Origin of the sequence: Citrobacter sp. On2M (genome assembly GCF_018035235.1) — a bacterium.
GTDB classification, from domain to species: Bacteria; Pseudomonadota; Gammaproteobacteria; order Enterobacterales; family Enterobacteriaceae; genus Citrobacter; species Citrobacter meridianamericanus.
In genome coordinates this window covers 1-115343 of the sequence record NZ_WPCV01000005.1, presented here as the reverse complement: position 1 = coordinate 115343, position 115343 = coordinate 1, and the positions used below count along the sequence as shown (strand labels likewise).

General features: G+C 49.0%; 95 protein-coding genes, 1 rRNA gene, 1 other RNA gene and 1 other annotated feature (1 of these 98 running past the window's edge). Of the genes, 57 read left to right on the top strand and 40 right to left on the bottom strand.

Features of this window, described 5'->3' with window-relative positions; translation table 11 throughout:
- The 8 genes in view from On2M_RS18495 to On2M_RS18460 are tightly spaced (at most 30 nt apart) and all read left to right on the top strand, a layout consistent with a single transcriptional unit that may run on beyond the window.
- Positions 1–1152, top strand: the 3' portion of a protein-coding gene (locus On2M_RS18495) for a tyrosine-protein kinase domain-containing protein (protein WP_187253081.1). 978 nt of this gene lie to the left of the window's left edge; 1152 of the gene's 2130 nt are visible here — the last part of the coding sequence; its start codon lies beyond the left edge, outside the window; it ends in the stop codon at positions 1150–1152.
- Positions 1149–2360 carry an oligosaccharide flippase family protein gene (locus On2M_RS18490; protein WP_210905291.1) on the top strand — a complete coding sequence of 404 codons (1212 nt, stop codon included), beginning with the start codon at positions 1149–1151 and terminating at the stop codon, positions 2358–2360. The genes On2M_RS18495 and On2M_RS18490 overlap by 4 nt, the downstream gene beginning before the upstream one ends.
- Positions 2357–3727 carry a capsular biosynthesis protein gene (locus On2M_RS18485; protein ID WP_151218154.1) on the top strand — a complete coding sequence of 457 codons (1371 nt, stop codon included), beginning with the start codon at positions 2357–2359 and terminating at the stop codon, positions 3725–3727. Before On2M_RS18490 ends, On2M_RS18485 begins: the two co-directional genes overlap by 4 nt.
- A gap of 4 nt (positions 3728–3731) precedes the next feature.
- Entirely contained in the window at positions 3732–4721 is a 990-nt protein-coding gene (locus On2M_RS18480; protein ID WP_151218153.1) for a glycosyltransferase, read from the top strand.
- A 14-nt stretch (positions 4722–4735) separates the two neighbouring features.
- Positions 4736–5947, top strand: coding sequence for a glycosyltransferase family 4 protein (locus On2M_RS18475; protein WP_151224223.1), 1212 nt, complete (start codon positions 4736–4738; stop codon positions 5945–5947).
- Between the two features lies 1 nt (position 5948).
- Positions 5949–7061 (top strand): glycosyltransferase family 4 protein, encoded by a 1113-nt coding sequence (locus On2M_RS18470; protein ID WP_187253078.1) that lies wholly within the window; start codon positions 5949–5951, stop codon positions 7059–7061.
- A gap of 2 nt (positions 7062–7063) precedes the next feature.
- Positions 7064–7471 (top strand): hypothetical protein, encoded by a 408-nt coding sequence (locus On2M_RS18465; RefSeq protein WP_151218151.1) that lies wholly within the window; start codon positions 7064–7066, stop codon positions 7469–7471.
- A 30-nt stretch (positions 7472–7501) separates the two neighbouring features.
- On the top strand, positions 7502–8893 hold the full coding sequence (locus tag On2M_RS18460) for a DUF4832 domain-containing protein (protein WP_210905290.1): 1392 nt from the start codon (positions 7502–7504) through the stop codon (positions 8891–8893).
- A gap of 46 nt (positions 8894–8939) precedes the next feature.
- Here the strand turns inward: On2M_RS18460 and galE are convergent, their stop codons facing one another.
- The 3 genes from galE to On2M_RS18445 form a co-directional block, all read right to left on the bottom strand.
- Positions 8940–9956 (bottom strand): UDP-glucose 4-epimerase GalE, encoded by a 1017-nt coding sequence (gene galE, locus On2M_RS18455; protein ID WP_187258883.1) that lies wholly within the window; start codon positions 9954–9956, stop codon positions 8940–8942.
- A 67-nt stretch (positions 9957–10023) separates the two neighbouring features.
- Positions 10024–10962 (bottom strand): hypothetical protein, encoded by a 939-nt coding sequence (locus tag On2M_RS18450; RefSeq protein WP_151224222.1) that lies wholly within the window; start codon positions 10960–10962, stop codon positions 10024–10026.
- Positions 10963–11209: 247 nt separating this feature from the next.
- The gene (locus tag On2M_RS18445; RefSeq protein WP_003037157.1) at positions 11210–11845 is read right to left on the bottom strand and encodes a carbonic anhydrase; all 636 of its coding nucleotides are present in this window, start codon (positions 11843–11845) and stop codon (positions 11210–11212) included.
- A gap of 260 nt (positions 11846–12105) precedes the next feature.
- Between On2M_RS18445 and On2M_RS18440 the strand changes: the two genes are divergently transcribed.
- The gene (locus On2M_RS18440) at positions 12106–12597 is read left to right on the top strand and encodes an anti-virulence regulator CigR family protein (RefSeq protein ID WP_151218147.1); all 492 of its coding nucleotides are present in this window, start codon (positions 12106–12108) and stop codon (positions 12595–12597) included.
- Between the two features lie 78 nt (positions 12598–12675).
- Here the strand turns inward: On2M_RS18440 and On2M_RS18435 are convergent, their stop codons facing one another.
- Positions 12676–14424: a sigma 54-interacting transcriptional regulator gene (locus tag On2M_RS18435; protein WP_151218146.1), complete on the bottom strand. Its 1749-nt coding sequence runs from the start codon at positions 14422–14424 to the stop codon at positions 12676–12678.
- Between the two features lie 380 nt (positions 14425–14804).
- On the opposite strand from On2M_RS18435, the gene dpaL reads away from it, so the two are divergent.
- The 6 genes from dpaL (at position 14805) to On2M_RS18405 (ending at position 24582) form a co-directional block, all read left to right on the top strand.
- Positions 14805–16040: a diaminopropionate ammonia-lyase gene (gene dpaL, locus On2M_RS18430; protein ID WP_151218395.1), complete on the top strand. Its 1236-nt coding sequence runs from the start codon at positions 14805–14807 to the stop codon at positions 16038–16040.
- 11 nt (positions 16041–16051) lie between these two features.
- Positions 16052–17236 carry a YgeY family selenium metabolism-linked hydrolase gene (locus On2M_RS18425; RefSeq protein ID WP_187253074.1) on the top strand — a complete coding sequence of 395 codons (1185 nt, stop codon included), beginning with the start codon at positions 16052–16054 and terminating at the stop codon, positions 17234–17236.
- Between the two features lie 66 nt (positions 17237–17302).
- Positions 17303–18895: a D-aminoacylase gene (locus On2M_RS18420; protein WP_151218144.1), complete on the top strand. Its 1593-nt coding sequence runs from the start codon at positions 17303–17305 to the stop codon at positions 18893–18895.
- A 78-nt stretch (positions 18896–18973) separates the two neighbouring features.
- A complete protein-coding gene (locus tag On2M_RS18415; RefSeq protein WP_047358943.1) occupies positions 18974–20260 on the top strand; it encodes an MFS transporter in 1287 nt (428 codons plus the stop codon).
- A 460-nt stretch (positions 20261–20720) separates the two neighbouring features.
- The gene (gene evgA, locus On2M_RS18410; RefSeq protein WP_151218143.1) at positions 20721–21335 is read left to right on the top strand and encodes an acid-sensing system DNA-binding response regulator EvgA; all 615 of its coding nucleotides are present in this window, start codon (positions 20721–20723) and stop codon (positions 21333–21335) included.
- A 4-nt stretch (positions 21336–21339) separates the two neighbouring features.
- Positions 21340–24582: a transporter substrate-binding domain-containing protein gene (locus tag On2M_RS18405; protein ID WP_210905289.1), complete on the top strand. Its 3243-nt coding sequence runs from the start codon at positions 21340–21342 to the stop codon at positions 24580–24582.
- A gap of 74 nt (positions 24583–24656) precedes the next feature.
- On the opposite strand, the gene On2M_RS18400 is transcribed toward On2M_RS18405, so the two are convergent.
- Positions 24657–25283, bottom strand: a complete 627-nt coding sequence (locus On2M_RS18400) for a YfdX family protein (RefSeq protein ID WP_151218142.1) — start codon at positions 25281–25283, stop codon at positions 24657–24659.
- 280 nt (positions 25284–25563) lie between these two features.
- Here On2M_RS18400 and On2M_RS18395 point away from each other — a divergent pair, with 280 nt between their 5' ends.
- Positions 25564–26160: a DUF308 domain-containing protein gene (locus On2M_RS18395; RefSeq protein WP_151218393.1), complete on the top strand. Its 597-nt coding sequence runs from the start codon at positions 25564–25566 to the stop codon at positions 26158–26160.
- A 298-nt stretch (positions 26161–26458) separates the two neighbouring features.
- Here the strand turns inward: On2M_RS18395 and On2M_RS18390 are convergent, their stop codons facing one another.
- From On2M_RS18390 to On2M_RS18375, 4 genes are all read right to left on the bottom strand, one after another.
- Positions 26459–29575 carry an efflux RND transporter permease subunit gene (locus On2M_RS18390; protein ID WP_187253071.1) on the bottom strand — a complete coding sequence of 1039 codons (3117 nt, stop codon included), beginning with the start codon at positions 29573–29575 and terminating at the stop codon, positions 26459–26461.
- Positions 29576–29603: 28 nt separating this feature from the next.
- The gene (locus On2M_RS18385; RefSeq protein WP_210905288.1) at positions 29604–30761 is read right to left on the bottom strand and encodes an efflux RND transporter periplasmic adaptor subunit; all 1158 of its coding nucleotides are present in this window, start codon (positions 30759–30761) and stop codon (positions 29604–29606) included.
- A gap of 275 nt (positions 30762–31036) precedes the next feature.
- Positions 31037–31603 (bottom strand): Slp family lipoprotein, encoded by a 567-nt coding sequence (locus On2M_RS18380; protein ID WP_151224217.1) that lies wholly within the window; start codon positions 31601–31603, stop codon positions 31037–31039.
- Positions 31604–31792: 189 nt separating this feature from the next.
- Positions 31793–32647, bottom strand: a complete 855-nt coding sequence (locus On2M_RS18375) for a MurR/RpiR family transcriptional regulator (RefSeq protein WP_151218140.1) — start codon at positions 32645–32647, stop codon at positions 31793–31795.
- 293 nt (positions 32648–32940) lie between these two features.
- On the opposite strand from On2M_RS18375, the gene On2M_RS18370 reads away from it, so the two are divergent.
- From On2M_RS18370 to iolB, 10 genes are all read left to right on the top strand, one after another.
- Positions 32941–34446 (top strand): CoA-acylating methylmalonate-semialdehyde dehydrogenase, encoded by a 1506-nt coding sequence (locus On2M_RS18370; RefSeq protein WP_210905287.1) that lies wholly within the window; start codon positions 32941–32943, stop codon positions 34444–34446.
- A gap of 11 nt (positions 34447–34457) precedes the next feature.
- On the top strand, positions 34458–36383 hold the full coding sequence (gene iolD / locus On2M_RS18365; protein ID WP_210905286.1) for a 3D-(3,5/4)-trihydroxycyclohexane-1,2-dione acylhydrolase (decyclizing): 1926 nt from the start codon (positions 34458–34460) through the stop codon (positions 36381–36383).
- Positions 36384–36686: 303 nt separating this feature from the next.
- Complete coding sequence (gene iolG, locus On2M_RS18360; RefSeq protein ID WP_151224216.1) at positions 36687–37673, top strand: inositol 2-dehydrogenase; 987 nt, start codon at positions 36687–36689, stop codon at positions 37671–37673.
- A 38-nt stretch (positions 37674–37711) separates the two neighbouring features.
- A complete protein-coding gene (locus On2M_RS18355; protein ID WP_210905285.1) occupies positions 37712–38641 on the top strand; it encodes a sugar ABC transporter substrate-binding protein in 930 nt (309 codons plus the stop codon).
- A gap of 53 nt (positions 38642–38694) precedes the next feature.
- Positions 38695–40242, top strand: coding sequence for a sugar ABC transporter ATP-binding protein (locus On2M_RS18350; protein WP_151224215.1), 1548 nt, complete (start codon positions 38695–38697; stop codon positions 40240–40242).
- Positions 40243–40253: 11 nt separating this feature from the next.
- Positions 40254–41282: an ABC transporter permease gene (locus tag On2M_RS18345; protein ID WP_003826102.1), complete on the top strand. Its 1029-nt coding sequence runs from the start codon at positions 40254–40256 to the stop codon at positions 41280–41282.
- Positions 41283–41290: 8 nt separating this feature from the next.
- Positions 41291–42424 carry a Gfo/Idh/MocA family oxidoreductase gene (locus On2M_RS18340; RefSeq protein ID WP_210905284.1) on the top strand — a complete coding sequence of 378 codons (1134 nt, stop codon included), beginning with the start codon at positions 41291–41293 and terminating at the stop codon, positions 42422–42424.
- Between the two features lie 12 nt (positions 42425–42436).
- A complete protein-coding gene (iolC, locus tag On2M_RS18335; RefSeq protein ID WP_151224213.1) occupies positions 42437–44341 on the top strand; it encodes a 5-dehydro-2-deoxygluconokinase in 1905 nt (634 codons plus the stop codon).
- A gap of 14 nt (positions 44342–44355) precedes the next feature.
- Positions 44356–45246 (top strand): myo-inosose-2 dehydratase, encoded by an 891-nt coding sequence (gene iolE / locus On2M_RS18330; protein WP_210905283.1) that lies wholly within the window; start codon positions 44356–44358, stop codon positions 45244–45246.
- Between the two features lie 9 nt (positions 45247–45255).
- Positions 45256–46074 carry a 5-deoxy-glucuronate isomerase gene (gene iolB / locus On2M_RS18325; protein WP_151218132.1) on the top strand — a complete coding sequence of 273 codons (819 nt, stop codon included), beginning with the start codon at positions 45256–45258 and terminating at the stop codon, positions 46072–46074.
- A 186-nt stretch (positions 46075–46260) separates the two neighbouring features.
- Here iolB and On2M_RS18320 read toward each other — a convergent pair whose 3' ends face one another.
- A complete protein-coding gene (locus tag On2M_RS18320; protein WP_210905282.1) occupies positions 46261–46617 on the bottom strand; it encodes a hypothetical protein in 357 nt (118 codons plus the stop codon).
- A 379-nt stretch (positions 46618–46996) separates the two neighbouring features.
- Between On2M_RS18320 and On2M_RS18315 the strand changes: the two genes are divergently transcribed.
- Positions 46997–47329 carry an EmrE family multidrug efflux SMR transporter gene (locus On2M_RS18315; RefSeq protein WP_151218131.1) on the top strand — a complete coding sequence of 111 codons (333 nt, stop codon included), beginning with the start codon at positions 46997–46999 and terminating at the stop codon, positions 47327–47329.
- Between the two features lie 47 nt (positions 47330–47376).
- Here On2M_RS18315 and On2M_RS18310 read toward each other — a convergent pair whose 3' ends face one another.
- Entirely contained in the window at positions 47377–48276 is a 900-nt protein-coding gene (locus On2M_RS18310) for a LysR family transcriptional regulator (protein ID WP_151218130.1), read from the bottom strand.
- 92 nt (positions 48277–48368) lie between these two features.
- Between On2M_RS18310 and On2M_RS18305 the strand changes: the two genes are divergently transcribed.
- From On2M_RS18305 to On2M_RS18245, 13 genes are all read left to right on the top strand, one after another.
- Entirely contained in the window at positions 48369–48863 is a 495-nt protein-coding gene (locus tag On2M_RS18305; protein ID WP_210905281.1) for a cyclophilin-like fold protein, read from the top strand.
- 123 nt (positions 48864–48986) lie between these two features.
- On the top strand, positions 48987–50216 hold the full coding sequence (locus tag On2M_RS18300) for an MFS transporter (RefSeq protein ID WP_187253062.1): 1230 nt from the start codon (positions 48987–48989) through the stop codon (positions 50214–50216).
- 13 nt (positions 50217–50229) lie between these two features.
- On the top strand, positions 50230–51258 hold the full coding sequence (locus tag On2M_RS18295; protein ID WP_187253061.1) for an alpha/beta hydrolase: 1029 nt from the start codon (positions 50230–50232) through the stop codon (positions 51256–51258).
- Between the two features lie 24 nt (positions 51259–51282).
- Positions 51283–52269 (top strand): aldo/keto reductase, encoded by a 987-nt coding sequence (locus tag On2M_RS18290; protein ID WP_151218127.1) that lies wholly within the window; start codon positions 51283–51285, stop codon positions 52267–52269.
- 279 nt (positions 52270–52548) lie between these two features.
- Positions 52549–53085, top strand: a complete 537-nt coding sequence (locus tag On2M_RS18285) for a dihydrofolate reductase family protein (protein WP_151218391.1) — start codon at positions 52549–52551, stop codon at positions 53083–53085.
- Between the two features lie 616 nt (positions 53086–53701).
- A complete protein-coding gene (locus tag On2M_RS18280) occupies positions 53702–54547 on the top strand; it encodes a DUF6387 family protein (protein ID WP_210905280.1) in 846 nt (281 codons plus the stop codon).
- Positions 54548–54825: 278 nt separating this feature from the next.
- Positions 54826–55032 carry an AlpA family transcriptional regulator gene (locus On2M_RS18275; RefSeq protein WP_001549561.1) on the top strand — a complete coding sequence of 69 codons (207 nt, stop codon included), beginning with the start codon at positions 54826–54828 and terminating at the stop codon, positions 55030–55032.
- A 21-nt stretch (positions 55033–55053) separates the two neighbouring features.
- On the top strand, positions 55054–55368 hold the full coding sequence (locus tag On2M_RS18270; protein WP_210905279.1) for a hypothetical protein: 315 nt from the start codon (positions 55054–55056) through the stop codon (positions 55366–55368).
- Positions 55369–55650: 282 nt separating this feature from the next.
- A complete protein-coding gene (locus tag On2M_RS18265; RefSeq protein WP_210905278.1) occupies positions 55651–56853 on the top strand; it encodes a tyrosine-type recombinase/integrase in 1203 nt (400 codons plus the stop codon).
- Positions 56846–58156 carry a tyrosine-type recombinase/integrase gene (locus tag On2M_RS18260; RefSeq protein WP_126338500.1) on the top strand — a complete coding sequence of 437 codons (1311 nt, stop codon included), beginning with the start codon at positions 56846–56848 and terminating at the stop codon, positions 58154–58156. The genes On2M_RS18265 and On2M_RS18260 overlap by 8 nt, the downstream gene beginning before the upstream one ends.
- Entirely contained in the window at positions 58153–60027 is a 1875-nt protein-coding gene (locus tag On2M_RS18255) for a DNA-binding protein (RefSeq protein WP_210905277.1), read from the top strand. The genes On2M_RS18260 and On2M_RS18255 overlap by 4 nt, the downstream gene beginning before the upstream one ends.
- A 14-nt stretch (positions 60028–60041) precedes the next feature.
- Positions 60042–60428 carry a hypothetical protein gene (locus On2M_RS18250; RefSeq protein WP_102649932.1) on the top strand — a complete coding sequence of 129 codons (387 nt, stop codon included), beginning with the start codon at positions 60042–60044 and terminating at the stop codon, positions 60426–60428.
- Between the two features lie 96 nt (positions 60429–60524).
- Entirely contained in the window at positions 60525–60950 is a 426-nt protein-coding gene (locus On2M_RS18245) for a hypothetical protein (protein ID WP_115217333.1), read from the top strand.
- Between the two features lie 53 nt (positions 60951–61003).
- Here the strand turns inward: On2M_RS18245 and On2M_RS18240 are convergent, their stop codons facing one another.
- From On2M_RS18240 to On2M_RS18220, 6 genes are all read right to left on the bottom strand, one after another.
- Positions 61004–61318, bottom strand: a complete 315-nt coding sequence (locus On2M_RS18240; protein WP_047736989.1) for a hypothetical protein — start codon at positions 61316–61318, stop codon at positions 61004–61006.
- A 19-nt stretch (positions 61319–61337) separates the two neighbouring features.
- Entirely contained in the window at positions 61338–61724 is a 387-nt protein-coding gene (locus On2M_RS18235) for a hypothetical protein (RefSeq protein ID WP_115217332.1), read from the bottom strand.
- 41 nt (positions 61725–61765) lie between these two features.
- Positions 61766–62038, bottom strand: coding sequence for a hypothetical protein (locus tag On2M_RS24295; RefSeq protein WP_047732568.1), 273 nt, complete (start codon positions 62036–62038; stop codon positions 61766–61768).
- Between the two features lie 224 nt (positions 62039–62262).
- On the bottom strand, positions 62263–63492 hold the full coding sequence (locus On2M_RS18230; RefSeq protein WP_210905276.1) for a relaxase/mobilization nuclease domain-containing protein: 1230 nt from the start codon (positions 63490–63492) through the stop codon (positions 62263–62265).
- The gene (locus On2M_RS18225) at positions 63461–63898 is read right to left on the bottom strand and encodes a hypothetical protein (RefSeq protein WP_136455429.1); all 438 of its coding nucleotides are present in this window, start codon (positions 63896–63898) and stop codon (positions 63461–63463) included. Before On2M_RS18225 ends, On2M_RS18230 begins: the two co-directional genes overlap by 32 nt.
- 216 nt (positions 63899–64114) lie before the next feature.
- Positions 64115–64672 (bottom strand): hypothetical protein, encoded by a 558-nt coding sequence (locus On2M_RS18220; RefSeq protein ID WP_136455427.1) that lies wholly within the window; start codon positions 64670–64672, stop codon positions 64115–64117.
- Positions 64673–64794: 122 nt separating this feature from the next.
- On the opposite strand from On2M_RS18220, the gene On2M_RS18215 reads away from it, so the two are divergent.
- From On2M_RS18215 to On2M_RS18205, 3 genes are all read left to right on the top strand, one after another.
- Positions 64795–65409: a hypothetical protein gene (locus On2M_RS18215; protein WP_136455425.1), complete on the top strand. Its 615-nt coding sequence runs from the start codon at positions 64795–64797 to the stop codon at positions 65407–65409.
- Between the two features lie 112 nt (positions 65410–65521).
- A complete protein-coding gene (locus On2M_RS18210) occupies positions 65522–66604 on the top strand; it encodes a protein kinase (protein ID WP_168770032.1) in 1083 nt (360 codons plus the stop codon).
- 9 nt (positions 66605–66613) lie between these two features.
- Entirely contained in the window at positions 66614–68251 is a 1638-nt protein-coding gene (locus On2M_RS18205) for a hypothetical protein (RefSeq protein ID WP_049114039.1), read from the top strand.
- A 545-nt stretch (positions 68252–68796) separates the two neighbouring features.
- Here On2M_RS18205 and On2M_RS18200 read toward each other — a convergent pair.
- The 10 genes from On2M_RS18200 to smpB all read right to left on the bottom strand — a co-directional run bounded on the left by On2M_RS18200 (position 68797) and on the right by smpB (position 91403).
- A complete protein-coding gene (locus On2M_RS18200) occupies positions 68797–69693 on the bottom strand; it encodes a plasmid partitioning protein RepB C-terminal domain-containing protein (RefSeq protein ID WP_210905275.1) in 897 nt (298 codons plus the stop codon).
- Entirely contained in the window at positions 69690–70586 is an 897-nt protein-coding gene (locus On2M_RS18195; protein ID WP_045351110.1) for a ParB/RepB/Spo0J family partition protein, read from the bottom strand. The genes On2M_RS18200 and On2M_RS18195 overlap by 4 nt, the downstream gene beginning before the upstream one ends.
- Positions 70576–72132 carry a recombinase family protein gene (locus On2M_RS18190; RefSeq protein WP_210905274.1) on the bottom strand — a complete coding sequence of 519 codons (1557 nt, stop codon included), beginning with the start codon at positions 72130–72132 and terminating at the stop codon, positions 70576–70578. Before On2M_RS18190 ends, On2M_RS18195 begins: the two co-directional genes overlap by 11 nt.
- A 282-nt stretch (positions 72133–72414) precedes the next feature.
- Positions 72415–73644 (bottom strand): integrase domain-containing protein, encoded by a 1230-nt coding sequence (locus On2M_RS18185; protein ID WP_048249317.1) that lies wholly within the window; start codon positions 73642–73644, stop codon positions 72415–72417.
- 164 nt (positions 73645–73808) lie between these two features.
- Positions 73809–74172, bottom strand: a transfer-messenger RNA (tmRNA) gene (gene ssrA, locus On2M_RS18180).
- A gap of 72 nt (positions 74173–74244) precedes the next feature.
- A complete protein-coding gene (locus On2M_RS18175) occupies positions 74245–75408 on the bottom strand; it encodes an HlyD family efflux transporter periplasmic adaptor subunit (protein ID WP_210905452.1) in 1164 nt (387 codons plus the stop codon).
- A gap of 7 nt (positions 75409–75415) precedes the next feature.
- Entirely contained in the window at positions 75416–77602 is a 2187-nt protein-coding gene (locus On2M_RS18170; protein WP_210905273.1) for a type I secretion system permease/ATPase, read from the bottom strand.
- Complete coding sequence (locus On2M_RS18165) at positions 77599–79008, bottom strand: TolC family outer membrane protein (protein WP_151218121.1); 1410 nt, start codon at positions 79006–79008, stop codon at positions 77599–77601. Before On2M_RS18165 ends, On2M_RS18170 begins: the two co-directional genes overlap by 4 nt.
- Before the next feature lie 100 nt (positions 79009–79108).
- Positions 79109–90349 (bottom strand): BapA/Bap/LapF family large adhesin, encoded by an 11241-nt coding sequence (locus On2M_RS18160; RefSeq protein ID WP_210905272.1) that lies wholly within the window; start codon positions 90347–90349, stop codon positions 79109–79111.
- Between the two features lie 571 nt (positions 90350–90920).
- Positions 90921–91403 (bottom strand): SsrA-binding protein SmpB, encoded by a 483-nt coding sequence (smpB, locus tag On2M_RS18155; protein ID WP_003031211.1) that lies wholly within the window; start codon positions 91401–91403, stop codon positions 90921–90923.
- A gap of 154 nt (positions 91404–91557) precedes the next feature.
- Here smpB and ratA point away from each other — a divergent pair, with 154 nt between their 5' ends.
- A complete protein-coding gene (ratA, locus tag On2M_RS18150; protein ID WP_210905271.1) occupies positions 91558–92001 on the top strand; it encodes a type II toxin-antitoxin system RatA family toxin in 444 nt (147 codons plus the stop codon).
- The gene (locus On2M_RS18145) at positions 91985–92281 is read left to right on the top strand and encodes an RnfH family protein (RefSeq protein WP_151218118.1); all 297 of its coding nucleotides are present in this window, start codon (positions 91985–91987) and stop codon (positions 92279–92281) included. Before ratA ends, On2M_RS18145 begins: the two co-directional genes overlap by 17 nt.
- Positions 92282–92331: 50 nt before the next feature.
- Here On2M_RS18145 and bamE read toward each other — a convergent pair whose 3' ends face one another.
- The 3 genes from bamE to nadK form a co-directional block, all read right to left on the bottom strand.
- Complete coding sequence (gene bamE / locus On2M_RS18140) at positions 92332–92676, bottom strand: outer membrane protein assembly factor BamE (protein WP_003826401.1); 345 nt, start codon at positions 92674–92676, stop codon at positions 92332–92334.
- A gap of 149 nt (positions 92677–92825) precedes the next feature.
- The gene (gene recN, locus On2M_RS18135) at positions 92826–94487 is read right to left on the bottom strand and encodes a DNA repair protein RecN (RefSeq protein WP_151218117.1); all 1662 of its coding nucleotides are present in this window, start codon (positions 94485–94487) and stop codon (positions 92826–92828) included.
- Between the two features lie 85 nt (positions 94488–94572).
- Positions 94573–95451 carry an NAD(+) kinase gene (nadK, locus tag On2M_RS18130; RefSeq protein ID WP_151218116.1) on the bottom strand — a complete coding sequence of 293 codons (879 nt, stop codon included), beginning with the start codon at positions 95449–95451 and terminating at the stop codon, positions 94573–94575.
- A gap of 121 nt (positions 95452–95572) precedes the next feature.
- Here nadK and grpE point away from each other — a divergent pair, with 121 nt between their 5' ends.
- Positions 95573–96166: a nucleotide exchange factor GrpE gene (gene grpE, locus On2M_RS18125; RefSeq protein ID WP_210905270.1), complete on the top strand. Its 594-nt coding sequence runs from the start codon at positions 95573–95575 to the stop codon at positions 96164–96166.
- Positions 96167–96216: 50 nt separating this feature from the next.
- Here the strand turns inward: grpE and On2M_RS18120 are convergent, their stop codons facing one another.
- On the bottom strand, positions 96217–97506 hold the full coding sequence (locus On2M_RS18120) for an HlyC/CorC family transporter (protein WP_187253037.1): 1290 nt from the start codon (positions 97504–97506) through the stop codon (positions 96217–96219).
- 18 nt (positions 97507–97524) lie between these two features.
- Positions 97525–98316, bottom strand: coding sequence for an inner membrane protein YpjD (locus On2M_RS18115; RefSeq protein WP_151218114.1), 792 nt, complete (start codon positions 98314–98316; stop codon positions 97525–97527).
- A gap of 165 nt (positions 98317–98481) precedes the next feature.
- Here On2M_RS18115 and ffh point away from each other — a divergent pair, with 165 nt between their 5' ends.
- The 5 genes from ffh (at position 98482) to rplS (ending at position 102151) form a co-directional block, all read left to right on the top strand.
- Positions 98482–99843 (top strand): signal recognition particle protein, encoded by a 1362-nt coding sequence (gene ffh / locus On2M_RS18110; RefSeq protein ID WP_003031226.1) that lies wholly within the window; start codon positions 98482–98484, stop codon positions 99841–99843.
- A 293-nt stretch (positions 99844–100136) separates the two neighbouring features.
- Positions 100137–100385, top strand: coding sequence for a 30S ribosomal protein S16 (gene rpsP / locus On2M_RS18105; RefSeq protein ID WP_003031228.1), 249 nt, complete (start codon positions 100137–100139; stop codon positions 100383–100385).
- Positions 100386–100403: 18 nt separating this feature from the next.
- Positions 100404–100952, top strand: a complete 549-nt coding sequence (gene rimM / locus On2M_RS18100) for a ribosome maturation factor RimM (protein ID WP_210905269.1) — start codon at positions 100404–100406, stop codon at positions 100950–100952.
- A gap of 44 nt (positions 100953–100996) precedes the next feature.
- Positions 100997–101764, top strand: a complete 768-nt coding sequence (trmD, locus tag On2M_RS18095) for a tRNA (guanosine(37)-N1)-methyltransferase TrmD (RefSeq protein WP_003031232.1) — start codon at positions 100997–100999, stop codon at positions 101762–101764.
- A gap of 39 nt (positions 101765–101803) precedes the next feature.
- Complete coding sequence (rplS, locus tag On2M_RS18090; protein WP_002914145.1) at positions 101804–102151, top strand: 50S ribosomal protein L19; 348 nt, start codon at positions 101804–101806, stop codon at positions 102149–102151.
- A 128-nt stretch (positions 102152–102279) separates the two neighbouring features.
- Here rplS and On2M_RS18085 read toward each other — a convergent pair whose 3' ends face one another.
- The 4 genes from On2M_RS18085 to On2M_RS18070 all read right to left on the bottom strand — a co-directional run bounded on the left by On2M_RS18085 (position 102280) and on the right by On2M_RS18070 (position 105045).
- A complete protein-coding gene (locus tag On2M_RS18085) occupies positions 102280–102762 on the bottom strand; it encodes an OmpA family protein (RefSeq protein WP_151218113.1) in 483 nt (160 codons plus the stop codon).
- 12 nt (positions 102763–102774) lie between these two features.
- Positions 102775–104001 carry a diguanylate cyclase DgcN gene (gene dgcN / locus On2M_RS18080; RefSeq protein ID WP_187260360.1) on the bottom strand — a complete coding sequence of 409 codons (1227 nt, stop codon included), beginning with the start codon at positions 103999–104001 and terminating at the stop codon, positions 102775–102777.
- Positions 103994–104512 carry a YfiR family protein gene (locus On2M_RS18075; protein WP_210905268.1) on the bottom strand — a complete coding sequence of 173 codons (519 nt, stop codon included), beginning with the start codon at positions 104510–104512 and terminating at the stop codon, positions 103994–103996. Before On2M_RS18075 ends, dgcN begins: the two co-directional genes overlap by 8 nt.
- 158 nt (positions 104513–104670) lie before the next feature.
- Positions 104671–105045, bottom strand: coding sequence for a DUF2799 domain-containing protein (locus On2M_RS18070; protein WP_210905267.1), 375 nt, complete (start codon positions 105043–105045; stop codon positions 104671–104673).
- 215 nt (positions 105046–105260) lie between these two features.
- Here On2M_RS18070 and aroF point away from each other — a divergent pair, with 215 nt between their 5' ends.
- Both aroF and tyrA read left to right on the top strand, forming a co-directional pair.
- Complete coding sequence (gene aroF / locus On2M_RS18065; protein WP_210905266.1) at positions 105261–106331, top strand: 3-deoxy-7-phosphoheptulonate synthase; 1071 nt, start codon at positions 105261–105263, stop codon at positions 106329–106331.
- A 10-nt stretch (positions 106332–106341) separates the two neighbouring features.
- Positions 106342–107463: a bifunctional chorismate mutase/prephenate dehydrogenase gene (gene tyrA / locus On2M_RS18060; RefSeq protein ID WP_151218108.1), complete on the top strand. Its 1122-nt coding sequence runs from the start codon at positions 106342–106344 to the stop codon at positions 107461–107463.
- A gap of 44 nt (positions 107464–107507) precedes the next feature.
- Here the strand turns inward: tyrA and pheA are convergent, their stop codons facing one another.
- The 4 genes from pheA to bamD all read right to left on the bottom strand — a co-directional run bounded on the left by pheA (position 107508) and on the right by bamD (position 110264).
- Positions 107508–108668, bottom strand: a complete 1161-nt coding sequence (gene pheA, locus On2M_RS18055) for a bifunctional chorismate mutase/prephenate dehydratase (protein ID WP_003031243.1) — start codon at positions 108666–108668, stop codon at positions 107508–107510.
- 22 nt (positions 108669–108690) lie between these two features.
- Positions 108691–108816: a sequence feature (Phe leader region), on the bottom strand.
- Positions 108768–108815, bottom strand: coding sequence for a pheA operon leader peptide PheL (gene pheL / locus On2M_RS18050; protein WP_100250063.1), 48 nt, complete (start codon positions 108813–108815; stop codon positions 108768–108770). Its footprint overlaps the feature before it by 48 nt.
- A gap of 102 nt (positions 108817–108918) precedes the next feature.
- On the bottom strand, positions 108919–109257 hold the full coding sequence (gene raiA, locus On2M_RS18045) for a ribosome-associated translation inhibitor RaiA (protein WP_151218107.1): 339 nt from the start codon (positions 109255–109257) through the stop codon (positions 108919–108921).
- A gap of 269 nt (positions 109258–109526) precedes the next feature.
- On the bottom strand, positions 109527–110264 hold the full coding sequence (gene bamD / locus On2M_RS18040) for an outer membrane protein assembly factor BamD (protein ID WP_151218106.1): 738 nt from the start codon (positions 110262–110264) through the stop codon (positions 109527–109529).
- Between the two features lie 131 nt (positions 110265–110395).
- Between bamD and rluD the strand changes: the two genes are divergently transcribed.
- The 4 genes from rluD to On2M_RS18020 form a co-directional block, all read left to right on the top strand.
- Positions 110396–111376 (top strand): 23S rRNA pseudouridine(1911/1915/1917) synthase RluD, encoded by a 981-nt coding sequence (rluD, locus tag On2M_RS18035; protein ID WP_003031246.1) that lies wholly within the window; start codon positions 110396–110398, stop codon positions 111374–111376.
- Positions 111373–112104 carry a purine nucleoside phosphorylase YfiH gene (gene yfiH, locus On2M_RS18030; protein ID WP_151218105.1) on the top strand — a complete coding sequence of 244 codons (732 nt, stop codon included), beginning with the start codon at positions 111373–111375 and terminating at the stop codon, positions 112102–112104. The genes rluD and yfiH overlap by 4 nt, the downstream gene beginning before the upstream one ends.
- Before the next feature lie 129 nt (positions 112105–112233).
- On the top strand, positions 112234–114807 hold the full coding sequence (clpB, locus tag On2M_RS18025) for an ATP-dependent chaperone ClpB (protein WP_187253035.1): 2574 nt from the start codon (positions 112234–112236) through the stop codon (positions 114805–114807).
- A gap of 441 nt (positions 114808–115248) precedes the next feature.
- Positions 115249–115343: ribosomal RNA gene (locus tag On2M_RS18020) — 16S ribosomal RNA — on the top strand; the annotation flags it as partial.

Here is a 115343-nt window from a genome sequence, read left to right as displayed (position 1 = left end):
ACGGGACGGGTGTTGGGTGAACTGAAAGTGGGTTTACGCCAGCAATATCTGGCGGCGCTTGCGGATGAAAAGAACTACCAGCAACAATTGGCTGAGCAGAAAGCGATCTTCCAGAAAATGGCGTCAAAACGGGATGCCTGGAACAGCCAAAAACTGGCGTTAGATAAAATGGAAGATCTGTACAAATCGCTTTATCAGCGTACTCAGGAGCTGTCGCTCTCCGGCGTGAATGCTGATGCGGTGTTATACGATCCGGCTGTTCCAGCATTGAAACCGGCGAAGCCGAATAAATCACTGCTGTTGGTGATGGTGGTCATGCTGGTGGTGGTGTTCAGCATCATGTATTTCATTGTCAAAGCGGCGATGGATAACTCAATCGGTACGTTGAGTCGTATGAGAAAACGCCTGAACGTTGTACCGCTTGGTGAAATCCGTCGTTTTAGTGGGATCTCTGGGCGCGCGCAGGTGCGTGACATGATCCTGAAGAACCCGCTGAATGCCGATATTGTGCACGGTATCCGTACCCGGATTATGCTCGATAACCGGTCATTACAGACGCTCATCGTGGCGTCAACGGAGCACGGTGAAGGACGTTCTCTGCTGGCGAGTTTGTTGGCGAACTCCTTTAGTTTCGATCAGAAAACTCTGCTTATTGATGCGGATTTCTTTAATACTGATGGGCTCTCTTCTGAACTGGCGTCGGCAACATCCGCAGGTCTGGCGGAACTGTTGCGCGGGGAGACTGAGCTTAAACAGGCGCGGATTACGCTCAGTGATAATCTCGATTTTATTCCGCACGGCAAGAGCGCAATCTCTTCTTTACTGATGCTGTCGTCGGGTCACGTTGAGCCTTTAATGCGCGAGCTGAAATCGCACTATCAGCGCATCATTATTGATGTCGCAGCTGTGAATCAGAGTCAGGATGTTCAACTGATTAAACGCGCCGTTGATGGGGTGATTTTCGTCGTGAAAGCTGGGGCGGGGTCCGCCGGGCAAATCGCCAACGCGCTGGATAAGTTGGAGGAAAATAACGGCGCGGTTATTGGCGCGGTACTCAATGCGGTTGAAGAAAAAGATCTTGAGACGCAAGAAGGTTTACGTTCACTCAACTTCAGTACCGATCAACTGATGACCACGCCAGGCCGCGTATGAGTCTACTGAAGAGCGCTTCCACGATAGCCGGTTCATCAGTCATTTCGCAATTGATTGGTGCGCTGTCTATCTGGTTGATTTCACACAAGTATGATATGGCGGAGGTGGGGTTGTATGCGCTCAACTACAGTATCGCCGTGGTGGGCGCTCAGGTATGTACCTTTGCATCACAGCTGTTAATTCCGAAACAACAGGAAGAAGAACTGGTGCAGAACGTCGTGTTCTGTCTGATCCAAAGCACGATTATTGCCTTACCGTACGCCGTAGTGACCGCATGGTTGTTTCACCAGAATATCCTGTTTCTCTATTTGCTGACGCTGGCAACGGCGTGGGTTTTAATCTCAGAGAACCTGTCTCTACGCACGGCTAACTTTCGTTTTCTGATTTTCCAACGCATTTCTGTCTCGGTAGTGGTATTCCTTTCGGTACTGGTGACGCACCATGTGCAGCTGTTTTATTGGGCATGGGCGTGCGCGACAATGGCACTGACCGTCAGCTGCATTTTGCATTCGTTTGACGTTCGTTCGGTAGCAATTCAACATTTGCGGCCTACCAGTAATTGGCATTTTTTCAAACAGAATATTCATCACATTACCAAAGTCGGCAGCGCGGAGGTGTTGGCGATGGCCAGCAGCAATTTACCGATTATGCTGATTAACTTTTGGTTCTCCGCGCTGACGGCGGGTTATTTTTCCGTGGTTAGCCGCTTCTGTCTTGCGCCGGTGGTGATCATCGGAAACGCGGTGCGCAATACTATTTTTTCCAAGTGGTCTATCGACTTCAGAAATAACACCTTTAATTATCAGGAATATACCAGGGTACGGATGCTGTTGTTGTTACTGGGGGTTATCTGTACCCTCGGGGTGTTTATTTTCTATCCGATAGTAATGCGGCTGGGCTTCAGCGAAGACTGGATTAACTCCATTGAGACTTCACGCTACATGTTGCCCTATTTATTCCCAGCGCTGGCGATAAGCCCCCTAACGGTGATCGAGCTTATTTTTGGCTCTCACCGCTACTTTCTGCGCATCCAACTGGAACAGCTGGTGATTGTGTTATTCGCTTTTGTCGTCGTCCCTTATTTTTATAAAGACTACGCCACGTCGGTCATTCTGTTTTCTTCCCTGACATTTATTCGCTACGCCTTCATTTATCTGAAAATGAATAAGCGAGCCAATCTTCTGAAAGACAAGCCGGTGATACTATGACGCTGAATACCGGATACTATTTACAGGTTTATACTTTTGTCACGCTGATTCTGTGTGGTCTGGTGCAATACTTTACCGGCTTGCAGTCGGTGCTGTGGATCCCCTTTTTCCTGACCCTGTTGATGGTGGGATTGTTGGTGATGCAGACGCGCGATGGCTCCCTGCAACTGGACGCGCAGGAAACGATTGTGCTGGCGCTGTACTTCTCGTTTCTTATTTTGGCCGGAACATCAACGCTGATTCAGGGCGGGATTACCGTTGCGATTGTGGCATTCAAAAACGAAATCGCATTGTCGTTGGTGATGATCTGCTTGCTGCTGGGATTTTGTCGGGAATCGCAGATTTATCGTGTTACACGCTTTCTGTACTGGGTGTTTTACGCGCAGATCCCGGTAATGATTTATCAGGTTTTACTGGTCGTTCCCCAGCGCGTCGCGGTGCGTGGAGAAGATGAGAAATGGGATTCCGTGGTTGGTACGTTCGGCGGAGATCCCATGGGGGGCGGTAATACTGCCGCAATGGGCCTGTTTTGCCTGTTGATTATGTTGTTAAAAGTTTCTGAGTATAAGCACGGGCTGACCACGTTTAAATCCATGGCCTTGCATATCGTTCTTGGGATCGGGTTATGCATTATGGGTGAAGTGAAGTTCGTTATACTACTTTCACCAATATTCCTCGCGTGGGTGTGGATCTCCCCGAGCTATGTCAAAGACGTGAGTAAGGTTAATCTAAAGACATTGCTGATTATTGTCGCAGGAATGCTGTTGCTCGTTAGTCTGTCGATAGTGATCCTTGCGTACTATTATTCTTCCGCGTTTGGCGGCGATCCGTCGAAAAGCGCGTTGAGCATTTTTATTGACTCCTTAAGCTATATCTTTGATCCGAACTACATTATGTCTACCGGGGAGTTAGGGCGTTTTACGACCTTCCTGTTCTGGTTGAAAAATAACGATTTGTGGGGACTTACAGGAACGTTATTTGGCTACGGACTCAATGCCACTAACAGCGGTAGTACGGTATCGCCGGGCTTTTTGAATATTATCTATAACTTAATCCTCGACTCGACTTCTCTGAGTATGCTGCTGTGGGAGGTCGGCGTTATCGGCACGTTGCTTTTTATTAGCTTGTTCATTTATATCCTGAAAGTTTGTCAGCCAAAGCCATTACTGACACTTGCACAGCTGGACCAGCAGGATCTCCAGTTGCTGAGTTTTGCACCAGCGTTTAACGCTTTTGCTATCAGTTGCTTAATCAGCTTACCTTACAGTCAGATACTGATGATTATACCGATGTTACAATTCCTGTTCTATTTATCACTAGGATCGAGTTTGGTGATTCGTCGAACCGTCCTTCGCTGCGTAGGGTAATTGTATGGACTATAAACCGTTTATTTCAGTGAGTATTAAAACGCTCAATGAATCTGAATGTATTGAGAAAACGATTGACAGTATCCGTAAGCAGCTTGTTGATTATCCACACAAAATTATTGTGGCCGACAGTCTTTCAACGGATAACACCCAACAGCTTGCGATCGATAAAGGGGCGACCGTAGTGTCATTAACTAACCCAAACGATCGTTGCTGCGGCGTCGGGCATCAGTTGGGTTATCTTTATAGTGAAGGGGAATATCTGTTGCTGATGGATGGCGACATGGAGTTGGAAGAGGGCTTTGTGGATCAGGCCGTCGCGTTCTTGCAGGCTGAGCCGGAATATGCAGGCGTCGCGGGAACCGTTGAAATGGACGATGCCGTTAACTATGAGTTTAAATCGCGTAAGCAGCGAATAAATAAGATTTATCCCCTGGGGGATAGCGACCATTTAGGCGGTGGCGGATTATATCGCCGCTCGGCGATAGAGAAAATTGGTTATCTTACCAACCGTAATTTGCATGCTTATGAGGAAGCCGAACTGGGTCTGCGTTTACTTGATGCGGGTTATAAATTGCGCCGTCTGAATATTCCGTATTTTATTCATACTTCGCATACCATGCCGACCTTTCAGTTGCTGAAGCACCGCTGGACAAGCGGATACTATCAGGCTCCTGGCGAGCTTCTACGCTGCGCCTGGGGAAAACCTTATTTCAGTAAAGCGTTAAAAATGGTTAAGAACGAGGCGATTTTTGCTGTTTACCTGATTGCCTTGTTCATTGCGGCAGTGACCTTCAATCTAGAGCTTTTCGATATTGCATTTCTTCCGTTGCTTGTCTTTGTTGTCTTGAAAACCGTGCAGAACCGATCGTTATTAAACGGATTACAGAGCGTAATGAATCTGGCCGTGCTTTCTGCGGGGCTTGTTAAAGGGTTGACTAAACCGATACGCGATCCGTTGACTCCGCCTGACAGTAAAATCATTCATGAATAACCAAGGCTGGCGCAATGAAAGTTTTATTAGTGAATAAGTTTTTTTTCATTAAAGGCGGCGCGGAAACGGTTTATTTTCAAGAGCGCGATATGCTGAAACAGGCCGGAGTGCAGGTTATTGATTTCTCTATGCAGCATGAGAACAATTTCCCTTCGGACTATGCGGATTATTTCGTCAACAATGTGGATTATCATAAAGAAAGTAATCTGCTGGGCGGGCTCAAAACGGCGGTTAACTTTATTCATAATTCCCAGGCCTGCAAAAAGATGCTGGCGTTATTACAAAAAGAGCGTCCGGATATTGTTCACTTTCATAATATTTACCATCAGTTAACGCCGGCATTGATTAAAGTAGCGCGCAATTTTGGCTGCAAAACGGTGCTGACCGCGCATGACTACAAGATCGTCTGTCCCGCCTATTCGATGCTGCGCGATGGCAAAGTGTGTGATTCTTGTATTACCGGGACGGTTTTCAATGCCTTCAGGTATCGTTGTCAGGAAGGTTCCGCCTCAAAAAGCTTACTGCTCTCTTTAGAGGCGACCTGGCAGTATATTGCGCAAAATTACCAGGCGCTGGATGTGATCGTTTCGCCAAGCGTCTTTTTACGCGGCGTATTGCTACGTAAGCTGCCGAACTCTCGCATTGATGTCATCGTTAATGGCGTTGATGATAGCCGTCCCTTGGGTGAGATAAGCGATGAGGGCTATATGCTTTACTTCGGTCGCCTGAGCCGTGAAAAGGGAGTGGCAACGTTGTTGGCGGCGCATCAGAAAATGCAGAATAAAGCGCCGCTGAAAATTGTGGGCCACGGCCCGTTGCACGACGAATTGGTTGCCCAATACCCGGATGTTGAGTTTTTAGGTTATGTGCAACAAGGGGAGGCTCTCGACAAACTTATCAAGCATGCGCGGGCGGTGATCCTTCCTTCTGAATGCTATGAAAACTGTTCGATGGCGATATTAGAGGCGATGTCCTTGGGCAAGCCGGTGATCGGGTCGCGCATCGGCGGCATCCCGGAACAAATTCGTGACGGTATTGAAGGGATTTTATTTGAACCTGGCAATGCGCAGGAGTTGGCAAATGGGATGGACGCCCTGGCCGACTCGCCAGAAAAGGCGCGGACTATGGGGCTGCAGGGTCGTGCGCGGTTGAGTGAGAAATATGCGTTGAGTAAACATATGGATACCCTACAGGCGCTGTATAAAGAATTGCTGAGCAGGCCATAGCATGAGTAAAAAAATAACGGTTTTTGGTACGCGTGGAATTCCTGATGTATTGGGCGGTGTGGAGACACATTGCCAAAATCTTTATCCAGCCATTAAACAGCAGTTTGACGTTGATATATGTGTGATTGCTCGCTCGCCGTATGTAAATTACAAACGTTCGATCTATAAGAAGGTCGAAACTTACGCGCTGTGGGCTCCCAAAAAGCGTTCGCTGGAAGCGATTGTCCATTCCGTTTTAGCGGCGTTCAGGACAAGTATCGACCATTCGGATATTGTGCATGTCCATGCTATTGGACCTGGCCTTGTGATCCCATTACTACGCATGTTAGGCAAAAAGGTGGTTTTCACCCACCATGGGCCCGATTACGATCGTCAGAAGTGGGGATTCGTTGCCAAAAAAATATTGTTGCTGGGCGAACGTTGGGCAGTGCGATATGCCAACGAAGTGATTGTGATCTCTGAAGTCATTAATCAACTGATCCAGAAAAAACACGGTCGCTATGATGCGCATTTAATTCACAATGGCGTCAATGAGCCGCGGTTGTTATCTGAACAGACCATCGACAATACGCTCTCCCGCTTTGGGCTACAGCCGAAAAATTACCTTGTGGTGGTTGGGCGGTTTGTGGAAGAAAAAGGGATGCATGATGCCATCGCCGCCTATCAGTGCAGCGGTTTGACCATGCCGTTGGTGCTAATTGGCGATGCGGATCATCCAACCGAATACAGCATTCGCCTCAAAAAGCTTGCCGCAGATACACCAGGCGTTGTGATGACTGGTTTTTTACGCGGTGATGAGCTGCAGGCGGTGTTTTCGCAGGCCCGGCTGTTTGTGATGCCTTCATACCATGAAGGTTTGCCCATTGCGCTGCTGGAAGCGATGTCATTTTCTCTTCCTGCCGTCGTCAGTGATATTCCGGCAAACCTCGAAGTTCAACTTCCCGCCGAGGCCTATTTTAAGGTCGGAGATGTGGTTAGTCTTGCCGAGAAATTAACCCAGTGGGCGCCAACCCATAGTGTGGACTATCGTGTATATTTACAACACTATAACTGGCATGAAATCGCCAAAAAGACGGTTAACGTCTATCACTCAATTAATAAAGATATAGGTTAATTTTGACCAGTTATCAAAACCGTCCCCCTGTCATCGAACGATTTTATACTCATCTTGATGAGACGATTGCGCAGGAATTGACCCCTGAACAGAAAGAAGGGGTGGAAAATGCGATTCTGGCCTCGACTCTGGCTTCGCGGCATCAGATCGATATTCGGCGAAGTTTTCCCTTTTTCAGTAAGCGTTATTATCTGGTTTTTTTGTTTGGCAGAGATTTACGCCGCCAGCACCGCCAGGAATCGACCCTGTCGAGAATGTTGCTCACTTTTTTGCTGCTGATTGCCGTGCTGTTCGTTACCTGCTGCGTATTGTTGACGCTGTATATGATCAAATCCGCGTTAGGTATTGATGTGTTCCAAAATTTTCACGTAGGTATCTGGGATTGGTGGTTAAGTCTGAAAAACCACTAGCGTTAACAAACCTGTGGAGGCATTACTGCGATGAAGTGTAAATGGGTTTCTGCGCTGTTGTTAATGTCCTTTCCGTTAACGGTCATCTCCGCATTAACGACCGTAACCCCCAAAGCATTAACTGGCCCGCTGACCAATCCGGGGATCGGCGTGGCAAGTTTTCATCAGGGATACGGTGAAACGCTGGGTCTGGCTGATTACCCCAATACCGGGTTTGAATACGACCGGTTTTACTGGCAAGAACTGGAACCTGTTGAAGGTCAGTATAATTTTGCGCTGGTGGATGCTGCCTTCAAATACGCGGCGGTACATCGTCCTGCGATGAACGTCGGGTTACGGTTTATGGCGCTAGCCGACCCAGGGGACGGTTCAAAAATTCCCGACTGGCTAATTAAAAAAGGCGTGAAAGGTACGTGGACACCCGATAATAAAACATTTATTCCGGATTTAGATGACCCTCTGTTTATTGAATATAGCCAGCGTCTGCTGAACGCATTCGGAAAACGCTACGACGGTAATGAGAATCTCGCTTTTGTCGATATAGGCATGGTGGGGGCCTGGGGAGAGTGGCATAACAGCAATTTCCCTAATCTGCAGCCACTATTGGAGCGATACACCACGGCGCAGTTGGACCGCTATGTTGCAATGCATTTTTCCGCCTTCCCCTCGACCCCGAAAATTATGTTGATGAGCGGTGGACAAAGCCTGGCGAATGCGGTGGCGCGAGGGGCGGGATGGCGGGCGGACTGCTGGGGTGATCTGCGTGTATTTTCAGAAAACTGGAACCATATGGCCGATGATTACCCGCAGCGATTACTGGCAGCACAGCAGAGTTATGCAGGGTTTAACGATGCCTGGAAACGTGCGCCGGTCAGTCTGGAAATCTGTTCATATATGCAAGACTGGAAGAATACTTTTCATTATACGCGTGCCGAAGTGCAGGGTATTTTTGACTGGGCGGTCAAGCAGCACGCCAGCACCATCAACCTGAAATCGAGAACGATCCCAAGCGATTATCGACCGATTGTCGACGATGCGCTGACCAAACTGGGCTATCGGTATCGCTTAGCGTCTCTGAGTCATGAATCAGTGTGGGACGGTGGACCAACGCTGGTATTAAACAGTATCTGGTATAACGAGGGTAACGCACCGATTTATCTGCCCTACACGTTGGCATTTCGTGTGGTGGATAGCGCTAATAAGGTCGTTGCGCAGGGGAATGCGGCGGATGATATACGGCACTGGTTGCCTGGAAAGTATCAGGTCAGCTATGCGTTGCCCATCCCGGGACAACTCGCGAAAGGTCAATACGCGATTGAGGTCGCGATACTGGATAAATCCGGCGCGGCACGAATTAACTTTGCTAACGAAGGGAAGCAGAGCAGCGGCTGGTATCGCGTATCAACGATTACTGCACGCTAGCCCGTTACGACAACGAGCCTGACCGTCAGGCTCGTTACAGGGCATATCAGATGTTATAACCATTCGGGTTATTTTTTTGCCAGTTCCAGGTGTCACGCATCATTTCATCAAGGTTGTAGACCGCCTTCCAACCGAGCTCTTTGTATGCCAGTGACGGGTCAGACCAACATTCGGCAATGTCTCCGGGTCTTCTGGCGGCAAACTGATAATGAATTTTGGTCTGGGCCGCTTTCTCAAACGCCTTAATCAGATCAATCACGGAATAACCGACCCCGGTACCGAGATTAATCACCTTGTAGGCAGCGCCTTTGTTCTGGCAATCAAGCGCGGCTAAATGACCAGTCGCCAGATCCATGACGTGGATATAATCACGCACGCCGGTTCCGTCAGGGGTTGGATAGTCATTACCATACACCGATACGGTTTTTAGCTTACCAATCGCGACCTGGGAGATGTATGGCACCAGGTTGTTTGGGATACCGTTAGGATCTTCACCAATGCGACCCGATGGATGAGCGCCGACTGGGTTGAAATAGCGCAGGCAGGTAATGCGGAAATCAGGTTGCGCACGCGAGAAATCGGCCAGAATCTGTTCGACCATTAATTTAGAGGTGCCGTAGGGATTGGTGGTACCGCCCGTGCGTGATTGCTCGCTCAACGGCACGCTTTCCGGATTACCGTATACCGTAGCTGATGAGCTAAAAATGAATCGGTTAACGCCTGCGGCCAGCATCTCATCCAGTAAAACCAGCGTTCCTGTGACGTTGTTTTCATAGTAGGCAAGAGGTTCTTTTATCGACTCGGAAACCGATTTGAGCCCTGCAAAATGAATGACATCGGTGATGTGATGGTTGGTAAAAATGTTTTTTAAGGCCTGTCTGTCGAGAACATCGGCGATATAGACAATGGGTTCCTTTCCGGTAAGTTCCGCGACCCTGTCCAGCGATATCCGACTCGCATTTGCCAGATTATCGATGACAACGACATCATCGCCTCTTTCCAGTAGTGATAAAACAGTATGTGAACCAATATAACCTGCACCACCTGTGACAAGAATTGCCATACAGACTCCAGAAAAATGCTAGAAACCCGAACAATTTTCTACCAATGTCACCTGAGAATCCAGTGAATCAGTTGTGTTGCCGGGAAAGGTAGATGTTTCTGTATTTTACCATAAATTTATATGATAGTTTTTTTAAGATAGCCAACAGACTGAACTTATTGATTTTTGTATCATAAGCAATGAAATTATTTGAGAAATTCAGCGTATGAACACCGTCACTGTGGTTGATCGATGAATTGATTTGTTCGATCAGATTCTCATCAAAGTTAATATCGTTAAGTGTAACTAGTTCTTTGATATAGATAGATTTTCCATAAGTTTCGGGCGTGCATTCCTGGGTGAGGAAGTACATTTTATTATCGACAAGATAAGGGGTACCAGCTCCTCGATGATGATGATTACTCACCTTTAATGTAGGGGTGATCCGCTGCCACTGACCGTGAAGATGCTCTGCGGAATGAATAATTATTTTATTATCCATGGTGGTCGACAAAAGATAGCAAGTTTCATTTATTGAAAGAAAAATGTTATCTGTGACTTCGGTATCAGAGAGTAGAACTTTAATTTTCTTCCAGCGCGCAGGAAACTCTACCGACTGGAACAGGAGCACTTCTTTTCTTTCTGATGATTCTGGGATCATGAAGAGTTGATTGTTAATATTAATCAGGAAAGGGAATGACAAATGACACCTCAGGTCGTCAAATCCTTCAAGTTTCACATCATCAATTTCAGTTAGTTCACGATCAAGAATGCGGCAGCGGAGCGTGCCTTTCGAGTTGCGGAAGCTAAAAGCTTCATAAAAAACATACAGTTTGTCGTCTTTTTCAATAAGAAAAGGATCGGCCTGAAACGTATATTTCTTTTTTAACTGCTGCGCAGTAGATTTATTCAATATTTCCAGCGTGTTATCAGGAAATAAGTGTATACCATGATCCTTAATAATCATGATATCCCACGACTCATGATAGAATAACATGTTTATTATTCTTTTTATTTTCGCTTGCATTCGTACCTGCTCCTTTTTATCGCTTGCACCATGTATGAACAGCTACTTGCGGGGCAGCTCATGAGACTTGTCGCAATGTCGCAATGTCGCAATGTCGCAATGTCGCAATGTCGCAATGTTGTATGAATGTGCGAAAACCGCGTGGTAACACCTGCGGTTATTTTAATGTTAGTAACAAGGATGTTTTTTGTCCATAGCACCAAAGTAGGTAAAAATTATCCAGAGCATCCTTGCTCCAGTGGAAGAATTACTCGAAATGCACCTGCGGGTTTTCAGCAAGGGAAACGTAGGTTTTGCTGTTTTTATCCAGGGTACGGATTTCACCGCTTTCGATGTCATATACCCAGCCGTGCAGACGAAGCGCATTATTTCGCAGTCCAACCGCGACACAAGGATGCGTTTTAATGTTGTTGAGCTGCGCGATAACGTTCTCTTCCACCATGGCGTTAACTTTATCGATTGGGTTAGCCCAGGTTTTTTTCTCGACCACGGCTTTCGCGGCATCGGCATAGTGCAGCCAGTGAGCCACAGCAGGCATCGGATCCAGAGGCTGGCTATCGGCGATGGCTTTCATTGCGCCGCAGTTGGAGTGTCCGCAGATGACGATATCCGTCACGCCAAGTGCCACAACCGCGTATTCAATAGTCGCGGATACGCCACCCGGTTCCGGGCCGAAAGAGGGGACGATATTACCGGCGTTGCGGATAACGAAAAGCTGTCCGGGGTCTTGCTGAGTAACGAGTTCTGGCACCAGGCGGCTATCGGAACAGGAGATGAAAAGCGCTTTAGGATTTTGGCTGGATGCCAGGCTGCGAAAGAGTTCCTTGCGTTGAGGGAAAATCTCTTTTTGGAAGTTGAGGAAGCCCTCAATGATATGTTGCATAGCAGTGTCTCTTTTCTCTGTTTAAGCAGGTTATGATGAAGATCACACTTTCCAGTTTAACACCAGCCGACAGAAGAGAAAGACTTTATAGCAGTTCTGCAACATCTTTGGCTAACTTTTCTCCACCGCGGCGAGGCGAATAGCGTGATGTGCGCTACGTGCTTTCCCCCTTTTTTGCCAATAAATCGGAGTTATAGCGATAGCCAGTATTCACGCGATACCGTACATTTTTATATGTATCCACATTTTAAGGAATCATCATGTCCAGACTTCGTGCTTTAGCAACAGCTTTAGTCGCCGTTGCCGCGATGACGATGTGCGCCACCCCAGTATTGGCCAACCCCGGTAATGGCAACGGCAATGGTAATAGTGGCAACCATGGAAATAGTAGCAATCATGGTAATAGCGGGAATAAGGGCAATAGCCAGAAAAGCAATTCGCAGGCAGAACAACGTAAAAATTATGGTAAGCCGGACCATGTTGATAGTGACATCAGCTATAACGTGGCCAGACAGTATGCCGTCAGATATGGTTTGACGGGCTATAAGTCACTGCCTCCGGGTATCGCCAAAAATCTGGCGCGAGGAAAGCCGCTTCCTCCGGGGATCGCTAAGAAAAGTGTTCCATCCTCTATGCTGAACCAATTGCCGTATTATCCAGGTTATGAATGGCAGGTTGTGGGCGACAATCTGGTGTTGATTGCACTGAGTACGGCGATTGTCACCGCGGTAATTAATGGTGTGTTTGATTAAGTATTTTCGGGCTTAATTTGCTCTGTTATACCGATGAGAAGCCCGCGTTGTGCGGGCTTCTCAGTTAATAAGGAAAGCTTACAGTCCGTACAGTTTTATTTTTCGATAGAGTGTGGCAATACTGATCCCCAGTTCTGACGCGGCCTGTTTTTTGCCCTCCACACTTGATCCAAATCGCTGGATGGCATTTTCGATGGCGTCCCTTTTCGCTTGTTTCCCTTGGTTCGCCAAAAGTCGGGGGGGCTCGGTCATCGTTGTTTTTCTGCCGTCAGCCGAGGTGAGTAAATAAGGGGGCAGATGGCTGGCATTGATACCGGCAGCTTCTCCGCGCATCACAAAAATGTATTCGATGACATTGCGTAATTCACGAATGTTACCCGGCCAGTGCCAGGCATAAAGGCGGTTAATAACGTCGTCGGGCAGCTTCTGCGGTGAACGCTGGTAACTGACCGAAAATTCATCGGCAAAATATTGTGCGAGAACAGCGATATCAGCCCGACGTTCGCGCAGGGAAGGAAGTACCAGAGGGACAACATTCAGACGATAGAATAAGTCTTCGCGAAACTGATTATTCTCCACCATCGCACTAATATTTTTGTTAGTCGCGGCAATAATGCGCACATCAATATTGATGGTGTTATTAGAACCAACGCGGGTAATTGCCTTTTCCTGCAAAACCCTGAGCAGCTTGGCCTGCAGGTGCAATGGCATATCACCGATCTCATCCAGAAACAGACTGCCGCCGTTGGCCAGTTCAAATTTCCCCATTCGTCCTTTGGGGTCTGCACCGCTAAATGCACCACGCACGTAGCCAAACAGTTCGCTTTCCAGGAGTTGCTCGGGGATTGCCGCGCAGTTAATTGTCACGAAAGGGGCGGCTTTGCGTGGGCTGTTTTGGTGAATGGCAAATGCCACGACCTCTTTACCCGAGCCGCTTTCCCCGGTGATGAGCACGCTGGCATAGCTTTTGGCAATTTTGCCAATGGTGCTTCTGAGCTGTTCCATTGAAGAAGAGTGACCAATCAGCCGCACCTGCGCGTCTGATTCATAAGGGGATGGGGTAAGGGTACTCAGGTAGTCGTATGCATCACGAAAGATGACCATAGTTAAGCGATCGTTATCCAGCGAGGAGAGCGAAATTTGTTTGCACAGTACATGGTGTTTCTGGCCTTCAAGCGTCAGCCACGCTTCTTCATCGCCATACAAGCTGTCCCCGGTTATTTCAATAGTAAGCGGTAATCCCTGAACCTCGCGGTTAAGAATACGATCGGCTGAGTGATTGGCATGCCAGATAAGACCATTGCCATCAATTGCCACAACGCCGCGGTCCATGGCATCTATCAGACGTCGAAATGCGCCGAGCGTTTCCTGCGCACGTAAACGCTCCAGACATTCAAATACCTTACTGGAGATCATCACCGCGATTTGCTCAATAAAAGTGACAAATTTATCAATCTGGCTCAGTAACGTGTCACGCTGCGTCTGGGTTGAGCAAATAATGCCGATTACTCCAATCACGCGGTTGTTGAGAAAAATAGGTGCGTTCAAATCGAGCATTTCAGAACAGTAGCGGTGTTTTTCACATAACTGACAAAGCGGATGTTCGCCGGGGTTTTTGATAAGAACCGTTTCTCTGACCTGCAAAACGTGGCGGTAGATGTAGCCATTTTTTGCCACGTTCTCATTGAGCATATGCCGGTATTTACCGGTACCAGCGATGCGCATTAAAGATTCATCGATGATTTCAACGTCCGTACCGGTTATGCCAGAAATCGCGTCGGCATAATTGCATATATCATCCTGAATATTGCTGAGTACTGAAATCATGGTACTTCTCCGGCAGTGTGTCGTATTTCTCAAAGAAAATGATAAATAGGCGAACCACTACGGAAATGATTTGCGAAAAATCAATCTACTGCTTTGTTTTATTATGTTTTTTCTGTTTTATCTTCCTCGATCACACTATTTATCAACAGTGAGAATTTCTCAAATTCAGGCGATAAACTGACGCTGTAGTATTTTTAGTATCAATCATGGTGTTGCTTTAATCACTTGAAAATAAAGTCTTTATTAAAATATTTCTAAGATTTTACTCAAGACATAAAAAACTGGTAAGCATTTTGCTCTATTGGGAATACCGATAGCGTAAATATCTCTGTATTACCTTAACTACAGGGAATGAAATACCAGGACAATGAGGTTTTATGATGCAGGAAAACTTATCATTTTTTATCAACCAGACACCGTTTACCGAACATCCGAGCGCGCCGCTGGCACCGTTTAGTCGCCAGGAACTGGTAAAAGCGTTGAATTTTCACCGGTCTATTCCGGGCTATGCGCCGACGCCGTTATATGCGCTGCCGGCTCTTGCACAAAGGCTGGGTGTTAAAAATATCTATCTCAAGGATGAGTCTCAACGTTTTGGCCTGAAAGCCTTCAAAGCGTTGGGCGGGTCCTATGCGATGGCTTGCCATATCGCTGAATTAGTCGGCAAGGATATCAGTGACCTGCCGTTTGACGTGATGACCAGCGAAGAGGTGCGCCGCGATCTACAAACCGTTACGTTTGCCACCACCACTGATGGTAATCACGGTCGCGGCGTGGCATGGATGGCGCGTCAACTGAAGCAAAAAGCGGTGGTTTACATGCCTAAAGGCTCTTCGCAGCAGCGTCTGACGTCCATCCGTAATGAAGGCGCTACCGCTGAAATCGTCGATATGAACTATGACGATGCGGTGCGTATGACCGCGGAACAGGCACAAAAACATGGCTGGATTGTGGTGCAGGATACTGCCTGGGAAGGATATGAAAAAATCCCGCAGTGGATTATGCAGGGTTACGGCACGCTAATGCTGGAAGCGATAGATCAACTGCATCAGGTTGCACCGACGCATATTTTTGTTCAGGCAGGCGTTGGTTCGTTTGCTGGAATGGTTCAGGGAATGGTGACGGCAGCCTGGGGGGAAAATCGTCCAAAAGTGATTGTCGCCGAGGCATTGATTGCCGATTGTCTTTACCGCTCCGCACGTTCTAAAGAGGGGGATGCGATCGCGGTGGGCGGTGATTTACTCACCGTGATGGCTGGTCTCGCTTGCGGTGAGGCAAATAGTATCGGCTGGAAACTGCTGCGTGATTATGCCAACGCATTTGCCTCCTGCCCTGATGAAGTTGCGGCGCTGGGTATGCGCATGCTGGGTAATCCGCTGGCGGGCGATCCGCAGATCGTATCTGGCGAGTCAGGTGCGGTCACTACCGGCCTGCTGGCGCTGCTGATGACATCGCCTGAACTGGCGCATACGCGTGAACAATTGGGGCTGGATGTGCATTCCCGGGTGTTGCTGATCAGCACAGAGGGAGATACCGACCCGCAACAATACCTGAATATTGTCTGGGGCGGTCAGTACCCGGGCATCAACAACTCGTTTCCTGATTGTGAGAAATAACGGAGAAACCCATGTTATCTGCAAACCGTATTGATGAAGTCATTAGAAACTGTCAGGCGCTAATCCAACAAAAAAGTTATTCGGGTCAGGAAGGGGATGTGGTTAATGCCATAAAAATAATGATGCAGCATTACCAGTTTGATGACATCCATGTTGATAAGTACGGCAACATAGTTGGTGGTATTGTCGGTAATCAGCCGGGGAAAACGCTGGTTCTCGATGGACATATTGATACCGTACCGGTCAACGAAGAGAAGTGGAGCCGCAATCCGTACGGCGGCGATATCGAAGATGGCAAAATTTATGGTCGCGGCACAACTGACATGAAAGGTGCCGTGGCGGCGATGATCTCCGCCGTGGGTTTTTTTGGTCAGGACAATCAACGTAATTTCGCCGGCAAAATCTACGTTGCCTGTATTGTGCATGAAGAGTGCTTTGAAGGCATTGCCGCTCGGCTGGTCAGCGAGCGCTATAAGCCGGATTACGTGATTATCGGTGAAGCTTCCGAGTTAAACCTGAAAATTGGTCAGCGTGGCCGCGCAGAAATTGTGGTCGAAACGTTCGGTAAACCTGCGCACTCCGCCAACCCGCAGGCAGGAATTAACGCGGTGTACAAAATGGCGCAATTGATCGACAAAATTCGCACAATTACACCGCCAACGCACCCAATTCTGGGGCCAGGCATCCTTGAACTTACCGACATTAAATCTTCGCCGTACCCAGGAGCTTCGGTCGTGCCAGATTACTGTCGCGCAACCTACGATCGTCGTTTGCTGGTGGGTGAAACCAAAGAAAGCGTTATTGCCCCACTGGAAAATGCGCTCGCGGAACTTACCGCACAGGATCCACAGTTTAAAGCCTGTGTTTCCTACGCGGTGGGTCAGGAGTCTTGCTATACCGGTGCCACGATTGAGGGCGAGCGCTTTTTCCCGGGTTGGGTGTATGACGAATCCGACGAATTCGTGCAGGCCGCTCTGGCTGGCATTCGCGAGGCCGGGTTTAATCCAACTATCACGCAGTATTCATTTTGTACCAACGGCAGCCACTATGCGGGAGAAGCGGGAATCAGAACCATCGGTTTTGGTCCTTCGCGGGAAAATCTGGCCCACACCATTGATGAGTATATTGAGATCGAGCAGTTAACCGGCTCGGCCAGCGGCTATTACAGCATCATCCAGACACTCTATCGCCAATAACAATAAAGAAACCACCTCTTACCTTACAAGCGGTGTCGTAAATCGACATCGCTATGGAGAATAACGATGAAAACCATTTTCAAAAACGGAAATGTAATCGATGGGACGGGCTGCGACGGCAGAATTGCCGATGTGATGGTTGATGAAGGACGTATTGTCGCAATCGGCAAAATTGATGTTGGCGTTAATGATCAGGTTATTGATGCAACAGGTAAAATTATTTGTCCCGGTTTTATTGATACTCATACGCACTCTGACCTTTCGGCCATTATTAACCCCGCACTGTCGGCAAAAATTCGCCAGGGTATTACCACCGAGTTATTAGGGCAGGATGGTGTTGCTTTGGCACCGTTGCCTGAAGAATACATTCCGGCCTGGCGTAAAAATATCGCTGGCCTGGATGGCGATACTGACAAAATAGACTGGAAATATAAAAATACTGACGGTTACCTCAATCTGCTGGCATCGCGTCATCCGGCGACAAACCTTGCGTATTTAGTGCCACATGGCAACGTGCGTATGGAAGCCATGGGTCTGGATGGTCGTCCTTCCACCCGTGAAGATGTGGCGAAGATGTGCGAAGTCCTGGAACGGGAATTAAAAGCCGGAGCATTTGGTCTTTCAACTGGGCTTATCTATATGCCTTGCGCCTTTGGTGATACCGCCGAAATGATTGAACTATGCAAAGTGACGGCGAAATATGACGGGATCTTTGTGGTGCATCAGCGCAGTGAAGCGGACGATATTATCAACTCCACACAGGAGCTGATTGATATCGCCACAGCTACTGGCGTCTGGCTGCATATTTCGCATATGAAGGTTTGCGGTAAGAAAAACTGGGGGCTGATTGACCAGATGCTGGGCATGCTGGAACAGGCGCAGGAAGCCGGGATTCGTATCTCTTTCGACCAGTATCCCTACGTGGCGGGCAGCACGATGCTCGGCGTGATCCTACCGCCGTGGGTCCATTCGGGTGGAACGGACAAATTGCTTGAGCGCCTGGCCTCGCCTGAACTGCGCGCCAAAATGATTGACGATATTCAGCAAGGCATTCCCGGCTGGGATAACTTTATCGATTTTGCCGGGTTGGATCAGATTTTTGTCACCAGCGTGAAAACGGCAAAAAACCAGGATGCCGTCGGTCTGAACCTTGTGCAACTGGGGGAGCTACGCGGAAAAGATCCCTACAACGCCACCTTCGATCTGCTGTTTGAAGAAGAAAACGCCGTGGGGATGGTCGACTTTTACGGTACTGAAGAACATGTGATTAAGTTCCTTTGCCGCCCGGAGCAAAACGTTTGTACCGACGGTTTAATGGGTGCTGGCAAACCGCACCCGCGCGTTTTTGGCGCATTCCCTCGCGTGCTCGGTAAATATGTGCGTGAAGAGGGATGTCTGAGCTGGGAGGCGGCAATCCGTAAGATGACGGGTAAACCTGCGGAGGTATTAGGCCTGCAGGATCGCGGACTGCTGAAGGTGGGGTACGCGGCGGATATTGTGATGTTCGATCCGAACACCATTGCTGATAAGGGTACCTTTGTTGAACCTAATCAATATCCGGAAGGGATTGAAATTGTCATGGTTAATGGACGCATAGCCTTAATCAATGGCACTGAAAGTTATGCCTGTAGCGGTACGGTTATTAGAAAACAATATTAATAAATAACGCTAAACACGCATTGATTTATCGCGACCATTTATGGCCGCGGTAGATCACTACACCCTAAGGACATCACAATGAACCTACAAACATCTTTACCTTCAGGTAAACCAAAGACCTGGAAAGCAAGATATACCGTCCTGACATTGATCTGGCTGGCGTGGCTGCTCTCTTTTCTCGACAGAATGGTGATGAGCGTCTCGCTCCCTTATATCGGCAAAGATTTAAATCTGGATACGACCCAACAAGGGTTAATTATTAGCGCCTTTTTTATTGGTTATGCTGCGTTTCAAATTCCCGGCGGTTTGCTGGCGGATAAGTTTGGCTCGCGCAAAATCATGGCCATCGGTATTGCCTGGTGGTCTGTTTTCACCAGCTTGACCGGCGCCGTATTGACGCTGCCATTGATGCTGGCCGTTCGCTTCTTCTTTGGTGTTGGTGAAGGTTGCTTCCCATCGGCGTCGTGGAAGATGATATCGACCTATTTCCCGTCGAAAGAGCGTGGCCGCGCCACAGCGATTCAGTCGACGGTAAACACCTTAGGCCCAGCGCTGGCAGTAGTTGTAGCGGCAAGTATAATCGGGGCTTTTGGCTGGCACATGGTCTTTATCGTGCTGGGTATTCCGGGTCTGTTTATTGCGGCGGGCATCTACTTATTTACTCGTGATAACCCGAAAGATCACCCTGCCATTACGCAGCAGGATCTAGCGGAGCTGGCTGCTGACGAACAGGGGAGCCTACAAAACACCAGCGGTATCGCGTTTAAAGATGTGTTGAAAATGCCGGTGCTCTGGCAAATGGCAAGTATTTGGTTTTTGTTTGATATCACCTTCTGGGGGTTTTCAACCTGGCTGCCTAGCTACCTGATCACCGTTCGTGAGTTTTCTCTGGCAAAAACCGGTGTTATGGCGGCTATTCCTTTCCTGTTTGGCGCAGGTGGAACATTATTGGGCGGCTATTGCTCAGATAAATTTAAACCCCAGCGTAAAACGTTGTATGTCGTGACCTCGGTTATTGCTGCGGGTTTCCTGTATCTGACTTTCAGCGTGAGCAGTGCAGATATGGCAGTGGTGTATCAGTGTATTTCAGCCCTGTTCATGTTCTTCGCCATGGCGACATTCTGGGGCATTCTGATGGATACCATTCCCAGCAACATTATGGGACGGGCATCCGGTATCGTTAACTTTGGTGGGCAGATGGCGGGCGTTGTTTCTGCTCCGATCATCGGCTGGCTGATTCAAAGCAGCGGCGGAAGTTATAACAGTGCTTTTATCTTTATGATTGCCGCACTGTTGTGTTCTGCCGTCGTTACGCTGACCGTGAAAAGCTCGCATGCAATAGGGGCATTGCCCAGTAAAGCCTGATTAATAGCGGCCTCCCTGTGGCACTGCTGTTCCAGAGCCGCAGGGAGTTTCTCTCTAAATTCAGCAGGTTTTCTCTATATTTGGTCGGGTATAAAATTGATTTTTAGATAGCTATTTTTCATATACGCCCCCGCAGTTCTGATGAACAATATTCCGACTATATGTTCCTGGTTATTAAGAATAAATTATAATAAATGAGCGATTTGTCCTACACGTGTAAGAATATTCCTTTATATTGTGTTAATAGTTTGATATTTAGATAGGTTCAAGGTTTAAAATTTGTAAATTACAGTGTTGCGTTTATGCCTTGATCTTCGTTTTTATAAAAAAATGAATAAAACAGACGAGTAATTATGTTAGGATTTACCTGAAAAAGCCTTATTTTCATAAATCATAACGTTGAAGGCACATCTGCTCTATAGCCATCGCCTCTCTTTATTTATCGGGATTCTTACACGCAATGAACGCGATAATCGTTGACGATCACCCATTAGCTCGCATAGCCATCCGCAATTTGCTCGACACTAATGGTATTACCGTAACCACCGAGCTTGACAGCGGGGAGCAAGTGGTTCAAACCGTTGAAAAAATGAAACCTGAACTGCTGATTATTGATGTGGATATTCCGGGGATCAGCGGCATCGAAGTACTGGAGCAACTGCGAAAGCGACACTATGCTGGTGTAATCATTATCATTTCAGCCAAAAATGAATTTTTTTACGGCAAACGTAGCGCCGAATATGGCGCTAACGGATTTGTGAGTAAAAAAGAAGGTATGAATAATATTCTCGCCGCAATCGAAGCAGCAAAAAATGGCTATAGCTATTTCCCCTTTTCCCTTGAGCATTTCACTGGTTCATCTGTTAGCGAGCAGGATAAGCTTGATACGTTGTCAACCCAGGAAATGAGAGTGTTGCGCTATATTCTTAACGGTATGGATTACAGCACTATTGCCAGCAAAATGAACATCAGTAATAAAACAGTAAGCACCTATAAAAGTCGTTTAATGGAAAAATTAGATTGCTCATCATTAATGGAAATTTATGATTATGCGCAGAGAAATAAAATAGGATAGAGTAATGCTGGCACGCTTGTTTATTTTTTTGATGGTCATATTTACCATCGGGTTGTCTACGGGTGTAAGCTCGGCTCGGCAAGTTGAGCTAAAAAGTAACTATAATACCTCAGTACAGAATATCAGCTTGAACAAGGAAGAAACAAACTGGTTAGCGCATAAGAAAACCTTGGTTGTTGGCACCTGGTTACCGGAAGTTTCCCCCATTGTTTATCAAAATAGCGGTGAATATTATCGGGGAGTCAACGCAGACTATCTGGCGCTGATGCAAAAGATTCTCAATCTAAAAATTGTTATAAAGCAGTATGATAATGAGAAAGAAGCGTTGGCCGCACTTGCCAGTAACGACGTTGATACGTTGATAACCCAGCTTTCAAGGCGCCAGGAGATCGGCGGGCATTTATTGCGTACTTCTGCCTTGCTGACGACGTGGCCGACGTTGGTGACTTCGCTAAAAAACACCATGCTGCCGCTGACCTCCGGGCATCAGGTTAGCGTCGCGTGTGTGCGAGATAGTCCTTTTCTTGATGTTATCCAGGATGCTTTTCCTGAGGCTAAAGTTTCATTCTACGACGACGAATATCAGGCTATGGCGTCGGTAGTAAATGATGAGAACCAATATTATATTGGTAACAATATCACCAGCAGTCATTGTATCTCACGATATTTTTCGCAATCACTGGTTATTACGCACTACTTTGATCAGCAAGAACAATATAATTATTTTGTAGTAAAGGAAGACCAGCCGGTATTAAGAACTATTCTTGATAGTTTCATTACGTCAATCAGTAATGAAATCCATATGCAGGTCATGCAGAACTGGCTGAACCGCGGTAACCTTGCTTATCTGAATGCGCCTATTCCTTTCACTCATCAGGAAAAAGCGTGGCTGGAGAAAAAACACACTATTCGTATTTTGATCAACCCAGACTACCCACCGTATACTCTGGTCGATCGCAGCGGGGAGCTTCGCGGTATTCTTGGTGATTTGCTGAATATTGTTCATCTGCAAACGGGTCTCGATTTTGAACCTATTTTAGCTGATTCCAAAAGCGAACAGATGAAAATAATCAGCGGTGAAGACTGGGATATGTATCCCACCATTACGCTGACTACGCAAAATCAGCGAAATTCTACCTTTAGCGATCCGCTGATGAATGTTGCATTTGTGATGATCACTTCCCGCGAGGAAGCAGCCGACTCGCTACTGAATAAACCGATCCGTATTGCGTTGCCCGCCGGACATGCATTGGAAAGTGATTTGAGACAACGCTATCCCCAGGCCGCCTGGGTGGATGCTGATACAGGCAGCGTCGCGATGTCTATGCTCAGGGAGGGTAAGGTTGACGCGGCGATCGCTACCGAATTGTCGGCAAGGTACATGGTCGATCATTACTACCAGAAAAATATGCACTTTTTTAGGCTTCCGGATATGCCTGGCGCCTCCGTGAGCTTTGCAGTTTCTCCCCGCGAGCCCATGTTGAAGTCTGTTATGGATAAAGCGCTCCAGGCCATTCCGCCGCGTGAGATTTTGCAGATGACGGAGAAGTGGTCGAAAATTTCTAATACGCAGGTCGATATCTGGAGTCGATATAGCAAACAGTTCTATCAACTGGTGGTGTTTGCGCTTTTGCTGATAGCGGTTAGCCTGATCTGGGGGATTTCACTCTCTCGTGAGGTAAATAAAAGAAAACAATCTCAGCGGCTATTGGAAGAACAACTTCATCTCAAAGAGGCTTTATCTCAAGAGCTGGAGATCGAAAAGAACAAAGCGATTGAAGCGACCAAGGCCAAAAGCCGTTTTCTTGCGAGCATGAGCCATGAATTGCGTACCCCAGTAAGCTCTATTGTTGGCTTTCTGGAATTACTGTCGAGTTCAGAACTCAGTCCGGCGCAGCGAAAAGAGGCGATTGCCCTTACCGGGGCGACGGCTCAGTCCTTGCTTGGGCTGATCGGTAAGATTCTGGACGTGGATAAGATTGAGTCTGGTAAATACCAGGTTGTTCCTCAATGGACGGATCTCTCACAGCTCCTTGCATTGCAGTGCCACTCTTTTGATGCTTTAGCCAGACAGAAAGGCATAACGCTTGCTTGCACGAGCCAATTGCCGGCAAACGAGCGGGTATTTGTCGACCAACAGGCTTTGCGGCAAATTATTACCAACCTCGTGGGCAATGCGCTGAAGTTTACCGAACAGGGGAGTATTCATGTGACGGCCCGTTTGACGCCTGACGAGGAGAATCACGGTACCCTGATCATCACCATTAGCGACACAGGTTGCGGGATTAGCGAAGAGGAGCAGGCTGGGCTGTTTCATCGTTACGCTCAAGGGTGTTGCGGACGTCAGCAAACGGGGTCTGGTCTGGGATTATTTATCTGCAAAGAGCTGGTGACGCTGATGGGCGGCACGCTGGAGCTGATGAGTATCCCGTCGCAAGGAACCACGTTTACCATAACGCTGCCGGTCGAGACTGCCCGCCAGTCGGTTGTACCGGATGGCGACACGCCAGGTACTCTGTTGCCGCTGCCGTGTCTGTCTATTTTGATAGCCGATGACAACCCAACTAATCGCCTGCTGCTTAAGCGACAGCTGAACACCATTGGTTACAGTGTGGATGAAGCCTGTGATGGTGAGGAAGCTGAAGCCAAACTGGCTAAAAAATCATACGATCTGTTGATAACTGATGTGAATATGCCGAAGAAGGACGGGTTTGATCTCGCGGCTTCGCTACGTCAGCAGCAGCCCCATTTACAAATCTGGGGGCTGACGGCAAGTGCACTTCCGCAGTCTCGCGATCGATGTCTGCAAAACGGAATGAATTTATGTCTGTTTAAGCCCGTGTCTATTCAGACCCTGACGCATGAATTGAGTAAAATCGAAACCGGTTATTCGTCTCCTGGTGCAATCCGACATCTGAAATTCAATGTCTTGACGGAAAATACCGGCGGCGATCGCACGTTAATGAACGAGATACTCGAAACATTTCGTGAGGCCACGCTCAGCGATCTACAGGCGGCAGAGAAAGCCGTTAGGGAAGATGAACCTCAGCTGTTTTTGCGCGCCCTGCACCGGCTGCATGGTTCAGCGCAAATTCTGGGGATTACCGCGCTTCAGACGCTATGCAAACCTTTTGAATCTATGCGACATGAGGATATTCCTCTGGCGGTATGTCAGGAAGCATTACAAAAGATTGTTGCTGTGATGCGGGAAATTGAGATTGAGATCGACAGTCTGATTAGCCATTAACCCTCCCGCTCGGGTAGCCGTAGCTGCCCGGGCAGGAGAGAAAGTCCTGGTTCAACACGCCGTAGTGCTGAGTATTACTGGCCTGCGCCCAGCATCTCGCTATCGATCACAATGCCTTCTTCAGCACCCTTTAACACAAGGTTTGCTTCATAGTATTTACCTGAAGACAGCAGTTTCTGCGCGCTGGTAACGGCTTTACGCGTCTGATTCAGGGGCATCAGATATTGAGTCTGAAGTACGCTGATACCAGCCAGTTGCAAAGTATCTACTGCACCTTTCCAGTCGCCTTTGGCCATTTTGCCATTCGCTGTTTTGATTGCAGATTCTTTGGCCGGAGTAGCAATATAATCTTCTGACAGCGCAACCGTCGCATTGATGACCACGTACTGATCGTCAATCATCTTGGCTTTAGGCGCAGCCTTTACAAATTTCGCCCAGTCGTGGCTGTCACCTGCCAACAGGGAAGCGGCGTCATCTGTTAATTTTTTAGCACTGTCAGGCTGTCCATGAAACAGAGCCAGACGGGCAAGCTGAATATCACGCATCGCATTTGCACCTTGTACCGCGACCTGCATAATATCGGCAGCTTCTTTTTGTACATTTGCTGTAGCAGTTTGTGCCGGAGTGGTAGTGGTCGCTGCCATTACCGGTGCTGAACCCATCATGGTTGCTAGCAGACCCGCAAGAATAATCTTTTTCATTACTTTCTCCTGAATAAAGTTGGTATATGTCACCAAACGAAATAAGCATATTAAATAAATTAAATGAGAGGAATCAGAGCCAGGAAGGAATAATGAGCGTTTAATCTTACAGATGTCAGACGTCTGACGTGTGTAGGATTTTACGGATAACGGATTTCCTTTATTCTTATATACGAATCCTGAGTGGAAGTCTTATCATTCCATGGTAATTGATATGTATCAACTGAGTATTATTCTTTTATTTGCAGGTTACATTGCATTGCTATGTGACGGAGGATGTATGTTTGTTTTTAACCAGCGCAGCCTGAAAGCGTTCAATGAAAAAACACTATTTCACTATAAAAGACACGCCACGATCATGGCAGTGCTGTTATTGATTTGCGGCATCTGCTGCTTAATCTATCCAATCGCCGCAGGCGTTTACTTAAGCTATGCCACAGGTTTTATGTTCCTGGTATGTGGCTTCTATTCTATTTATAGCCTGTTCAGCGCGGGTAAAAAACAGTTGAAAGCCAGATTCACTTACGCCTTTTTTGCTATGGCGTGGTTACTGTTGGGATACTGTTTCCTTGTTAATCCGGTGATTGGCATGAATTCGCTGGCAATGGTTTTTTGCTGCCTGTTTATTCTCGGCGGTATATTCCGTGTTGCTTCCGGTGTCAAAATGTTCCGCAGTCCGGGCTATGGATGGAATATCTTTATTGGTATTTTTGACCTGCTTATTGCTGGCGCGTGGCTGAATATGGATCCTGACAGATCTTATGTGTTTACCTCCATCTTTATTGGTGTGGAGATGATCTTTAGTTCTTTGGCTTTTATCAGTCTGCGCAGAAATACGACCTTGGCACAAACTGATAAACTCGCTGATAAAAATTAATGCGCCCCTGGAGTGCATTTTGAGTGTTAAAATGTGTCATCAACATCCTGATGCTAAATTGGGTGAACTGGCTGTAAATCTGCAGGATACCGGCCTGCACTATTGATTAACCGTTTTGATAGCCTGGCATTAGTTAGAATTGACAACCTCTGTACCTACCCCGGTCGTTCCCCTACAAGAAAACCAGCTATCCGCGAGAAATTCGCTGGATAGCCGGGTCCGCTAATACTCGTAGATCTCACAAGTGAAGCGCTATCCCTGGGATCTTATATCTTTATCCCAGGGATAGGGCAGGGTATCAGCGCCGTGCTTTAAATCGCGCCAGCATGTTTTCAACAAGCACAAAGAAGAGCGGAACAAAATAGATTGCCAGCACCGTTGCGGCCAGCATCCCACCGATAACACCTGTACCGACAGCATTTTGCGCGCCAGAACCCGCACCGTTGTTTATAGCCAGTGGAATAACTCCAAGAATGAAAGCCAGTGACGTCATCAAAATAGGGCGTAAGCGCATTTTGGCCGCTTCCACCGCGGCTTCAAGCGGCGTTTTCCCTTCTTTTTGCATAATCTCGACGGCGAACTCGACGATCAGAATGGCGTTTTTAGCCGACAACCCCATGGTGGTGAGCAGGCCGACCTGGAAGTAAACATCATTGCTCAGGCCGCGCAGATCGGTTGCCAGCAACGCGCCGACCACCCCGATTGGCACAACCAGCATCACGGAAAATGGGATCGACCAGCTTTCATACAGCGCCGCCAGCGCCAGAAATACGACGATCAGCGAAATGCCGTACAGCATTGGTGCCTGGTTTGTGGACAGCGCTTCCTGGTAAGACAGGCCAGTCCAGGCATAGCCGACGCCCGCGGGCAGTTTATTAATCAGCGAGGCCATAAATTTCATCGCATCACCGCTGCTTTTCCCTTCAACCGGTTGGCCCAGAATTTCCATTGCTGGCTGACCATTGTAGCGTTCAAGGCGGGGAGAGCCGTAGGTCCACTCGGTTGATGAGTACGCGGAAAGCGGCGTCATCGCGCCAGAGGCATTACGTACGTACCAGCGATTGATATTGTCCGGCAACATACGGAATGGCGTATCAGCCTGGACATACACTTTTTTAACGCGTCCCTGGTTCAGGAAATCATTGACATAGCGACTACCGAAGGCCGTGGAGAGAGTCTGATTGATATCCGCTAATGCGACGCCCATGGCTTCCGCTTTCCTTGCGTCGACGTGAATGCGGAACATCGGCGTGTCTTCAAGACCATTCGGACGCACCCCGTCGACCTCACCGGACGACTGACTGGCCAGAGCCAAAAGCTCGTTTCGAGCCTGCATCATTTTTTCATGCCCAAGGTTACCGTTATCCAGCAGCTCCATATCAAAACCTGAAGCCGTACCCAATTCTGCCACTGCGGGTAAATTAAACGGATACACGACGGCATTATTGATGGTACTTAAGGCCATCATTGCCCGTCTAATAATGGCGGTAACCGAGTTTTCTTCGCCAATGCGTTCTGACCACGGCTTCAGGCTGATAAACGCCAGGCCATTGTTTTGTCCCTGACCGCTAAAACCAAATCCGCCTACGGTAAAAACAGACGCGACGTTTTTCTGTTCTTTCGTCAGGTAGTAATCCGTTATTTCTCCAAGCACTTTGCTGGTGTTTACCATCGTTGAACCTGAGGGCAATTGCGCCGTGGTCATGAACACCCCCTGGTCTTCTTCAGGCAAAAAGGAGGTCGGCGTACGTAAAAACAGCACCATCATGCCCGCGCCAATGACTAAGTAAACGACCATGTAACGGCCAGTGCAACGTAACAGTTTTCGGGTGCTGTCCGTGTAGTGCTGAGTGCATTTCTCCATGAAATGATTGAATCGGGCAAACAGAAAATGCGTATTTGCCTGCTCGTCATCGTGTGCTTTTAACAGCATGGCACAGAGTGCTGGCGTCAGGCTCATCGCCACAAACACCGACAGCAGCATGGAGGAGATCAAGGTGATGGAAAACTGACGGAAAATTTCTCCTGTCGCGCCGCTCATAAATGCCATCGGCATAAATACGGCGGATAACACGACGGCAATACCAACCAGCGCCCTCTGGAGCTGGCCCATTGCTTTATGCGTTGCCGCTTTGGGTGACAAGTGTTCTTCGGCAATAATGCGTTCTACGTTCTCAACCACCACGATAGCATCATCGACTAACAACCCTATCGCCAGCACCATGCCAAACATCGTGAGCGTATTAATCGAGAAACCGGCGACGTCGAGAATGGCAAAGGTGCCGAGGATAACCACCGGAACGGCGATTGTGGGGATAAGCGTTGCCCGGAAGCTTTGTAAAAACAGATACATGACGAGGAAGACCAGAATGATTGCCTCGATCAATGTATGAAAAACACCCTGAATTGAAATCTCGATAAACGGCGTGGTGTCATAAGGATAAACGGTTTTCATGCTGGCCGGAAACCAGGCCGATAATCGGTTCAGTTCGTGTTTGACCGCCTGAGATGTTTCCAGGGCATTGGCGCCAGCGGCAAGTTTAATCGCAATCCCGGCTGCGGGTTTGCCGTTGTAACGAGCAACCGTAGCATAATTTTCCGCGCCCAGTTCAATGCGGGCGACATCACGCAGCAAAACCTGGGAGCCATCTTGCTGAACTTTGAGGAAGATCTTGCCAAACTCATCGGTAGTTTGCAGGCGCGTCTGGACGATGATCGACGCATTTAGCTGCTGATCGGCAGCCTGTGGCATGCCCCCCAATTGTCCGCCTGAGATCTGATTGTTCTGAACTTTGAGCTGGGTAATGACGTCCTGCGGGGTGAGGTTATACTTGTCGAGTTTTTGCGGATCAAGCCATATGCGCATAGCGTATTGTGAACCGAATAGCTGCACGCTCCCCACCCCAGCAGTACGGCTTAGCGGGTCTTTAATGTTCGAGGCCACATAGTCGGCAATATCATATTGGCTCAGACTGTTATTATCAGAGATAAAGCCGGCGACCATTAAAATATTGCTGCTCGATTTATCAACGCTGATCCCTTGCTGCTGTACCTCCTGCGGCAAGGATGGCATTGCCAGTTGCAGCTTATTCTGTACCTGAACCTGCGCAATATCGGGCGATGTGCCCGTTTTGAAGGTCAGGATGATTGACGCATTACCTGCCGCATCGCTGGTGGATGACATATACATCAGGCCATCAAGACCATTCATATTCTGTTCAATCACCTGAGTCACGGAGTCTTCAACGGTCTTGGCGTCAGCCCCTGGGTAGGCGGCGCTGATGGTAATGGTCGGGGGAGCAATTTGTGGATATTGGGCGATCGGCAGATTCATTATTGCGATACCGCCGGTAAACATCATGATAATGGCAAGCACCCATGCGAAAACCGGGCGCTCAATAAAAAAGTTGGCCATGAAGAGAGTGTCCTTAATACCTGAAATATTACTGTTTTGTTACCGCATCAGGGGGGGGCAGTTTTGAAGGGAGGGCCCGGGCTTTGACTCCCGGACGAATTCGTTGTAGTCCGGACACAATGACCCGATCGCCGGGACGTAGACCTGCGGTCACCAGCCATTGATTGCCAACGGCCTTCACGGCGTTTATTTCGCGCAGTTGCACCACGTTTTCCTGGTCAAGGAGAAGCACGGTGGCTTTTCCTTGCGCGTTATGCGTAACCCCTTGTTGGGGGACCATCAAAACGTTCTGCTGACTGCCTTCGTCCAGCAACGCCGTGACATACATCCCGGGTAAAATTTCACCTTCAGGATTCGGGAACACCGCGCGCAGGGTTACCGAACCAGTGGTCTCATCGACGGCGGGATCGGCAAACTCAAGCGTACCGGTATGACGATAGGGTTTGCCGTTTTCCAGCATCAGCTCAACAGGAATTTTGCCCTGTTGCTGGGCGATTTTGCCGTTGGCTTTCTCTTCTTTCAGGCGTAAGAAGTCTTGTACTGACTGCGTTAAATCAACATAAATAGGATCCAAACGCTGAACGGTGACCAGTGCGTTTTGCTGGTTAGCAGTGACCAGGGCACCCACGGTCACGGATGATTTACCGCTGATGCCATCAATCGGCGAGGTGACATTGGCGTAACGAAGGTTGATGGTGGCCTGCTCAAGATCCGCTTTGGCGACAGCGACATTGGCTTGCGCTTCATTCAGCTGGGAGCGTGTTGTGTCGTAGTCCTGACGGCTGACGTAATTAGATTTAAGTAACGCTGACTGCCGATTTAATGTGAGACGCACATTATTGGCCGTCGCTAATGCCTTTGCCAGTGCGCCTTTGGCTGAATCCAGTTGCGCCTGCAGCGGAGCAGGATCAATTTGATACAGTGATGCTCCTTTACTGACTTTATCACCCTCAATAAAATTGCGTTTTATGATTATCCCGCCAACCTGAGGCCGGATTTCGGCGATCTCGAATGAAACCGCGCGGCCCGGAAGTTCACTTTTAATATTTACTGAAGAGGGCGCTAAGGTAATAACGCCGACTTCGGGCTCTATGGCGGTGTTTTTTACTGCTGGTTTATTATCGCAGGCGGTGATAATGACGCTACTAAAAAATAATGGTATCAAGAGTAAGCATTTTCTGTTCATAGTTATCCCTGAATAATGTGTAAACACAAATGTTCTTGTATTGCATGCAGGATGGGAGAGTGATCGATAAATAACAAAAGATGCTCAGGCATGAGACGACTAAAGCCCATTTTTCGCTAAAGTGCTAGCGGGTAAATTATAGGTAACAGGAAGAATTCATGTTAGCCGAAGGATCGCATTCAGTGGCATGGCGCAATAAGATAAACACGGAAGATGATAAGGATGTTTCGCCTGTATCAAATTCCGCGATAGATTAGCGCCATCTAACTACGGGGTTATTTTACGAGCTCCGGTGTAACCTCGGTTACGGTATTTGTGTAGTAGGGGCCTCCCCACATCGGTTCAGGCCAGAACGCGCCGTATCCGTAATCCCACAGGTTATAGGTGGTGTTGACAGTATCTGTTAAATGCCAAATCTGAATGCCCTGTAAATCAACTTTCACAAAGTTGTACGGGACCTTATTGATGAATCCAGGTTCTTCCCCTTGAATTGTCCCTAAAATAGTCACGAAATGGTTTCTGTAGTTTACCGGGTCGAGAAACCCTTTCTGCTGGGCAAGTATACGTCCCTGATAGTTCGCGTCTATTTGTGGTTTGGCGTAGCTGTTCAGTGGTAATACGGCGATTTCCAGTAGCGTATCTGTTTTGGTGTTAATCACATTGATGACTTTACCCCCAAAGCGAGCCTGCTGACCGGTATATAACCCGGGTTGGTTGTGCACTGAGATAAAGTTTTTTTGAATATCGGATTGATTATTACCTTTGATATTCTCAGGAATTGAAGCACATGCTGCCAGGGCGAATGTAAGGGCAATAACCAGCAACCCTTTTACTTTATTCATTTTTACTTTCCTGCTAAAAAAGACAGGCCTATAGTAAACCTTTGCCCATTATTGTCAGCACGCACATTGTTGATTGGCTAATAGTCGTATAATTGTAGCTTATGGTAATAATAGAGAGTATTTTGGGACATATTCCCGTCACGTGACGGGAATATAAAAAGACGGGCCATCAATTTGTGGGCTGCCCGGTTACCCGACAGAATGACCGCGTTCATTGCTCCCGTCACCGAGGCGGTAAGCCAGCGCAACCACTAGCGACTGTACCAGACACAGCGTCGCTGACTGAGAGCGAAACGCGTCAACCTGCGCCTCTTTTACCACAAAGCAGAGATCGCTGAACGTTGCCAGCGGGCTTATCTGGCTGTCGGTTATGACTATCTGGCGCGCGCCTGCATTGGCCGCAGTTTCGCTGACCATCACCGTTTCTTCCGCATACGGCGAGAAGCTTATCGACACAACAATATCGCGCGCTTTGATGCGGTTAATTTGCTCGCGCAACATCCCACCCATACCGTCGAGCAAAATAGGGCGACATTCAAGATGGCTCAGTGCGTAGGTGAGATAGGCGGCTACGCTAAACGAACGACGCAGACCAGCGATGTAGATGGTCTCGGCTTCTGCCAGTAATTGTACGGCGCGTTCTAACATTTCAGGTTCGGCACGGGCCGCCAGCTGCTGTAGGGCCTGAGTATTCGAACGGGCGAACTCCTGCAGGATATCAAGTGGCGTTTCTGGCACGGCTTCGCTTTCCATCTCCCGGAACAGGCGCGCGCGATCGCTGTAGCTGGCAGTTTCCTCCACCAGGTTCATACGAAACAGCTGTTTCATTTCGTTGAAGCCGGTGAAGTCAAAGGCGTTGGCGAAGCGGATAAGCGTTGAGGGAGGCACTCCGGCCCGCTCGGCAATGACGGCAACCGTATCAAAAGCCACGCTATTTGTATTATCCAGCACATAGCGGGACACCTGCTGCAGCCTCTTGCTCAGTCCATCGTAGCGATCGCGGATTTGCTGCTGCAGTTCGTTCAGGCTGGTTGCTGTCGTCATTTTACCTCCTGTTGCATAGTTTTATGATTCTAAACGCAAAACCGCGTCTTTGAAATGTCACTCATTCATCCGACCGAAAAAACGAAACAAAAGCTTCAGACTTATCTCCTGCTGAAACGTTCTGCCAGTGCAGGTGAATCATGCAATTTCACTTGTTAACATAAAAACCCATCCTTGATCACATTAATCATTATTTATTTTATTTCAACTTAAAATGGAATGTTTGTTTCATATATAGTACACAGATAGCAGCGTTCAGGTAACAGTCACGTATCAACAGCGAGAGGTTAAGGATGGAAACGGTAGCGAATTTTATTCATGGCGAATGTGTCACCGGTTCAGGCCAGCGCGTTCAGGCGATCTTCAACCCGGCCACCGGCGAACAGATCCGCCAGGTGGTGATGAGTACAACAAAGGAAACCGAACAGGCCATCGCGGCAGCGTATGATGCGTTCCCTGCCTGGGCGCGACACTCTCCACTAAAACGTGCGCGAGTGATGTTCCGCTTCAAGGCGCTGCTGGAAGAGAACATGGATCAGTTGGCGCGCATCATCAGTGAAGAACATGGCAAGGTGTTCTCTGACGCGGTCGGTGAATTGACGCGCGGCCTGGAGGTGGTGGAGTTTGCCTGTGGCATCCCACATCTGCAAAAGGGTGAACACTCAGCCAATGTAGGGACCGGAGTCGATAGTCATTCGCTGATGCAACCGCTCGGGGTTTGCGTGGGGATCACACCGTTTAACTTTCCGGCAATGGTGCCGATGTGGATGTTCCCCATCGCATTAGCGACCGGGAATACCTTCGTACTGAAGCCCTCGGAAAAAGATCCTTCTCTTGCATTGGCGCTGGCGAAATTACTGCAAGAAGCAGGTCTGCCGGACGGTGTGTTCAACGTCGTCCAGGGCGATAAAGAGTCCGTTGATGTGCTGCTGACCGACCCGCGCGTACAGGCCGTGAGCTTCGTCGGCTCAACGCCGATTGCGGAATATATTTATCAGACGGCTTCGGCCCACGGTAAGCGTTGCCAGGCGTTGGGCGGTGCTAAAAACCATTGCATTTTAATGCCGGATGCCGACATGGATATGGCGACTAACGCCATTATGGGCGCAGCTTTCGGCGCAGCGGGAGAACGCTGCATGGCGCTTTCTGTCGTGTTGGCGGTGGGCGATAAAACGGCAGATGAGCTGTGCTCACGACTGGAAAAACAGATTGCTGCACTGCGTGTCGGGCCGGGACTTGATCAGACGCCGGAAAACGAAATGGGGCCGCTTATTTCCTCGGCACATAGGAATAAAGTGCTCGGGTATATCGACAGTGGGGAATCTCAAGGGGCCAGCCTGCGTGTGGATGGTCGACGTTTTAGCGTCAAAGGTCATGAGCAGGGCTATTTTGTCGGGCCGACCCTGTTTGATAACGTCACCCCGGAAATGACGATCTACAAAGAAGAGATTTTCGGGCCGGTACTTTCTGTGGTGCGCGTAGCAGATTACAGCAGCGCGTTGGAACTGATTAATCGCCACGAATATGGTAATGGCACGGCGATTTTCACACGTGATGGCGGCTGTGCGCGTCGCTTCTGCGAAGAGGTTCAGGCGGGCATGGTGGGCGTTAATGTGCCTATTCCGGTGCCGATGGCGTTCCACAGTTTTGGCGGCTGGAAGCGTTCCATTTTTGGTGCGCTCAACGTTCACGGCAACGATGGCGTACGTTTCTATACGCGGATGAAAACCGTTACCGCACGCTGGCCAGAAATGCTGCAGGACACGGGGGCCGCGTTCTCCATGCCGACGCTGGGCTGACAGGAGGGTTTATGCAAACCGAACGTATGACCATGGCTCAGGCGCTGGTCAAATTCCTTAATCAACAATATATCTGTGTCGATGGACAGGAAGCGCCTTTTGTCGAGGGTGTGGCGACCATCTTTGGTCACGGTAACGTGCTGGGTGTCGGCCAGGCGCTGGAGCAGGATCCCGGTCACCTGCAGGTGATGCAGGGCTGTAACGAACAGGGAATTGCGCATATGGCGACTGGATTCGCCAAACAGCATCGACGCCAGCGTATTTTTGCCGTCACGTCGTCGGTTGGACCGGGGGCGGCGAATATGGTGACTGCCGCGGCGACCGCGACGGCGAACCGTATTCCGCTGTTGCTGTTGCCCGGGGATGTCTATGCCAGCCGCCAGCCGGATCCGGTACTGCAACAAATTGAGCAATACCATGACCTTGGCATCAGCACGAATGACTGTTTCCGGCCTGTCTCGCGTTACTGGGATCGGATTAATCGCCCGGAGCAGTTAATGAGCGCGATGCTGAACGCGATGCGAGTGCTTACTGACCCCGCAGATACTGGAGCAGTCACTATTTGCCTGCCACAGGATGTGCAAGGGGAAGTCTGGGATTACCCGCAGAGCTTCTTTGCGCGCCGCGTGCATTTGATTGAACGTCGTCCACCCGATCCGCAGCGTCTGGCGATGGCGCGGGCGCTGATTGCCCGCAAACGTCGTCCGCTGGCGGTATGCGGCGGCGGGGTTCGCTATTCCGGTGCGCATGAGGCATTTCAAACGTTTGTTGAAACGCTGCAACTGCCATTTGCCGAAACTCAGGCCGGAAAGGGGGCGCTGGTTAGTGACCACCCACTTAACCTTGGTGGCATTGGGGTTACCGGGGGGATGGCCGCCAATCAGCTCGCGCCGAAGGCCGATCTGGTGATCGGCATCGGCACGCGTCTCACCGACTTTACCACCGGCTCGAAAGCGCTGTTTTCTCATCCGGACGTTGAATTCCTGCTGTTGAACGTGGCGGAGTTTGATGCGCTGAAGCTTGATGCTACTGCGCTTATCGCCGACGCCCGTACCGGGCTGAATGCACTAACCGAAACGTTGAAAGATTACCGCAGCGATTGGGGGAATGAGGTAGCGCAGGTGCAAGCGGCCTGGCGCGATGAGTGCCAGCGTTTGTGGGATCGCGACTGGCGTCCTGACGACGAACCTGAAGTGGCGGGGCATCTTGACGCCCAACTGGCAGAATATGGCGACACGCTTAACACCCGGTTGACCCAGACTAAGGTGCTGGGGCTTATCAATCAGCACATCGAAGACAACGCTATTGTCGTCGGCGCGGCTGGCTCGCTGCCTGGCGATTTACAGCGCATCTGGCAGGTCAAAACCCCTGACAGCTATCATCTGGAATACGGCTACTCCTGTATGGGCTATGAAATTGCGGCTGCTATTGGGGCCAGGCTGGCGAAGCCACAGCAGCCGGTTTATGCCATGGTGGGAGATGGCTCGTACATGATGCTACATTCCGAGATGCAAACCGCCGTTCAGGAAGGGGTAAAGGTGACCATTCTGCTGTTTGATAACGCCGGCTTCGGCTGTATTAATAATCTGCAGATGGGACACGGGATGGGGAGTTTCGGCACGGAAAACCGCCACCGTAACCCGCAAACCGGGCGACTGGATGGGCCTTTGGTAAAAGTCGATTTTGCCCAAAACGCGCAGAGCTACGGCTGTCGGGCGTGGCGGGTACATGATGAACAAAGCCTTCTGGCGGCGCTGGATGCCTCCCGTGCGCATCCTGGTCCTGCGCTGCTGGATATCAAAGTCCTGCCTAAAACCATGACCCACGATTACGCCGCCTGGTGGCGCACTGGCGACGCGCAGGTGGCCGATTCGCCGTCGGTGCGCAAAGCCGCTGAGCAGACGTTTGAGCAGGTGAAAAAAGCGCGCCAGTACTGACGCAGAGTTATGCCGGATAAGCAAAGCCGCCATCCGGCAATCCTTCCCGACGAAATTTTCATTTCATTTTTCTTTTCTCTTGATCCACCGCCTCATCCACCGCCTCCTTCCTGAACGGAAGGGGGCCAATTCCTGCATCTTTCCTTATATCATGTTGTGATATTGATAACAGATTTTATCTCATTCGTCTCAAAAGTGTTAACTTGCACTCAAAAATATAATTTTCACTATTTATAAAAATGAAATAAATGTTTTATTTAAGGAGTCGTTAGTTCATCGCATTCACCAACACCGGGAGCCGTTATGTTTAACATTGCTTTACTGGGCGCTGGCCGAATTGGCCAGGTACATGCAGCTAACATTGCCAGTCACAGTGCCACCACGCTCTGGTCCGTCGTCGACCCGAATCAGGAGTTTGCCACTCGTCTTGCCACCCAGTACCAGGCCCGTCTGCAAAGTCTGGATGAGGCAATGACTGATCGAAACGTTCACGCCGTGTTGATCGCCTCCGCGACAGATACCCACGCAGACCTGATTGAACTGGCTGCTCGTCACGGCAAAGCTATCTTCTGTGAAAAGCCCGTCCACCTGGATCTGGCCCGCGTGCGCGACTGTCTGAAAGTGGTTAAAGAGTACGACGTGCCGCTGTTTATCGGCTTTAACCGCCGCTTTGACCCGCAGTTTCGCCGCGTGAAAACCGACGCACTGGCTGGGCGTATCGGTAAGCCGGAATCGCTGCTGATTATCTCCCGAGACCCGTCTCCGCCGCCTGCGGAATACGTGCGCGTCTCCGGCGGCATGTTCCGCGATATGACCATCCACGATTTTGACATGGCGCGCTTTATCATGGGCGAAGAGCCGGTGTCGGTGTATGCCCAGGGCAGTAATCTGGTGGATCCGGCGATTGGTGAGGCGGGCGATATCGACACCGCATTTATCGTTCTGAAATATGCTTCCGGCGCGATGGCGACCATCGTCAATAGCCGCCGCTCATCCTACGGCTACGACCAGCGCCTTGAGTTGCACGGCTCTGAAGGGCTGCTGTGTGCGGGCAATATTCTCGAAAACCAGGTGCAGCACTACGGCAAACAGGGCTGCAACAGCGCGCTGCCTGAACATTTCTTCCTGCAGCGTTATAAATCGGCCTATGCCGCGGAATGGGAGCACTTTGTTGCGGTACTGCGCGGCGAAGCGGTCCCGGATTGCAGCGGGGACGACGGTGAGCGTGCGCTGTATCTGGCGGATAAAGCGCTGGAGTCACTGCATAGCCAGCGTGAAGTTCTCCTCTGATTGTCATCACAACCAACCCTACACAGAGAGACATAATAATGAAAAAACTGATCTTAGCTGTCCTCATCGCCATGACATCCGGGGCAGCCATTGCTGAAAATGAGCAAATTGTTTTTAGTACGCCAAATCTGGCGATGCCATTTGAAGTTCACATGCAGCGCACGGCGGTGAAAGCCGCAAAAGAGATGGGTGTGAATTTGCAGGTTCTGGACGGGCAGGGTAGCTCGCCGAAACAGGTCGCTGACCTGGAAAACGCCATCACCCGTGGCGCACAGGGTTTTATCGTTTCACCGAACGATGTTAACGCGGTGTCCAGTGCGGTAGATGAAATTCAGGATGCGAAGCTACCCGTTGTTACTCTCGACCGCTCCGTCGATAGCCAGAAAAAAGTGCCGCACTTCGGCGCGAATAACTACAAAGGCGGCCAGGCGATTGGCGACTTTGTAAAAAACAAATTTCCTGACGGGGCGGACATTATTCTGCTGACCGGCCAGCCAGGCTCCTCCTCCAACATAGAACGTACTAAAGGTATTCGCGACAGCCTGAAGGCGGGCGGTGAAAAGTACAAGATCGTCGCCGATCAGACGGGTAACTGGATGCGTTCTGAAGGGATGCGCATTGTCGAAAGCGTGCTGCCTTCACTGCCGAAACGCCCACAGGTGATCCTCTCCGCTAACGACGACATGGCGCTGGGCGCGATTGAAGCGTTACAGGGGCAAGGTCTGAAACCGGGTGAAGTTCTGGTCACGGGCTTTGATGCTGTACCGGAAGCGCTGGCACGCGTGCGTGACGGCTGGCTGGCGGTAACGGCGGATCAGCGTCCTGGTTTTGCGGTGAAAACGGCCATGAGCCAACTGGTGAATAACGTCCGTGAGAAGACCGCAATCACCGGTGCTGACTATCCGCCAACGCTGATAACTAAAGAAAATCTGCAGCAGGCTGAGCGTATCGGTGAGGCCGGTAACTGATATGTCCAGAGCCGCTGCGTAAGTGGCGGCTCACTATGAGGAGGAGCAGACCGATGTCGCAACCCTTACTGAAAGTGACCGACCTGGCGAAAAGCTTTTCCGGCGTCTGGGCGCTAAGCAGCGCACAACTGACCGTTGGTGCGGGAGAAATCCACGCGCTGTTAGGTGAAAACGGTGCCGGAAAATCGACCCTGCTGAAAGCGCTGGCGGGCGCGCAGCCGCAAACGCGTGGGGAGATTTGGTTTAACGGCGAAACGTTGCCGGTAGAGGACTCTCCGGTCGAGCGGCAGAACAAGGGCATTATCACTATTTATCAGGAATTTAATCTGCTGCCCAACATGACCGTCGCCGAGAATATGTTCCTCGGGCGTGAACCGCGCAAGCGCAATCTGATTGTGGATGAAAAGGCGGTGAATCAGGAAGCGCAGGTGATTCTGGATTATTTGCAACTGAACGTTGCGCCAACCACTGCCGTGGCCCGACTGAGTGTGGCACAGCAGCAAATGGTGGAAATTGCGCGGGCGCTGACGTTGAACGCAAAGCTTATCATCATGGACGAACCTTCCGCCGCGCTGAGCGACAGCGAAGTAGAAAGTCTGCACCGGGTGGTGCGGGAACTTAAAGGGCGGGGCGTGAGCATTATCTATGTCACCCATCGTCTTCATGAAGTCTTTCAACTTTGCGACCAGTTTACCGTTTTCCAGGATGGACGTTTTACCGGCAATGGTGCGGTTGCACAGACCACTGTAGAACAGCTGATTCGCCTGATGGTGGGGCGTGATGTGGCCTTTAATCGCCGCCCGGCCAGTGAAACTCACCATCAAGATAAACCTGTGCGTCTGGCGGTAAAGGGACTCAGCCGTGAAAAGCCGCCGTTGGATCCGCATGGCATCGCGCTACACGACATTAGTTTCCACGTTCATGCCGGAGAAGTATTAGGCATCGCCGGGCTGGTTGGTGCCGGGCGCACTGAAGTGGCCCGCTGCCTGTTTGGCGCCGACGGGTTTACCTCCGGTAGCTTTGAGCTTGATGGCGTGCCATATCAGCCGCGCGATCCGCTGTTTGCGCTGGATCAGGGGCTGGCGCTGGTGCCGGAAGATCGTAAAAAAGAGGGCGCGGTGTTGGGGTTGTCGATCCGCGACAACCTGTCGCTTTCCAGCCTGTCATCACTGCTGCAGTGGCGCTGGTTTGTGAATACCCGCAAAGAGGATGCCCTGATCGAGTCTTACCGTCAGGCGCTGCAGATCAAAATGGTCAACAGCGCGCAGGAGGTACGCAAGCTCTCTGGTGGCAACCAGCAAAAGGTGATCCTCGCGCGCTGCATGGCACTTAATCCGCGGGTGCTGATTGTCGATGAGCCGACGCGTGGCATCGATGTTGGTACCAAATCAGAAGTCCATCAGGTGTTGTTTGATATGGCGAAGAAGGGCGTGGCGGTGATCGTGATCTCCTCCGATCTGCCTGAAGTCATGGCGGTTTCCGATCGGATCATCACGCTGAGTGAAGGCCGGGTGACTGGCGAGATCCATGGCGATGACGCCAACGAAGAGCGGTTAATGACGATGATGGCCATCAACCACAACGCCCTGAATGCGGCATAACGGAGTGATTCATGACGCAGATTATTTCTAAAACGCAGGTTCCAGCCAAACGCGGCGGACGTCTCGATCCTATAGCCTTTTTTGAGCGCTTTGGGGTACTGATTTTCATGATCCTGCTGCTGATTTTCTTTCAGTTGCAGAACAGCAATTTTCTTTCTGAACGCAATATTTTCAACATCCTGACCGAAGTCTCCATCTACGGGATCATGGCTGTCGGTATGACGTTTGTCATTCTGACCGCCGGAATCGATCTGTCGGTAGGCTCCATCCTGGCAGTCTGCGCCATGACCGCCGCGTATGTGATTAAGGGCGACAACTTCACCACCGTCGATCCGAACGCCTGGGGCGGCATGAGCTGGCTGATTGGCCTTGGGATCTGTATGGCGATGGGCACCGCGATTGGTTTCCTGCATGGCCTCGGCGTGACCCGCCTGCGTCTGCCGCCGTTTATCGTCACCCTCGGCGGGATGACCATCTGGCGCGGCCTGACGCTGGTCATTAACGACGGCGCGCCGATTGCCGGGTTCGACGCGGGTTACCGCTGGTGGGGGCGTGGTGAACTGCTCGGCATTTCCATTCCGATCTGGATCTTCGCTTTGGTGGCGGTGGGTGGTTATCTGGCGCTGCATAAAACCCGTTGGGGGCGCTTCGTGTACGCCATCGGCGGCAACCCGGAGGCGGCGCGCCTGGCCGGGGTCAACGTCAAGCGCGTGTTGGTCAGCGTCTACGTGCTGATTGGCTGTCTGGCGGGGCTGGCGGGCTTCATCCTCAGTGCGCGTTTGGGCAGTGCGGAAGCGGTCGCCGGGATCTCGTTTGAGCTGCGCGTCATCGCTTCCGTGGTGATTGGCGGCACGTCGCTGATGGGGGGCTACGGACGCATCGGTGGCACCATTATCGGCTCGATCATCATGGGCATCCTGATTAACGGCCTGGTGCTGATGAACGTCTCGGCTTATTACCAACAAATTATAACCGGCTTAATTATCGTTCTGGCGGTGGCGTTCGATACCTACGCCAAGAGCCGTCGCGGCGCACTGTGAGGATCACGATGAAAGAAGTTCGTATTGGACTAATTGGCACCGGGTATATCGGCAAGGCGCATGCCATCGCCTATGCCCAGGCCCCGACGGTGTTCAACCTGCGCGGCAAACTGGTGCGCGAAATGGTGGCGGAAGTCACGCCGGAGCTGGCGGCCGAACGGGCGCAGGCCTTTGGCTTCAATCGCTCAACCGGAGACTGGCGTGCGCTGGTGGCCGACCCGGCCATTGACGTGGTTGATATTTGTTCGCCTAACCATCTGCATAAAGAGATGGCGCTGGAGGCGATCCGTCACGGCAAGCACGTCTACTCGGAGAAGCCGCTGGCGCTGAACGCCCATGACGCGCGTGAAATGGTGGAGGCGGCACAACGGGCCGGAGTGAAAACGCTGGTGGGTTTCAACTATATGAAGAACCCAACGGCGCAGCTGGCGAAAGAGATCATTGAGTGCGGCGAAATTGGCGAGGTGATCCATTTCTACGGCACCCACAACGAAGACTACATGGCCGATCCGCTTGCGCCGATCCACTGGCACTGTTTTAAAGAAACGGCGGGTCTGGGGGCACTTGGCGATCTGGCGGCGCATATCGTCAATATGGCGCAGTACCTGGTTGGCGATATTCATCAGGTCTGCGGCGACTTGAAGATCGTGGTGCCACAGCGTCCGGCGCAAGTCGGTTCCTCACAAATGGTGACGGTAGAGAACGAAGATCAGGCCCACGCGATGGTGCGCTTTGCAGGCGGGGCGCAAGGGGTGATTGAAACCTCCCGCGTGGCCTGTGGCCGCAAAATGGGGTTGTCGTATGTGATTACCGGGACCAAAGGGAGCATCAGTTTTACCCAGGAGCGCATGGCGGAGCTGAAACTCTATTTGCATGACGATCCGGTCAACCGACAGGGATTTCGTACCTTGCTCGTTGGCCCGGCACACCCGGACTACGGTGCGTTTTGTATGGGGGCCGGGCATGGCATCGGCTTTAACGATCAGAAAACCGTGGAAGTGCGCGATCTGGTGGACGGCATTGCCGCCGATGCGCCGATGTGGCCGGACTTCGAAGAGGGCTGGAAGGTGTCGCGTGTGCTTGACGCCATCGCACTCTCGCACCTGGAAGGCCGCTGGCTGAACGTGAACGACATTGTCTGAAGAGGGTTCAACGTGGAAAAGCAGTTTGATGTGATATGCATGGGCCGCGTGGCGGTAGACCTCTACAGTCAGCAAATTGGCGCCCGTCTGGAAGATGTGTCGAGCTTCGCCAAATATCTTGGCGGGTCGTCCGGCAACGTGGCGTACGGCACGGCGCGCCAGGGATTGCGTTCTTCAATGTTGGCGCGGGTTGGCGACGAACATATGGGGCGTTTTCTGCGGGAAGAGTTAAACCAGGTGGGCTGTGACACCAGCCATCTGATTACCGATAAAGACCGCCTGACGGCGCTGGTGCTACTCGGCATTAAAGACCGGGATACCTTTCCTCTGATTTTTTACCGTGATAACTGCGCGGATATGGCGATTACTGCCAGCGATGTTGATGAACAGTACATCGCGTCTGCCCGCTGTCTTGCCATCACCGGAACCCATCTTTCTCATCCCCAGACCCGCGAGGCGGTGCTGACGGCACTGGGTTATGCCCGCCGCCACGGCGTGCGCACGGTGCTGGATATCGACTACCGTCCGGTGTTATGGGGGTTAACGTCCTTAGGCGACGGCGAAACGCGTTTTATCGCCGCTGAGCAGGTGACGCGTCAATTGCAGGATGTGTTGCACCTGTTCGACGTCATCGTCGGCACCGAGGAGGAGTTTCATATCGCGGGCGGCAGCACCGAAACGCTGCAGGCGCTGGAGAAGGTGCGTGGTGTGAGTCAGGCTACGCTGGTCTGCAAACGCGGCGCGCTCGGCTGCTCGGTGTATATCGATGCCATCCCACCCCGGCTGGACGATGGCCTGACGGTGACCGGCGTGCGCGTCGAGGTGCTTAACGTGCTTGGCGCAGGGGATGCGTTTATGTCCGGCCTGCTGCGGGGCTACCTGAACGATGAGGGCTGGGAGCAGGCGTGCCGCTATGCCAATGCCTGCGGCGCGCTGGTAGTGTCGCGCCATGGCTGTGCCCCGGCGATGCCGAGCAAAATCGAGCTGGATGATTATCTCTCCCGCGCCGCACTCGTTCCGCGTCCGGATCTTGACCCGCGTCTAAACCATCTGCACCGCGTCACTACCCGTCGCCGCGAATGGCCGGAACTGTGTGTAATGGCCTTCGATCACCGCAGTCAGCTTGAGGAGATGGCGCTGCAGTGCGGCTCGTCTCTGAAACGTATTCCGGCGCTGAAGCAGCTGATCCTGCAGGCCAGCCGCGAGGCGGCCAACAGCGCCGGGCTGGAGGGTAAGGCCGGGCTGCTGTGCGACGGTACGTTTGGTCAGGATGCGCTGAATGCGATAACCGGAGAGGGCTGGTGGATAGGTCGCCCTATCGAACTGCCGGGTTCGCGCCCGCTGGAGATGGAACACGGCAATATAGGTTCGCAGCTCATCAGCTGGCCGCAGGAGCATGTGGTGAAGTGTCTGGTCTTTTTCCATCCGGAAGATGCCCATGCGCTGCGTCTGGAGCAAGAACAGAAAATTGCCGAGGTGTACCACGCCTGCTGCCAGTCCGGGCATGAGCTGCTGCTGGAGGTGATATTGCCCGCCAGCATGCCGCGCAGCGACGATCTCTACCTGCGTGCCATCTCCCGTTTCTACAACCTGGGGATTTCCCCCGACTGGTGGAAACTGCCACCGCTCTCGGCCAGCGGCTGGACGGCGCTGAGTGAAATTATCGCGCGCCGTGACCCACACTGCCGTGGGGTGGTGATCCTCGGTCTGGATGCCCCGGCAGAGCAACTGCGCGCCGACTTCAAAGCCGCTGCAGGACAAACGCTGGTCAAGGGTTTCGCCGTGGGACGCACGCTGTTTGGCGACGCCTCTCGCGCGTGGTTGAAACACGATATTGATGATGCGCAGCTGGTGGCGCGCATTAAGGATAACTACCTGCAGCTTATCGCCTGGTGGCGCGAGCGCGGACAAGCATAATTCAGGAGAAGATAATGACGGTACAATTAGGTATTAATCCACTGACATGGACGAATGACGATCTGCCTTCTCTGGGCGCCGAGACCTCGCTGGATACTTGTCTGAGCGAAGGCAAAGAGGCCGGGTTTGCTGGTTTCGAACTGGGCAATAAATTCCCGCGCGAGGCGCGACTGCTCGGCCCCATTTTGCAGCGCCACGAGCTGCAACTGGTTTCCGGCTGGTACTCCGGTCGTCTGCTGGAGCGTAGCGTAGAGGAGGAGATTGCCGCCGTGCAATCGCACCTGACGTTACTGCGCGAACTGGGGGCGAAGGTGTTGGTATTTGCCGAAGTGAGTGGCTGTATTCACGGCGAGCAGCAGACACCGGTACATCTGCGTCCGCGCTTCCCGCAGGCACGCTGGCAAGAGTACGGCGAAAAACTCACTGAATTTGCCCGCTACACACAGCAGCAGGGGGTACAGATTGCCTATCATCACCATATGGGCACGGTGATTGAGTCCGCCGACGACGTGGACAACCTGATGACCCATACCGGTGATGAAGTCGGATTGCTGCTCGACACCGGCCATTTGACCTTCGCAGGTGCCGATCCGCTGGCGGTGGCACAGCGTTGGGCATCGCGTATCAACCATGTTCACTGTAAAGACGTGCGTGCCGACGTGCTGGCGGATGTCAAAAATCGCAAAACCAGCTTTCTTGATGCAGTACTGAGCGGTGTTTTTACCGTGCCGGGAGATGGCTGCGTTGACTATCCGCCGATCATGACCTTGCTGAAGGCGAATCAATATCAGGGTTGGCTGGTAGTGGAAGCGGAGCAGGATCCGGCCATCGCGCACCCGCTGACGTATGCGCGTCTGGGCTATAACAACCTTAGCCGTCTGGCGCGGGATGCCGGGCTTATCTGAGGAGGTGACATGTCACGTTTATTATCACGCTGGCAGCAACCTGACGCACAAGGGCGAACGCAGTCGGTGACCCCAGAACGTGCTGGCTGGGGATATGTCGGCTTTGCAGCGTATGAACTGGAGGAGGGGCAGCAGCTTACGCTGCCCGCAGTCAGCGAAGAACGCTGTCTGGTACTGGTCGCCGGACGTGCGACCATCACCACGCCGGGCGCAACCTTTACGGATATCGGCGAGCGGATGAGCCCGTTCGAACGCATTAAACCGTGGGCGGTGTATGTCACCTCTGGTGAGGCAATACAGATTCAGGCTGTGACCAGACTGGAGCTGGCAGTTTGTGCTGCGCCGGGGAAAGGAACGTACCCGACGCGGCTGATCGCACCACAGGATATCGAGGGAGAAGCGCGCGGCAAGGGCAATAACCAGCGTTATGTGCATAACATCTTACCGGAAGATAAACCCGCTGATAGCCTGCTGGTGGTGGAGGTGTGGACCAATGAAGGCTGCACCAGTTCCTACCCAAGCCATAAGCATGACACGGATAACCCACCGCAGGAGACCTATCTGGAGGAGACCTACTATCATCGTCTCAACCCGGAACAGGGGTTCTGCATGCAGCGCGTCTACACTGACGACAGAATGTTGGATGAATGTATGGCGGTCTATAACCGTGACGTGGTCATGGTGCCGAAGGGGTATCACCCGGTGGCGACGATGGCCGGGTATGACAGCTATTACCTCAACGTTATGGCCGGGCCGGTCCGCAAATGGATGTTCACCTGGGAAGATGATCACGCGTGGATTAACAGGGATTATCCGGTCGATAAATAAGGATGAAAGTGTTTGGCTGCGGTGAAAGCAGATTTGGAGTCAGGGCCTGTGCGTTACTGTGGCCCTGCTCTGGTTTCGCTGTAAAAAGGATTGAGTCAGGTCAGCAATCCTGGATTGTGGTTAAAAAATAATAAAAACGCGAAAGCGGCTTTCATTATTAAATGACTTTATTAAATGGCTGGGAAATTATTCGCTGATTTTTTTCTCAACGGATGCAGCACCTTCTTTGGTCTTATTCCAGCCTTGCTCTGTGCCTTCTTTGGTTGCATTCCAACCTTTTTCAGTGCCTTCTTTAGTTTTATTCCAGGCTTTTTGCGAACCTTCGCTCACTTTGCTACTCAGGTTATCTTGTTTACCTTCCGCAGCATGTTTAGCTTTTAATTTCTGCTCTTCGCCCTGATTCTGCGCCTGATGCAGTTTTTCTTTTGCGGTATTAGCGTTTTCGTGTGCGGCAGCTACATCATTATCAGTTGCGTGTGTCGTAGCGGCAATAACCGGAGAAGCCAGCAAAATTGCAGATAATGCGATAATTGTCTTTTTCATAATATCCTCGCTTAGCGTTATAAGTTATTAGCGTGAATAAGCGTGGCACGTAAACGAAGCGCTGGCTTTAGGAAAAAACTGTAAGTGCAGAAAAAACTATTTATCTGATTAATGCACTCGCGAACCATCAATATGGTTATTTTGTGTTGGGTAAAATCCACGTTTAATATTGGGTTAAATAACGAGTGGCTGTGGGGGAACAGAATTTTACGCATTGGTTGATGCCCCGGTAGAAACTGTAGGGGCAGTGTTTCCTTCGGTGCGTTTGTGCAAGATGCGGACATTTCGCGACTAAACTAAAGTAGTTTTGGTAGTGTTTAAAACCACCTAACCCTTTGTGATACGATGGCGGTTTCAGCTTGTCACATGAGGTCAGATTGTGAATTCATACATTTTTCTTGCAGGAGCCATCGTAGCTGAAGTTATAGGTACAACCCTGATGAAGTTCTCTGACGGATTTACACGCCTTTGGCCATCTGTAGCCACAATAGTGTGCTACTGCACTGCTTTTTATCTTCTTGCCCAGACGTTATCGACCATTCCAACGGGTATTGCGTACGCAATTTGGTCAGGTGCTGGAATCGTTTTAATCAGCCTTCTGGGCTGGTTAGTAAGTGGGCAAAAGCTTGATTTTCCGGCGATTGCAGGCATGGTCCTTATTTGTGCCGGGGTTCTGGTTATTAATATTTTTTCAAAATCCTCCCCACATTGATTCTCCTGGAGGAGTGTCGGATATCAGGTTATCTGCTTCATCTACCCCTAAATTTTCCGGTTAATGCGCAGCGCATCAACAACGAGTGAAAAGGCCGGGGAAGGCTGCTTGCGGCTGGGATAATAAAGATAGTAGCCCGGAAAAGGATGACACCAGGATTCAAGTACGCGAACGAGACGACCCTCTTTGAGGTGTGAGCCAAACTCCTCCTCAGGTAAAAAGGCAATACCCAACCCTGCCAGCGCGGCGTCAACAACATGTTCCGACGTATTAAACGTCAACTGTCCGTTAACCCGAACGTTCAGCTCTCCTCCCTCGTGATCGAATTCCCAGACATAAATCCCCCCGGATCGGACCATACGCAGATTAATACACTGATGCTGCGTCAGATCATGGGGAGTTTGGGGAACCGGGTATCGTTCGAAATAATCTGGCGAGGCGGCCGCTGCCATACGAAGTTTCGGACCGATGGGCATCGCTATCATATCTTTATCGATCGTATCGCCAAGCCGCACGCCCGCATCGAACCGATCTGCCACGATGTCACGGAATCCGTGGTTGGCATCGAATTCGATATGAATATCCGGATATTCGCGCAGCAGCGGCGTCAGCTTGGGCAGCAGGGTCGTTTTCAGCACGTTCGGCCCGCAGGTGATGCGGACGGTTCCTGCTGGCTTGTCCCGCAGTTCAGTCAGCATATCCAGTTCGGCCTCAATCTCGTCAATGCGATGGCCCACCGACTGCAGCAGTCGTTCACCGGCGGCCGTCGGGGCGACGCTGCGGGTGGTCCGCGTCAGCAGGCGGATTTGCATCCGCTCTTCCAGCCCGGAAATCGCCTGGCTCAGCGCGGGCTGAGTCACGCCAAGCTGCGCGGCGGCACGCGTAAAGCTGCCTTCCCGCGCCACGGTGACGAAAGAGAGTAAATCGTTGAGGTTGCGTCTGGCCATGTTCAGTTCCGGTCTATTTATAAATTTTACTTATAAGCTTATTAAGCATTCATTAGCTAGTTTCCCCGCTGCCTATTGGTAACAATAATGCGATGAAAAAGTCAACGCTAAACGATATGCAAAACATGCACCGCAAAACGTCGCTGCTGATGATGTTCCTTCTTGTCGGGCTGCTATGCGTTACGCAGTCCGTGATGGCGGGTGACAACGAACGGGTCGCTGTACAGGAGAAGCTTATGAAAATTGAGATCGTTGTGAATAGTGAGACCGCCACTGCCACCCTCTATGACACGCCGACAGGGCGGGATTTTGCGTCACTGCTTCCCCTCAGCCTCACGCTGCAAGATTACGCCGATATTGAGCGCATTAGCGATCTGCCGCGCAGGCTTTCCACTGCACAGGCTCCGGAAGGCATGACGCCGGAAGCCGGGGATATTACTTTCTACGCGCCCTGGGGCAACCTGGCGATTTTTGCCCAGGGCAGGCCTTACGCCCGTTCACTGATCCCGGTTGGCAAAGTCGATTCGGGATTGTCCGCCCTGCAGCGCCATGGACCGCTTAAGGTGCAGATCAGGATCGTGGACTGAGCAGTCGTTCCTTTCATACCCATCGTTCCCTTTTACTACCGTGCTTGTCCCCACGCCGACGCGTCAAAGTCTCCTGAAGGCGCAGGGGAGGGCATCGCATTATCAACAAAAAAGAAAGGCTAAATGCGTAATCAGAAAACTGAAACCAGAAACAAAAACGGAGAAAGTGAAAAACAACCGGCGCACTGGGGCGGCGTGTTTGCCATGACACTGTGCGTCTTCGCCCTGATCGCCTCCGAATTTATGCCGGTCAGCCTCCTGACGCCGATGGCGCAGTCCCTGAACGTCACCGAAGGCATGGCCGGGCAGGGAATCGCCATTTCCGGCGTGTTTGCGGTGGTGACCAGCCTGTTTATTTCCCGACTGGCAGGCGCGCTTAACCGGAAAACTCTGCTGCTCGGCCTGACGTGCATCATGGCGCTGTCCGGGGCCGTTATTGCGATGGCCCCCAACTACCTGACCTATATGACGGGTCGGGCTCTGATTGGCATTGTAGTCGGCGGGTTCTGGTCGATGTCGGCGGCGACGGCGATGCGTCTGGTGCCAGTGCACCGTGTTCCGTTGGCGCTGGCTATTTTTAACAGCGGCAATGCGCTAGCCACTGTCGTGGCCGCACCTCTGGGCAGTTGGCTGGGTTCGGTCATCGGCTGGCGGGGGACCTTCTTCTGCCTGCTACCCGTCGCCATCGTCGCGTTTGTCTGGCAACTGCTCAGTCTGCCCTCTATGCCGGTTACCCGCCCGCATATGGGCGCTGGAAACGTCTTCATGCTGTTCCGCCACCGGGTGGTCACGCTGGGCATGCTAGGGGTGGGGATCTTCTTTATGGGACAGTTCACGCTCTTTACCTATATCCGACCCTTCCTCGAAGCGGTAACGAAGGTGGACGCTTCAGCGGTGACTCTCATCCTGTTGGTCATCGGTATGGCGGGCTTCATCGGCACGACGTTGATTAGCCGGGTATTGAAGCGCGGATTCTACCCGACCCTGATGGCGATTCCTGTACTGATGGCGATCATCGCGCTGGCCCTGATCGCGTTTAGCAACCAGGCGGCCATCGTGACGATACTGCTCGGACTGTGGGGGCTGATTTCAACCGCCGCGCCAGTGGGATGGTGGGCATGGGTTCCACGCACGTTCCCGCAGGATGCCGAAGCGGGAGGTGGGCTAATGGTGGCGATGGTGCAACTGTCCATTGCGCTGGGATCCACCGTGGGAGGCCTGCTGTTCGACCATCACGGTTTCCAGAGCACCTTTCTGGTCAGCGCCGCAATGCTGATTATCGCAACCGTACTGATATTCCTGACCTCACGAGCAGACGCGTCTGCCGGTGGCCATTCATCACACTCGTCCTGATAAGGAAACCATCATGAATAAATTTACGTTAGCCCTGGGGATGTTCATCAGCGCATTTGCCGCCTCCGCGGCGGATATGTCCAGAGGTGCGGATAACTTTTATAAAAGCGATAAGGTGACGCAGCAAAAAGTCACCTTTAAAAACCAGTATCAGATGAACGTGGTTGGCAATCTGTTTGTCCCGAAAACGATCGTTCAGAACGCCAAAAACCCGGCGGTCATCGTGGGCCACCCGATGGGCGCAGTCAAAGAGCAGGGCTCAAACCTGTACGCGCAGAAACTGGCGGAGCAGGGTTTTGTCACGCTGGCGATTGATCTCTCGTTCTGGGGAGAAAGCGAAGGTAAGCCAGGGCACCTGATTTCACCGGAAATCTACGCGGATGATTTCAGCGCGGCGGTTGATTATCTCAGCACACAACCATTTGTTGATCCGGAAAATATCGGCGTGCTGGGCATCTGCGGTAGCGGAAGTTTTGTCATCAGCGCCGCGAAGATTGACCCACGTATGAAAGCCATCGCCACCGTTAGCATGTATGACATGGGAGCTGCGTTCCGTAACGGGCTTAACCATTCCCAGACGCTTGAACAACGTAAGGCCTTCATCCAGTCGGCCATTGAGCAGCGGTTTGCTGAGTTTAAAGGGGGAGAGACGGCTTACATTCCGGGCACTGTAAATAAACTGGACACCTCCACGCCAGAAATTCAGCGCGAGTTCTTTGATTTCTACCGCACCGAACGCGGCGGCTACACCCCGCAGGGCGAGAAAGAAGAACTGACGACAAAACCGATGCTGAGCAGTATTGGCAAGTTTATGAACTTCTACCCGTTCAACGATATTGAAGCCATTTCACCGCGTCCGATGCTCTTTATCACCGGCGATCAGGCTCATTCAAAAGAGTTCAGCGAGGACGCCTTCAAACGCGCCGCTCAGCCTAAAGAGCTGTATGTCGTTCCGGGGGCTGGGCACGTCGATCTGTACGATCGCACAGACGTGATCCCCTTCGACAAATTGGCCGACTTTTTCCGTAAGAACCTCAAATAACGCGTCAGTTAAGGAGCATGCGACATGAACTACAAACATCTGGGCCGAACAGGCCTGCGGGTGAGCCGTATCGGTCTTGGGACTATGAACTTTGGTGAACTGACGGATGAGCCAACCAGCTTCAGGATCATGGATGAGGCGGTGGATGCGGGTATCAACTTTTTCGATACCGCCGATGTTTACGGCGGACCGCAGTCGCCGGATATGGCAAAGGGGTACGGGACATCCGAAGAGATCATCGGCAACTGGCTGGCGCGCAGCGGGAAGCGCGAGCGGATCGTGCTGGCCACAAAAGTTTATCAGCCGATGGATACGGGTCCGAACGATAAATATTTGTCCGCTTACCATATTCGCCGGGCATGTGAAGCCAGCCTGAAAAGGCTCAAAACGGACCATATCGATCTCTATCAGATGCACCATATCGACCGGAACACCCCCTGGGAGGAGATCTGGCAGGCTATGGAACAGCTGATCCGTGAGGGTAAAATTAGTTATGTGGGCAGCAGTAACTTTGCTGGCTGGGACATTGCTACCGCACAATGTAAGGCCGACGTACGTAACCTGCTGGGACTGGCATCTGAACAGAGCCTGTACAATCTGACCCAGCGCACGGTTGAGCTGGAGGTGATCCCTGCGCTGCGTCATTACGGCATTGGCCTTATCCCATGGAGTCCGGTAGGGAGGGGAATGCTGGGCGGTGTGCTGCGTAAAATGACAGAGGGGCGCAGGGCAACACCGCATATGCAGGTGCAAATCAATCATCTGCGGCCACAGCTGGAAGCCTGGGAGCAGCTTTGCGATGAAATGGGTGAAACGCCGGCTGACGTTGCGCTTGCCTGGCTATTGCAAAATCCGACCGTCACCAGCGTACTCAGCGGGCCACGTACGGTTGAACAACTTCGTCAGAATCTCAATGCGCTGTCTGTAACGTTAACGCCTGAAACACTTGAAAAACTGGATGCTATTTGGCCAGGACCAGGCGGGGAAGCCCCTGAGGCCTATGCCTGGTAACAAAGTGTCTAAAAGGTTCGGATTTAATGGGTTATCTTCGGACTTCGCTGGATAAAATGAGGGCACAAAAAAGCCCGCAGAACTTGCGCCGTGCGGGCTCTTAGGACTTATCGGATGACACTGGTAATCACCGGCTGGCGTCCTTGTAATTGGTATGGGAGGTGGTTGAGGCTCTGGTGGACGTTGCTAACATTGTGATGTGGCTTTATCGGAACATATCAATATCGCTAACACTGCTAAACTCAACGAGATATATGCAATCTGAACACGGAGCACATGATGGTCACCACACATGTTTTCATCGCGGTCAGTCTTGATGGTTTTATCGCTCGGCAGGATGGTGATATCGACTGGCTGTTAAAGCGCGATGACCCGACAGAAGATCATGGCTATGCCGCATTCATCGCGGACAAAGATTGGATCATTATGGGTCGAGGCAGCTATGAGAAGGTGCTGACTTTTAACGAATGGCCTTATGATCTGCCCGTGCTGGTGCTTTCCCGGCAGCTAGCCGATACCACCGTGCCCGAGGCGCTGAAGGATAAAGTGCAGTTTTCATGCCTCACGCCAGGGGAGGCTCTTGCTGACCTGATGGAGAAGAACGTGCACCGGGTCTATATCGATGGTGGGCAGTTAATACAGTCGTTCCTGCGCGAAGGTCTGATCGCCGATATCGTTATCACTACCGTTCCTGTCCTGCTCGGTTCGGGAAAACCGCTGTTCGGAGTTCTGCCCCATGATATCGATTTGACGCTATTATCCAGCCGCAGCTTCCCTTCAGGTCTGGTGCAGTCGCATTATCGGCTGACGCCATAAGCTGAATCAAAGCATAGTGGTGACCTCCACTTTTCGCTCATAGCCGATGCTCACATCAGTTATGGCTAAAAGCAGGTATGAGAGGAAGATTACAGACTAAGGTGAAAGAAAAGTGGGTTGTTGATTGTGGTTGCATTGAGCGTGGCTAATGAGGCTGGAAAGCAGAAACAAAAAAGCCCGCTGATGCGGGCTTTTTTGTCACTCGGGAGCCGCGGCTCCTTTGTGTATCCTTTTTTGTCTCCTCACCGTCTGGTCGGTGTCCTGCTGAGACTGCTAACTTCCTGTTTTACTAGTGCTGTCCTGGCACTGTCCAATCATGATTGGTGGGCTGGCGTCCCTGTAATTACTTACTCATCAATTTGATTTTTAATAATATTTACATTTTATTTTTCACACATGGTTCTAAAACGGAACCATAAATCTTAATGACATGAGTTCTCATGATTATCAGATTTGTAAATTGTATCAAAAGGTAACAAAATTCTCAGTTCAACTTCCTGTCGGTAGCTGAAGTCGCAAGAAGGATCAGCTTTTCACCGATTAGTGTATACGGTAGTTTTTCAGCATAACTCAATTGTACCCGTAGGGCAGTACCAGCATAGGTGGAGAATGGATTTTGAACAACTGGTCACCAGAGCATACAAAAGAAATCAAAGCTTGGCTTAACATAGATAACTATCGCAAGTTTGAAGATCTCTCATTGATACACTTCTATCACGAGTTATGGGCCCGGAATCTGTTCTTTAAGGAGTATCGGGAAGAGTTTGAGAGCAGAACTCTTATGGGTTACTTCTCAAAGATTTTCACCGGCAACCCTTTTTTGATTCCAGAAGGGCAACTTGGATACATGACTCCTGCCAACAAACTTTTTCAACCTCCCCATTTTTTTCTAACAACCCTTGATCGCCTTGCTGAAACGAGCATTATTGCTATGCAACGCGGAGGTTTTGTTTGGCATGAAGGTGACAATTATTCTATAAACGCAGAGCTTCGAGAGGAATCACTTTCAGACATTATGCCAGATCAGTTTACACGAACAGTCATGATCGAGATTGATTTGGCAAGTGGCACAGACGAAGAGATTGCAGAGTCGCTTAAAGCTGCATTACCGCAATGGCGTAAAGTTAAGGGTATTGATGAAAACCCATTGGAATCTGTTCGTTTTGGATACGGAACTATCAAGAAACTCATCAGCTATCGTGTAATACCTATGCTGGATATCCTGGTGTGGGCAGCCGTTAAAAAAATCCGTGTCTCTGACGACAGGTTATCCAGACTACTATATACAGACGATGACGAAGAAAGCGAAATGAGGCAGTCCAGCCAAATCAAAGATACCGACAGACCTTTGGCTCTTAAATCCTGCACAACTGACTTTATCCGACAATTCCATTACTTCATGAACAAAAATAGCCATTTGAAGCAAATGAAAGTCTCTGATGTAATGAAACTATCGGATTAGTATCTTATCTATAACTGTCTATTTTTAATATGAAAAACCAAAAGCATCATCGTAAATGATGCTTTTTTTTTGCGATTTTTACTTTAAAACGGCCATTTTACCACTTGCTATAAAACAGGGGAATTTCAGCTACTCTCAAGTTCCCCTGTTTTGTACGGCACCAACTCCGAGAAAACCATCCTGCATAGCAGAGAAGAACCTCCGTTTCAGGAGCTTCGCTCCTTTCTTTTCCCAACTATTCGTAGAGTGACTCCATCGCAACGACAAGGGAAAACAAAATGAAAAATCAAGCAACCCGCCTCATACGCTTACCAGAAGTTCTTGAAAGAACTGGCTACGGAAAAGCCTGGATCTATCGTCTGATCAGTGAAGGTCGGTTTCCGGCACCAGTGAAGATCGGAGTTCGTGCTGTTGCTTTTGTCGAGAGTGAAGTTGACGAGTGGATTCAATCAGTTATCGAAACAAGCAGAATTAAAGTTGCTTAATTAAACCTCGGAGAGATTTTTATGAATATTGAAGAATTTGTGAGTGAAGAAAACCATATGTGCAATTTAGGCGATGATCTTTTTTACAAGATCTTCGAACCCGGAGCAATTTATGATTTACCCAATAACGAATTTAATAAAGAAATCATTTACTGGCTCAGTCAGTACCTTGTAGGAAACTTGAGAGAGCCCTTAGACTCGATCTCTGAGCTTAATATTTTCGAGCAGTTTTATGTTTACGAGACATGGTTCTCGCTAATTAAATGTCCCGTTGAAATGAGAAATCTTTCAAAGCGAATAATTCAATACCAGATTGGGCTGAAAACTCTTTTGTAAAAATGTAAAGTTTGGCACCATATTTTTGCTTAAAACCTTACAAAATGATTTACATTATTTTGGTTGCCGTTTATTAGCAAGGCAGTGAGATGGTTTTCGAAGTATTAGGTGTACATAATCATAACTAGATCTACCAGATGATAATTTGACAAGAATAATCGTCTATCTCACTGTTTTAATTTAAATAAATATCTTAATCGGTCCAAATAAATTTGTAAATCTACGAAATGCTTATTATTAATATATTGGAATTATACTTTTTGTAAAGTTTAGGAGGAAAATATGTGCAGTATTTGTGTGGATTCTTTTATGCTCGAAAATGGTGAGAGATATTGTCATGTCGTAAATAAAGATACTGGTGAGCCATTGTATTATCCAAACTTGTATATAACAACACAAGTCAGGAATCGGTCAGAGTCTATATCAACAATGAAGGTTATTGCCGGTAGCATTTCATTGTTATATCGATTCTTTATGAGAAAAAATATCAATATTGATGAAAGAATCCAGAAGAAGCTGTTTCTCGCTCCTCATGAAATTGAGGATTTGATTGAATTCACTTCATTAAATTTCCGAGATGGGGGGGATGGTAATTTTAGGGTTTCAAATGTCAAAAAACCAACTAAGTATTTTCGCATTACAACAGTCGCTAACTATCTTGAATGGTTGTGCAAAATACTTCTTTCACATGCAGGGCAGAAAAATACTCTCAGGGAAGTAATGGCTTTCATTAATAACATAAAAAGAAAGAAACCAAGGAATAATGATAAATATAATATGGAAATCGAAAAAAGCTTAGACAAAGCACAACTAGATTCTTTGTTCAGCATACTTTCGCCAGGGAGTAACTTGAACCCGTTTACGGAAAAAGTGCAACAAAGAAACAATCTAATATTCCTTCTATTACATTGCTTTGGTTTGAGAGCAGGTGAACTTTTGAATCTGCGTATTGGCGATATTGATTTTGCAGAATCAACAATCGCAATAAGAAGGAGAGCAAATGATAAAACAGATCCACGAGTTTATCAGCCATTAGTGAAGACGTGTGAGAGAAAATTAATTGCTGACACAAAACTTATATATGAAATTTCAGATTATATTTTGAATGATCGTAGGAAAGTTAAAAATGCTAATAAGCATGATTTTCTGTTTATTACCTATAAGGAAGGGAAGACCCAAGGGCAACCTCTGTCATTTTCCTCATACCATAAGATAGTGAGTGTTGTTCGTCAATCATCCTCACTTCTAAGTGGATTAACAGGTCATAAATTACGACACACATGGAATTATGAGTTCTCAAAAACAATAGACAATGCCCAAGATATATCCGATGAAAAAGAACAGCAAATCCGTTCTTATCTCATGGGATGGCGACCTGGTTCAGATACTTCAATAATTTATAATCGCAGACATATTTTTGAGCTATCGAAAAAAACTGCACTTGAACAACAAGAGCAACTATTCAAAGGAGGATTTGATGAATAATTTAATTAAATATAACTCTGATAAAATGTCTTTGCATGAACATAAAATCGTCAGTTCGATTGAAAACAATGGAATCAACATTAGAGAATTGATATGTGTTATGAATGAAAAATTGGTTTGTGGATTTGTATATACAGTACAATATTATTTTAATAGCAACAGCTATTTGTATGTGAAAAGTATTGTTAGAAATATGGAGAGTCTTATCTGTAAACTATCTCCTACTCATATAGATGATAAGGTTCTAATTGAATATCAAAATAAGCAATTATCAAAATCCCCTGCATCGTTTCGTGTTTTACGACCATTTTTGATTAAATGGTTTGAGTTTGGATATCCTGGAATAGATGAAAGTGCAGTAGAACTGTTAAAGCATTTGGACCTAAAAATAAAAAAAGCTGGTCAGTCTGTGTTACAAGATGATCCAACAGGGGGCCCACTAACTAAAGAGGAACATACTTCCCTGATCAAGGCTATGAATCATGCATATAGAATAGGTGTACTGTCACTGTCAGATTATGCAATATCGCTGTTAGTGAGTCTGACAGGCAGAAGACCTCAGCAGTTAGTTATGTTGAAATATAAAGACCTTCTTCAAAAGAACTTAGATAATGGTAAAGTAGAATATTTAATTTCAGTACCACGAGTTAAACAACGAGGTAAACAACTACAATATCGAGAACTGGCAATGATCTCAGAAGTTGCATCAATTGTTCAACTGCAAGCTAATCAATCCGTGAGGTTTGTTGAGCAAACCCTTGGTAAAACTCTTGATGATTATACCAAAGGAAAGGTTCCAGTTTTCTTGAACGAGGAAAAACTGCTTGATTTAGCCATAATAGATTCTGATTTCCTTGAGTCTAATAAAATATTTGCAAAACCAACAATTGCTAAGACAGCATTAAAGAATATTGTTATTACTGAGAACTTAATTTCAAATCGTACAGGTTCTCTACTCAATGCTACTCCTCGCAGGCTTCGCTATACGATAGCAACTATGCTGGCTAGGGAGGGACATAATGCCAATACTATAGCTGAATTATTGGATCATTCTTCTACTTCAAGTACTGGTATTTATATTAAAAATCTTGCTGGGAGTGTTGAAAGGATTGATTCCGCTGTTTCAGAACAATTGTCATTTGTCGCTGATATTTTTATGAATGGAATAAAGTCTAAAGAGAAAAAACATTTCAAATTTTGCTCTTCGAGAAAATGCGAAAGTCAGAATTTAAATGTAAGTTTTCCTTGTGATAAATGTGCTTTCTTTATGCCAGTTGATATTGATGAGGTAAATGCCCAATGAACAATATTATTTTATTTAAGTCTAAAAAACAACTTACGGCAGAAAACAATTATAATGAATTCATAAAATTTTGTCGCTATCAACTATCTGGGCTAACCCAAACTCAGGATTGGGAACAATATGTTTGGAAAGGGTATGTAACCTTTAGAAAGATAGGGGTTGGACATAAAGTATTTAACTCCAAAGATGCAATGCATGAAGATTTCCTCGATTTTGCCAAAGCATATATTAGATATCAGCACTCATTGAAACCCTTGAAAAATTATGGGGCCATAATGATGGCTTTGAGATGTCTCGAACAGGCTCTTTTGCAGGTTCTGAATAGTGGTCTCATTTATAATGTTACAGCCGTTGTTTTTGATGAGGCAATGCAGATCGGAAGTAGATATTTTGAAGGTAATGTTCTTGCTCAATGTGGGATACAGCTTGAAAAATTATCAAAGTTTATATGTGAACATAACCTTGTAAAATCAGGATACATATCCTGGAAAAACCATGTGAAGCAGAAGGTCAAAAACAACTATCTTCCTGAGATTGAGGACTATCACAGAAACGATAAGTTACCAGATGAAACAGCATTACTTGCGATTGCTGATATTTTTTCTAAAAATGATGAGCTACTGAGTCCAAGGGATAAATTCACCAGTGCAGTATTTGCACTCCTGCTTTGTTGTCCGAGCAGAATTTCTGAGATTTTAGCCTTACCTGCTGATTGTGAGATTACACAAAAAGATGAGAAGGGTATCGAAAGATATGGTCTAAGATTCTATTCGGTTAAGGGGTATGGCCCTAATATCAAGTGGATTCCACAGGTTATGATACCAGTTGCGAAGAAAGCGATTAGAAGATTGCTTTCCTTATCACAAAATGCAAGGGCATTTGCTCAATGGTGCGAAAAATACCCTGATAAATTTTACCGACATGAACTTTGCCCAAAAGTTGATGAAAAATTAAAGTTGACAGTTTTACAGGTTTGTCATGCACTTGGCTACCCTTTACATGATCATAAATCATGCGTTCTAAAAATTAAAAGAACGAGTTTGGATGGTGGGAAAAGTTTCTTAAACTCCAATGATTATAACTATTCATTGAGTGAGCTATGGGAAATGATTAGCTCTGGTTTTAGCAGAGACTTTCCTTGGTATGATAAAGAAAAATCTATAAGATTTAGTAATGCATTATGTTTATTGAATCCTCGCCAATTTTCTTTATCCCAAATGAGTGATATCTATTCATTATACAAACCTACCAAAGGATTCTTTTTTAATGATATACAAAATAAAATGCGTAATGAGTCTGGATTTAAAAATATTTTCGCCCGATACGGATATTATGATATTGAAGGTAAGCCACTACTTATCCGGTCACACCAACCACGGCACCTTTTAAACACAATAGCTCATTATGGTGAAATGTCTGAACTGGATATTGCTAAATGGTCTGGTCGTGTCAATGTGAATCAGAACAGAGTTTATAATCACGTATCGGAAGAAGATATGTTAGATAAAATCAAAGCTATTAAATTGAATAGGAATAATTATTGTCAAAGGGACTCAATACCCACAAATGAATTGACAATTGATTTTAATAACCTTAAACAAGGTGCAATACACTTAACAGAATTTGGTTACTGTGTACATGATTATTTAGTTAAGCCTTGTGCAAAAATTAATCAGTTTGTTGAGTGTGATAATGAAACACTGAACATGAAATCAATAGGTAGAATTCGACTGGAATCTATCCGAAAAAAAGTAATGCAATTAAAGAGAATAACTCAGATCGCTTATGAAAATGGTGATTATGGTGCAGACAAATGGTTGCAACACCATGAAAAAAATTTGGAAAGAATTAATAAGCTTTTGAATAATTAAAACAGGAGATACTTATGGCAAAACATTTGAACAGGAGTGAAATAAAGGCAATTAAACACATTATACTGACTTGGGATGGTAAAATCACATGGAGTGATTTATGTGAATCAGTTTATAAGAATCTAAACAGAACTATCACAAGGCAATCTTTAAGTGCGCATGATGAAGTTGTTGAAGCATATAGAACAAAGAAAAATTTGTCCAATTTGAAAAAATCTGGTCTAAAGAAACCAGCTAACTTAACTATTGCGGCACAACAAATAATAAACCTTAAAGCCGAAAACGAAATGTTGAAAAAACAGAACAATAGATACAAAGAGCAATTTAGCTATTGGCAGTATAATGCTTATAGACATGGCCTTTCTATGGAACAATTGAATAGACCGTTTAATAAAAAATAACAATTGATAGGTTACACCTATTGACAAGTTAAATAAATGCGATAAATATAAATATATGGTCAGGAAGACTATTTTACTAATGCAAGGATGCATTTTATGGACAAGAACATTATTTATCCAGAGTTTACCCTGGAAGAGCAACTTATCATTATCGTCGATAAGTATATTTCAAAAAGATACCAGCCCGCAGATAAAAGTTTCTCATATCAACTTTACCTAATTTTTGTGGGATACCATTTAAAATATTTCTACCCTAAAAGGATTTATTCCAAATCTAATCGTAATATTGATAATATTATGACAATGTTTAGTTCTGTATACAAATGTCTTACAAGTACTTTGTTACAGCGATTAAACAATAAGGAAGCTGTTATCAGAGAGCTAAACTCCCTTGTTAATTACATTGATAATAACCAGAACCAGGCAGAAGATATTTATAATACTTTTAAAGCACAATATGAAATGAAAGTAATTGAGGGAGAGTTAACCCATGAAGTTCGCGTGAGAACCGTCAGGTTATAGGCAATAAAAAAGCCCCTATGCAGGGGCTAAAAGAGACTTCTTGATTCAGAATACTACTGAACTTCTTTCCAGACACCATCAGCTTTCACAAGCTTAACAGGCTTTGTCTGTTTCATATTGCTAATCGAGGCATCGACAATGCAGTTATAAACATTGTTTGCTTCTTCTGTGCAACTTAGTTTCTTAACATAATCTATTCTTAAAAGATCTTTTTCGGGAATACTTGAGTTCAGAGCTTTCATACTTGCATTTGATCTATCTACAACACTTTTGAAAGCATTGTATATGTCTTTTTCAGAAGGTTCGGAATTACAGGCTGTTAATAGAAAAGTAGAAAGGATAACTGCGAGAATTGAGTATGTTTTCATTTTCTTGTCCAAGAAACGATTAATTAAGAATGCCAGATTTTGTATTGTTATTATCAGTAGAGAATGTCCACTTGCTTACGGTTTCTCCATTGAAGTCTATTTCGAGAGTTTTAGACTGAGTCTGGGAGCCGCCAGTTAGCAAACCGACGACAGGGATAAAAGTCGAGGCATTGAACTGATTGTTATACATGAAATATCTCCATTGCTCGTTGCCATCGTCAAGAGTCGTTCTGGTGTCAGGCTCACCTAATTTAGTGAGTAATTCCGTCTTAGTTGTTTTGTTTTTAATGATCTTTGACTGGAGACTTTGAGGTGTTTCGTTTTTAAGGTTCTGGTTGCCTGATGTTGAACAGCCAGAAAGCAGGAAGACAATAATAAAAAAAGAGGACGTTATAAATCGGTTCATTTACTTTCTCATTTTAGGTTTGCGGTTGTGTGAAATTAATTTCACCGTATAAAAACAACTCTGTCTGCATACGCTTTTTTAATTTTATAGATAAGAATAATGATGCTTACGAAAAACGTAATGGCTGATACAAGAGTGCTGTCGGTCCACGAAAATGCTAACCACGCGAGACCAAATGCCACGAATTGAAACAGAAATGCCACACTGAGCGGGCTTTCACCGTAAGCGACCTTTGCATGGCAGCCTTTGCAAATCCGTACACCATGAGGACTTTGTGTAAAGCAGAACGGGCACTTTATTGTTTCGTCTTTCATATCAACCCCAGGGTGGAAGATTAAATGGTGCGTTTACAGAGATTCTCGATGACCGACTCGCTTTAGTAAAATTGCTTGTACCGATCGATGGTTGTTACTTGATAGGTATCGCCTATCATAACAAGATTATCGATCTGTAATAACGATCAATATTTTCTTGACTAAACACAAATCTATTACTAGAGAATAGAGTGTGGTTACGAAAGGTGTTTACAACTAGCTGTCTATAAACGGATTTTTCTCGCCTTGTTTAAAGGTTTCATTGCGGAGATATTTGAGAAGGTCATATGGGTTTTGTGAAGAATGCTCTTCCCATAGCTTCTGAGAAGCTCTGCGAGCCTTCTGAGAAATGGAATCCAGCCGATAAGCCTGAGATGCTTTTGCTGTTGTACTGAGTTTTTTTGAAGAATCTTTTCTACGATTTCGTTTCTTCTGTCTTCTTTGAGTCGTAGTTCGAGTTCAGAAATTTTTTCACTGATACTTTCCTTTCTCTCAGTGTTTATCAAAACTGTTGCAGGAGCAGGAGCAGGAGCAGGAGCAGGAGCAGGAGCAGGAGCAGGAGCAGGAGCAGGAGCAGGAGCAGGAGCAGGAGCAGGAGCAGGAGCAGGAGCAGGAGCAGGAGCAAGGGGTTCTTTTGGTGGTATGCCGGTTCGCATAGCTTCTAAGTGGTCGGGGTGGTAGTTAAGTTGTTTTTGAAGATTTGCCCAGGAGTAGCTCTTACCCAATTTCGAAGCTTTGAAAGCTATATCGCGGTATTCGAATGAGAAGCCGTTCATTTTCCCGGTAGAAGCGATATTCGCCGTCCAGCCGACTTCTGCTTCTTCCAGCCTCTTGATAAAAGTTAGAAGGTCAGGCTTATCAGCCAAACTTTTATCAATGATCTGTTGTAGGGCTTCCTTAGGGGAGGGAACACCAGTTCTTTCTGATAGCATCTGTTCATTGCGGGAAACCTTTCTTCGCTTCTTTTGTTTTGGTGTAATGGAAGCTGCTGTCTTGGTCACTGTCAGACCGTGAGCGATTTCGAGTTCACTAATGATCCGTGTACTTATAAGGTTTTCGTTCCTACCCAAGTAGAGGTTCCCACCGGCTATGTCGATTCTGCTGGCGATAATGTGTATATGCTGGCCATCGTCGTCATGAAGCACATAGCAACGGAGATGAGTATCACTGAACCCCATCCTCTTCATGTAGTCGTCAGCTATGGTTACCCATTGGTCATTCGATAATGATTCACTATCAGGTAAGCGAAGCGAGTTGTGCCATACCGGTTTCTGAACATCTGGGCGAAGTTGTTTAGTGCCATCAAATTCAGCAATCAGTTCATGGGTCGTGTCACCCAGCATATTGCCCCCGATTACGATTGGATCACTTTTATGATGTGAACCTGGCTTCAATGCATATTGGACCACACCAGCAAAGTTCTTACCCCTCTTGATCTTCCGCATACCCTTCACGAGGGGCACTCCAAAAATCTGTTCTTAACAAGTTGTGACGAAGCTCTTCCAGTTGTCGCTTCACAGCGAAAAGCTCTGTATGAGTAAGGTGACTATCTTTGCTCTTACCATCTATGTGGGCCGCAATGCGATTTAGCTTTTGCGATATGTCAGATAATGCTTTCCAGGCCTCAGTATTAATCGCTGGAATAACAGGAGGTAACTTTTGAAGGGAAGCCATACGAAGCCACTCTCCTTTTTTATAAGAGCCTCGCTTTATATTCAGGAGTTGCAGTTCTTCAACATTTAATCGGACACTGACACAATAGCTTCTTACTGCGTCTGAAGATATTTTACTTTTATTAAAACTACCACGGCGGGAAGTTTTGGATAGATCTATATCATCTGTATAATTTATTTTATGCATATAAACTCCATTTTATATGGTATTAATTGGTAAGCATAATCCATATGCTTTATATATCACTTATATAATGAATAAGTTTTTTGTCAATCTATAGGCTTGATTGTTTTGATTTTCTTTTATTGTCTGACTGAAAGGAAGCAAGAAAAGCAAGAGCTTTATAGAACGGTGCAACCGCTTCTATAAATTAGCTCTTGCTCAATGCCTTATATAAATCCATTAGGGTTTAACAGTGTTCGTGGTTTTTTTATAATTCTCAGAGTCAGGTGATTCTTCTAAGCATATATCATTTTTTGGAAGTATAAAATATATGTCTTGGGTTATTGTCTTTCTGTAAGCAAAAGAAGATGATAGGATATTTGCAGTAAATTTCTTAGCGAAAACCTTGTCTTCAAAAGAAGATTCCAACTCATTAATGGAACTAATAGAAGCGTTAAATGATGGCTCTTTTAGTTCCTCTATGTTCATGTAATCAATTTCATGATTGATGTTGTCATCTATTTCTGAAATAAATACTATTGCCGATTTGTTTATTGCTTTGGGGTTTTCTGTTTTATTTTTTGTGTTGTTTAGAGTGTGCAATTCTTTGCAAGCAGAAGTAAAGTTATAGAATATGCGTGTATTTTTCTTAAACTCCTTATCAATAATCATAAAAATAGAAATAAAACCTTTCCCACAAAGACTTTCTTCAATGAATTGGGTTCTAATGTAAGGAGGGAAAGGGAAGAAATAATCAGGGATGCAAACTTGAGAGAGAATATATCTATTGATGGACATGAGCAAAATCTCATCATGGTTAGGAAGAGTAAGTATAGGTTTCTTTAATAGATATTGCAATCAACTTCTCTATTATTGACTTTTACCTATAATCAATTAAAAGATAAAAAGGAGGTGTGAATATGGAAAATAAAAAAGAGTTTATTTCTGCCGTTTCAATAATAGCGAAAGATTTTTCTGACTATTATGATTATAACAATATTTATATTGATCAAGACAATACAATTTACATAAGCAATACCGGGTATTTGTCAATACCATTATCTGTTATCGATGCGAATAGGGTTTTTCTTGGTAGTGATCTTTTATTATATAAATCTATAATTTCGTTGAAAGTAAAAAAAGACATTAAACATTTGTATTTAGAGCTAAATGACGATGGCTATCATTTTATTCATTGCCCTGAGGTTAAGGAAGCATTAGAAATGGCTTATTTTCAAGAAATAGCAAGTGATTTATTTGTGATTTCTTTTATAAATAAATTTAAAAATGACGAAAATGAATTTTCAATTCGAATGAATAAAGTGTTGTTGCTTTATGATATAAAGAAGGCTTTTTCAATACTTCAATATGTTGTTGCTTATAAGGTGGTCAAACTTGAAAGCATAAAAAAAATTTTAAATACATACATAGAAAATCTGCTATCTTTTGATGAAAAATTCAAAGAAAAAAGTAACTTTAGATACATAAGTGCATCTGTCTTAAATCTGTTCTCTCTCGATAATATTGAAATATGATTTGTTTTAAGTTTACATCTTAAGGTGAAACGATTCGTAACATTTTTTTCTTTTGAACTTTACTTATGACGATTTCTGAGTAAAAATGATACAAAAAAATGGAGGCTACTATATGACAGAGATGCTTAGTCCAGCTAACACATTAGAAGGAAAGATTTTAAAAGAAAAATGGCTGGTGCATAGACGAATTAGTAATAAAGAAGAAGGAGTTCCAGGTACTGGGGGGAACTTCTCTGTTTCGTATATAGTCAGTGACACTGAAACTGGAAAGGAATTCTTTTTAAAAGCCTTTGATTTTTCTAATAGTTTGAAACGCTCTGCTGAAGCTAAAAGAAATGTTATGGCGGATTTACACACATTAACTACAATTTATCAATTTGAAAATCAGCTTCATCAAATTTGTGATTCTAAGAGACTGAAAAGAATAGTAAAAGTTTTAGATGCTGGTGATGAATTTGTTGACGGCGATTTTATGAAAGTCGTCCCATATCTTGTTTTAGAGCTTGCAGACCAAGGAGATATAAGGAAATATTTGTCTACTTCTGCTGAAATATCAATTATGGCTAAGTTGCAGCATTTGAAAGATGTTGCTTTAGGGTTAATTCAACTGCATAACTCCAGTATAGCTCACCAAGATATAAAACCTTCAAATATAATGATTTTCAGTGAGTTAGGGGCGAAAATTGGTGACTTAGGAAGAGCAAGTTTACAAGGCCAACCTCAGTTGCACGATGCATATAATATTGCCGGCGATCCAGCATATGCACCACCTGAGCAAATTTATGGATATACTGTTAAAGAATGGCTTGACAGAAGGCAACGATGTGACTTGTATCAATACGGATCACTTATTACTTTTCTTTTTACAGGCTTAACACTTAATGCACTTTTAAAAATGACCTTACCTTCAGATATTTCTCCTCGTTCTTGGGGAGGCCAAGGTAATTCTTATGAATTATCACTGCCTTATCTTGAGCAAGCTTTTGAGAAAATTTTGATAGAGTTTGATACCATCAAGCCTGAATGGATGTCTAAAAAACTAAAAGACATAGTTCGTCAATGCAGTCATCCTAATTATAAACTACGAGGTTGTTCTAAAACCATAACAATGAAGAACCCTGTATTAGGTATCGAACGATTTGTAAGTGATTTTGATTTGATGCTTAAAAAAATGAAAATTGAAGGTATTAAGTGAGAGTGTAATATGAGTGTATTTAAGAAAATAGACAGGCGAGATTTGATACCGATATGGAAAAACTCAATAGATGTTCCAACTATTGAGTTTCTATCCGTGAACTCAACAATTTCGCCTGAGATTGAAAGCACTTATTTCTTTGAACTTATAAATGATTTTAAGTATAAAAGATCACTTGGGGTTGGTGCTGAATTGCTTAACATAGCTATCCTCACTAACAATATATCCCAAGTTCAACATGTGGCAGAATACATTTTGAAGGATCAGTACTCTCCTATAAGATTAAAAGATCTGGCAAAACATATTTTGGATGGAAACGCCTTTTTCCCTTTGGAAAATGTAGGGCATAACGCTGAAGAAGAAATTCGCTTAAAGCGGAAATGGTTAAAAGAGCACCCCAAAGACTCCTTGAGTTGGATTGATTTAGGAAGAGCATTTGTATCTATCGGAGAACATGACTCTGCAAGGAAAAGCATATTAACTGGCTTGCAACTTTCAAATCATAATCGTTGGGTATCAAGAGTTTCCTCAAGGTTTTTCATTAGTGTAAATGAAAATGATATTGCTCATAAAATTCTTAAAACAAATCCTAATTTGACCTCTGACCCTTGGATTTTATCTGCAGAAATTGCAGTAGCAAAGAGTAATGGTCGTAATTCTCAAAACTGGAAAATTGCAAAAAAATTAATCGACACCATTAAATCAGATTTTCATCTAACTGAGTTAAATAGTTGCCTGGCATCTCTTGAATTATTGAGTGGTAATCAAAAAAAGGCAAAGCCTCTTTTTATTAATTCTCTGAAACATCCAAATTCGAATGTTTTAGCCCAAGCTAAATGGGCTGAAAGAATTAGTGACTTGAAAAATTTAGTAGACGATGAACATTTGAAGAAAAGAAAAAATTCAAATGAGGCAAAGTGTTGGGCTTATTACGAAGAATGTGATATGGAGTCTGCCTTAAAATATGCTTTATTATGGCAAGAAGAAGAACCGTATTCTGGTGAACCTGCTATATTAAGTAGCTATATTGCAGCTTTGTTGGACAAATATGATGAGATGATTCGTATTGTAAAAAAAGGTCTAATCGTAGAGCCTGATAACGATACATTAATTTTGAACAAATATTTTGCTGAAGTGTCTAAGGCTGAAATTGAAAATGAAGAAATAAGTATTGAATCTGTCAGTCCTATTTTGAAATATATAGAAAAAGCGTCTCATTCTCAAGATAAGGGAACAATTGCCCACGCATATGCTAATATTGGTTTCATCTTCTATAAGTTAAAGGATTTTAATGCGGGAAGAGAATGGTATGAGAAATCCATTAATACATTTTTATCTATAAATCATCCTTCACAAGTGTTGGCTGAAATGAACCATCTCAGAGAGGCTATTATTTCGCAATCACCTTGGGCCAATGATTTATTCCTGTCTTTCAGTAAGAAAGTCGGTAAAGGGGGGATTTGGAACGATCCTGCTATAAGATTTTATATGCCGAAATTAGAAAGGATAAGAAAAGATCCTTCAAACTGGCGAGCTTTACTGACAGAAGGTATAAGTAAGTCCACAGATAAGTTTTTAGTAAGTAAGAGTTCAGCTATATTCAATTTAAGCAGTAGTAATCCAACTATTTGGTTAACCAAGAAATAGGTAAATATATAAATCCCTGAAGCTTTTAGTAAGGGATTTATATTTTTAATTTTAAGCCTATGAGGCTCTTTTAAATGGTTAAAATCTAAATGCATAGGACGAACGGTGATACTCGTAATGTAGTTGACTATGGATTTATACAATTTTAATGATTATCTTGAAATAAAAAATCCCCACTAAACTATAACGACAGTTTCCTATCAAGTCCTCTAAAATTTGGCTGCAATCACTTTTATTTCTTGTCATTTAACATATGTCCCCCCCGCCATAGCATTAGCACAAATCGCTCTGCCGGACATTCCTCGCGATTCTTGGTTGCACTTGTTTCATCTTTTTTCAAGTGTGCAAGAGTCGCTTCAAATGTTTCTGTTCCAACTTACCAATAGTATTCAAAATAGATCTCATCCCGTTAGCCACACGTTCACACCCTTAACCCGTTCGCATGATAACGGCTAATACTGACTCCTTATGTTACTAATATATAATAGAAACCTATGTGGCTGTGTAAATATACTTATTAATTTTTTGTCTATATAAAACCATACCTATGACTGGCTGTTTTCAGCAAGAGTCTTATCAGCTAAAGAGTTTATTCTCGAAATTCTTTTTAACTCATTAAGATAATCAACCTCGTTTTCCAAGAACCAATGAAGAACTTTAGAGTTACCAAGTAATTTATTAATATATGACTGGATTATCACGAATTTCAACATATCTGAACCATACTCGGTTTGAAGTTTTTTTGTTTCTTCCGAAGTTGTTGCCATTTCCTGTTCCAGACGAAGTATGGTTTTTTTTATGTCCTTTTTATAGGGAGTGTTTTTCCCTTTATTTACTATCATTGATGCCGGTGTAGCATCCAAGATGCTCATTGCAAATTTTTTACTATAATTATCAAAATTAATCATTGTACCGACTGCTTCAATTTGACGAATTGGCTTCATTTTCCTCAAAACATCAAATGTAGCCTTAGGTATAGGTTTATCAGAAAGTTTCGCAATTACACTTGGATCTATACCGTTCATCACATTAGCTTTATCTTTTATAGCATCAATAGATATTCCCAAAGCAGCACTAAGTTTTTCAATTGAAACTTTTGCCAAGGACTTGATTATCATTCTATGTTCTTCAACTACATTTATATGATTGACTTGTTTGTTAGGAGTGAACGCATCATCTATGCTCGAAAGTATACATGGAGCTTTTTCTATGCCTAAGTCTTTTAAAGCCTCAACCCTCAAATGGCCATCGAGTATCTTAATGGCATCTTTATCTTTGTCATAGAACACTATTATTGGTTCAATAATACCTAAGCTTTCAACAGAGGTAACTATTTGATGATATTTATGACTTAACTTTACATTTTCTAACAATTCCTTAGAGGGAATTAACTTGTTAGTTTCTAAATAAATAAAATTGTCGCCAAAACGTATCTGAATCATTTTGAAGCCTCTTTGTTTATTGGATTGAGGATTTGAGATGGCAGTTCTGATAGATTCTCTTGTTCAAGTAAATTTTGAAAGCTTTTATTCATCATTATGATGTTAAAAATCTCATTTACTATCAGTAAATTAGTTTTTATAAATTTAGAGTTGTTATAAACAGATTTATGTTCAGCGATACTATTTTCATAAAGCCCAATTAACTCCTCAGCAGTCATTCTTTTTGATGGTTTGTGATAATAAAACCCGGCTGCTTTTGCACCTTTATTCCCAATTGTTCGCTGATTTAGAATGTGTTTTATCTTTATAATGTCCCGGCTTTTAATTAATTTTTTATCATATGCTTCGGTAAGAATATCTTGAGCTTCTTCAGTTTCACATCTTGCAAATTGCACTGCAAGATATAGAGGCAAATTCCCCCGTTCGACTGCAGAGAGAAGTTTATGCTCTCCCTTATCAAGAAGCATATTTATACTGCTCACCCAGTTCGATGAATACCCAGTAATCTCACTTATTTCGGAGTCTGAAAGTCCTCTGATTTTCATATCTTTTATTACCTGTAATAACTCATTGGAACGTGGTCTCCTCCTTGCAATGTTTTCAACTAAACTCATAACGTAAGCATCTTCTTCTGATACATCTCTTATAATTGCTGGAATAATGGTTTCACCTAATGCAACGAGAGCCTCTATTCTCCCTTGACCACAAATTAAAGCATATTTGAAATCGTCTTCATCAATCGCTCTCACGCTTATAGGCTTGCTTAATCCTCTTTTTTTTATGCTTTCCTTAATTTCTTCATGCACTACCTTATTTCTAGTTCTTGGGTTAAGGAATTTTATTTTTGCAATCTCAATTTGTATTATTGGGAATTCATTTGTTTCAGGCAGCATATAGTTCCCTCACTTTCATGCGAGTAATAATTTGTAGAAGTTTATCCAGATTATCAAATCTATAGAGATCTAATCGAATGTTGTTTGTTTCCGTCATGCACATTTTACTATATTCGTTTTCTATCTTTGGTATGATATAAAAATCAAGAGGCGAAATATTTTGTGAATCCATTCGTATAACAATTGTTATGTCTGCTTTCTGTGAGTTATCAAACCGGACCTTCCATCTAAGTTTACCTGATTTCATATGTATGCATTTAGTAATAAGGACGGAAATTAAAAGCTCATCATTGATGTAAAGCATTGGGGCATATTTATATTCGTCTATATAGCAGTTACTTTTTAAAATCCTCCCCTTAAAATCCTCAATTATACCTGAGTAAAATGATCTTAGTGCTTCATTTATTTGGAGATAACTGTAATCATGTTCTGGCTTATAACCAATCAAAGTATATGCTCTTAAAAGACCACCAAATCGGGTTCTGTAAACAGAAGATGAAGGGCCTGTATCATCTTCATCAATGATAAATCCTGATAGTTTTCCATTAGATTCCAATTTTTGTTTTAGCTTTTCTAAAAGCTCTTCATTAGTCAAATGTATGGATCGGAGCTGAATTATATCTTGAGCTTTATTATATTTTTTCTTTGAAATAATGGGTTTATATGCTTTGTCACATCTAACCCATTCATGTTTGGGGTTTTTTACAAGTCTACTTTTTAGTTTAGATGAGGTTTTGTTATATATGTTGTTTCCAATATATTTTTCATTTGTCAAGATTTGATGTACTTTTGCACGAGTCCATAATGTTCCATTTTCTGCAGGTATATTCTGTTCATTTAATCTCTCAGCAATAATGAATTCTGGTACGTTATAATCTATAAAGAGATCATAGATTCTATTTACAATTTTTATCTCATTTTTGGGGCCCGGAATTAATATTACTCTATCTGTTTGAATACTCTTTCTTTTGCGGAAACTCAATATTTCTTTAGCTATGCCATTTTCATCTACTAAAAGACGTCTCAGCCCATAACCAGCCATGCCGCCTTGATGATAACCAAGCTTTATTAAATTTACTTGTCCTATAAATACCTTTTCTGATAAATTCCTGCTGTGATATGCAGCACTAGATCTTTTTATATTCAGTATTACAGAAGACTCTAAAGGGAAATCTTTAGTGGGTATAGGTTCAGAACAGTATATAAGGTCTACACCGTTTCTCTCAAATAGAAAGGAATAATATGCAGCTTCATCACTGTTTTGAAAACGACCAAAACGACTCACATCATAAAATAATACAGCCTGTATATCTATTTTCTTTTGTTCTACATCACTAAGTAACTGCTGCAAAGAATGCCTGCCTACGATACTGACTCCGCTCTTACCTGCATCATCGTAGGTATAAGCGATTTCCATATTGTTCTTTTCAGCATAATCTTTGATGTATTCGGACTGATTATGTAAAGAATATTGCTGATGGTCGGTAGACATCCTCAAGTACTGTGCGACTCTAACTTTATGATTTTTATCATTTTCGCTAGCCATGCACGAAACCTCATGGATGATTCAATACAATGTAGAGGATAAAATTGATCAATTTTTAACCAAATTCAACTCTTTTATCATCGATTAGAGCGAATTTGGTAAATCTTCGAGGTGTATGATAATCGAGAAGAGATGTGAATTATTTAGCTGATATGACCTACAGCTTTCGTTATGTGGACTCAAGGTCCCCATTTGTAAATGGCTATGCTTAGTCCACATAGGTTAATGGTGTGATTATTAATTCTTTAACTAAATCAAGATAGTTAACCCATCATGGGAGATTTATGCGGCAATAACTTTGCATTTTTGAGACGAAACATAGTCACTCCACCATTGCATGAGAACCACCCGTTCAGTGAGATACTCTGCACGATTGTAGGCTGCAATGATTTCATCTTTCTTCGAGTGGGCAAGGGCGGCTTCTAAGACATCAGTTCTAAACTTGCCAGACTCCTCAGCAGCCGTTCTAGCAATGGATCGCATACCGTGAGCTACAAGCTCACCTCCGAAGCCCATACGGATTATGGCCGCATTGGCTGTTTGTTCATGCATGTGATTGAGTGGAGCTTTGATACTGGGGAAAACCCACTCTCTACGTCCGCTGATGGCTTTCATTGAATCCAAGACTCGCAAAGCTTCTTTACTTAGTGGAACTTTGTGAGGCTTCTTCATTTTCATGAACTCCGCCGGAATGTTCCACATTGAGTTGTCAGTATCTATATCGGCCCATCTGGTGCGAACAGCCTCACCAGGACGAACCCAAGTTAGTAACTGCCATTCAATCAGCAATCGTGTCTCCATACGGACTGAGGCGTTGTTTAACACTGTAAGGAAGCGGGGGAGTTCGGTTGGGGGCAGGGCTGGCATGTTCTGTTTCTTCGGCTTACTAAATCTCTGGGCAAGATTGTCAGCCGGATTGAATTCTATGAGTTCTTCTGTTGCTGCATAGCGGAAAACTTCATTCAGGCGGGATATGATGCGGCGAAGTGTTTCAAGGACACCTCGTTTTTCTATGGGGTCTAAATGCTGTTTAAGCATTTTAGGGCGAATCTCCTTAATGGGGGTATCACCCAACGTTGGAAAGATATTTCTTTCTAGGCTTCGCCAGATGTCGTTAGCATGATCCTGGGAGATGCCTGACGTTTTGACTTTCTCATCAAGCCACTTCTTGGCTACTGCTTGAAATGTATGTTCCGTTGCATCTTTTAGGGCATTGGCTTTCTGGGTGTTATGAACTTGTGGGTCTATATCATTTGCAAGCAACGACAAGTATTCATCACGTAAAGCTCGTGCCTTAGCAAGTGTAAGATGAGGATAGGTTCCTAAGCTCACCTTAGTTCGCTTTTTGGTCACAGGCACTGCATATCTGAAATACCAATTTTTCTTCCCTCCCTTCGCCAGGGGAGCGATTCGCAGGAGCAAACCATCGCCGTCAAAAAGGTTAACCTCTTTCTCGGCAGGTTTGGTGCTTTTGATTTCAGTGTCAGTGAGCTTCTTAGCGATTTTTGCCATTTGGGACCCTCGATTTTTGGACCCTTCTTAGTGGGTCCTATTCAGGGTGCCATAACTCGTAGTTCTCAGCAATTCTCACTGGACGACAATAGACGTAAAAAAGCCCGCAGAGCTTGTGCTGTGCGGGCTTAGTAGACTTCATTGTACTTCAAACAACTAAAAAGTGGTGGAGCTGGCGGGAGTTGAACCCGCGTCCGAAATTCCTACATCCTCGGTACTACATGCTTAGTCAGTCTTTACATTCGCCTGGCACCTGCGGACAGACACGCCACTACCAGACTAGCCTGATTAGATTTAACGCTTCAACCCCAGGCAGGGCCTCCACGCGATCTCTTTTGGGTTTGACCTCTCTTTGATCCCCGTCTTAAGAGCGGAAGCTAGGGAGAGAGGGCTCAGAGCAGGTTATTAAGCTGCTAAAGCGTAGTTTTCGTCGTTTGCGACTATTTTTTTGCGGCTTTTTACGAGGCCAACCGCCCCTCGGCATGCACCTTGGGTTTCGCGAATCCCGTCGAATCCAGAATCAGCCCCAATGTGTGAGAGCAAGTATAACAGACTTGTGACACGCGTGACCAGCCCCTGCAACCCCTAATCCTCAAGGATTTACCGCTCGCGCAGTGCTTCTTTTGCACGATTAAATGGTTTGATTAAATAGTCGACGATGGTTTTTTCACCTGTTTTTATATCCACGGTAGCAATCATGCCCGGTACGATGGAGAAATGGCGTCCGAGTTTGTTCTGCAAGAAGTCCTGATGGGTACGGATAAACACGCGGTAGTAGAAAATTTCTGGTTTCACTTTGTCCTGGATGGTGTCCGGGGAGATGGTTTCGACTACGCCTTCCAGACCGCCGTAAATAGCGTAATCATAGGCGGTTATCTTCACCAGCGCCCGCTGCCCGGGGTGGATGAACGCGATATCGCGCGGAGACAGGCGGGTTTCTATCAGCAGATGATCGTCCAGCGGTACAATCTCCATCATCTCGCCGTTAGGCGGAATAACGCCGCCAATGGTGGTGACCTGGATATTTTTTACAATACCGCGCATCGGCACGCGCACGGTCAGGCGGGTCACGGAATCCTCTCGACCTTTTAAAATAGCCGCCAGCATATCCACTTCGGCGTTGGCTTTTGACAGTGCTTCCCGTGCCTGCACGAAGTATTGCGAGCGCAGGTCGGTGATTTTTAATCCCAGATCGCTTTTTTGGCGTTGCAGGCGCAGCACTTCTACGTGGCTGGCGGCACCGCTTTTCTCCAGCCGCTGAGTAATGGCCAGTTCTTTATTTACCGAAACCAGCGCATCCTGTAGCTCCGCCATAGAATCAGCAAGCTGCGCGCGACGGCTTTTATACAAACGCGTTTCGGAAGCGATAAGTTCCGGCCAGGCGCGCAGTGAATCGGGAAAGACCAGTGGCAGATCGTTAACTTCGGCATTGAGCCTTGCGCTGGAAGCCAGCGAGGCACGATAGCGGGCGGCGCTTTCCCCAACGTTGGACTCCGAACGGGTGGGGTCGAGGCGCGCCACAATTTGATTGGCCTGAACTTTATCTCCCTCACGGACTGTCAGCTCGGCGAGAATACCGCCATCCAGTGACTGCAAGACCTGTTCACGCGAGCTGGGGATCACTTTCCCGCTGCCGGTCGAGACTTCATCCAGCTTGCCGAAATATGCCCAGATCCCCAGGACAGCAAACAGTAGCGTGCTGAGCAGAATAATGCGGTTGGCCCCGGAAAAACGGTGCTCGCGGCGAATATCGAGGTCGTCCATGGCGGCGTCATGCGGATTGGTTTTCATTTTTCCACTCCCGACCGTGAGTAGGGGCAGGTGCCCGGCTTGCATTCAACGCCTGCGCTTTCGGGGCATCCATGACCAGTTGGCCTTCTTTCAACACCACCACGCGTTCGACCAGTTCCAGAACCGGAACGCGGTGGGTGGCAACAATCAATGTGCGGTTGCCCAGCCACAGGTTCAGGCGCTGAATAAACTCCCGTTCGGTATGTTCATCTAACGAAGCGCTGGGTTCGTCGAGCAGCACAATATTGGGTGAGCGCAGCAGCATTCTTGCCAGCAGGATCGACTGCCGTTGGCCGCCGGATAAACCGCTGCCGCCTTCCATAATGGGATGCGCTAGTCCTTTGGCGAGCTGTTTAACGAAAGCCGCCGCGCCGCTGACCTCCAGCGCGTCGAAGATCTGTGCGTCGCTGGCATGCGGTGCGCCGAGGGTCAGGTTCTCGCGCAAGGTACCGAAAAACAGCCGCGCATTCTGGCTGAGAAAACCGATGTTACGGCGTAAATCGGCCATGTCGATTTGTGCCAGGCTCAGGTTATCGAGCCGGACATCACCCTGGATAATCTCCACGCCACCTGCCATGGCCTGTAGCAGCGTTGATTTTCCGGCGCCGTTACGCCCGAGGATCGCCACCCGTTCGCCGGGCATGACCTCCAGACGCGAGATCCGCAGTGGAACGCGCTGATCGTCGCTGTGGTAGCGGAAGTGTGCGTTTTCAAACAGATAATGGCCGTGAAAAGTCTCCTGATGCACGCGGTCTTCATCGTACTGCGTTTCGGTGGGGAGCTGCATGATGCTGTCCAACCCCACCTTCGCCGCCTTCACCTGTTGCCAGCGGGCCAGCACACCGCACAGGTTAGCCATTGGGGCAATCATTCTGGAACCGAGCATCGATGCCGCCACCACGGCCCCGGTGGTCATCGTACCTTCAATGACCATCGGCGCGCCGAACATAATGATGGCGGCGTAGACCAGGCTTTGCACCGACATGCCCCAGCCAATCAGCCCCTGAGTGAGCTTACGCGTGCGCAGCCCTGACTCTCCTGTAATACGGATATAGCTGTTCCACTGCTGTAAAAAGCGGTTTTCCGCCTGCATCAGCTTGATGTCTTCCAGCCCCTGAACGCTCTCGACCAGCACCGCGTTGCGCAGAGTGGATTCATGCGCAGCCTGGTTGGCAAGCACTGCCAGCTTTTTCTGTAACAGCAAGCCAGGCAGAATCATCAACAAGGCAGCGACGGGGGCTATCCACGCTAGTGGCGGGGCAATACAGGCCAGCACTACGATAAACAGAAAGAAAAACGGCAGATCGACAATGGTCGACATAGTCGAGGAAGTGATCATCTCACGAACCTGTTCCAGCTCGCGCAGTTGAGAAATAAAGCTCCCTGTCGAACGGGGGACGGCGCTGTTGCGCAGCCGCAAGGCGTGGCTAAACACGCGATCGGAAATGCGCATATCGGCGCGTTTGCCGAGCAGGTCCATTATGTGGGTACGCGCTTCGCGCAGCAAAAAGCCAAACAGCACTGCGACCAGAACGCCGGTGGAGAGAACATACAGCGTTGGATAAGACTGGGCGGGGATTACCCGGTCATAAACCTGCATCGAAAAGATAATCCCGGCGAGCGACAGGACGTTAATCAGAAAGGCTGCAATCATGACCGGCAGGTAAGGGCGGATGTCCTGTAATACCAGTTCGCGCATCCAGTCGGGCTTGAAGCGCGAAATATAGCGGTCAACCCGACTATCCTTCAGCGCCGACAGCGGACGCAGTGCGGTAATGCTTACGATCTCTGGCAAAAGTTCTGCAACCGCGAGTCGGTTACGCAGGCCCTCATCGGCGATGATAAAAACATCCAGGACATCTTCACCGTTGAAATGTTCTATCACCATCAGTTGGCCGTCGCGCAGTTCCGCTATCACTGGTAAACGCCACTGACCGAACGCCTGTGCAGCAGTATCCAGCGCATGAAATGACAGTCCCGCCTGCCGCGCCAGCTGTGACAGAGCCATCGCCCGACTTTTTCCTGCAAACCACGGGGCGTTGGCCTGGATTGCGCCTGGCGAACAGGTAACGCGATAGTGGCTGGCAATATGCGTCATCGCCTGCGCCCACTGGCTCAGGGCGTGTTCACTAATCGCATCTTTAGCATGTGAATCGACGTCGCTCATAGCGTGATCTCCACCGATTGAATGCTGCGATTATTTAAGGCGAACGCCTGACGAAGTGAGCCGGTGTTATAAAGGCAGTTCAGCTGTAGCTGGCGCAGCTGATTTTGAGTCTGAAGTTCGGCAAAACGGGCCTGATATACCTCCTGCTCAGCGTTAAGCACGTCGAGCAGTGGACGCGAACCAAGGTCCAGATATTGCTGTTGATAAAGCTCGCGCGTTTGTTCGCTCAACCGCTGTTGGCGACGCAGAATCTGCAGGGCGGTGGCGAGGCTCATTGCCTGGCTACGGGACTCAAGTAATTTCTGTCGTACTTCAAGTCGGGTGCGCTGGATGGAGTACTGTGCAGACTCTACCGCGTGGCTGGCGGCGTTGCGTCTGGCGGTGAGTCCGCCTCCCTGATACAGCGGCATTTCAACTTTTACCCATGCAGAATACTGGGTTTTGTCGAGTACCTCATGGCTGGGGTATTTGTCGTTGAGATAGTGCTGAACCGAAGGCTCCAGAGAGATGGTGGGCGTCATCTGCGCGTTGGCGTAGTCGAGGTTTGCCTGCGCCACATTCGCCTGCGCCCATGCCGCCAACACCGCAGGAACCAGTTTATCTTCTGGTTTGACTACATCACAACTGCTGTCCAGTTTGACCGGAAATTCATTGCTGATGCCGTTAAGCGAGTTCCAGCCGAGGAAGCTCATCAGCGTTGCCTTGCTGCTGTCGAGATTGGCTTGATACTGCGCCAGTTGAGAACGTGCGGACTCGATACGCGCATCGGTTTGCACCACGTCCGACAGTGAGGTTGCCCCTTCATCATTACGCTGGCGGGTCAGTCGGCCAATGCCGTTCAGGGCGTTAAGTTGCTCTTCGGCGGCGTCCACCATTTGCTGCCACGTCTGCACCTGGACTATCGCATTGGCGGTGGCATGGGCGATGGTATCAATACTGAGTAGCACATTCGCCTGCTGTTGTGCGGCTCCGGCAGTTTCAGCGCGGACCTGGCTTGCCACTTTGCCGAAGTCGTACAGCATTTGCGACACCGAAATAACCAGCGCCGGGCTAAAGCCGTGGTCGGTGTAAGTATTGCTGTAACCGTTGTTCATTCCGGCAGAAACCTGCGGATAATATTTTGATTTCGCCACGTCGATCTGCTCATTTTGTGAGAGCAGCTTGCCGATGGATTCACGAATAGAAGGATGCCAGCTCACGGCGCGACTCACCGCGTCATTGAGCGTCAGGCTGCCGGGAGCGGCGGCACTAAGCGGCAGATCGGCAACCGCGCCGTCCAGCGAGGGAAGCATCTGGCTGGTGGCCAGACCTTCCGGCGTAATAATTTGCGGTTCATCTTCGGCATTCACCCGCATGGCACAGAGCGTTAATGCCAGCAGCAAGGCAACAGGCGCGACATTTCTCATAGATTATCCCTTACAAAATATGGCAGCGACGACTGTTATTGCCCCGGACGTCATGGCATCCGGGGCTGTAGTTATGGCGCTTTAACGCTATACGTTAACGTCAGGGCACAATGTGATTTTGTTGCACCAGCTCATCGAGCGTGGTGTGTACGTTCTCCAGCGTTATGAGATTGGTTGAGTGATAAGTGTTGCCCGTACCGTCGCGGTCGATGGCAATTACCGTGTTGTTACCGTTAGTGGTCACGGTGAGGTAGTTACCGAGCGTCGCGTTCTGTCCGTTCCAGCCCACCAGCAGGTCGCCGATATCGATTTTGTCGCCCTGGGCCAGCGAGAAGTTGGTCCAGGTGTCGGTAGGTCCAACGCCAACATTGCCAACGTTACCACCGGTAGCGTCGTTGGCATTAAGCAGGTGATAAATCAGCGTATCGCCGTAGACACTGCCGGTAAAACGATCGGCATCGACGGTGCTCACCACCTGCGGATTCATGTTGATTGTTAGCGTTGCGGTATCGGTATGACCATTCTGGTCGTTAAGGGTGTAGGTAAATGTCTCTTTGGTGATGATGGTGGAGAGTGAGACATCGCTGTTGAGGGCGTAGGTGTAATGACCATCAATTCCAATGGTCAGTTTGCCGTATAGCCCGTTAATGATGGCGCTGGTCGTGCTGCTCAGCGGATCCAGCGTGGCGGTGCTACCGCCCGTGCCGTTCACCGTCAGCAGGGTATGTACGCTGGCAATATGGTCTCCGTCATAAATATTGCCAGTGACGCTGTTTGCTGCGGAAGTCTCGAAGTTCTGCAGGTCGATTATCGTGCCTTTTACGCTGGGGGTGATGGTGATATTCCCCACCCCCAGAGCCCCGACGCTGCCGGTGTAGTCGAGGCGATAGTTGCCGGGGTGCAGCACTACCCCGCTCAGGGCAATATCGATATTGCCGCCAACCAGTAATCCACCATTGAATGAGCTGCCGGCAACCTTGACGTTGTTGCTGTCATACAGCGCCCAGGTGACGGTTAGCCCGCCCAGCGTCAGACCTGAAGCAACGTTAAAATGCAGTATGGCATTTTGCACCGCCGTTCCCGTCGCGACCTCAATGACGCCGGTACCATTTTGTGAGGTAGGTGAAAGGAGTTGGGCGTTCCAGCTGGCACTCCCAACGCTGCTATCGGTGAACGACCGGGAAGTATCCGCCTGCGTGGTGACTGCCATTTGACTGCTGATGTCGTTTACGGCATCCAGCGCCTGCGGGGTTGCTGTAATGTTCAGTGACGCGCTGCCGGTATCGCCATTTGGTGCCCTGACCTTATACACGAAGCTGTCCGGTGTGTTGATACCGTCTGCGCCCAGTCCGCTTTTCAGCGTGTAGGTATAGTTCCCTTTTGCATCAATAGTCAGCGTGCCGTACTCCCCATTAATCGTGGTCGTGCCCGTCCCATTCACGGTGACACCGTTCACTTCGGTGATAACGCTATTAGCCGGAGCCGAGTCGTTGGCCAGCAGATTTCCATTGGTTGCCGCACTCAGGCTGTCAACGGCGTAGGTATGATCGGCCAGAATATTCAGGGTATAGCCGGTCAGCAGCGTCAGGCCGCCGGAAGCGTTAAGCAGGAACAGATAGTCACCGCCCGGCAGGGTGATGGTGTAGTCCGTTGAGTTGCCACCCAACAGCGCCGTGACCCAATTGGGCTTCACGCGGAACTGTTCATACTGCTGAATAGATTCGTTGAAACGATAAACATAGAGATCAAAACCGCCCACCGTTACGCCAAGAACGCTGGCCTTGACGGTTAACGTGCGGGTTGCGCCATCGTCAACGTTGAACTTAATCGGGTTAGTCAGACCGTTGACCAGACTCACGTCCAGCACATTGCCGAGCCCAACGCTGGCGAGGGTGAAGCCGGTTTGTTGGGATGAGCCATGATCAACTGCGATAACCTGCGTCCCGTAAGTCAGCGCAGCCACATCGTCTGCCGCCGTTACCGTACTGGTGGTTGGGGCCTGACCCAGCGTGACCACCAGTTTTGCCGAGGAGTGATCGCTGCCATGCGTTAGCGTGTAGGTGAAGCTTTCGGAACGTCCATACACTGAGATTGACGTATTGGTCAGGGTATAGGTGTAGCTACCATTCTGGTTGATATGCAGAATGCCGTATTTCCCCTGCACATCAATGCCGCCCGCCGGGACGTTCACGACGTTGCCGTTACCGTCAGTAACGGCGGTGACCAGCGTGCCGGAAGGTGCATTATCTTGCCCGTTAGCGGGATCGGTATCCGTGATGATGTTGCCGGATTCTGTGGTACCGCCAATGATGGTCCCTGCGCTGGCTTTCACCACCGAGACATCAAGGCTGGTGTATGCCCCGGTAGCCAGCAGGTTGGTGTTGTAGCTGACCACACGGTAATCACCACCAGTCAGTCCGCCGTAATTGAGCGTAACCCCTGAGGCGCCCAGGGTGAGCAGGCTGGCAAAGTCTGGTTTACCGGTATCCACCACCGTTACCCAGGCATTCAGCGAGGTGTCAAAGCGCTGGATGACAATTTCCATGGTGCTCAGCAGCGACAGGACCACGCCGGTGGCGGCGGCATTGATCGTAATGGATCCGCTGCCGCCAGGGGCGATGCTGAAATTGACGGCTGCTGTATCGTTCCCCAGCACGTTGGCGACATTTCCCAGCGCATTAACCAACAGGAAGCCATAATCGCTTTGATGCTCGGTGCTGACGATCACATCGGTTTGTAGTGGCAGACTGGTGACATTGTCTTCAGCCAGCAGCGGCAATACCGGCGCGATAGCGCTTGTTGGTGATGAGGTATTTCCCGCTGCATCGGTTGCCGTGGCGGACAGCGACTGCCCTTCAATCTGGCGAACCGGCAGGTTGACGCTGTAAACACCGCTGCCGTTGGCGATTGCTGTCACGCTGGTGCCGCCGGGTAGAGAGATGATGACCGTGCTTCCCGCTTCGGCGACGCCGCTGACGGTACCGCCATCGGCGCTGATCAGTATCGTTGGCGCGGTCGGTGGCGTGGTATCCACAATCACGCTGAACGAACTGGACAACCCGCTTGCGCCGTTGACGTTTGTTGCCGTGGCGGTAAACGCGTGGCTGCCTTCGCTGAGTGCGCCGGATGGCGTAAAGCTCCAGAGCCCGTTACCGTCTGCGGTCGTAGTGCCCATGAGCGCGCCATTGTTGTACAGATTGATGATGGCGTTAGCCTGTGCCGTTCCGCTGAGCGTAGGCAGGGTATCATTGGTGGTTTTTCCGGCCGCGACCAGCCCCGTGATCGTGCCGACGTCATCGAACACGCTGGCAATAACCGGCGCAGGCGGTACGCCGGTAAACGGTGCGAGCACGTTACCCGCCGTGCCGATGTTGCCTGCGGCGTCCTGTGCGCTAACCAGCAGCGTTTGCCCACTGATTTGGGGTGGGTTCAGCGTGAAAGTGAAATTACCGGAGCCGTTGGCGGTTGCCGTACCGATCACCGTTCCGCCGCTGGAGGTAATAATGACCGTGCTGTTTGGTTCGGCAATGCCAGTAAGCGTGGTGCCGTTGGCGTTGACCGCCAGCCCCGTAGGGATGCCCGGGGCGACGGTATCGACCACAATCGCTGCCGCAGACGATGTACCACTGGTATTCCCCGCACTGTCCGTTGCGGTGATGGTAAACGAGTGGGTACCTTGTGCCAGTGCGGTAGCCGGGGTGTAGCTCCAGTTGCCGCTGCCGTCCGCTGTCACGCTGGTGACAAAGGTGCCATTATCATAAATATCGACCCGCGCGTTGGCCTCGGTGGTGCCGTTTAACGTTGGGCGTGCGTCGTTGGTTGGCTGATTACTGCCAATCGCCCCCGTGTTTGGTCCAACATCGTCAATAATATTGCTGATTGAAGGCTGCGCCGGTGCCGTGGTGTCGACCACCACGTTAAAGCCTGCCGTCGCACCGCTGGTGTTGCCCGCCGCATCGGTGGCGGTGACGGTGAACGTGTGCGATCCATTCGCCAGTGGTGTGGTGGGGGTGAACGACCAGCTGTTATTGCTTTGCACCAGCGCCGTGCCCAGCAGGGTGCTGCCGTCATAGATGCTGACAGTGCTGCCTGCCTCAGCGGTACCGTTTAGAGTCGGGCGTGCATCATTGGTCAGTTGTCCGTTGCTGAGCGCCGCATTGAACACGCCGCCTGCGACATCATCTACCACTGAGACCAGCAGCGGGACGGAAGGCGCAATGGTGTCGACATTAAGAGTAAACCCGCCTGATATGGGGCTCACGTTCCCGGCGGCATCGGCGGCGATAGCGGTAAACACGTGCTGACCGTTGCTCAGCGTAGCCGGCAGATATTCCCAGCTGCCGTCTATCGCCGCAGTTACTGTTGCCAGCAGCGTGCCATTATCGTAGATAGTTATCCGGGCACCGGCTTCCGCCGAACCGTTCAGTACGGGACGGGTATCATTGGTGTAAGCACCGTTCGACAGCGTTCCGGTACCTGGCAGTACGTCATCAAAAGCCTGGATAATTGTTGGCGCTAGCGGGGCCACGGTATCAACAACGATGTTAAATCCAGCGGACGTTGGGCTTACGTTTCCAGCCGCGTCGGTTGCTGTCGCTGTCAGCGTGTGATTCCCGTTGCCAAGCGCGGTTCCCGGCGTGAAGCTCCAGGCGCCCGTGCCATCTGCTGTGGTTAAACCGATAAACGCTCCGTTATCGTAAATTCTCACCGTGGCATTGGCTTCGGCCGTGCCGCTCAAGGCGGGGCGTGCGTCATCCGTTGACTGACCGTTGGTTAAGTTCCCTTGCTGCGACCCGAAATCATCGGCGGCCTGAGTAATAGCTGGTGCTGTCGGTGCCAGCGTGTCGACGGTGTAGGTAAAGCCACCTGAAGGAAGGCTGGTATTGCCTGCGCTATCTGTCGCCGTGGCGGTCAGCGTATGCAGGCCGTTACCTAACGCTGCTGAGGGTGTAAAGCTCCAGGTTCCACCCGCGCCGACGATAGTGGTGCCAATGGGTTGGCCATCGCTCAGGACAGTAATGGTCGCGCCAACTTCACCCGTACCGCTGAGCGCCGGGCGACTTTCGTTACTGATTTGCCCGTTAGAGATAGGCCCGGTTGTCGGGGCTGTGTTGTCCTGAACGGTCAGAATTATCGGTGCTGTCGGCGCAATCGAATCGACCAAAACGGTGAACGAGGCAGAAGCTCCGCTGGTGTTGCCCGCTGCATCCGTCGCGGTCACCGTAAAGATATTTTCCCCCTGCGCCAGCGCGTTTGTTGGGGTGAAGCTCCAGCTACCGGAGCCATCGGCATTTGCGGTGCCAATGATCGTTCCGTTACTACGAATGGTGACAATAGCATTAGCTTCGGTCGTGCCACTCAGTGTGGGTTGGGCATCATTGGTCAGTTGGCCGTTGGTCAACAGCGTGCTTCCCGGCTGATCGTCGATGACTGACACAATCGTTGGTACTACTGGCGGGAGTGTGTCGACCAACAGCGAGAACGGCGCTGTCGCCGGGCTAACGTTGCCAGCAGCGTCCGTGACCGTGGCGGTCAACGCGTGATTGCCTTCGCCGAGTGCCGGAGAAGGCGTAAAGCTCCAGTTGCCGCTTCCGTCGCTGGTGGTGGTGCCAATCACCGTGCCGTTATCGCGAAGAGTGACCAGGCTATTGGCTTCGGTGGTACCTGCCAGGGTTGGCGTATTATCGTTGGTTGTCTGCCCGGAAATGAGCGTGGATGTTACACCTACATCATCGGTTACCGACACAATGACCGGTGCTGAAGGCAGGCCTGTATCAACCGTTATCGGATAGGGGGCTGATGCGAGCCCCTGATTTCCGGCGGCGTCGGTGGCGCGTACGGTGAAAGTATGAGAGCCGTCATTCAGGGCGTTCTGCGGGGTAAAGCTCCAGTTTCCGCTGCTGTTAACGGTAGTGGTACCGATGGATACGCCACCGTCATAAACCGTAATGGTCGCGCCAATCTCGCCTGAACCACTCAGTGTTGGACGCACGTCGTTGGTGCTTTGTCCACTGCCGACGTTGCCCGTTACTGGGGCGACGTCATCAGTAACGGCGGTGATGCTCGGCGCAAGCGGCGCAGTGGTATCGATAGTAATGACATAGTTTGGCGACTTGCCGCTGGTGTCACTTCCCACCGTTTGCGACACAGCGTAGCTCCAGGTTGTGCCGTCTGCCAGCGCGGTGGGGAGGGTGTAGCTCCAGGCACCGGTACTCGCGTCAGCTGGGACGGTGGTCAGCAGGAGGCCGTTTTGGTAGATATTTACATCAGCTCCGGCGGTTGCCACGCCTTGTAAGGTTGGCTGCGTGTCATTGGTGGTTTTCCCGTTGCCAATATCGCCTGTTCCGGGGGCAACATCGTCGATAATTTGCAGAGTTGGCGGATGCGGAAGGCCCGAGATTGAGGCGGTAAACGGTGTTTCTCCGCTTTGGTTACCCGCTGGATCCTGGGCAATTGCGTTCAATGATTCACCCGCCGTCTGTGCCGGTGAAATTGTGACGGTGAAAGCGCCGGTAATGCTATCTGCGACGGCCTGGCCCAGCACCGTTGTACCGTTTCTGATGATGACGGTGCTGCCCGGTTCGGCTGTCCCGCTCACCAGCGTACCGCTATTATCTATGGTGTCTACAGCGGGGGCGCCCGGCGCTTGCGTATCGGTTGTTATAACGATCGGGTTGGCCGCCGGGAGGCTATTACCTGCTGTATCCTGCGCGCCAAAGGTCAGCGTGTGTTGCACGTTGGCCGAGAGTGGGACGTCCACGCTCCACTTACCATCGGCTCCCACCGTTGTGATGATCAGCGGGATGGGATTGCCATTATCATAGATTAGGATCGTACTACCCGGCGTTCCGGTACCGCTGACGGTCGGTGAGAGATCGTCCGTCACGCTGCCACTGCCGAGTGTACCGGTAATCACGCCGACGTTATCCTCGATATCTGTCACCAGCGGGGCGGTAAGCGGCGTCGAATTCACCGTAAACGAGATACTATTTGATGCATTGCTGGGGTTGCCAGCGGCATCGGTGGCAACCGCCGTCAGCGTGTAGGTGCCATTGGGCAGCGCCGTCGTCGGTGTGATGCTCCACAAACCATTCACTACGGTGGTGGTGCCGATAACCGTCGTGCCGTTATACAGCGTAATGATCGAGCCGCTTTCGCCGGTTCCGCGCACAGTTGGTGTGCTGTCATCGGTGGTACCGTTTTCCGGGATATCTCCCTGAATTGCACCTGCGTCGTCATTTGCGGCAAGGATTGTGGGCGTTGCGGGAGGGGTAATATCAATGTTCAGGGTAACAGGAGTCGAAGCCTGGCTGACGTTGCCCGCTGGATCGGTTGCGGTAACGGTAACCTGATAAGTGTCCGGATTAATAGGTGTGGTTGGTGTAAAGCTCCAGGTGCCATCTGCGCCAACTTTTGTGGTGCCCAGCGGCGTGGCACTACCGTCGAGATACACCGAGATCACATCACCAGCCGTGCCGGTGCCGCTAAAGGTAGGCGTGGTGTCGTTGGTATTGCCATTCGTGACTACGCCTGTTATCGGAGCCGCATCGTCAGTAATGATGGGGGCACCAGGCTGAGCGGGAGGCGTGTTGTCTACCGTCAGAGTGAAACTAGCCGATGGGATCCCCGTATTACCTGCAGCGTCAGTTGCCGTGGCGGTAAATTTGTGTGGACCCTCTATGAGTACGGGGTCCGGGGTAAATGTCCAGGTGCCATTTGGCTGAACGGTGGCGATACCAATACTGGCGTTATTGTCAAAAATAGTAATGGTTGCGCCCGGCTCACCCGTACCGGAGAGGGCCGGTGCGGTACTTTTCGTACTACCTCCGTTCGCCAGAGCAACGGTGGTGTTGCCCACGATTCCTTCACCGACGGTAATCACCGGAGCCGCTGGTGGGGTGGTATCAATGGTTAACGTAAAGCTTCCCGGCGCGCTGGCATTACCTGCGGCATCCGTCGCCACGGCTGTCAGAGTGTGTGGCCCTTCGCTTAGCGGTTGAGTCAACTGGATGCTCCAGTTACCTCCAGGCGGCACTACCACGCTGCCAACAGGCGTCGTACCGTCATAGAGCGTGACGGTTGAACCTGCAACCCCCGTACCGTTCAGTTTTGGCAGAGTATCGTCCGTACTCTTGTTGGTGGGCAGATCGCTTTGGATGCTACCGACATCATCCGTCATACTGACAATGACAGGTGCGGCGGGCGCTTGCGTATCCACCGTAACAGACACCACGATTGGTGAGGTGGTGACGTTACCTGCCATGTCCGTGGCCGATACCGTGAAATTATGCACCCGATCAGTGAGTGGAGCGCTATCCGGCACCGTATAGCGCCATGTGCCGGAACTGGTGACCAGGACAGTATTTAGCAAAACGCCATTATCAAACAAACTGACCAACGAACCGGGTTCACCGGTACCTGAAATCGTCGGCGTGTTGTCATTGGTGATGCCGCCATTGTTGGCGACATTGCCGGTTATCGTCCCGACATCGTCGTTCACCAATGTAATGGCGGGTGCTGTCGGCGCGATGCTATCGACAATGATTTTCCAGCTTGCCGCGCTGCTGGTGTTATTCGCTGCGTCTGTGGCGGTCACCGTGAAAATGTGAGCGCCCTCGCTCAGCGCCGAGGTAGGCGTATAGTTCCAGTTACCGTTGATATCAGCGGTAATGGTTGTTAGCAGGGTGCCGTTATCGTAAATTTTGACCTGAGAACCCGCTTCGGCGGTGCCTTCCAGTTTAGGCTTGCTATCGTTGGTGACGTCGCCGTTATTGAGAGGGCCCTGGTACATGGGCTGGTCATCCGTCACGGCGGTAATGATCGGGGTGTCGGGGGCGGTGATATCCGGCGCCAACGCGGAAGTCGGCAGACTCTCGTTATTGCTGCTGTCCGTTGCGGTGACGTTTACCGTTTCGCCGTTCTTTTGCGACGGTGTTATAGACACGGCGAAGTTGCCGCCGCTGTCAGCCTGGCCTACGCCAATCTGGTTACCGTTGCTGTCTTTGACGGTGACGGTGCTCCCCGCTTCAGCATGTCCACTCACAGAACTGCCGTCTCCTGAGACGGTGACGCCAGTTGGCGCATCAGGCGCTGTGGTATCCGGTGCGGTAACTGGGCTGTTGGCGCTGGTATTACCTGCCGCGTCCGTCGCGTTGGCGACGAGATGTTCTCCATTGGTCTGTGGTGGAACCAGCGTGGCGGTGAAACTCCCACCTGAGCCTGCGATTGCTGTTCCAATAATCGCGCCGCCGGGAGCCAGGATATGCACCGTACTGTTGGGTTCTGCGGTGCCGGTCACCTGATCGCCAGTGGGATTAATCACCAGATTAGCAGGCGGCTGCGGGGCCGTGATGTCTGGCGCGAGCGCCGTTTCCGATGGGCTTAGGTTTCCTGCCGGGTCGGTAGCGACAGCGGTAATGGTTTCGCCATTGGTCTGCGGCGGGTTAATAGTGATAGAAAATGAGCCATCGGGTCCGGCGACACCGCTGCCGATAGGATTATTGCCAGCGTCGGTGATAACCACGGTATTGCCGGGCTCGGTGGTTCCGGTGACGACAGTGCCATCAGCGGATACACTCAGATCATCCGGTGGCAACGGTGGTTGTGTGTCAATGTTGATAGTGAATGCTGCCGACATTCCTCCGGTTCCTGATGCGTTCGTTGCATCGACGGTAAAGGCGTGAGGACCATCAGGCAGGTTGGTTGGCGAAGCCCAGTTCCAGTTTCCGTTAGCATCAGCAGTAACGCTCGCCAGCAGGCTGCCATTGTTATAAATGTTTACCGTGCTGTTGGCGTCTGCGATACCTGAGAGCGTGGGCGTCGGGTCATTGGTGGCCTGATTGTTGCTCAATGGCCCGGTTGAGGGGGCGACGTCATCCATAACGCTGACGATAATGGGTACGCCCGGGTAGCCTGAATTGGTGGCATTGAAGGACGTATTTGGCCCGATATTACCTGCCTGATCATGGATCTTCGCGATCAGCGCTTCTCCGTGCGTCTGTGACGGTGAAATCGCGATGGAGAAATTGCCGGTTTGGTCGACCGTTGTAGAACCTAAAACCTGATTATTACTGCCGATGATAATGACCAGGCTTCCAGCTTCCGCGCTACCGGTTACCGTTGTACCTTCCGGATTAACGGAAGAAATGATCGCGGCTGCAGGCGGAGTCGTATCAACGGTAAATGTTGGCACGGTTGTTTCCGCGCTCACGTTACCTGCGGCATCTGTTTGCGTCAGCGTCAGGTTGTGAACACCGTCGCTGAGCGGCGTGTCCGGTGTAAACGTCCAGAAACCATTGTCATCCACCTGGACCATGCCAATCAGAATGCCGTTATCAGAAATACAGATGTAAGAACCAGCTTCGCCAGTGCCAGTGAGCGTCGGTGTGGCATCGTCGGTTACGCCATTATTGGCGATAAGACCGGTGATAGAACCAAAATCATCAGCGACTTCTGTCGCTACAGGGGCGTCGGGGGCAAGCGTATCAACAGTAATTTCCCAACTGTCCGACATTCCACTGCTGCCCGTACTGTCTGAGGCGCGGACGGTAAACTGGTGGGTACCGTCCGCGAGCGGAGATGATGGCGTAAACGACCAGTTGCCGTTGGCATCGATAGTGACCTTGCCTATTTCGACACCGTTATCAAAAATATGTAAGGTGGCATTAGCGGGGCCGGTGCCCTGGAGAGTAGGCGTATTATCGTTGGTAGATTCTTGTTGATTGACAGGACCTGTAATCAGCTCCTGATTATCGATTACGCTGGTAATAACGGGCACGCCTGGTATGTTAGGTGTTGTCGTTGGCGGAGTGCCGCCATCGCCGTTACCATCACCATCACCATTGCCATTGCCATTGCCGTTGCCGTTGCCGTTGCTGTTGCCACTATTACCGTTTCCGGCATTGTTATCACTCCCACCGCTGCCACCACCGCCTCCTGCAGCAAGGCCTATTCCACCAGCAACCGCGATCCCACCAAGAACCCAGGGCCAGACAGCTCCACCTTCATGACCACCTTCGGCTGCCATCAGCGGAGTGAGATCGTCTAAATGCTGGAAGTGGAAAGCGCCATCGGTATCCTGGACCCACCACAGCGCGCCATTGCTGTCTTCCAGAACAAGCTGGTTTTGCGCATCACCTTTTCCGACGTAGAAGTTTTTAATGGTGATGGTTTCACCTGAACGGAGTGTGACAACCAGATCCTGATTAACGCGTGCCAGTTGGCTTACTTCCTCACGCGACACCGACAGTTTCACTATAGAAGGTGAACTGAGCGTAACTTCAGAGGTTTCAACATTTGTGGAAACGCCAGTTAATTTTGATACAACGGCGAGTAGACGCATATGTTCACTCCTGATGGCATGCCGGGAGTATTAATCCGCAACAGCGCTGGGAAAATGAGCAGACAGGGGCCCGGTTCATCATAAAAATGAATTTACACATGTAATTACATTGATTAGGTCAAGCAGATGTTATTTTATTGACGTATTGCGTTTGGGCCCTTTTGGCTGAATAGTTCTTTCGTATTAGATGATATAGTCAGAAAGAAACTATTCTGCAACTTATCCATTTTAAAAAACTATTTAGTCATTTGAAAAGGATTCTTTCCAGTATGATTTTAACGGAGGTTTACTTGTTAACCTGTTGTATTAATTGTCTTTATTTGGATTTTATATAATATAATAAACGCCAGTAATAATAGTGTTATTCAATAAAATAAAATACGAATTTATGATCTTGAACTTTTATATTATTAGACTATAGACAGCTACCATAATGATAGAGGGGTTATTTCATCTTTGGACGATTCAGCATAAATATACTATAAGTTGGGTGAATGTATTGGGCGGGGTTCAATAACTAAAAAATAAGAACCAGCCTCAAGTTGAGAGACTGGTTGCAGTGGAGTGGCGTTTAGCGGCCAGCATTTTTCATAATACGCGCTTTATCTAACTGCCATTCGCGTTCTTTGACATCAGAGCGTTTGTCGTGCTGTTTCTTACCTTTTGCAACGCCAATTTTCACTTTGCACCAGGCATTTTTCCAGTACAGCGAAAGCGCAACAACGGTATAACCATCACGATTCATTCGACCATACAAGGAGTCGAGCTCGCGCTGGTTTAACAACAACTTACGGGTGCGGGTGGGATCGCATACTACGTGCGTTGAGGCCACCGCCATCGGCGTGAAGTTGGCGCCAAACAGGAACGCTTCGCCGTCTTTAAGAATGACATAGCTGTCGCCGATGTTAGCTTTACCCGCGCGCAGGGATTTGACTTCCCAACCCTGCAAGGCGAGGCCTGCTTCGAACTCTTCTTCAATAAAGTATTCGTGTCGTGCGCGCTTGTTAAGCGCGATTGTGGCTGAGCCAGGTTTGTGTGCTTTTTTCTTCGTCATAATGCCGCTCAGTATAGGTAATCTGGAATCGAAAAACACCCCATTTCATCCAGCGGGGCGCAAGGCGCTATCTTAGCACGAGTTAGGCTATAGCGTTTTTTTTAGCAGGGGATAAATGGTATTATTTGCGTGATTGATATTGATGGAAATTGTTATGCCTCAGATTAGCCGGACCGCTTTAGTACCTTACAGTGCGGAACAGATGTATCAGCTAGTGAATGATGTTAAATCCTATCCCCAGTTTTTACCGGGTTGCACCGGTAGCCGCGTGCTGGAGTCGACTCCAGGACAAATGACGGCCGCTGTGGATGTCTCGAAAGCAGGGATCAGCAAAACGTTCACCACGCGCAATCAACTGACCAGTAATCAGAGCATCCTGATGCATCTGGTCGATGGACCGTTCAAGAAACTGATTGGCGGCTGGAAGTTTACGCCACTAAGCCATGAAGCGTGTCGTATCGAGTTTCATCTCGATTTTGAGTTCACCAATAAGTTAATCGAGCTGGCGTTTGGCCGCATCTTTAAAGAGCTGGCTTCTAACATGGTGCAGGCCTTCACGCTTCGCGCGAAAGAGGTTTACAGTGTCAGCGTCGGCTAAAATTGTTGTTGAAGTAGCGTACGCGCTGCCCGAGAAACAGTATTTACAGCGCGTCACGCTGCAGCAGGGTGCAACGGTGGAAGAGGCTATTCGTGCTTCCGGGCTGCTGGAATTACGTACCGATATCGATCTCAGTAAAAATAAAGTGGGCGTCTACAGCCGTCCGGTTAAGCTAGCCGATGTTCTTCATGACGGCGATCGGGTGGAAATTTATCGGCCATTGATTGCTGATCCAAAAGAACTGCGCAGGCAGCGAGCAGAAAAATCCGCTAAAAAATAACAGACAATAAAAAAGGTGCTCATTGAGCACCTTTTTTTGATCTCTCAAACCTACTTGTTGTCGGTCAGAGCGGGTTTGTTATCAATGTTGGTCAATACGCCGCTGCTGTTAAAGGTCAGCGTCAGCGTTTGCTGTGTTACACCTTCATGCCCAGGCTGCTGACGGAACACATAAAACCAGGTGTTAGTACCAAAAGGATCGGACATCATTGGTGTACCCAGAGCATAAGCAACTTGCTGTTGCGTCATACCTGTACGCACTTTGGCGACATCGGTAGGTGTCAGATAATTTCCCTGGTTGATGTCAGGGCGGTAAACCACTCGCTCCAGAGTGGAACAGCCTGCAGTCAACATCAGTAGTACTGCTGCAGCAGCAGTCAGCGTTTTACAGCGCATAGTGATTTGATTCCTTTTCGGGCCCGAGCAGTACGCGGCTCATATGTAATATGCCGATGATAATAGACCTTTCACCACTTTAAAACCTTTTGCTGTCGGGTCGGTCGGCGATTTTATGTTGAACTCAGACCTTCACAAGGTAAAAAAGTTTATGCCGCCAGCAGTTCTTTTGCATTTGCGAGGGTATTGCGCGTCACTTCGCTCCCGCCAAGCAGGCGGGCTAATTCCTGCAGACGAGCGCGTTTATCAAGCGGCTGCATGTGTGTTTCGGTCATTGCGCCGTCAGTTTCTTTGCTGACATAGAAATGTTGATGACCGCAGCCAGCAACCTGCGGCAGGTGAGTCACACACATAACCTGGGTTGACTCACCTAGCTGACGCAGCATTTTACCCACCACAGCAGCAGTCGGGCCGCTAATACCGACATCCACCTCATCGAAAATCAGGGCAGGGGTTTCCATTTTACGTGCGGTGATGACCTGAATAGCCAGCGCAATGCGAGACAGCTCGCCGCCAGAAGCGACTTTCGCAATGGGCTGTAACGGCTGACCGGGGTTAGTGGTAACTTTAAATTCCACGCGATCGGCACCGTCTGCGCTCAGATGGTGTTCCTCAAATTTCACATCAATACAAAAGACACCGTGCGGCATCGAGAGAGCATGCATGCTCTCTGTAATAAGTTGTCCCAGTTCCTGAGCATAATGTTGACGCTGCTGATGCAGCATTTTTGCCGTTTCCAGCGCCTGCTGGTGATGATTGTTCACCGCCAGGGTTAATGTTTCGAGTGAGTCTGCCTGATCGTCCAGTTGTTGTTGCTCATCCAGCAATGACTGGTAGAACAGTGGCAGTGCTTCAGGGGCAACATGATGCTTACGCGCCAACGAGATTTGTCTGGAAATACGTTGCTCCAGTTCGAACAAGCGGTTAGGGTCTAAATCCAGACGATCGCAATAGTGGCGAAGCTCGTCGCTGGCTTCACTGAGCTGGATGGTCGCCTCTTCCAGCATGTCCAGAATACCGGAGAGCTTACCGTCCATTCCTGCCAGTTCACTAACCAGCTGTTTTACCGTATACAGCTGACTTTGCAGATTAACGTCTTCGCCGTCTGCCATGATAGCCAGTGCCTGTTGGCTGGACGTGAGCAATTGCCCACTGTTAGCCAGACGTTTGTACTCTTCATCAATTTGCTCAAATTCGCCCGGCTGCGGGCTAAATTCGTTCAGTTCCTTTAACTGATACTGTAACAGCTCCGCCCGAGCCGCGCGTTCCTGGCTTTGTTGCTGATGATGGGCGAGGTCGCGACAGCTCTGGTGCCACAGCTGGTAGCGCGCGGCCATTTCCTGAGTCAGGGACACTTCATTGGCATAACCATCAAGCAGGGATTTTTGGTGTTCAGATTTCGTCAGGAGTTGGTGCGCGTGCTGGCCGTGGATTTGAATAAGCAGTTGTCCCAGCTCACGCAGTTGCGACAGGGGAACGGCGGTGCCGTTGATAAAGCCTCGGGAGCGGCCATCGTTGCTGATTACGCGACGCAGCAAACACTCACGACCCTCCTCAAGCTGGTTTTCTTCCAGCCAGCGCAGGGCCGCGGGGGTGTCTTTTAAGGCAAAACGGGCGCACAGGTCGGCTCGGGTGGCGCCTGTACGCACCATGTCGGCATCGGCCCTGCCGCCCAGGCACAAACCGAGGGCATCAATGGCAATGGACTTACCCGCACCAGTCTCGCCGGTAATGACGGTCATTCCGCTCTGAAAATCGATCTCAAGTTCACGAACGATAGCAAAATTGCTGATGGTCAGTTGTGCCAACATAGCTGTTTTCCTGTATGAAAAACCATAACTGTAATTACATACAGTATAAACTGGTTTTTTATACAGTAAAGAGGTTGGCGTTAAATTAGAATAATTTTTTTGACCAGCCTAACTTAGTGCTTAATGTATTGAAATAGCTGTAATCTTTGGGGTGTATCAGGTTCAGATGATAATCACAGCGGCGAATCAATACGTCTTCACCTTCCTGGATAGGCAGGGCGATCTGGCTGTCACAGCTGATCTCCAAATCGTTCCGGCGATGTGAAAAGCGCAGGCGAATCGTGCTGCTACTGTTGATCACCAGCGGTCGCGCAGAAAGCGTATGCGGGAACATCGGTACCAGCGTAATAGCATCTAAAGAAGGCGTCAGAATTGGGCCTCCGGCAGAGAGCGAATAGGCGGTAGAGCCGGTAGGGGTGGAGATAATTAGCCCGTCAGAACGCTGAGAGAAGGCAAAGATTTCATCAATGTAGACTTCAAATTCAATCATGTGCGCCACTTTTCCGGGGTGCAGCACAACTTCATTGATGGCCGTGCTAATGCGCTTTTGGCAATCTTGCTGGCACACCTGGGCTTCGAGTAGAAAGCGCTTTTCGCTGATGTAGTGGCCTTCCAGCACGTCAGCTAACTGCTGCTGGGCATTGTCAGGGTCTAGATCGGTCAGGAAACCGAGGTTGCCGCGGTTAATCCCGATAACCTTGATGTCATAACGTGCCAGAGTGCGTGCCGCACCCAACATATTGCCATCGCCGCCAACGACCACGGCGAGGTCTGCCTGATGGCCAATCTCTGCGAGCGTACCGGTTTTCACATTTTTCAACTGCAGCTCGTGGGCGATTTGTTGCTCGACGATAACCTCATAACCTTTGGCGCAAAGCCAGCGGTAGAGCATTTCATGTGTGGTCAGTGCAGTGGGGTGACGTGGATGCCCCACAATGCCAATACACTTGAAATGTTTGTTCATTTTCTCGAGGTCCTTGTAACGAAGATTAGTGACAATGTGAGTACTTCCCTTGAAACCCAGAATCTTATCCCCATAATAATCCAGGTTAGCGAGATGAATGCGAAAAAACGCGGAGAAATTCATGAGTAGTAAAGAACAGAAAACGCCTGAGGGGCAAGCCCCGGAAGAAATTATCATGGATCAGCACGAAGAAGTTGAGGCGGTTGAATCAAACGCTTCTGCTGAGCAGGTGGATCCGCGCGATGAAAAAATTGCGAATCTGGAAGCTCAGCTTGCTGAAGCCGAAACTCGCGAGCGCGACAGCGTGTTGCGTATCAAAGCGGAAATGGAAAACCTGCGTCGTCGTACCGAACTGGACGTAGAAAAAGCGCATAAATTTGCGCTGGAAAAATTCGTCAACGAACTGCTGCCGGTGCTGGATAGCCTGGACCGCGCGCTGGAAGTGGCGGACAAAGATAATGACGCGATGGCGGCGATGGTTGAAGGTATTGAGCTGACCCGTAAGTCAATGCTGGATGTTGTGGCGAAGTTTGGCGTACAGGTGGTGGCGGATATTGATGTGCCGATGGACCCGAACGTGCACCAGGCCATTGCAATGGTAGAGTCTGACGACGTTGCCGCCGGTAATGTGCTGATGGTTATGCAGAAAGGTTATACCCTGAACGGACGTACCATTCGCGCCGCGATGGTCTCTGTGGCGAAAGCCAAAGGCTAATCAGCTTTCAGGTCGGGTAATGCTCACGCGCTACCCGGCCTGAATTACGCTCACTGATCCGACACGCTTTCCCGTAGCGGTTTGACCGGCAAGACCTGCACCTGCTTAATCATATTGTCCTGGACGTCGAGAATATCGATATCATACTGCCCAATACGCACACGCGTACCGGCAACCGGGATCTCTTCCAGTGCTTCAAGAATAATACCATTCACGGTCCGGGCGTCATCTTCCGGCAGGTGCCAGTTAAACGCCTTATTGATTTCACGAACGTTGGCGCTGCCGTCAATGATCACTGAGCCATCATTTTGCGGCGTTACTTCTTCGGCAAGCGTGGGTGACATTGAGGTGGTGAAGTCGCCGACAATCTCTTCCAGTATATCCTCAACCGTGACCAGTCCCTGAATATCGCCATATTCATTAACGACCAGACCCACTTTCTTTTTATTTCGCTGAAACTTAATGAGCTGGGTGCTAAGCGGTGTACCTTCCGGGACGTAATAGATTTCGTCGGCGGCGCGTAACATGGTCTCTTTGGTGAACTCTTTTTTTTCTGCCATTAATCGCCAGGCCTCACGCACGCGCAGCATACTGATAGCATCGTCCAGCGAGTCTCGGTACAGCACAATGCGGCCGTGCGGAGAGTGCGAAAGCTGACGTACGATAGACTTCCAGTCATCGTTAATATCAATACCGATGATTTCGTTACGCGGGATCATGATGTCATCGACGCTGACTTTTTCCAGATCCAGCACGGACAGCAGCATATCCTGGTTACGGCGTGAAATTTGCGAGCGCGATTCATTCACCAGCGTTCGCAGTTCATCTTTGCTCAACGAACCGCTCACCACGATATCCGTTTTGATGCCCATCATGCGCATTAGCAGCCGCGTGATGGTATTGAGTAGCCAGACCAACGGCATCATCAGAATCTGCAGTGGGGCCAGCAGGACGCTGCTTGGATAGGCGACTTTTTCCGGATAAAGCGCGGCAATGGTCTTTGGCAGTACTTCGGCAAATATCAGCACTACAAACGTCAATACCCCGGTGGCAATGGCGACGCCCGCATCGCCATACAGGCGCATACCGACAATGGTACCGAGCGCGGAGGCCAGAATATTCACCAGGTTATTCCCGATGAGTACCAGACTTATCAGACGGTCCGGCTTGCGCAGTAACTTTTCAACGCGTTTCGCCTGACGATTTCCCTGCTTGGCCCGATGACGTAGACGGTAGCGATTCAGGGTCATCATTCCGGTTTCAGAACCGGAAAAATAGGCGGATATGACCACCATGATGAGAAGCGTGACAATGAGTGTGGTGGTGGAGATGTGTTCCACGTAGGGTTCCTTAAAGATTTAACTCACGAACTGCTGCAGGATACGGCTGCCGAAATAGGCCAGCGTCAGAATGCCTGCGCCTGCGACGTTAAACCATACGACGCGACGTCCGCGCCAGCCTTCATGGTAATGCCCCCACAACAGAACGATATAGACAAACCATGCCACGATAGAGAGGACGGCTTTATCAATGTTCTCCGTGCTGAACAGGTTGTGCATGTAAAACAGGCCGGTGCACAGGGTGAGTGTCAGCAGAACCACGCCAATTTGGGTGATATGAAACATTTTCCGCTCAATACTCATCAGCGGCGGCATCTCATTGCTGAAAGCCAGTTTTTTGTTTTTCAGCTGGTAGTCAATCCACGCAAGCTGTAGCGCATAGAGTGCGGCGATAATCAGCGTGGCGTAAGCGAAAAGCGAAAGCCCGATATGGATCATCATGCCCGGCGTAGCTTCGAGATGGGTGATGAACTCGTTAGGCATAAACGTGGCGAAGGCCAGGTTTATCAGCGCAAAGGCGTAGACAATGGGCAGCAATAGCCAGCCGCGATTGCGCGACGCGACGATGGTCATCACGGTACAGATCATCAGACTCACCAGCGAGCCAACGTTCAGCAGACTCAGGTTTTGTCCGCTTTCACCGCCGGGTAGAATACGTGCTTCCAGAGCGACAGCATGGCACACCAGCGCGACGACCGCAGAGAGAATAGCCATACGCCGCCAGCCGCTGTTTTTTTGCAGCAGAGCGGGAATAATCAGCGCAAGGCTGACTGAGTAGGCGACAAGGGCGAGCAGAGCAAAAACGGGCATATAGGTGTCGACAGTTGGCCAGTGATAAAGAAAAGCAGTATAGCGTTACGTGACCGCTGCTCCAACCGTTGCATAACAACAAAGGCGGCTTCATGTTATACTGCGACAAATTTCTGTTGATGTGTCGCTGTCGCGACCGACCGTTTCCACCCCAGGCGAGAGACAATGTTTGATAATTTAACCGATCGTTTGTCGCGCACGCTGCGCAATATCAGTGGCCGTGGACGCCTTACTGAAGACAACGTTAAAGAAACGCTGCGCGAAGTGCGCATGGCGCTGCTGGAGGCTGACGTAGCGCTGCCGGTAGTGCGTGAGTTTATCAATCGCGTAAAAGAGAAAGCGGTTGGTCATGAAGTTAACAAAAGCCTGACGCCGGGTCAGGAGTTCGTCAAGATTGTCCGTAACGAACTGGTTGCGGCAATGGGCGAAGAAAACCAGACCCTGAATCTGGCTGCACAGCCGCCAGCCGTTGTGCTGATGGCGGGCCTGCAGGGTGCGGGTAAAACCACCAGCGTCGGTAAGCTGGGTAAGTTCCTGCGTGAGAAGCACAAGAAGAAAGTGCTGGTGGTTTCCGCAGACGTGTATCGCCCGGCGGCGATCAAACAGCTGGAAACGCTGGCCGAGCAGGTCGGTGTGGACTTCTTCCCGTCGGATGTCGGCCAGAAGCCGGTTGATATCGTTAACGCCGCGCTGAAAGAAGCCAAACTCAAATTCTACGACGTGCTGCTGGTGGATACCGCCGGTCGTTTGCACGTTGATGAAGCGATGATGGACGAAATCAAACAGGTTCACGCTTCTATCAAGCCGGTAGAAACGCTGTTTGTGGTCGATGCCATGACCGGTCAGGATGCTGCAAATACCGCCAAAGCCTTTAACGAAGCGCTGCCGTTAACCGGTGTGGTGCTGACTAAAGTTGATGGTGATGCTCGTGGCGGTGCCGCGCTCTCTATTCGCCACATCACCGGCAAGCCGATTAAATTCCTCGGCGTCGGGGAGAAAACTGAAGCACTGGAGCCGTTCCACCCGGACAGGATTGCTTCGCGTATTCTCGGCATGGGCGACGTGCTGTCGCTTATCGAAGATATCGAAAGCAAAGTTGATCGCGCGCAGGCCGAGAAATTAGCCAGCAAGCTGAAAAAAGGCGATGGCTTCGATCTCAACGATTTCCTTGAGCAGCTCAACCAGATGAAAAACATGGGCGGTATGGCAAGTCTGATGGGCAAGCTACCGGGCATGGGTCAGATCCCTGACAACGTGAAATCGCAAATGGACGATAAAGTGCTGGTGCGTATGGAAGCCATCATCAACTCGATGACGATGAAAGAACGCGCTAAGCCAGAAATCATCAAAGGTTCCCGTAAACGCCGTATTGCTGCTGGTTGCGGTATGCAGGTACAGGACGTAAACCGCCTTCTGAAACAGTTCGACGACATGCAGCGCATGATGAAGAAAATGAAGAAGGGCGGTATGGCTAAGATGATGCGTGGTATGAAGGGGATGATGCCGCCCGGCTTCCCCGGTAGATAAATATATCGGGCTACCTTATTTGCCATTTTGACACCGGAGTGTGCTCGACAAAACAATGTAGTGTTTTGAACGCCCTTTAGGGCGGCCCGAAGGGCGAGCGGAGCGAGTAAATGCTCACGTACTGCGTGTACGCTCCGGAGGCTGACGGCACTGCCGACGGCCTTTTATAGCAGAGTTATCAACTGCTGATTGCATTTTCCCCAGAAATCAGTAAAATTTTCGGGCTTTTAATATGACACCCGGGCTCCGTTCCTCGATGGGGCCTGGGTGTTTTATTCACACAAGAGGATGTTATGGTTACTATTCGTTTAGCTCGTCACGGCGCTAAAAAGCGTCCGTTCTACCAGGTTGTTGTTACCGACAGCCGTAATGCACGCAACGGTCGCTTCATCGAGCGCGTTGGCTTCTTTAACCCAATCGCTAGCGAAAAAGAAGAAGGCACTCGCCTGGATCTGGATCGCATCGCTCACTGGGTTGGCCAGGGCGCGACTATTTCTGATCGCGTAGCTACGCTGATCAAAGCAGCAAACAAAGCAGCTTAATCTGTCACGGTGGTCATGATGAGCAAGCAACTCGCCGCACAGGCTCCTGTGGAACCCATTGTTTTGGGGAAAATGGGGTCTTCTTACGGTATCCGTGGTTGGCTCAGAGTGTTTTCTTCCACTGAAGACGCCGAAAGCATTTTTGACTATCAGCCCTGGTTTATCCAGAAGGCGGGTCAGTGGCAGCAAGTACAGCTGGAAAGCTGGAAGCACCACAATCAGGCTCTGATCATCAAGCTGAAAGGCGTTGACGATCGTGATTCGGCGAATCTACTGACTAATTGCGAAATTGTCGTGGATTCCTCGCAGTTGCCAGCGCTGGAAGATGGTTCTTACTACTGGAAAGACCTTATGGGCTGCCAGGTAGTGACCACTGAAGGCTACGATCTCGGTAAAGTCGTCGATATGATGGAAACCGGTTCGAATGACGTCATCGTCATCAAGGCAAACCTGAAAGATGCGTTTGGTATCAAGGAACGTCTTGTGCCGTTCCTCGATGGGCAGGTTATCAAGAAAGTCGATCTCGCTACTCGAACTATCGAAGTAGATTGGGATCCTGGTTTTTAAACCACCGGATAAACGGTAAAAGTCGGCGTTATGGGGATTGGCTTGTGTTTATAGGTATCGTTAGCCTGTTTCCAGAAATGTTCCGCGCAATTACCGATTACGGGGTAACTGGCCGGGCAGTAAAAAATGGCCTGCTAAACATCCAGAGCTGGAGTCCTCGTGACTTTACTCATGACCGGCACCGTACCGTGGACGATCGTCCTTACGGCGGCGGACCGGGGATGTTAATGATGGTGCAACCCTTACGGGACGCCATTCATGCAGCGAAAGCTGCGGCTGGTGAAGGCGCAAAGGTGATTTATCTCTCACCTCAGGGACGCAAGCTTGATCAAGCGGGCGTTAGCGAACTGGCCACGAATCAAAAGCTGATTCTGGTGTGTGGTCGCTATGAAGGAATAGATGAGCGCGTGATTCAAACCGAAATTGACGAAGAATGGTCAATCGGCGATTACGTCCTCAGCGGTGGTGAGTTACCAGCAATGACGCTGATAGACTCCGTTTCCCGGTTTATTCCGGGGGTTCTGGGTCATGAGGCTTCAGCAATCGAAGATTCGTTTGCTGATGGATTGCTGGATTGCCCACACTATACCCGACCTGAAGTGTTAGAGCAGATGGAAGTACCGGCAGTGTTACTGTCAGGAAACCATGCTGAGATACGTCGCTGGCGTTTGAAGCAGTCGCTGGGCCGGACCTGGCTTAGAAGACCTGAACTTCTGGAAAACCTGGCTCTGACTGAAGAGCAAGCAAGGTTGCTGGCGGAGTTCAAAAAGGAACACGCGCAACAGCAACATAAACATGATGGGCAGGCGTAAGCCCCCAATATCAGTTTACCCAGGATAAGAGATTAAATTATGAGCAACATTATTAAGCAACTTGAACAAGAACAGATGAAGCAGGACGTACCTTCCTTCCGTCCGGGTGATACCGTGGAAGTGAAAGTATGGGTTGTTGAAGGTTCCAAAAAACGTCTGCAGGCATTCGAGGGCGTGGTTATCGCTATTCGTAACCGCGGTCTGCACTCTGCATTCACTGTTCGTAAAATTTCCAACGGCGAAGGCGTTGAGCGTGTCTTCCAGACTCACTCTCCGGTAGTTGACAGCATTGCTGTTAAACGTCGTGGTGCTGTTCGTAAAGCTAAACTGTACTACCTGCGTGAGCGCACTGGTAAGTCTGCTCGTATCAAAGAGCGTCTTAACTAAGATTCGCGCAAGCGACATCCTGTTAGAAAAGGGCTGGCCGAAAGGCTGGCCCTTTTTTTATTCCGACCTTTATTCATTTGTTTTTTGTTATTAGATGACTGCGCGGCGCGCAGTCAGTTGAATATTCATTACGGCGTCGAGATCACGACTGCAACGCGACGGTTTTCAGCACGACCTTTTGACGTCTGGTTGCTTGCGATCGGGTATTTCTTCCCAAGCCCCTGAGTTGTCAGGTTGGCGCGGGGAATGTTGGCGCCCTGTGCCCAGGCATCGGCAACCACATTCGCGCGTTTGAGCGACAGAGCTTCGTTGTAACTGTCTTCGCCGTAGTTATCGGTATGACCGTCCAGGCGCGCATGGTTAAGCCCGGTAGCAGCCAGTTTGGAAGCCATTTCCTGGATCTGTTTTTCGCTTTCGGGGCGGAGCTTGTAGTCGTTTTTATCAAACAGGATGTTGTCAGACAGGCCAAGAGACCAGTCTCCGGAAGCTTCAGTAAATCCGTACGATTTCATGGCTGCAATTTGCTCTGGGGTAAATTTTCCCTGAGGAGCCTGACAGCCTGCCACAACCAGTAAAAGCAAAAGAAATGGGGATAATAAGCGTTTTAGCATGTGTGTGATTCCTTATTTAATAATAGTGCGTTCAGAACGCATATGTTTGGCCTGATACATATTTTGATCGGCAAGTTCTTGTAATTTCTCGGCAGAGGCATGTTCCCACGTCAGCGCAAAACCGATACTGAGTGTCATGCTTGCTAAATGACCATTATGCAGGTCAAAAGGTCGGTCAAACTCTTGTGAAAGTGCCGCACAGATCCGCTGAACCTCATATTCAGAATGAACGCTATATAGCACCATCGCGAACTCGTCGCCGCCAAGTCTGTATGGCGAATGTCGATTACCGCCAAACTCGGACAGCCTTTTTGCGACTTCAATCAGAACCCGATCCCCCGCAGCGTGGCCCCAGGTATCATTAATAAATTTAAAATTATCACCATCAAGAAATAACAATGCGGAACTGCTGTGGGTGACATCGTCATTCATCAGCGCGTTAATACTGCTACGAAATGCGGCACGATTCGCCAGGCCCGTCAGAGGATCATGGAGTGCAGTACGCAAAAGCTGAGCGTTCTTTGCCTGCAGTCGAAGTTGCCACTCCTCCATCTCGTCCAGCAGACTATTAAAATCCTGGGCAAAAAGATGAAACTCTTCAATGCGCTCTTCGGATACACGTCGTGAAAAATTACGGTTGGTACGAACATCATGTACCACTTCAGTTATATTTTGCAGGGCTTCCACGACGCCATTGTGTAAATAGCGAGTGAGCATTAATGCAATGCCTGATGCCAACAGAATGCACCCGGTAAGAACGGCCAGCGACAAATAAATGAAATGACTAATGACGCTATCGCGCGCGGTCAATCGTACTTCGCCGATGACGTTGCCATTATGCAAAATAGGCTTAGTGACCGGTTGTGGGAACAGCCAGTGGCTGATCAGTCCGCTGATCTTCTCCGTGGTGTCCTGCGCGTTATAACGCCAGGTGGCGATCGCCTTTTGGTTTTTATTACGAACTTCCGCAACGGAAAATTGCCCTTGCTGGCCCAGTGCAGCCAGCGTTTCCGTTGCCGCGACGCTATCAGAAAAAACGAGCGCAGCTTCAAGCGTACGGGTCATGGTTGCAGCGGTCAAATCCAGGTTCTTTTGCGCATACTGTCTCAATGCCAGCACGGAAGAAATGCTGAGCAGCAACCAGATCAACGTCATCGTCACCAGGACACTGATTATGCTGATACGCCGTAATGTCCGCTTAAACGTCGGGCGTGTTACAGGAGAATGGCCCTTATCCATGCTTATTATTCCGTGCAAGCATCAATACGTCTGGACTGACCCTTACGCCACTGCGTGAAAGGGAATCCATATTTACGGAAAATCTCACATCTTCATCTTTAATTATGAGGCAAAAGGCGCTGCCAATAACGCATTCGGGATTCTGTTCGGCAATTAATAACAATGCCTTAGTCGGATATTTATTCTTTAATTCCACCTGATAAGTAGGTGATTCTTTTCCAAAATAAAAACCGTCACACTGCGAAACTAATATTTCTTGTTCCGTACGAATGATGACGGGAAGATAGGGTAATGTCCCAGTACTGGTATCTTCCAGAACACTGGAAAAACGCGATGAAGAGAAAATACACAGTTTGGGCGGCCCGGAAAGTGCAGGCCAGCGTGTATAACTAACGATACCGGAAACCATAGCACGTACAGATTTTGCTTCTTCTGTAATGCTTTGGGCGTACAGCGGTAACCCGGTCAGGAGCAGTGCCAGTAGAAGTATGAGTCGGTAAGAATAGCTCATGAATAGTTACCTACCAGCATTTGCCGTAAAGCGTCGAAATACATTCAAAATTGTTTAGGACAAAATAACATTATTTTCCTAAGTCGTCATTATTCCAGGGATAAAGCTGCTGGTGATTTAAGTTAAATCCTAGTTGATTGTAAAGTTTAACTCATTGTTTAATTTAATCTTATTGAGGCTGAGCCTTCATTTGATCCTTTTTGCCAGGCATTATGTAACTGGTCTACATTTTCGACCGTATCACAACTTTGGGGAAAGGTTTTCCCGGCCAGCCCCCTGGCGTAAACAAAATCCTGCTGGCAGATTTTACGTTGCCCCTCGGCGAAACCCTTAAGATATTTCGTACGATCGACGTCGGAATCATTGAAGTTGTCGGCAAGAGTTTCATTATCTTTAACGGCATAGCCCGAAATGGCATCTTGTATACCGGCATCGTACCAGTCGGTCCCTGTCCAGGTGGGGGCGTGGGTATAGGGATCTATTTGACAACCGCTAAGAAGGAATAGAAATAAGGTGCTGATGAGTTGCTTCATTGCCCGTGCTCCCTTGTTTTTTTAAGCATAGCGGATTTGAATATTGAATGGTGTAAATTTAATTGTACGCTATTAGCGGCTTTTTCTGCTGATAAATTGCGTGTTGTAAATTAAAATTTACGGATTGTGGATTGAAATCTTTACCTGTTGTGGTATCGTTATTTCCTCCTCGCTGAGGATCAACTATCGCAAACGAGCTAAACAGGATCACCATCATGCAAAAAGACGCGCTGAACAACGTACATATTACCGACGAACAGGTTCTGATGACTCCGGAGCAGCTGAAAGCTGAATTTCCGCTGAGCCAGGCGCAAGAAGCGCAAATCTCCCAGTCGCGTAAAATCATTTCAGATATTATCTCCGGTCGCGATCCGCGTTTGCTGGTGGTATGTGGTCCATGCTCCATTCACGATCCTGAAATGGCTATTGAGTACGCTCGTCGATTTAAAGCCCTTGCCGCAGAGGTCAGCGATAGCCTCTACCTGGTGATGCGCGTCTATTTTGAAAAACCCCGTACCACCGTCGGCTGGAAAGGGTTAATTAACGATCCTCACATGGATGGCTCTTTTGATGTTGAAGCAGGACTGAAAATTGCGCGTCAACTGCTGCTTGAACTGGTGAATATGGGACTGCCGCTGGCAACTGAAGCGCTGGATCCAAATAGTCCACAATACCTGGGCGATCTGTTTAGCTGGTCCGCAATCGGAGCCCGTACCACGGAATCGCAGACTCACCGCGAAATGGCTTCCGGTCTTTCCATGCCGGTCGGCTTTAAGAATGGTACTGACGGTAGTCTTGCGACCGCCATTAATGCCATGCGAGCGGCGGCACAGTCGCACCGCTTTGTTGGTATTAATCAGGCCGGGCAGGTTGCGCTGTTGCAAACTCAGGGGAATCCGGACGGTCACGTGATCCTGCGTGGTGGTAAAGCGCCGAACTACAGTCCGGCAGATGTCGCCCAGTGCGAAAAAGAGATGGAGCAGGCGGGACTACGACCTTCTCTGATGGTAGATTGCAGTCATGGTAACTCCAATAAAGATTACCGCCGCCAGCCTGCCGTGGCTGAATCTGTGATTGCACAAATCAAAGATGGCAATCGCTCGATCATTGGCTTGATGATCGAAAGTAATATTCACGAAGGCAACCAGTCTTCTGAACAGCCGCGCAGCGAAATGAAATACGGCGTGTCCGTAACCGATGCCTGCATTAGCTGGGAAATGACGGATGCGCTGTTGCGTGAAATTAGCCAGGATTTAAACGGCCAGCTGTCGGCGCGTGTAGCATAAGAGGTTGGTTATGGTTGCTGAATTGACCGCATTACGCGATCAAATTGATGAAGTCGACAAGGCGTTGCTGGACTTACTGGCACGCCGCCTGGAGTTGGTTGCCGAAGTCGGTGAAGTAAAAAGCCGCTTTGGGCTGCCGATCTACGTACCGGAGCGGGAAGCCTCTATGCTGGCCTCCCGCCGGGCAGAGGCGGAAGCTCTGGGCGTGCCACCGGACCTGATTGAAGATGTGTTGCGTCGGGTTATGCGTGAGTCCTACTCCAGCGAAAATGACAAAGGGTTTAAAACACTTTGTCCTTCTCTGCGCCCGGTGGTGATCGTCGGTGGCGGTGGTCAGATGGGACGTCTGTTCGAAAAAATGCTCACCTTGTCAGGTTACCAAGTGCGGATCCTGGAACAGCAGGACTGGGATCGCGCGCCGGAGATCGTCTCTGATGCCGGCATGGTGATCGTCAGTGTGCCGATCCACGTCACCGAGCAGGTGATCGCCAAATTACCGCGCCTGCCTTCTGACTGTATCCTGGTGGATCTGGCTTCGGTGAAAAATGGTCCTTTGCAGGCGATGCTGGCGGCGCACGATGGCCCGGTGGTGGGATTGCATCCGATGTTTGGTCCGGACAGCGGCAGTCTGGCCAAGCAGGTCGTCGTCTGGTGTGACGGACGTCAGCCGGAAGCTTATCAGTGGTTTCTCGAACAGATTCAGGTGTGGGGGGCGCGGTTGCATCGGATCAGCGCGGTTGAACACGACCAGAATATGGCGTTTATTCAGGCACTACGTCACTTTGCGACTTTTGCTTACGGTCTGCATCTAGCGGAAGAGAATGTTCAACTGGAACAGTTGCTGGCGCTCTCTTCGCCGATTTACCGCCTTGAGCTGGCGATGGTAGGACGTCTGTTTGCCCAGGATCCGCAGCTCTATGCTGATATTATTATGTCGTCTGAGAGCAACCTTGCGCTGATCAAACGCTACTACCAACGTTTTGGTGAGGCGATCGGTTTACTGGAGCAGGGCGATAAGCAAGCGTTTATCGACAGCTTCCGTAAGGTGGAGCACTGGTTTGGCGATTACGCTCAGCGCTTTCAGAGCGAAAGCCGTACGTTGTTGCGCCAGGCTAACGATAGCCGCCAGTAAATAGAATGCCGGATAATCTTAGCGCTATCCGGCATTATAAAACGTTAGCTCGGATCGACCGGCACCACATTTTCACTTGGATAGCAGCCAAGTACTTTCATCGAACGCGTAATCTCACCCAGTTCCTTCAATGCTTTTTGCATCTGAGGCGATTCCAGGTTGGCCTGAATATCCAGGTAAAACATCTCTTCCCACGGATTGCCGTGAATTGGGCGTGACTCCAGTTTGGTCATAATCAGATTATGGTTGCGCAATACCAGCAGCGCTTCAACCAGCGCACCCGCCTGTTGTCCTGTCGCCATCAGCAGCGTGGTTTTTGCCGGAACCTGGTCAGAAACATTGATTGCTTTGCGCGCCAGTACCACGAAGCGGGTGATGTTTTGCGTCTGGTTAGCTTCAATGTGCTCAAGAACCTGCAAACCATACAGTACGCCTCCGGCTTCGCTCCCCAGAGCCGCCACGCGCGGCGAGTTAGCCTGCGCAACTTTTTCCATTGCCGCAGAGGTACTTTCGGTGTACTCAATCTTCCAGTGTGGATGGCGACTCAGAAATTTGCTGCACTGCTGGAACGGCTGCGGATGGCTGTAAACAGTTTCAATAGTCTCGAGATCCGTTGTGCCGGATACCAACACACAGTGGTCAATTGTGATGGTCATCTCGCCAACGATAGACAGGCTGGTGTGTTGTAGCAGGTCGTAAACGTCGTTAATCCCGCCGGAACTGGTGTTTTCAATCGGAACCACCGCGTAGTCAGCTTGTCCGGTTTCAACCTGATTAAAGATATCGGCAAATTTTGCGCAGCCGCTTTCAATAAATTGTTCAAAGTGGCGGGCGGCATACTGACGGGCGGCGAGGTGAGAATATGAACCCTTTGGGCCGAGGAAGGCTACGCGCGCAGAGTGCGGATTGATTTTGTTCAGATGCTGCTGGAGCAGTGCCTGTTGTGTCAGGACGGAGTCTTCGATAATCAGCTGGAACAGGCGAGTAATATAATGAGCATCAAGATGATGTGCTTTGCCAAGCTGAATCAGGCGGTCTAACAGGTCGCGCTCACGGTCGATATCACGAACCGGACGATGCGAAAGCAGTTTTGCTTTGCCAACTTCTACGGCCAGTCCACGTCGCTCAGCCAGCAGGGCCAGTAATTTTTCATCCAGCGTGCTGATCTTATCGCGCAGCGCCAGTAATGGGTTTTCCGATGTCATAGTGTTGCCTTTCTTGTTATCAATAAAAAAGGCCCCCCGTTGTGGGAGGCCTTATTGTTCGTCTTCGCATTCTTTATCACACGACGAAACGCCTCCCATTCAGGGGAAGGTAAAAAAGAATGCGAAGAAGAACGGGACAAGTTTCATGTAATTTTCCTTTGGCTATATCAATAAAGTACCCGTACTGTTTTCACCATGTCAACAAAAAACGCGCCCGAAGGCGCGTTGGCGATACACTCAATGTAAGGGACTACTCTTCTTCTGCTTCGACGAAGTTGGCGTCTTTTACTGAAGCTGTTGCACGACGGGCTTCGCCTTTGTGCTGCACTTTATTGAGCTGCCGTTCCAGCTTGTTGATCAAATCGTTAATTGCGGTGTACATATCCTCGTGTTTTGCGCTGGCGACCAGATGTCCGTTCGGTGTATTGATGGTGGCATCAGCAATGAAACCCTGTGGCTCCTTAGACAGAATGATATGTGGATTAATCAGATGAGTTTGCCATTTTTCAAGTTTGGCGAGACGGTCTGCGACATGCTGGCGAATTGCCGGAGTAATTTCCATTTGTTTACTGGTAATGTTCATTGTCATAAATTTTACCTCTTGTCTTTCCCGTCTTGGTGATTCCAGCATACCGTTCCTAATGTCAAAATGTGTGATTTAAATCACATTATTTTGTCGCTTTTTGTCAAGAAAACCTTTTTGTGAGGCACAGCAGGAACAGGCGATATTTTACTTGAGGAATACCAGAAAGCAGGCCATATTTGATGAGATGCGTTGCAGCTAAACCGCTTCAGTTGTGGCGTTAACGGATAAAAAAACGGCAGCCCAAGGGCTGCCGTTTTGCATTCTGAGGTAAATCAGGTATTGCTGCTGTTAGCGGCAATGATTTTCGCTACTTTTTCTGCCTGCGCATTCATCTGCATCTGGCGATAAGCTTTTTCCATTAACGGCAGAGCATCACGTGTTGCCTGAGTATCAGGGTAGTCGCGTAGCATACCTTCCACACGGTTTACCACAGCGACCCATGCTCCGCGGGCAGTGTAGTATTGCGCAACGGAGTATTCATACTTCGCCAGACGGTCCTTCAGGAATACCAGACGTTTGGTGGCGTCAGTAGTGTACTGGCTGTTCGGATAGCCACGTACCAGTTTGGAAAAGTCATTAAAGGCAGCTCGGGCGTGTTGCGGATCGCGATCGCTGCGATCAACACCAAAGAACCCTTGCAGTGCGCTATCGTCCAACGCCATATTGGTCAGGCCACGCATATACATGACATAATCAATGTTAGGGTGTGTCGGATTAAGACGGATAAAACGATCGATGGCAGCCTGAGCAAGCGGCAGATCGGCGTTTTTGTAGTAGGCGTAGATGAGATCTAATTGCACCTGCTGAGAATACGGTCCAAATGGATAACGGTTATCCAACGCTTCCAATTGCGTTATTGCCTGTTTCCAGTTACCGTCCTGCAGCTTTTGCTGAGCAGTCGCGTAGATTTCATTTGGCGGATTATCGGGCACCTCTTCCTTTGAACCAGAGCAACCCGCCAAAAACAGGCTCAACGTGGCTGCTGCCACCAGATATTTCATGCGCGTCATGACGTTTTGACTTTCCTCAAAATGTATTACGGGAGATTCTCTGTTCCTGCTCCCGGTTAAGACCAGCTACAATAGCACACTATATTAAACGGCAAAGCCGTAAAACCCAACGTTAAACGAAGAAGCAGTTTATGGCACAACGAGTAGAACTCACCGCAACAGTCTCCGAAAATCAGCTCGGTCAACGCTTAGATCAGGCTTTGGCCGAATTGTTCCCTGATTATTCACGATCGCGCATAAAAGAATGGATCCTTGATCAGCGCGTGCTGGTAAATGGCAATCTTTGCGATAAACCGAAAGAAAAAGTGTTGGGTGGAGAACGCGTCTCCATCAATGCAGAAATTGACGAAGAGGTGCGTTTTGAACCTCAGGATATCCCGCTGGATATCGTTTATGAAGATGACGACATTCTTGTCATCAACAAACCCCGTGATCTCGTGGTGCATCCGGGCGCCGGTAATCCTGATGGCACGGTCTTGAATGCATTGCTGCATTACTACCCGCCGATCGCGGATGTTCCTCGTGCCGGTATTGTGCACCGTCTGGATAAAGACACGACGGGATTAATGGTGGTGGCAAAAACCGTTCCTGCGCAAACGCGACTGGTGGAGTCGCTGCAGCTGCGTGAAATTACCCGTGAGTACGAAGCCGTGGCGATTGGTCACATGACGGCAGGCGGAACCGTTGAGGAGCCGATTAGCCGTCACCCGACTAAGCGTACGCACATGGCGGTACACCCGATGGGGAAACCTGCGGTGACGCACTATCGCATCATGGAACACTTCCGTGTGCACACGCGTCTGCGGTTGCGTCTGGAAACCGGACGTACGCACCAGATCCGCGTGCACATGGCGCATATCACCCATCCGCTGGTGGGCGATCAGGTCTACGGCGGTCGTCCGCGTCCACCGAAAGGCGCTTCTGACGAATTTATCTCCGTATTGCGTAAGTTCGATCGTCAGGCGCTGCACGCGACCATGCTGCGTTTGTATCATCCAATTTCCGGTATCGAAATGGAATGGCACGCGCCAATTCCACAAGATATGGTGCAGTTGATTGAAGTGATGCGTGCTGATTTCGAAGAACATAAGGATGATATTGCCTGGCTATGAGTAAGCTAATTGTCCCGCAGTGGCCGATACCGCAGGGTGTCGCGGCGTGTAGTTCTACTCGTATTGGCGGTGTCAGTATGTCGCCTTACGATTCGCTGAATCTGGGTGCCCATTGCGGTGATAACCCGGAGCATGTTGAGGAGAACCGCATGCGGCTGTTTGCTGCGGGCAATCTGCCTGCAAAACCCGTCTGGCTGGAACAGGTCCACGGTAAGGACGTTCTGAAACTGACTGGCGAGCCTTACGCCTCCAAACGTGCAGATGCTTCATACAGCAACATGCCGGGCACCGTGTGTGCGGTGATGACGGCTGACTGTTTGCCGGTGCTGTTTTGCAATCGCGCAGGAACGGAGGTTGCGGCGGCCCATGCGGGTTGGCGAGGATTATGCGCAGGTGTGCTGGAAGAGACGGTGGCGTGTTTTGCCGACAAACCTGAAAACATTATCGCCTGGCTAGGCCCTGCGATTGGCCCGGACGCGTTTGAAGTGGGAGCAGAAGTCCGCGAAGCGTTTATGGAGAAAGATCCGCAAGCGGACATCGCATTTGTCCCGCGTGATGACAAATATCTGGCGGATATCTATCAGCTTGCGCGCCAACGTCTGGCAAATGTCGGTGTGGAGAACCTTTACGGCGGCGACCGTTGCACCTTCAGCGAAAGTGAGACGTTCTTCTCTTATCGTCGCGACAATACCACGGGGCGTATGGCAAGTTTTATTTGGCTGATATAACCTAAAGAATCAAGACGATCCGGTACGTGTAATTTTCTTTTCACATAATTCAGGTCATTAACCTTGAATAATTGAGGGATGACCTCATTTAATCTCCAGTAGCAATTTTGACCTGTTATGGGAGGAGTTATGCGTCTGGATCGTCTTACCAATAAATTCCAGCTTGCTCTTGCCGATGCCCAGTCACTCGCATTGGGGCACGACAATCAATTCATCGAACCACTTCATCTAATGAGCGCCTTGCTGAATCAGGAAGGGGGATCGGTACGTCCTTTATTAACGTCCGCTGGCATTAATGCTGGCCAGTTACGTACAGCTATTGACCAGGCGTTGAGCCGTTTGCCGCAGGTAGAAGGTACCGGTGGTGATGTGCAGCCTTCTCAGGATCTGGTGCGTGTTCTGAATCTTTGCGACAAGCTGGCGCAAAAACGTGGGGACAACTTTATTTCGTCAGAACTGTTCGTTCTGGCAGCGCTTGAGTCACGCGGTACGCTGACCGATTTATTAAAATCAGCAGGCGCGACGACCGCCAATATCACTCAGGCAATTGAACAAATGCGTGGAGGTGAAAGCGTGAATGACCAGGGGGCTGAAGACCAACGTCAGGCCTTGAAAAAATATACCGTCGATCTGACCGAACGTGCCGAGCAGGGCAAACTCGATCCGGTTATCGGTCGTGATGAAGAAATTCGCCGCACCATTCAGGTGCTGCAGCGTCGTACTAAAAACAACCCGGTGTTAATCGGTGAGCCCGGGGTCGGTAAAACAGCGATTGTTGAAGGGCTGGCTCAACGCATCATCAATGGTGAAGTGCCGGAAGGCTTAAAAGGCCGCCGTGTGCTGGCGCTGGATATGGGGGCGCTGGTGGCTGGAGCCAAATATCGTGGTGAGTTTGAAGAACGCTTAAAAGGTGTGCTGAACGATCTTTCTAAACAGGAAGGCAATGTCATCCTGTTTATTGATGAGTTACACACCATGGTTGGGGCGGGTAAAGCCGATGGCGCAATGGACGCCGGAAATATGCTGAAACCTGCACTGGCACGTGGGGAACTGCACTGTGTAGGCGCAACAACGCTTGATGAGTATCGCCAGTACATCGAAAAAGATGCTGCGCTGGAACGTCGTTTCCAGAAAGTGTTTGTGGCCGAACCTTCAGTAGAAGATACCATCGCGATTTTGCGTGGTCTGAAAGAGCGTTATGAGCTGCACCACCACGTGCAGATTACTGACCCGGCGATTGTCGCGGCAGCTACGCTGTCTCACCGCTATATTGCCGATCGTCAGTTGCCTGATAAAGCTATCGACCTCATTGACGAAGCGGCATCCAGCATTCGTATGCAGATTGACTCCAAGCCGGAGGAACTCGACAGACTCGACCGCCGTATTATCCAGCTCAAACTGGAACAGCAGGCATTAATGAAAGAGTCTGATGAGGCGAGTAAAAAACGTCTCGATATGCTCAACGAAGAGCTGGATGATAAAGAGCGCCAGTATTCTGAGTTAGAAGAAGAGTGGAAAGCTGAAAAAGCTTCCCTTTCTGGAACGCAAACTATCAAGGCTGAGCTGGAACAGGCGAAAATCGCCATTGAACAGGCGCGTCGTGTCGGCGATCTGGCGCGGATGTCCGAACTGCAGTATGGCAAAATTCCTGAACTGGAAAAACAGCTCGAAGCCGCCACCCAGTCTGAAGGCAAAACCATGCGTCTGCTGCGTAATAAAGTGACGGATGCAGAAATTGCAGAAGTGCTGGCGCGCTGGACCGGGATCCCGGTTGCCCGCATGCTGGAAGGCGAGCGGGAAAAACTGTTACGTATGGAGCAGGAACTGCACAGCCGCGTGATTGGCCAGAATGAAGCGGTGGAAGCGGTTTCTAACGCCATCCGTCGTAGCCGTGCAGGGTTGTCCGACCCGAATCGTCCGATTGGTTCATTCCTGTTCCTTGGCCCAACCGGTGTCGGTAAAACCGAACTGTGTAAGGCGCTGGCTAATTTTATGTTCGACAGCGACGACGCAATGGTGCGTATCGATATGTCCGAGTTTATGGAGAAACACTCTGTCTCTCGTCTGGTCGGGGCGCCTCCGGGATATGTCGGCTATGAGGAAGGTGGGTATCTGACGGAAGCGGTACGCCGTCGTCCTTACTCTGTCATTCTGCTCGATGAAGTGGAGAAAGCGCATCCGGATGTGTTCAACATCCTGTTGCAGGTGCTTGACGATGGTCGTCTGACTGACGGGCAGGGGAGAACGGTCGATTTCCGTAACACGGTTGTCATCATGACCTCAAACCTGGGATCGGACCTGATTCAGGAACGCTTCGGGGAGCTGGATTATGGCCACATGAAGGATATGGTGCTGGGCGTTGTGAGCCATAACTTCCGTCCGGAATTCATCAACCGTATAGATGAGGTCGTTGTATTCCATCCGTTGGGTGAGCAGCACATTGCTTCTATTGCTCAGATCCAGCTGCAGCGTCTGTATAAACGTCTGGAAGAGCGTGGTTATGAAATTCACATCTCTGACGAGGCGCTTAAACTGCTGAGCGCGAATGGTTACGATCCAGTCTATGGCGCACGTCCATTGAAACGCGCTATCCAGCAACAGATCGAAAACCCGCTGGCTCAGCAAATCCTGTCTGGTGAGCTGATTCCTGGCAAAACGATTCGCCTGGAAGTTAACGACGATCGCATTGTGGCAGTGCAGTAAGTCACTAAATGACCATAAACGGGCCCTGCGGGGCTCGTTTTTGTTTAATAACCAGGCAAAAACAGAGTGATCGATTGAAAAATAATCGCTTGATAAGTTTTTTGTATTTTTAACTTGTCAGCCTCAAATAACTCCCTATAATGCGCCTCCACTGACACGGAACAACGGATTACAAGCCGCCGGGTCAGCGGGGGTCCACTGAGAACTTCGTAGAGAAAAGCAAAAATAAATGCTTGACTCTGAATGAGGAAAACGTAATATACGGGACCTCGCGACAGAGCGCTAAAGCGCGTCGCAACTGCTCTTTAACAATTTATCAGACAATCTGTGTGGGCACTCGAAGATACGGATTCTTAACGTCGCAAGACGAAAAATGAATACCAAGTCTCTGAGTGAACATACGTAATTCATTACGAAGTTTAATTCACGAGCATCAAACTTAAATTGAAGAGTTTGATCATGGCTCAGATTGAACGCTGGCGGCAGGCCTAACACATGCAAGTCGAACGGTAGCACAGAGGAGCTTGCTCCTTGGG

What these genes read in the sequence shown, in the direction of transcription:
- On2M_RS18310 (WP_151218130.1), bottom strand. Translation starts at nt 48,276, where the DNA reads ATGGCCAGACGCAACCTCAACGATTTACTCTCTTTCGTCACCGTGGCG.
- iolG (WP_151224216.1), top strand. Translation starts at nt 36,687, where the DNA reads ATGTTTAACATTGCTTTACTGGGCGCTGGCCGAATTGGCCAGGTACAT.
- On2M_RS18380 (WP_151224217.1), bottom strand. Translation starts at nt 31,603, where the DNA reads ATGAATAAAGTAAAAGGGTTGCTGGTTATTGCCCTTACATTCGCCCTG.
- aroF (WP_210905266.1), top strand. Translation starts at nt 105,261, where the DNA reads ATGCAAAAAGACGCGCTGAACAACGTACATATTACCGACGAACAGGTT.
- rluD (WP_003031246.1), top strand. Translation starts at nt 110,396, where the DNA reads ATGGCACAACGAGTAGAACTCACCGCAACAGTCTCCGAAAATCAGCTC.
- On2M_RS18195 (WP_045351110.1), bottom strand. Translation starts at nt 70,586, where the DNA reads ATGCTGCCTGAAACAAATGAATTCCCAATAATACAAATTGAGATTGCA.
- On2M_RS18340 (WP_210905284.1), top strand. Translation starts at nt 41,291, where the DNA reads ATGAAAGAAGTTCGTATTGGACTAATTGGCACCGGGTATATCGGCAAG.
- On2M_RS18255 (WP_210905277.1), top strand. Translation starts at nt 58,153, where the DNA reads ATGAACAATATTATTTTATTTAAGTCTAAAAAACAACTTACGGCAGAA.
- On2M_RS18250 (WP_102649932.1), top strand. Translation starts at nt 60,042, where the DNA reads ATGGCAAAACATTTGAACAGGAGTGAAATAAAGGCAATTAAACACATT.
- On2M_RS18185 (WP_048249317.1), bottom strand. Translation starts at nt 73,644, where the DNA reads ATGGCAAAAATCGCTAAGAAGCTCACTGACACTGAAATCAAAAGCACC.
- On2M_RS18435 (WP_151218146.1), bottom strand. Translation starts at nt 14,424, where the DNA reads ATGATTTCAGTACTCAGCAATATTCAGGATGATATATGCAATTATGCC.
- On2M_RS18275 (WP_001549561.1), top strand. Translation starts at nt 54,826, where the DNA reads ATGAAAAATCAAGCAACCCGCCTCATACGCTTACCAGAAGTTCTTGAA.
- On2M_RS18290 (WP_151218127.1), top strand. Translation starts at nt 51,283, where the DNA reads ATGAACTACAAACATCTGGGCCGAACAGGCCTGCGGGTGAGCCGTATC.
- recN (WP_151218117.1), bottom strand. Translation starts at nt 94,487, where the DNA reads ATGTTGGCACAACTGACCATCAGCAATTTTGCTATCGTTCGTGAACTT.
- iolB (WP_151218132.1), top strand. Translation starts at nt 45,256, where the DNA reads ATGTCACGTTTATTATCACGCTGGCAGCAACCTGACGCACAAGGGCGA.
- On2M_RS18260 (WP_126338500.1), top strand. Translation starts at nt 56,846, where the DNA reads ATGAATAATTTAATTAAATATAACTCTGATAAAATGTCTTTGCATGAA.
- On2M_RS18320 (WP_210905282.1), bottom strand. Translation starts at nt 46,617, where the DNA reads ATGAAAAAGACAATTATCGCATTATCTGCAATTTTGCTGGCTTCTCCG.
- On2M_RS18370 (WP_210905287.1), top strand. Translation starts at nt 32,941, where the DNA reads ATGGAAACGGTAGCGAATTTTATTCATGGCGAATGTGTCACCGGTTCA.
- smpB (WP_003031211.1), bottom strand. Translation starts at nt 91,403, where the DNA reads ATGACGAAGAAAAAAGCACACAAACCTGGCTCAGCCACAATCGCGCTT.
- On2M_RS18205 (WP_049114039.1), top strand. Translation starts at nt 66,614, where the DNA reads ATGAGTGTATTTAAGAAAATAGACAGGCGAGATTTGATACCGATATGG.
- On2M_RS18295 (WP_187253061.1), top strand. Translation starts at nt 50,230, where the DNA reads ATGAATAAATTTACGTTAGCCCTGGGGATGTTCATCAGCGCATTTGCC.
- rpsP (WP_003031228.1), top strand. Translation starts at nt 100,137, where the DNA reads ATGGTTACTATTCGTTTAGCTCGTCACGGCGCTAAAAAGCGTCCGTTC.
- yfiH (WP_151218105.1), top strand. Translation starts at nt 111,373, where the DNA reads ATGAGTAAGCTAATTGTCCCGCAGTGGCCGATACCGCAGGGTGTCGCG.
- On2M_RS18400 (WP_151218142.1), bottom strand. Translation starts at nt 25,283, where the DNA reads ATGAAAAAGATTATTCTTGCGGGTCTGCTAGCAACCATGATGGGTTCA.
- On2M_RS18415 (WP_047358943.1), top strand. Translation starts at nt 18,974, where the DNA reads ATGAACCTACAAACATCTTTACCTTCAGGTAAACCAAAGACCTGGAAA.
- pheA (WP_003031243.1), bottom strand. Translation starts at nt 108,668, where the DNA reads ATGACATCGGAAAACCCATTACTGGCGCTGCGCGATAAGATCAGCACG.
- On2M_RS18350 (WP_151224215.1), top strand. Translation starts at nt 38,695, where the DNA reads ATGTCGCAACCCTTACTGAAAGTGACCGACCTGGCGAAAAGCTTTTCC.
- On2M_RS18385 (WP_210905288.1), bottom strand. Translation starts at nt 30,761, where the DNA reads ATGAACAGAAAATGCTTACTCTTGATACCATTATTTTTTAGTAGCGTC.
- nadK (WP_151218116.1), bottom strand. Translation starts at nt 95,451, where the DNA reads ATGAACAAACATTTCAAGTGTATTGGCATTGTGGGGCATCCACGTCAC.
- On2M_RS18305 (WP_210905281.1), top strand. Translation starts at nt 48,369, where the DNA reads ATGAAAAAGTCAACGCTAAACGATATGCAAAACATGCACCGCAAAACG.
- On2M_RS18265 (WP_210905278.1), top strand. Translation starts at nt 55,651, where the DNA reads ATGTGCAGTATTTGTGTGGATTCTTTTATGCTCGAAAATGGTGAGAGA.
- On2M_RS18300 (WP_187253062.1), top strand. Translation starts at nt 48,987, where the DNA reads ATGCGTAATCAGAAAACTGAAACCAGAAACAAAAACGGAGAAAGTGAA.
- On2M_RS18240 (WP_047736989.1), bottom strand. Translation starts at nt 61,318, where the DNA reads ATGAAAACATACTCAATTCTCGCAGTTATCCTTTCTACTTTTCTATTA.
- On2M_RS18245 (WP_115217333.1), top strand. Translation starts at nt 60,525, where the DNA reads ATGGACAAGAACATTATTTATCCAGAGTTTACCCTGGAAGAGCAACTT.
- On2M_RS18405 (WP_210905289.1), top strand. Translation starts at nt 21,340, where the DNA reads ATGCTGGCACGCTTGTTTATTTTTTTGATGGTCATATTTACCATCGGG.
- On2M_RS18375 (WP_151218140.1), bottom strand. Translation starts at nt 32,647, where the DNA reads ATGACGACAGCAACCAGCCTGAACGAACTGCAGCAGCAAATCCGCGAT.
- On2M_RS18470 (WP_187253078.1), top strand. Translation starts at nt 5,949, where the DNA reads ATGAGTAAAAAAATAACGGTTTTTGGTACGCGTGGAATTCCTGATGTA.
- On2M_RS18440 (WP_151218147.1), top strand. Translation starts at nt 12,106, where the DNA reads ATGTCCAGACTTCGTGCTTTAGCAACAGCTTTAGTCGCCGTTGCCGCG.
- tyrA (WP_151218108.1), top strand. Translation starts at nt 106,342, where the DNA reads ATGGTTGCTGAATTGACCGCATTACGCGATCAAATTGATGAAGTCGAC.
- On2M_RS18075 (WP_210905268.1), bottom strand. Translation starts at nt 104,512, where the DNA reads ATGAGCTATTCTTACCGACTCATACTTCTACTGGCACTGCTCCTGACC.
- On2M_RS18210 (WP_168770032.1), top strand. Translation starts at nt 65,522, where the DNA reads ATGACAGAGATGCTTAGTCCAGCTAACACATTAGAAGGAAAGATTTTA.
- dpaL (WP_151218395.1), top strand. Translation starts at nt 14,805, where the DNA reads ATGCAGGAAAACTTATCATTTTTTATCAACCAGACACCGTTTACCGAA.
- On2M_RS18390 (WP_187253071.1), bottom strand. Translation starts at nt 29,575, where the DNA reads ATGGCCAACTTTTTTATTGAGCGCCCGGTTTTCGCATGGGTGCTTGCC.
- On2M_RS24295 (WP_047732568.1), bottom strand. Translation starts at nt 62,038, where the DNA reads ATGAAAGACGAAACAATAAAGTGCCCGTTCTGCTTTACACAAAGTCCT.
- On2M_RS18425 (WP_187253074.1), top strand. Translation starts at nt 16,052, where the DNA reads ATGTTATCTGCAAACCGTATTGATGAAGTCATTAGAAACTGTCAGGCG.
- dgcN (WP_187260360.1), bottom strand. Translation starts at nt 104,001, where the DNA reads ATGGATAAGGGCCATTCTCCTGTAACACGCCCGACGTTTAAGCGGACA.
- rimM (WP_210905269.1), top strand. Translation starts at nt 100,404, where the DNA reads ATGAGCAAGCAACTCGCCGCACAGGCTCCTGTGGAACCCATTGTTTTG.
- On2M_RS18460 (WP_210905290.1), top strand. Translation starts at nt 7,502, where the DNA reads ATGAAGTGTAAATGGGTTTCTGCGCTGTTGTTAATGTCCTTTCCGTTA.
- rplS (WP_002914145.1), top strand. Translation starts at nt 101,804, where the DNA reads ATGAGCAACATTATTAAGCAACTTGAACAAGAACAGATGAAGCAGGAC.
- iolE (WP_210905283.1), top strand. Translation starts at nt 44,356, where the DNA reads ATGACGGTACAATTAGGTATTAATCCACTGACATGGACGAATGACGAT.
- evgA (WP_151218143.1), top strand. Translation starts at nt 20,721, where the DNA reads ATGAACGCGATAATCGTTGACGATCACCCATTAGCTCGCATAGCCATC.
- On2M_RS18170 (WP_210905273.1), bottom strand. Translation starts at nt 77,602, where the DNA reads ATGAGCGACGTCGATTCACATGCTAAAGATGCGATTAGTGAACACGCC.
- On2M_RS18450 (WP_151224222.1), bottom strand. Translation starts at nt 10,962, where the DNA reads ATGCAAGCGAAAATAAAAAGAATAATAAACATGTTATTCTATCATGAG.
- galE (WP_187258883.1), bottom strand. Translation starts at nt 9,956, where the DNA reads ATGGCAATTCTTGTCACAGGTGGTGCAGGTTATATTGGTTCACATACT.
- On2M_RS18345 (WP_003826102.1), top strand. Translation starts at nt 40,254, where the DNA reads ATGACGCAGATTATTTCTAAAACGCAGGTTCCAGCCAAACGCGGCGGA.
- On2M_RS18085 (WP_151218113.1), bottom strand. Translation starts at nt 102,762, where the DNA reads ATGCTAAAACGCTTATTATCCCCATTTCTTTTGCTTTTACTGGTTGTG.
- On2M_RS18215 (WP_136455425.1), top strand. Translation starts at nt 64,795, where the DNA reads ATGGAAAATAAAAAAGAGTTTATTTCTGCCGTTTCAATAATAGCGAAA.
- On2M_RS18355 (WP_210905285.1), top strand. Translation starts at nt 37,712, where the DNA reads ATGAAAAAACTGATCTTAGCTGTCCTCATCGCCATGACATCCGGGGCA.
- On2M_RS18200 (WP_210905275.1), bottom strand. Translation starts at nt 69,693, where the DNA reads ATGATTCAGATACGTTTTGGCGACAATTTTATTTATTTAGAAACTAAC.
- On2M_RS18190 (WP_210905274.1), bottom strand. Translation starts at nt 72,132, where the DNA reads ATGGCTAGCGAAAATGATAAAAATCATAAAGTTAGAGTCGCACAGTAC.
- On2M_RS18485 (WP_151218154.1), top strand. Translation starts at nt 2,357, where the DNA reads ATGACGCTGAATACCGGATACTATTTACAGGTTTATACTTTTGTCACG.
- On2M_RS18160 (WP_210905272.1), bottom strand. Translation starts at nt 90,349, where the DNA reads ATGCGTCTACTCGCCGTTGTATCAAAATTAACTGGCGTTTCCACAAAT.
- On2M_RS18270 (WP_210905279.1), top strand. Translation starts at nt 55,054, where the DNA reads ATGAATATTGAAGAATTTGTGAGTGAAGAAAACCATATGTGCAATTTA.
- On2M_RS18480 (WP_151218153.1), top strand. Translation starts at nt 3,732, where the DNA reads ATGGACTATAAACCGTTTATTTCAGTGAGTATTAAAACGCTCAATGAA.
- bamD (WP_151218106.1), bottom strand. Translation starts at nt 110,264, where the DNA reads ATGACGCGCATGAAATATCTGGTGGCAGCAGCCACGTTGAGCCTGTTT.
- On2M_RS18285 (WP_151218391.1), top strand. Translation starts at nt 52,549, where the DNA reads ATGGTCACCACACATGTTTTCATCGCGGTCAGTCTTGATGGTTTTATC.
- grpE (WP_210905270.1), top strand. Translation starts at nt 95,573, where the DNA reads ATGAGTAGTAAAGAACAGAAAACGCCTGAGGGGCAAGCCCCGGAAGAA.
- raiA (WP_151218107.1), bottom strand. Translation starts at nt 109,257, where the DNA reads ATGACAATGAACATTACCAGTAAACAAATGGAAATTACTCCGGCAATT.
- On2M_RS18235 (WP_115217332.1), bottom strand. Translation starts at nt 61,724, where the DNA reads ATGAACCGATTTATAACGTCCTCTTTTTTTATTATTGTCTTCCTGCTT.
- On2M_RS18070 (WP_210905267.1), bottom strand. Translation starts at nt 105,045, where the DNA reads ATGAAGCAACTCATCAGCACCTTATTTCTATTCCTTCTTAGCGGTTGT.
- On2M_RS18175 (WP_210905452.1), bottom strand. Translation starts at nt 75,408, where the DNA reads ATGGACGACCTCGATATTCGCCGCGAGCACCGTTTTTCCGGGGCCAAC.
- On2M_RS18445 (WP_003037157.1), bottom strand. Translation starts at nt 11,845, where the DNA reads ATGCAACATATCATTGAGGGCTTCCTCAACTTCCAAAAAGAGATTTTC.
- On2M_RS18475 (WP_151224223.1), top strand. Translation starts at nt 4,736, where the DNA reads ATGAAAGTTTTATTAGTGAATAAGTTTTTTTTCATTAAAGGCGGCGCG.
- On2M_RS18165 (WP_151218121.1), bottom strand. Translation starts at nt 79,008, where the DNA reads ATGAGAAATGTCGCGCCTGTTGCCTTGCTGCTGGCATTAACGCTCTGT.
- ffh (WP_003031226.1), top strand. Translation starts at nt 98,482, where the DNA reads ATGTTTGATAATTTAACCGATCGTTTGTCGCGCACGCTGCGCAATATC.
- On2M_RS18395 (WP_151218393.1), top strand. Translation starts at nt 25,564, where the DNA reads ATGTTTGTTTTTAACCAGCGCAGCCTGAAAGCGTTCAATGAAAAAACA.
- On2M_RS18420 (WP_151218144.1), top strand. Translation starts at nt 17,303, where the DNA reads ATGAAAACCATTTTCAAAAACGGAAATGTAATCGATGGGACGGGCTGC.
- On2M_RS18115 (WP_151218114.1), bottom strand. Translation starts at nt 98,316, where the DNA reads ATGCCCGTTTTTGCTCTGCTCGCCCTTGTCGCCTACTCAGTCAGCCTT.
- clpB (WP_187253035.1), top strand. Translation starts at nt 112,234, where the DNA reads ATGCGTCTGGATCGTCTTACCAATAAATTCCAGCTTGCTCTTGCCGAT.
- On2M_RS18220 (WP_136455427.1), bottom strand. Translation starts at nt 64,672, where the DNA reads ATGTCCATCAATAGATATATTCTCTCTCAAGTTTGCATCCCTGATTAT.
- On2M_RS18490 (WP_210905291.1), top strand. Translation starts at nt 1,149, where the DNA reads ATGAGTCTACTGAAGAGCGCTTCCACGATAGCCGGTTCATCAGTCATT.
- iolD (WP_210905286.1), top strand. Translation starts at nt 34,458, where the DNA reads ATGCAAACCGAACGTATGACCATGGCTCAGGCGCTGGTCAAATTCCTT.
- On2M_RS18225 (WP_136455429.1), bottom strand. Translation starts at nt 63,898, where the DNA reads ATGCATAAAATAAATTATACAGATGATATAGATCTATCCAAAACTTCC.
- bamE (WP_003826401.1), bottom strand. Translation starts at nt 92,676, where the DNA reads ATGCGCTGTAAAACGCTGACTGCTGCTGCAGCAGTACTACTGATGTTG.
- ratA (WP_210905271.1), top strand. Translation starts at nt 91,558, where the DNA reads ATGCCTCAGATTAGCCGGACCGCTTTAGTACCTTACAGTGCGGAACAG.